114 protein-coding genes, 2 tRNA genes, 1 rRNA gene and 3 pseudogenes (1 of these 120 only partly in view) are annotated in these 109,506 nt (G+C 71.2%); 63 read left to right on the forward strand and 57 right to left on the reverse strand.

What is annotated here, in order from left to right; translation table 11 throughout:
* Positions 1 to 115: ribosomal RNA gene (rrf, locus tag QC283_RS24240) — 5S ribosomal RNA — on the forward strand; the annotation flags it as partial.
* A gap of 50 nt (positions 116 to 165) precedes the next feature.
* Here rrf and QC283_RS24245 read toward each other — a convergent pair.
* Both QC283_RS24245 and QC283_RS24250 read right to left on the reverse strand, forming a co-directional pair.
* Positions 166 to 825, reverse strand: coding sequence for a response regulator transcription factor (locus QC283_RS24245; protein ID WP_279563771.1), 660 nt, complete (start codon positions 823 to 825; stop codon positions 166 to 168).
* Complete coding sequence (locus QC283_RS24250; protein WP_279563773.1) at positions 822 to 2,090, reverse strand: sensor histidine kinase; 1,269 nt, start codon at positions 2,088 to 2,090, stop codon at positions 822 to 824. The genes QC283_RS24245 and QC283_RS24250 overlap by 4 nt, the downstream gene beginning before the upstream one ends.
* 94 nt (positions 2,091 to 2,184) lie before the next feature.
* Between QC283_RS24250 and QC283_RS24255 the strand changes: the two genes are divergently transcribed.
* Positions 2,185 to 2,745: a GNAT family N-acetyltransferase gene (locus QC283_RS24255; protein WP_279563774.1), complete on the forward strand. Its 561-nt coding sequence runs from the start codon at positions 2,185 to 2,187 to the stop codon at positions 2,743 to 2,745.
* Positions 2,746 to 2,830: 85 nt separating this feature from the next.
* Here the strand turns inward: QC283_RS24255 and QC283_RS24260 are convergent, their stop codons facing one another.
* The 8 genes from QC283_RS24260 to QC283_RS24295 all read right to left on the reverse strand — a co-directional run bounded on the left by QC283_RS24260 (position 2,831) and on the right by QC283_RS24295 (position 11,582).
* On the reverse strand, positions 2,831 to 4,375 hold the full coding sequence (locus QC283_RS24260) for a type IV secretory system conjugative DNA transfer family protein (RefSeq protein ID WP_279563775.1): 1,545 nt from the start codon (positions 4,373 to 4,375) through the stop codon (positions 2,831 to 2,833).
* A 117-nt stretch (positions 4,376 to 4,492) separates the two neighbouring features.
* Entirely contained in the window at positions 4,493 to 5,905 is a 1,413-nt protein-coding gene (locus QC283_RS24265) for an ATP-binding protein (protein ID WP_279563776.1), read from the reverse strand.
* Positions 5,906 to 5,917: 12 nt separating this feature from the next.
* Positions 5,918 to 7,477: an SCO6880 family protein gene (locus tag QC283_RS24270; protein ID WP_279563777.1), complete on the reverse strand. Its 1,560-nt coding sequence runs from the start codon at positions 7,475 to 7,477 to the stop codon at positions 5,918 to 5,920.
* The gene (locus QC283_RS24275; protein WP_279563778.1) at positions 7,474 to 8,820 is read right to left on the reverse strand and encodes a hypothetical protein; all 1,347 of its coding nucleotides are present in this window, start codon (positions 8,818 to 8,820) and stop codon (positions 7,474 to 7,476) included. Before QC283_RS24275 ends, QC283_RS24270 begins: the two co-directional genes overlap by 4 nt.
* Complete coding sequence (locus QC283_RS24280; RefSeq protein ID WP_279563779.1) at positions 8,810 to 9,625, reverse strand: hypothetical protein; 816 nt, start codon at positions 9,623 to 9,625, stop codon at positions 8,810 to 8,812. The genes QC283_RS24275 and QC283_RS24280 overlap by 11 nt, the downstream gene beginning before the upstream one ends.
* Positions 9,626 to 9,790: 165 nt before the next feature.
* Positions 9,791 to 10,099, reverse strand: coding sequence for a hypothetical protein (locus QC283_RS24285; protein WP_121747793.1), 309 nt, complete (start codon positions 10,097 to 10,099; stop codon positions 9,791 to 9,793).
* Positions 10,100 to 10,317: 218 nt separating this feature from the next.
* On the reverse strand, positions 10,318 to 10,716 hold the full coding sequence (locus QC283_RS24290) for a DUF397 domain-containing protein (RefSeq protein ID WP_279563780.1): 399 nt from the start codon (positions 10,714 to 10,716) through the stop codon (positions 10,318 to 10,320).
* 11 nt (positions 10,717 to 10,727) lie between these two features.
* Positions 10,728 to 11,582 carry a helix-turn-helix domain-containing protein gene (locus QC283_RS24295; protein WP_279563782.1) on the reverse strand — a complete coding sequence of 285 codons (855 nt, stop codon included), beginning with the start codon at positions 11,580 to 11,582 and terminating at the stop codon, positions 10,728 to 10,730.
* A gap of 169 nt (positions 11,583 to 11,751) precedes the next feature.
* On the opposite strand from QC283_RS24295, the gene QC283_RS24300 reads away from it, so the two are divergent.
* From QC283_RS24300 to QC283_RS24310, 3 genes are all read left to right on the forward strand, one after another.
* Complete coding sequence (locus QC283_RS24300; RefSeq protein ID WP_279563783.1) at positions 11,752 to 12,186, forward strand: ATP-binding protein; 435 nt, start codon at positions 11,752 to 11,754, stop codon at positions 12,184 to 12,186.
* Between the two features lie 57 nt (positions 12,187 to 12,243).
* Positions 12,244 to 13,263 carry a C40 family peptidase gene (locus QC283_RS24305; RefSeq protein ID WP_279563784.1) on the forward strand — a complete coding sequence of 340 codons (1,020 nt, stop codon included), beginning with the start codon at positions 12,244 to 12,246 and terminating at the stop codon, positions 13,261 to 13,263.
* Between the two features lie 241 nt (positions 13,264 to 13,504).
* Positions 13,505 to 14,215 carry a phosphatase PAP2 family protein gene (locus QC283_RS24310; RefSeq protein WP_279563785.1) on the forward strand — a complete coding sequence of 237 codons (711 nt, stop codon included), beginning with the start codon at positions 13,505 to 13,507 and terminating at the stop codon, positions 14,213 to 14,215.
* Positions 14,216 to 14,396: 181 nt separating this feature from the next.
* On the opposite strand, the gene QC283_RS24315 is transcribed toward QC283_RS24310, so the two are convergent.
* Positions 14,397 to 14,567: a hypothetical protein gene (locus tag QC283_RS24315; protein WP_279563786.1), complete on the reverse strand. Its 171-nt coding sequence runs from the start codon at positions 14,565 to 14,567 to the stop codon at positions 14,397 to 14,399.
* An 87-nt stretch (positions 14,568 to 14,654) separates the two neighbouring features.
* On the opposite strand from QC283_RS24315, the gene QC283_RS24320 reads away from it, so the two are divergent.
* Positions 14,655 to 15,584 (forward strand): hypothetical protein, encoded by a 930-nt coding sequence (locus QC283_RS24320; RefSeq protein WP_279563787.1) that lies wholly within the window; start codon positions 14,655 to 14,657, stop codon positions 15,582 to 15,584.
* A 68-nt stretch (positions 15,585 to 15,652) separates the two neighbouring features.
* A complete protein-coding gene (locus QC283_RS24325) occupies positions 15,653 to 15,832 on the forward strand; it encodes a hypothetical protein (RefSeq protein ID WP_279563788.1) in 180 nt (59 codons plus the stop codon).
* Positions 15,833 to 15,942: 110 nt separating this feature from the next.
* Here QC283_RS24325 and QC283_RS24330 read toward each other — a convergent pair whose 3' ends face one another.
* Entirely contained in the window at positions 15,943 to 16,320 is a 378-nt protein-coding gene (locus QC283_RS24330) for a metal-sensitive transcriptional regulator (protein WP_279563789.1), read from the reverse strand.
* Positions 16,321 to 16,605: 285 nt separating this feature from the next.
* Between QC283_RS24330 and QC283_RS24335 the strand changes: the two genes are divergently transcribed.
* Together QC283_RS24335 and pitH are read left to right on the forward strand one after the other, a co-directional pair.
* On the forward strand, positions 16,606 to 17,226 hold the full coding sequence (locus tag QC283_RS24335) for a DUF47 domain-containing protein (protein ID WP_279563790.1): 621 nt from the start codon (positions 16,606 to 16,608) through the stop codon (positions 17,224 to 17,226).
* Positions 17,227 to 17,233: 7 nt separating this feature from the next.
* A complete protein-coding gene (pitH, locus tag QC283_RS24340) occupies positions 17,234 to 18,232 on the forward strand; it encodes a low-affinity phosphate transporter PitH (protein ID WP_279563791.1) in 999 nt (332 codons plus the stop codon).
* A gap of 271 nt (positions 18,233 to 18,503) precedes the next feature.
* Here the strand turns inward: pitH and pstB are convergent, their stop codons facing one another.
* From pstB to QC283_RS24375, 7 genes are all read right to left on the reverse strand, one after another.
* Entirely contained in the window at positions 18,504 to 19,280 is a 777-nt protein-coding gene (pstB, locus tag QC283_RS24345; protein WP_279563792.1) for a phosphate ABC transporter ATP-binding protein PstB, read from the reverse strand.
* A gap of 84 nt (positions 19,281 to 19,364) precedes the next feature.
* The gene (gene pstA / locus QC283_RS24350) at positions 19,365 to 20,420 is read right to left on the reverse strand and encodes a phosphate ABC transporter permease PstA (RefSeq protein WP_279563793.1); all 1,056 of its coding nucleotides are present in this window, start codon (positions 20,418 to 20,420) and stop codon (positions 19,365 to 19,367) included.
* On the reverse strand, positions 20,417 to 21,430 hold the full coding sequence (gene pstC / locus QC283_RS24355; protein ID WP_279563794.1) for a phosphate ABC transporter permease subunit PstC: 1,014 nt from the start codon (positions 21,428 to 21,430) through the stop codon (positions 20,417 to 20,419). Before pstC ends, pstA begins: the two co-directional genes overlap by 4 nt.
* 130 nt (positions 21,431 to 21,560) lie before the next feature.
* The gene (gene pstS / locus QC283_RS24360; RefSeq protein ID WP_279563795.1) at positions 21,561 to 22,688 is read right to left on the reverse strand and encodes a phosphate ABC transporter substrate-binding protein PstS; all 1,128 of its coding nucleotides are present in this window, start codon (positions 22,686 to 22,688) and stop codon (positions 21,561 to 21,563) included.
* 231 nt (positions 22,689 to 22,919) lie between these two features.
* Positions 22,920 to 23,375, reverse strand: a complete 456-nt coding sequence (locus QC283_RS24365) for an NUDIX hydrolase (RefSeq protein ID WP_279563796.1) — start codon at positions 23,373 to 23,375, stop codon at positions 22,920 to 22,922.
* 55 nt (positions 23,376 to 23,430) lie between these two features.
* Positions 23,431 to 24,711: a CHAD domain-containing protein gene (locus QC283_RS24370; protein WP_279563797.1), complete on the reverse strand. Its 1,281-nt coding sequence runs from the start codon at positions 24,709 to 24,711 to the stop codon at positions 23,431 to 23,433.
* Positions 24,692 to 26,932: an RNA degradosome polyphosphate kinase gene (locus QC283_RS24375; protein WP_279563798.1), complete on the reverse strand. Its 2,241-nt coding sequence runs from the start codon at positions 26,930 to 26,932 to the stop codon at positions 24,692 to 24,694. The genes QC283_RS24370 and QC283_RS24375 overlap by 20 nt, the downstream gene beginning before the upstream one ends.
* Before the next feature lie 333 nt (positions 26,933 to 27,265).
* Here QC283_RS24375 and QC283_RS24380 point away from each other — a divergent pair, with 333 nt between their 5' ends.
* Genes QC283_RS24380 through QC283_RS24405 form a run of 6 tightly spaced genes read left to right on the forward strand, consistent with a single transcriptional unit; the run spans position 27,266 to position 31,841 of the window.
* Positions 27,266 to 27,808: an RNA polymerase sigma factor gene (locus tag QC283_RS24380; RefSeq protein ID WP_279563799.1), complete on the forward strand. Its 543-nt coding sequence runs from the start codon at positions 27,266 to 27,268 to the stop codon at positions 27,806 to 27,808.
* Positions 27,805 to 28,674, forward strand: coding sequence for a zf-HC2 domain-containing protein (locus tag QC283_RS24385; RefSeq protein ID WP_279563800.1), 870 nt, complete (start codon positions 27,805 to 27,807; stop codon positions 28,672 to 28,674). Before QC283_RS24380 ends, QC283_RS24385 begins: the two co-directional genes overlap by 4 nt.
* Positions 28,671 to 28,817, forward strand: coding sequence for a hypothetical protein (locus tag QC283_RS24390; RefSeq protein WP_279563801.1), 147 nt, complete (start codon positions 28,671 to 28,673; stop codon positions 28,815 to 28,817). The genes QC283_RS24385 and QC283_RS24390 overlap by 4 nt, the downstream gene beginning before the upstream one ends.
* Positions 28,814 to 29,677: an ABC transporter ATP-binding protein gene (locus QC283_RS24395; RefSeq protein ID WP_279563802.1), complete on the forward strand. Its 864-nt coding sequence runs from the start codon at positions 28,814 to 28,816 to the stop codon at positions 29,675 to 29,677. Before QC283_RS24390 ends, QC283_RS24395 begins: the two co-directional genes overlap by 4 nt.
* Positions 29,674 to 31,200: an ABC transporter permease gene (locus QC283_RS24400; RefSeq protein ID WP_443032678.1), complete on the forward strand. Its 1,527-nt coding sequence runs from the start codon at positions 29,674 to 29,676 to the stop codon at positions 31,198 to 31,200. The genes QC283_RS24395 and QC283_RS24400 overlap by 4 nt, the downstream gene beginning before the upstream one ends.
* The gene (locus tag QC283_RS24405; protein WP_279563803.1) at positions 31,188 to 31,841 is read left to right on the forward strand and encodes an ABC transporter; all 654 of its coding nucleotides are present in this window, start codon (positions 31,188 to 31,190) and stop codon (positions 31,839 to 31,841) included. Before QC283_RS24400 ends, QC283_RS24405 begins: the two co-directional genes overlap by 13 nt.
* A gap of 211 nt (positions 31,842 to 32,052) precedes the next feature.
* Here the strand turns inward: QC283_RS24405 and mshD are convergent, their stop codons facing one another.
* Positions 32,053 to 32,982 carry a mycothiol synthase gene (gene mshD / locus QC283_RS24410; protein ID WP_279563804.1) on the reverse strand — a complete coding sequence of 310 codons (930 nt, stop codon included), beginning with the start codon at positions 32,980 to 32,982 and terminating at the stop codon, positions 32,053 to 32,055.
* Positions 32,983 to 33,154: 172 nt separating this feature from the next.
* Here mshD and QC283_RS24415 point away from each other — a divergent pair, with 172 nt between their 5' ends.
* Positions 33,155 to 35,005 carry a bifunctional metallophosphatase/5'-nucleotidase gene (locus QC283_RS24415; protein WP_279563805.1) on the forward strand — a complete coding sequence of 617 codons (1,851 nt, stop codon included), beginning with the start codon at positions 33,155 to 33,157 and terminating at the stop codon, positions 35,003 to 35,005.
* Positions 35,006 to 35,338: 333 nt separating this feature from the next.
* Here the strand turns inward: QC283_RS24415 and QC283_RS24420 are convergent, their stop codons facing one another.
* The 3 genes from QC283_RS24420 to QC283_RS24430 form a co-directional block, all read right to left on the reverse strand.
* The gene (locus tag QC283_RS24420) at positions 35,339 to 37,102 is read right to left on the reverse strand and encodes an immunity 49 family protein (RefSeq protein ID WP_279563806.1); all 1,764 of its coding nucleotides are present in this window, start codon (positions 37,100 to 37,102) and stop codon (positions 35,339 to 35,341) included.
* Between the two features lie 141 nt (positions 37,103 to 37,243).
* Positions 37,244 to 37,768, reverse strand: coding sequence for a hypothetical protein (locus QC283_RS24425; protein WP_279563807.1), 525 nt, complete (start codon positions 37,766 to 37,768; stop codon positions 37,244 to 37,246).
* A 261-nt stretch (positions 37,769 to 38,029) separates the two neighbouring features.
* A complete protein-coding gene (locus QC283_RS24430; RefSeq protein ID WP_279563808.1) occupies positions 38,030 to 38,860 on the reverse strand; it encodes an SDR family oxidoreductase in 831 nt (276 codons plus the stop codon).
* Between the two features lie 65 nt (positions 38,861 to 38,925).
* Here QC283_RS24430 and QC283_RS24435 point away from each other — a divergent pair, with 65 nt between their 5' ends.
* Positions 38,926 to 39,564, forward strand: coding sequence for a TetR/AcrR family transcriptional regulator (locus QC283_RS24435; RefSeq protein ID WP_279563809.1), 639 nt, complete (start codon positions 38,926 to 38,928; stop codon positions 39,562 to 39,564).
* Here QC283_RS24435 and QC283_RS24440 read toward each other — a convergent pair.
* On the reverse strand, positions 39,527 to 39,817 hold the full coding sequence (locus QC283_RS24440; RefSeq protein WP_279563810.1) for a hypothetical protein: 291 nt from the start codon (positions 39,815 to 39,817) through the stop codon (positions 39,527 to 39,529). The two genes, QC283_RS24435 and QC283_RS24440, sit on opposite strands and share 38 nt — an antisense overlap.
* Before the next feature lie 127 nt (positions 39,818 to 39,944).
* Between QC283_RS24440 and QC283_RS24445 the strand changes: the two genes are divergently transcribed.
* From QC283_RS24445 to QC283_RS24465, 5 genes are all read left to right on the forward strand, one after another.
* Complete coding sequence (locus QC283_RS24445; RefSeq protein WP_279563811.1) at positions 39,945 to 40,778, forward strand: helix-turn-helix domain-containing protein; 834 nt, start codon at positions 39,945 to 39,947, stop codon at positions 40,776 to 40,778.
* On the forward strand, positions 40,775 to 40,984 hold the full coding sequence (locus QC283_RS24450) for a DUF397 domain-containing protein (RefSeq protein WP_279563812.1): 210 nt from the start codon (positions 40,775 to 40,777) through the stop codon (positions 40,982 to 40,984). The genes QC283_RS24445 and QC283_RS24450 overlap by 4 nt, the downstream gene beginning before the upstream one ends.
* A complete protein-coding gene (locus tag QC283_RS24455; RefSeq protein WP_279563813.1) occupies positions 40,981 to 41,667 on the forward strand; it encodes a pentapeptide repeat-containing protein in 687 nt (228 codons plus the stop codon). The genes QC283_RS24450 and QC283_RS24455 overlap by 4 nt, the downstream gene beginning before the upstream one ends.
* A gap of 66 nt (positions 41,668 to 41,733) precedes the next feature.
* Positions 41,734 to 42,021, forward strand: coding sequence for a hypothetical protein (locus QC283_RS24460; protein ID WP_279563814.1), 288 nt, complete (start codon positions 41,734 to 41,736; stop codon positions 42,019 to 42,021).
* Positions 42,018 to 42,416 carry a hypothetical protein gene (locus QC283_RS24465; protein ID WP_279563815.1) on the forward strand — a complete coding sequence of 133 codons (399 nt, stop codon included), beginning with the start codon at positions 42,018 to 42,020 and terminating at the stop codon, positions 42,414 to 42,416. The genes QC283_RS24460 and QC283_RS24465 overlap by 4 nt, the downstream gene beginning before the upstream one ends.
* Here the strand turns inward: QC283_RS24465 and QC283_RS24470 are convergent.
* From QC283_RS24470 to QC283_RS24490, 5 genes are all read right to left on the reverse strand, one after another.
* Positions 42,407 to 43,855, reverse strand: coding sequence for a sensor histidine kinase (locus QC283_RS24470; protein ID WP_279563816.1), 1,449 nt, complete (start codon positions 43,853 to 43,855; stop codon positions 42,407 to 42,409). The two genes, QC283_RS24465 and QC283_RS24470, sit on opposite strands and share 10 nt — an antisense overlap.
* Positions 43,852 to 44,592, reverse strand: a complete 741-nt coding sequence (locus QC283_RS24475) for a response regulator transcription factor (protein ID WP_279563817.1) — start codon at positions 44,590 to 44,592, stop codon at positions 43,852 to 43,854. The genes QC283_RS24470 and QC283_RS24475 overlap by 4 nt, the downstream gene beginning before the upstream one ends.
* Before the next feature lie 81 nt (positions 44,593 to 44,673).
* Entirely contained in the window at positions 44,674 to 45,714 is a 1,041-nt protein-coding gene (locus tag QC283_RS24480) for a S1C family serine protease (RefSeq protein WP_279563818.1), read from the reverse strand.
* Positions 45,715 to 45,816: 102 nt separating this feature from the next.
* Entirely contained in the window at positions 45,817 to 46,839 is a 1,023-nt protein-coding gene (locus tag QC283_RS24485; RefSeq protein ID WP_279563819.1) for a LacI family DNA-binding transcriptional regulator, read from the reverse strand.
* 42 nt (positions 46,840 to 46,881) lie between these two features.
* Positions 46,882 to 47,691, reverse strand: a complete 810-nt coding sequence (locus QC283_RS24490) for a response regulator transcription factor (RefSeq protein WP_279563820.1) — start codon at positions 47,689 to 47,691, stop codon at positions 46,882 to 46,884.
* Between the two features lie 236 nt (positions 47,692 to 47,927).
* Here QC283_RS24490 and QC283_RS24495 point away from each other — a divergent pair, with 236 nt between their 5' ends.
* From QC283_RS24495 to QC283_RS24525, 7 genes are all read left to right on the forward strand, one after another.
* Positions 47,928 to 48,809, forward strand: coding sequence for an alpha/beta hydrolase (locus QC283_RS24495; protein ID WP_279563821.1), 882 nt, complete (start codon positions 47,928 to 47,930; stop codon positions 48,807 to 48,809).
* 62 nt (positions 48,810 to 48,871) lie between these two features.
* On the forward strand, positions 48,872 to 49,126 hold the full coding sequence (locus tag QC283_RS24500; protein ID WP_279563822.1) for a MoaD/ThiS family protein: 255 nt from the start codon (positions 48,872 to 48,874) through the stop codon (positions 49,124 to 49,126).
* A gap of 3 nt (positions 49,127 to 49,129) precedes the next feature.
* Positions 49,130 to 50,572: a hypothetical protein gene (locus QC283_RS24505; RefSeq protein WP_443032679.1), complete on the forward strand. Its 1,443-nt coding sequence runs from the start codon at positions 49,130 to 49,132 to the stop codon at positions 50,570 to 50,572.
* Positions 50,573 to 50,734: 162 nt separating this feature from the next.
* Positions 50,735 to 51,472 (forward strand): LmeA family phospholipid-binding protein, encoded by a 738-nt coding sequence (locus tag QC283_RS24510; protein ID WP_279563823.1) that lies wholly within the window; start codon positions 50,735 to 50,737, stop codon positions 51,470 to 51,472.
* 502 nt (positions 51,473 to 51,974) lie between these two features.
* Positions 51,975 to 52,820 carry a sulfurtransferase gene (locus QC283_RS24515; protein ID WP_279563824.1) on the forward strand — a complete coding sequence of 282 codons (846 nt, stop codon included), beginning with the start codon at positions 51,975 to 51,977 and terminating at the stop codon, positions 52,818 to 52,820.
* Positions 52,821 to 52,871: 51 nt separating this feature from the next.
* Entirely contained in the window at positions 52,872 to 53,159 is a 288-nt protein-coding gene (locus tag QC283_RS24520) for a DUF1416 domain-containing protein (RefSeq protein ID WP_279563825.1), read from the forward strand.
* A 118-nt stretch (positions 53,160 to 53,277) separates the two neighbouring features.
* Positions 53,278 to 53,538 carry a DUF3099 domain-containing protein gene (locus QC283_RS24525; RefSeq protein WP_279563826.1) on the forward strand — a complete coding sequence of 87 codons (261 nt, stop codon included), beginning with the start codon at positions 53,278 to 53,280 and terminating at the stop codon, positions 53,536 to 53,538.
* A gap of 42 nt (positions 53,539 to 53,580) precedes the next feature.
* On the opposite strand, the pseudogene QC283_RS24530 reads toward QC283_RS24525, so the two are convergent.
* Positions 53,581 to 53,802, reverse strand: a pseudogene (locus QC283_RS24530) (DsrE family protein); the annotation flags it as partial.
* A 240-nt stretch (positions 53,803 to 54,042) separates the two neighbouring features.
* On the opposite strand from QC283_RS24530, the gene QC283_RS24535 reads away from it, so the two are divergent.
* Genes QC283_RS24535 through QC283_RS24545 form a run of 3 tightly spaced genes read left to right on the forward strand, consistent with a single transcriptional unit; the run spans position 54,043 to position 56,590 of the window.
* A complete protein-coding gene (locus QC283_RS24535; RefSeq protein WP_279563827.1) occupies positions 54,043 to 54,813 on the forward strand; it encodes a hypothetical protein in 771 nt (256 codons plus the stop codon).
* A complete protein-coding gene (locus QC283_RS24540; protein WP_279563828.1) occupies positions 54,810 to 55,730 on the forward strand; it encodes a hypothetical protein in 921 nt (306 codons plus the stop codon). The genes QC283_RS24535 and QC283_RS24540 overlap by 4 nt, the downstream gene beginning before the upstream one ends.
* Positions 55,727 to 56,590 carry a hypothetical protein gene (locus tag QC283_RS24545; protein WP_279563829.1) on the forward strand — a complete coding sequence of 288 codons (864 nt, stop codon included), beginning with the start codon at positions 55,727 to 55,729 and terminating at the stop codon, positions 56,588 to 56,590. The genes QC283_RS24540 and QC283_RS24545 overlap by 4 nt, the downstream gene beginning before the upstream one ends.
* A gap of 138 nt (positions 56,591 to 56,728) precedes the next feature.
* Here the strand turns inward: QC283_RS24545 and QC283_RS24550 are convergent, their stop codons facing one another.
* The gene (locus QC283_RS24550) at positions 56,729 to 57,091 is read right to left on the reverse strand and encodes a DsrE family protein (protein ID WP_279563830.1); all 363 of its coding nucleotides are present in this window, start codon (positions 57,089 to 57,091) and stop codon (positions 56,729 to 56,731) included.
* Positions 57,092 to 57,354: 263 nt separating this feature from the next.
* Between QC283_RS24550 and QC283_RS24555 the strand changes: the two genes are divergently transcribed.
* Genes QC283_RS24555 through ygfZ form a run of 3 tightly spaced genes read left to right on the forward strand, consistent with a single transcriptional unit; the run spans position 57,355 to position 59,375 of the window.
* On the forward strand, positions 57,355 to 57,930 hold the full coding sequence (locus QC283_RS24555; RefSeq protein WP_279563831.1) for an FABP family protein: 576 nt from the start codon (positions 57,355 to 57,357) through the stop codon (positions 57,928 to 57,930).
* A gap of 32 nt (positions 57,931 to 57,962) precedes the next feature.
* On the forward strand, positions 57,963 to 58,400 hold the full coding sequence (locus QC283_RS24560; protein ID WP_279563832.1) for a Fur family transcriptional regulator: 438 nt from the start codon (positions 57,963 to 57,965) through the stop codon (positions 58,398 to 58,400).
* Positions 58,401 to 58,409: 9 nt separating this feature from the next.
* Positions 58,410 to 59,375 (forward strand): CAF17-like 4Fe-4S cluster assembly/insertion protein YgfZ, encoded by a 966-nt coding sequence (ygfZ, locus tag QC283_RS24565; protein ID WP_279563833.1) that lies wholly within the window; start codon positions 58,410 to 58,412, stop codon positions 59,373 to 59,375.
* 49 nt (positions 59,376 to 59,424) lie between these two features.
* Here ygfZ and dtd read toward each other — a convergent pair whose 3' ends face one another.
* Positions 59,425 to 59,850, reverse strand: a complete 426-nt coding sequence (gene dtd / locus QC283_RS24570; RefSeq protein ID WP_279563834.1) for a D-aminoacyl-tRNA deacylase — start codon at positions 59,848 to 59,850, stop codon at positions 59,425 to 59,427.
* Between the two features lie 585 nt (positions 59,851 to 60,435).
* Between dtd and QC283_RS24580 the strand changes: the two genes are divergently transcribed.
* The 4 genes from QC283_RS24580 (at position 60,436) to QC283_RS24595 (ending at position 65,014) form a co-directional block, all read left to right on the forward strand.
* Positions 60,436 to 61,056 (forward strand): RsiG family protein, encoded by a 621-nt coding sequence (locus tag QC283_RS24580; protein WP_279563835.1) that lies wholly within the window; start codon positions 60,436 to 60,438, stop codon positions 61,054 to 61,056.
* A 90-nt stretch (positions 61,057 to 61,146) separates the two neighbouring features.
* A complete protein-coding gene (locus QC283_RS24585) occupies positions 61,147 to 62,220 on the forward strand; it encodes an asparaginase (protein WP_279563836.1) in 1,074 nt (357 codons plus the stop codon).
* Between the two features lie 186 nt (positions 62,221 to 62,406).
* Entirely contained in the window at positions 62,407 to 63,699 is a 1,293-nt protein-coding gene (locus QC283_RS24590) for a GNAT family N-acetyltransferase (protein WP_279563837.1), read from the forward strand.
* Between the two features lie 379 nt (positions 63,700 to 64,078).
* Entirely contained in the window at positions 64,079 to 65,014 is a 936-nt protein-coding gene (locus QC283_RS24595) for a FadR/GntR family transcriptional regulator (protein WP_279563838.1), read from the forward strand.
* Between the two features lie 11 nt (positions 65,015 to 65,025).
* Here the strand turns inward: QC283_RS24595 and QC283_RS24600 are convergent, their stop codons facing one another.
* Complete coding sequence (locus QC283_RS24600; protein ID WP_279563839.1) at positions 65,026 to 65,214, reverse strand: hypothetical protein; 189 nt, start codon at positions 65,212 to 65,214, stop codon at positions 65,026 to 65,028.
* Between the two features lie 146 nt (positions 65,215 to 65,360).
* On the opposite strand from QC283_RS24600, the gene QC283_RS24605 reads away from it, so the two are divergent.
* From QC283_RS24605 to QC283_RS24620, 4 genes and pseudogenes are all read left to right on the forward strand, one after another.
* On the forward strand, positions 65,361 to 66,236 hold the full coding sequence (locus tag QC283_RS24605; protein ID WP_279563840.1) for a winged helix-turn-helix domain-containing protein: 876 nt from the start codon (positions 65,361 to 65,363) through the stop codon (positions 66,234 to 66,236).
* Positions 66,236 to 66,991: an HAD family hydrolase gene (locus QC283_RS24610; RefSeq protein WP_279563841.1), complete on the forward strand. Its 756-nt coding sequence runs from the start codon at positions 66,236 to 66,238 to the stop codon at positions 66,989 to 66,991. Before QC283_RS24605 ends, QC283_RS24610 begins: the two co-directional genes overlap by 1 nt.
* Before the next feature lie 184 nt (positions 66,992 to 67,175).
* Positions 67,176 to 68,333: a phosphotransferase family protein gene (locus QC283_RS24615; RefSeq protein ID WP_279563842.1), complete on the forward strand. Its 1,158-nt coding sequence runs from the start codon at positions 67,176 to 67,178 to the stop codon at positions 68,331 to 68,333.
* A 10-nt stretch (positions 68,334 to 68,343) separates the two neighbouring features.
* A pseudogene (locus tag QC283_RS24620) lies at positions 68,344 to 68,457 on the forward strand (TetR family transcriptional regulator); the annotation flags it as partial.
* Between the two features lie 117 nt (positions 68,458 to 68,574).
* Here QC283_RS24620 and QC283_RS24625 read toward each other — a convergent pair.
* Positions 68,575 to 69,474, reverse strand: a complete 900-nt coding sequence (locus QC283_RS24625) for an NAD(P)-dependent oxidoreductase (protein WP_279563843.1) — start codon at positions 69,472 to 69,474, stop codon at positions 68,575 to 68,577.
* A 62-nt stretch (positions 69,475 to 69,536) separates the two neighbouring features.
* Here QC283_RS24625 and QC283_RS24630 point away from each other — a divergent pair, with 62 nt between their 5' ends.
* The 4 genes from QC283_RS24630 to QC283_RS24645 all read left to right on the forward strand — a co-directional run bounded on the left by QC283_RS24630 (position 69,537) and on the right by QC283_RS24645 (position 71,727).
* Positions 69,537 to 69,896, forward strand: coding sequence for a winged helix-turn-helix transcriptional regulator (locus QC283_RS24630; RefSeq protein ID WP_279563844.1), 360 nt, complete (start codon positions 69,537 to 69,539; stop codon positions 69,894 to 69,896).
* A gap of 135 nt (positions 69,897 to 70,031) precedes the next feature.
* The gene (locus tag QC283_RS24635) at positions 70,032 to 70,553 is read left to right on the forward strand and encodes a helix-turn-helix domain-containing protein (RefSeq protein ID WP_279563845.1); all 522 of its coding nucleotides are present in this window, start codon (positions 70,032 to 70,034) and stop codon (positions 70,551 to 70,553) included.
* A gap of 80 nt (positions 70,554 to 70,633) precedes the next feature.
* Positions 70,634 to 71,275, forward strand: coding sequence for a hypothetical protein (locus QC283_RS24640; protein ID WP_279563846.1), 642 nt, complete (start codon positions 70,634 to 70,636; stop codon positions 71,273 to 71,275).
* 116 nt (positions 71,276 to 71,391) lie between these two features.
* Positions 71,392 to 71,727, forward strand: a complete 336-nt coding sequence (locus tag QC283_RS24645; protein ID WP_279563847.1) for a DUF2516 family protein — start codon at positions 71,392 to 71,394, stop codon at positions 71,725 to 71,727.
* Positions 71,728 to 71,942: 215 nt separating this feature from the next.
* On the opposite strand, the gene QC283_RS24650 is transcribed toward QC283_RS24645, so the two are convergent.
* The 3 genes from QC283_RS24650 to QC283_RS24660 all read right to left on the reverse strand — a co-directional run bounded on the left by QC283_RS24650 (position 71,943) and on the right by QC283_RS24660 (position 75,990).
* The gene (locus tag QC283_RS24650; protein WP_279563848.1) at positions 71,943 to 73,427 is read right to left on the reverse strand and encodes a PP2C family protein-serine/threonine phosphatase; all 1,485 of its coding nucleotides are present in this window, start codon (positions 73,425 to 73,427) and stop codon (positions 71,943 to 71,945) included.
* Positions 73,428 to 73,721: 294 nt separating this feature from the next.
* Entirely contained in the window at positions 73,722 to 74,849 is a 1,128-nt protein-coding gene (locus QC283_RS24655; protein WP_279563849.1) for a C40 family peptidase, read from the reverse strand.
* 310 nt (positions 74,850 to 75,159) lie between these two features.
* Positions 75,160 to 75,990, reverse strand: coding sequence for a class I SAM-dependent methyltransferase (locus QC283_RS24660; protein WP_279563850.1), 831 nt, complete (start codon positions 75,988 to 75,990; stop codon positions 75,160 to 75,162).
* Between the two features lie 208 nt (positions 75,991 to 76,198).
* Between QC283_RS24660 and mshA the strand changes: the two genes are divergently transcribed.
* Together mshA and QC283_RS24670 are read left to right on the forward strand one after the other, a co-directional pair.
* Positions 76,199 to 77,572, forward strand: coding sequence for a D-inositol-3-phosphate glycosyltransferase (mshA, locus tag QC283_RS24665; protein ID WP_279563851.1), 1,374 nt, complete (start codon positions 76,199 to 76,201; stop codon positions 77,570 to 77,572).
* Positions 77,565 to 78,140 carry a YbjN domain-containing protein gene (locus QC283_RS24670; RefSeq protein WP_279563852.1) on the forward strand — a complete coding sequence of 192 codons (576 nt, stop codon included), beginning with the start codon at positions 77,565 to 77,567 and terminating at the stop codon, positions 78,138 to 78,140. Before mshA ends, QC283_RS24670 begins: the two co-directional genes overlap by 8 nt.
* 7 nt (positions 78,141 to 78,147) lie before the next feature.
* On the opposite strand, the gene QC283_RS24675 is transcribed toward QC283_RS24670, so the two are convergent.
* The gene (locus QC283_RS24675; protein WP_279563853.1) at positions 78,148 to 78,963 is read right to left on the reverse strand and encodes an AraC family transcriptional regulator; all 816 of its coding nucleotides are present in this window, start codon (positions 78,961 to 78,963) and stop codon (positions 78,148 to 78,150) included.
* A 49-nt stretch (positions 78,964 to 79,012) separates the two neighbouring features.
* Here QC283_RS24675 and QC283_RS24680 point away from each other — a divergent pair, with 49 nt between their 5' ends.
* Entirely contained in the window at positions 79,013 to 79,486 is a 474-nt protein-coding gene (locus tag QC283_RS24680) for a DUF2000 domain-containing protein (protein ID WP_279563854.1), read from the forward strand.
* Between the two features lie 25 nt (positions 79,487 to 79,511).
* Here QC283_RS24680 and QC283_RS24685 read toward each other — a convergent pair whose 3' ends face one another.
* Complete coding sequence (locus QC283_RS24685) at positions 79,512 to 80,879, reverse strand: MDR family MFS transporter (RefSeq protein WP_279563855.1); 1,368 nt, start codon at positions 80,877 to 80,879, stop codon at positions 79,512 to 79,514.
* 169 nt (positions 80,880 to 81,048) lie between these two features.
* Here QC283_RS24685 and QC283_RS24690 point away from each other — a divergent pair, with 169 nt between their 5' ends.
* Together QC283_RS24690 and QC283_RS24695 are read left to right on the forward strand one after the other, a co-directional pair.
* Positions 81,049 to 81,810, forward strand: coding sequence for a phosphoglyceromutase (locus QC283_RS24690; protein ID WP_279563856.1), 762 nt, complete (start codon positions 81,049 to 81,051; stop codon positions 81,808 to 81,810).
* Positions 81,811 to 82,385: 575 nt separating this feature from the next.
* The gene (locus QC283_RS24695) at positions 82,386 to 82,991 is read left to right on the forward strand and encodes a hypothetical protein (protein WP_279563857.1); all 606 of its coding nucleotides are present in this window, start codon (positions 82,386 to 82,388) and stop codon (positions 82,989 to 82,991) included.
* Between the two features lie 149 nt (positions 82,992 to 83,140).
* Here QC283_RS24695 and QC283_RS24700 read toward each other — a convergent pair whose 3' ends face one another.
* From QC283_RS24700 to QC283_RS24710, 3 genes are all read right to left on the reverse strand, one after another.
* Positions 83,141 to 83,644, reverse strand: coding sequence for an HAD domain-containing protein (locus tag QC283_RS24700; RefSeq protein WP_279563858.1), 504 nt, complete (start codon positions 83,642 to 83,644; stop codon positions 83,141 to 83,143).
* 318 nt (positions 83,645 to 83,962) lie between these two features.
* A complete protein-coding gene (locus tag QC283_RS24705) occupies positions 83,963 to 84,583 on the reverse strand; it encodes a hypothetical protein (protein WP_279563859.1) in 621 nt (206 codons plus the stop codon).
* Between the two features lie 48 nt (positions 84,584 to 84,631).
* On the reverse strand, positions 84,632 to 85,189 hold the full coding sequence (locus tag QC283_RS24710) for a DinB family protein (protein WP_279563860.1): 558 nt from the start codon (positions 85,187 to 85,189) through the stop codon (positions 84,632 to 84,634).
* Positions 85,190 to 85,328: 139 nt separating this feature from the next.
* Between QC283_RS24710 and QC283_RS24715 the strand changes: the two genes are divergently transcribed.
* Positions 85,329 to 85,403 (forward strand) — tRNA-Trp (locus tag QC283_RS24715).
* A gap of 55 nt (positions 85,404 to 85,458) precedes the next feature.
* Here the strand turns inward: QC283_RS24715 and QC283_RS24720 are convergent.
* From QC283_RS24720 to phoU, 5 genes are all read right to left on the reverse strand, one after another.
* On the reverse strand, positions 85,459 to 86,328 hold the full coding sequence (locus QC283_RS24720; RefSeq protein WP_279563861.1) for an AraC family transcriptional regulator: 870 nt from the start codon (positions 86,326 to 86,328) through the stop codon (positions 85,459 to 85,461).
* A gap of 245 nt (positions 86,329 to 86,573) precedes the next feature.
* The gene (locus QC283_RS24725) at positions 86,574 to 86,957 is read right to left on the reverse strand and encodes an SCO4225 family membrane protein (protein ID WP_279563862.1); all 384 of its coding nucleotides are present in this window, start codon (positions 86,955 to 86,957) and stop codon (positions 86,574 to 86,576) included.
* Between the two features lie 122 nt (positions 86,958 to 87,079).
* Positions 87,080 to 87,328, reverse strand: a complete 249-nt coding sequence (locus QC283_RS24730; RefSeq protein ID WP_279563863.1) for an SCO4226 family nickel-binding protein — start codon at positions 87,326 to 87,328, stop codon at positions 87,080 to 87,082.
* 148 nt (positions 87,329 to 87,476) lie between these two features.
* Entirely contained in the window at positions 87,477 to 87,632 is a 156-nt protein-coding gene (locus QC283_RS24735; RefSeq protein WP_279563864.1) for a hypothetical protein, read from the reverse strand.
* A 117-nt stretch (positions 87,633 to 87,749) separates the two neighbouring features.
* Entirely contained in the window at positions 87,750 to 88,439 is a 690-nt protein-coding gene (phoU, locus tag QC283_RS24740; protein WP_279563865.1) for a phosphate signaling complex protein PhoU, read from the reverse strand.
* A 223-nt stretch (positions 88,440 to 88,662) separates the two neighbouring features.
* On the opposite strand from phoU, the gene QC283_RS24745 reads away from it, so the two are divergent.
* Both QC283_RS24745 and QC283_RS24750 read left to right on the forward strand, forming a co-directional pair.
* Positions 88,663 to 90,042: a sensor histidine kinase gene (locus tag QC283_RS24745; protein ID WP_279563866.1), complete on the forward strand. Its 1,380-nt coding sequence runs from the start codon at positions 88,663 to 88,665 to the stop codon at positions 90,040 to 90,042.
* Entirely contained in the window at positions 90,039 to 90,719 is a 681-nt protein-coding gene (locus tag QC283_RS24750) for a response regulator transcription factor (RefSeq protein WP_043381903.1), read from the forward strand. The genes QC283_RS24745 and QC283_RS24750 overlap by 4 nt, the downstream gene beginning before the upstream one ends.
* 161 nt (positions 90,720 to 90,880) lie before the next feature.
* Here QC283_RS24750 and QC283_RS24755 read toward each other — a convergent pair whose 3' ends face one another.
* Positions 90,881 to 91,636 carry a copper chaperone PCu(A)C gene (locus QC283_RS24755; protein WP_279563867.1) on the reverse strand — a complete coding sequence of 252 codons (756 nt, stop codon included), beginning with the start codon at positions 91,634 to 91,636 and terminating at the stop codon, positions 90,881 to 90,883.
* 635 nt (positions 91,637 to 92,271) lie between these two features.
* On the opposite strand from QC283_RS24755, the gene QC283_RS24760 reads away from it, so the two are divergent.
* The 6 genes from QC283_RS24760 (at position 92,272) to QC283_RS24785 (ending at position 99,089) form a co-directional block, all read left to right on the forward strand.
* Positions 92,272 to 92,754: a CarD family transcriptional regulator gene (locus tag QC283_RS24760; RefSeq protein WP_003953493.1), complete on the forward strand. Its 483-nt coding sequence runs from the start codon at positions 92,272 to 92,274 to the stop codon at positions 92,752 to 92,754.
* 304 nt (positions 92,755 to 93,058) lie between these two features.
* Positions 93,059 to 93,871, forward strand: a complete 813-nt coding sequence (gene ispD, locus QC283_RS24765) for a 2-C-methyl-D-erythritol 4-phosphate cytidylyltransferase (RefSeq protein ID WP_279563868.1) — start codon at positions 93,059 to 93,061, stop codon at positions 93,869 to 93,871.
* Positions 93,861 to 94,373 (forward strand): 2-C-methyl-D-erythritol 2,4-cyclodiphosphate synthase, encoded by a 513-nt coding sequence (gene ispF, locus QC283_RS24770; protein ID WP_279563869.1) that lies wholly within the window; start codon positions 93,861 to 93,863, stop codon positions 94,371 to 94,373. Before ispD ends, ispF begins: the two co-directional genes overlap by 11 nt.
* 240 nt (positions 94,374 to 94,613) lie before the next feature.
* A complete protein-coding gene (gene cysS, locus QC283_RS24775) occupies positions 94,614 to 96,014 on the forward strand; it encodes a cysteine--tRNA ligase (protein WP_279563870.1) in 1,401 nt (466 codons plus the stop codon).
* 166 nt (positions 96,015 to 96,180) lie between these two features.
* A complete protein-coding gene (gene rlmB, locus QC283_RS24780; protein ID WP_279563871.1) occupies positions 96,181 to 97,122 on the forward strand; it encodes a 23S rRNA (guanosine(2251)-2'-O)-methyltransferase RlmB in 942 nt (313 codons plus the stop codon).
* A gap of 197 nt (positions 97,123 to 97,319) precedes the next feature.
* Complete coding sequence (locus QC283_RS24785; protein ID WP_279563872.1) at positions 97,320 to 99,089, forward strand: DoxX family membrane protein; 1,770 nt, start codon at positions 97,320 to 97,322, stop codon at positions 99,087 to 99,089.
* Between the two features lie 183 nt (positions 99,090 to 99,272).
* Here the strand turns inward: QC283_RS24785 and QC283_RS24790 are convergent.
* Positions 99,273 to 99,468 (reverse strand): annotated as a pseudogene (locus QC283_RS24790) (Scr1 family TA system antitoxin-like transcriptional regulator); the annotation flags it as partial.
* Positions 99,469 to 99,656: 188 nt separating this feature from the next.
* Here QC283_RS24790 and QC283_RS24795 point away from each other — a divergent pair.
* Positions 99,657 to 100,265, forward strand: a complete 609-nt coding sequence (locus QC283_RS24795; protein ID WP_279563873.1) for a hypothetical protein — start codon at positions 99,657 to 99,659, stop codon at positions 100,263 to 100,265.
* A gap of 256 nt (positions 100,266 to 100,521) precedes the next feature.
* Here the strand turns inward: QC283_RS24795 and QC283_RS24800 are convergent, their stop codons facing one another.
* The 3 genes from QC283_RS24800 to msiK all read right to left on the reverse strand — a co-directional run bounded on the left by QC283_RS24800 (position 100,522) and on the right by msiK (position 103,229).
* Positions 100,522 to 101,259, reverse strand: coding sequence for a nucleotidyltransferase family protein (locus tag QC283_RS24800; RefSeq protein ID WP_279563874.1), 738 nt, complete (start codon positions 101,257 to 101,259; stop codon positions 100,522 to 100,524).
* 154 nt (positions 101,260 to 101,413) lie between these two features.
* Positions 101,414 to 101,869, reverse strand: coding sequence for a hypothetical protein (locus tag QC283_RS24805; protein WP_279563954.1), 456 nt, complete (start codon positions 101,867 to 101,869; stop codon positions 101,414 to 101,416).
* A gap of 223 nt (positions 101,870 to 102,092) precedes the next feature.
* Complete coding sequence (gene msiK / locus QC283_RS24810; RefSeq protein ID WP_279563875.1) at positions 102,093 to 103,229, reverse strand: diacetylchitobiose ABC transporter ATP-binding protein MsiK; 1,137 nt, start codon at positions 103,227 to 103,229, stop codon at positions 102,093 to 102,095.
* 222 nt (positions 103,230 to 103,451) lie between these two features.
* Between msiK and QC283_RS24815 the strand changes: the two genes are divergently transcribed.
* Positions 103,452 to 103,525: transfer RNA gene (locus tag QC283_RS24815), tRNA-Thr, on the forward strand.
* 60 nt (positions 103,526 to 103,585) lie between these two features.
* Here QC283_RS24815 and QC283_RS24820 read toward each other — a convergent pair.
* The 5 genes from QC283_RS24820 to QC283_RS24840 form a co-directional block, all read right to left on the reverse strand.
* Complete coding sequence (locus QC283_RS24820) at positions 103,586 to 105,079, reverse strand: NADase-type glycan-binding domain-containing protein (protein ID WP_279563876.1); 1,494 nt, start codon at positions 105,077 to 105,079, stop codon at positions 103,586 to 103,588.
* The gene (locus tag QC283_RS24825) at positions 105,076 to 105,585 is read right to left on the reverse strand and encodes a phage tail protein (protein ID WP_279563955.1); all 510 of its coding nucleotides are present in this window, start codon (positions 105,583 to 105,585) and stop codon (positions 105,076 to 105,078) included. Before QC283_RS24825 ends, QC283_RS24820 begins: the two co-directional genes overlap by 4 nt.
* Positions 105,586 to 105,644: 59 nt before the next feature.
* Positions 105,645 to 107,603 carry a putative baseplate assembly protein gene (locus tag QC283_RS24830; protein WP_279563877.1) on the reverse strand — a complete coding sequence of 653 codons (1,959 nt, stop codon included), beginning with the start codon at positions 107,601 to 107,603 and terminating at the stop codon, positions 105,645 to 105,647.
* On the reverse strand, positions 107,603 to 108,082 hold the full coding sequence (locus tag QC283_RS24835) for a GPW/gp25 family protein (RefSeq protein WP_279563878.1): 480 nt from the start codon (positions 108,080 to 108,082) through the stop codon (positions 107,603 to 107,605). The genes QC283_RS24830 and QC283_RS24835 overlap by 1 nt, the downstream gene beginning before the upstream one ends.
* A 103-nt stretch (positions 108,083 to 108,185) precedes the next feature.
* On the reverse strand, positions 108,186 to 109,506 hold the 3' portion of the coding sequence (locus QC283_RS24840) for a VgrG-related protein (protein ID WP_279563879.1). 590 nt of this gene lie beyond the right edge of the window; the window shows 1,321 of its 1,911 coding nt (coding positions 591-1,911); its start codon lies off the right edge, out of view — the gene reads right to left on this strand; the stop codon is at positions 108,186 to 108,188.

The following is a 109,506-nucleotide window of genomic DNA, read 5'->3' on the forward strand; positions in this document are numbered from 1 at the left end:
CGGTGGTCATAGCGTAGGGGAAACGCCCGGTTACATTTCGAACCCGGAAGCTAAGCCTTACAGCGCCGATGGTACTGCAGGGGGGACCCTGTGGGAGAGTAGGACGCCGCCGAACAATCATTGCGAGGAAACCCCGCACCGGAAACGGTGCGGGGTTTTCTGCGTTTACCCCACCAATTTCGTGTCGTACGCGAGGATGACCGCCTGGACACGGTCCCTCGAGCCGGTCTTGGACAGGATGCGGCCCACATGGGTCTTGACCGTCGACTCGGCGAGGTGAAGGCGCTCGGCTATCTCCGTGTTGGTCCAGCCCCGGCCCATCACCCGCAGGATCTCGGTCTCGCGGTCGGTGAGAGCGGCCAGGCGCGAATCGGGAGAGGGGTCGGGGTCGGCGGCGGCCGGCAGATGGTGGACGTACGCGTCGAGCAGGCGACGGGTCAGGCTCGGGGCCACCACCGCATCGCCGGTGGCCACGGCGCGGATGCCGGAGAGGAGCTCCTCCGGCTGGGCGTCCTTGACGAGGAAGCCGGAGGCACCGGCACGCAGACCGGAGTAGGCGTACTCGTCGAGGTCGAAGGTCGTGAGGATGAGGACGCGGGTGCGGCCACCGGCCGCGACGATGCGCCGGGTCGCCTCGATGCCGTCCAGGCCGGGCATCCGGACGTCCATGAGGACGACGTCGGGGTGGAGTTCGGCCGTCGCACGGACGGCTTCGGCGCCATTGGCGGCCTCGCCCACGACCGTCATGTCGTCCTGGCTCTCCAGGAGCATCCGGAAGCCGAAACGCTGGAGCGGCTGGTCGTCGGCGATGAGGACGGTGGTCACTGCGGGGGTTCCTCCGGTAGGTGCAGGTGTACGCGCCAGCCCCCCTCGGGGAGTTGACGCGGGCCGGCCTCCAGTGTGCCGCCGTACAGGGACGTTCGCTCACGCATTCCGGGCAGACCGCGGCCGTCGGAGAGGGCGGGGACCGGGCCGCCGCGGCCGGTGTCGGTGACGGTGAGGGCGACGGCGCCGCCGGTGTCGTAGGAGAGGTCGATGTGGGCGGTGGCGTCGGGGCCGGCGTGCTTGAGGGTGTTGGTGAGGGCCTCCTGGATGACGCGGTAGACCGTGAGCTGGCGGCCCTCCGGGAGCGTGGGACGGCCCTTGACCGTCGTACGGACGGGGAGGCCCGCCTTGCGGACGCCGTCGAGGAGTTGGTCGAGGTCGGTGAGCGCGGGTTGCGGGTTCAGTTCGGCCACCTGGGTGCCGTCCTGGTCCTCGTCGCGCAGGACGTCGAGCAGGCGGCGTAGTTCGTCCAGGGCCTGACGGCTGGTGGTGCCGATGGCGTCCAGGGCCTGGGCGGCGCGTTCGGGAGACTTGGCGGCGGCGTAGCGGCCGCCGTCGGCGAGGCCGGTGATGACGGAGAGGTTGTGGCCGATGATGTCGTGCATCTCGCGGGCTATGCGCGCGCGTTCGGCGGCGGCGGCGAGCCGGAGCTGCTGGTCGCGTTCGGTCTCCAGGCGGAGGGCGCGGTCCTCACGGGCCTCGGCGTAGTTGCGCCGCGTTCGGACGGTGATGGCGATGAGAGCGACGACGCCGATGGACAGGAGCTGGGAACCGATCTGTTGGTGCCACGGGTTCCCTCCCTCTCCGTAGCGTGCCAGGGAGACGCAGGTCGAGCTCGTCACCAGTGCCGTCGCCCACCACATATTGCGCAGAGGCAGGCGCAGGGCGATGTGGTAGAGGAGGAACAGTTGGTGGAACAGGGACGCCTGAAGGGCGGCGCCCGTCCAGGCGTTCAGGAGGGCGAACGGCGCGGCGACGAGTAGGACCGTTCGGGGGTGGGCGCGTCGCCAGAGCAGGGTGACCGAGAAGCCGAGGCTCATGGTGAGGAGGAGCCAGCCCGGCACGTCGAGGTTGTGGGCGTTGTAGCGCCAGCCACCGCCGGTGTAGTCGATCAGAGCCGCTGTGACCCAGAAGCCGGTGAAGCCCAGGTCCCACACGAGCGGACGGCGACGGTCGAAGGCGCGTACTCGATCGATGGCACGCTGCACGTACTCGGTGAGGGGTTCGGCCGGCCGTTCTTCCGGCGAGGGCTTCACGGGCTGCATTCGACCATGGTCGGGGATCCCGGCCCGGAGGGCGTCCTTCCGAGGGCCGTATATCAGGTGAGGGCCGTAGTACCCGGGTATTACGGTGGCCCGCATGAGTGCCTCGGTCCCCGGTGACTACGTGATCCGCTCCATACATGCCGACGAGTGGCCGGCCGTGAAGGAGCTGCGGCTTCGCGCGCTGCGGGACCCGGTCGCGCATCTCGCGTATCTGGAGACGTACGACGACGCCGCGGCCCGGCCCGACTCCTACTGGCAGAAGCGGGCGGCCGACGCCGCCGAGGGCGCGTCCGGGGCGCGGCAGATCGTCGCGGTGGGGCCCGGGGGCCGGTGGCTCGGCACGCTGACCGTGCTGGTCGAGGAGGCCGGGGCGCCAGACTGGGCCGGGTTCCCCGTGGAGCGGCGGCAGGGGCACGTGGTCGGGGTGTTCGTACGGCCCGAGTGGCGGGGGAGCGGGCTGACCGGGGCGCTGTTCGACGCCGGGGTGGAGTGGGCCTGGGGGAGCGGCCTGGAGGCGGTGCGGCTGATCGTGCACCCGGACAACGGGCGGGCGCAGGGCTTCTACCGGAAGGCGGGGTTCGCGCCGAGCGGGCGGACGGTGCCGCTGGCGGGCGTACCCGGTGACCACGAGCTGGAGTACGTGCTCGAGCGGTGACACGGGCCCCGAGAGCCCGTGTCCGTGTCCGTGCCCGTGTCCGTGCCCGTGCCCGAGCCCGTGCCCGTGCACGAGTCCGTCGCCGTCATACCGGCAGTTCGTCGTGGGGCCAGCGGGCTCGGCCCTGCTCGCGGGACCGGAGCAGGGCCAGGGTCGGCATGCCCCGGTCGGCCCCGGAGGCCAGCAGCTCCGGCAGCTGGGGAAGCGGGGCCACGGCCGCGACGTCGTCCAGGACGAGCGTCATTGGTGGGTCGAGGCGACCGGAGGATGACCGTTCGGCCATGCGCCGGCCGCGCTCGACCACGCTTGAGACGAGCGCCGTCAGCAGCGGCATCGCGCCCGGGCTCGTCCGGGGGTCTTCGATGGATTCACCCACCACGTAAAGGGTTCCCTGTTCGTGGATGAAGGAATCCAAGGCGAGGGCATCATTTCGGTTGGGAGTGCACGCCTCACGGATGTTGACCGTCGAGAGCGTGGCCAGGGCACGGGTCGTCAGCTGCTGGGCCATGTCCCGGCGTTCGGGGTGGGCGGTCAGGGCCCCTTCGAGTTCGCCCGCGGCGCCGGGTGCGGCCTTGGGGTGGGTACGGAGGACGCGTACGGCGTCCTGGATCTGGAGGCCCTGCGACCAGCGGTGTACATGGCGGACGGTGCGGCCGTCGATGGCGGCGGCGTGGAGGTAGCTGCGCAGGAGCAGCTCGGCGGTGTCGCCGACCGCCTGGTCGAGCCGGGCGGTGGGGCGGACGGGGGTGAGGAGCCCGGCCGCTCTGCTCATGGCCGTCTGCCGGTCCTCGCAGCCCGCGGTGGGGGACCAGTGGAGGCGTGCCGGAGTGTCGCAGAGGTGGCTCGGGTCGTAGAGGTGGCAGGGGCCGAGTTTCGCGCGGGCGTCCTTGGTGTCCGACCACAGGGCCGGGTTCGAGGTGATGACGAGGGCGGGGCCCGCGGCGTCGCGTACCGCGTGGACGGCGGTCGAGTGGCGGATGTCGGGCGGGCCGTAGTGCACCGTGGCTTCGGCGCGGTTCGCCTCCCACCCGCCGCCCCGCCCACCGTGGGACGCGGGGGCGGACGCGGGGGCGAGGGTGGTGGCCAGGGGCTCCTCTGCCGGCGGTGTCTCCTGGCGTGGTGATCTCGGGGTCGGTACCTCGTGCGCCGGTACCTCATGCATCGGTGCCGGCGCCGGCGCCGGTGCCGGTGTAGAGGTGGGGGCCGGTTCAGGTGTCGGCTTCGGTCGTGGCTCAGGGCGTGACGCTCGCCGCTGTTGCCGCACCGCCCGCCAGCGGGCCACCGTGCCCAGTACGAAGACGGTCAGGACCACCAGCACCATCATCTGGCCGATGAACAGCCCCCAGAACAGCCCGTACCCGGAGAGTGCCGTCTCGGGGGTGTCCGGCCAGGCGCCGGGGATGTCCTGGGGATCGGAGATCAGGTGGCGCAGGGCCAGGGGCGTACCGGAGAAGCTGACGCCGGCCGGCCAGGAGCCGTGGGCGAAGAGGGCGGACAGGCCGGTCGCCGTCCACACCAGCACGGTCATGCCGAGGATGAAGGCGAGGATGCCGAGGAGCAGGCCGTCGGGGATGCCGCCCTGCTGGGCCGGCCGCCTGCTGTGATGGTCGCCCGGTCCGTCCGGTCTCATGCGTCCGGTCCCTCCCGTCTCATGCGTCCGGCCGCTCCCGTCTTCCCGCGCCGCCGTCGATCCGGAGTCCTGCGCCGCCGTCGGTCCGGAGTCCTGCGCCGCCGTCGGTCCGGATTCCTACGCCACCGTCGACTCGGAGGAGTCGCCGATGTGCTGTTCCATGAAGGCCGCCGCCCGTTCCTCCGCCTCCAGTTCGGCGGCGCGCAGGGCGTCGTCGTTGAAGTCGGCGGAGGACTCGGTCATCGCCCGGTCGGTGAAGACCAGGGGGCGTTCGGTCTCGGTGATCAGGTGTTTCACGACTTGGACGTTGCCGTTGACGTCCCACACGGCGATGCCGGGGGTGAGGGACGGGATGATCTCCACGGCCCAGCGTGGCAGGCCAAGGACGCGGCCCGTGGCCCGTGCCTCGTCGGCCTTCTGGGCGTAGATGGTCCGGGTGGAGGCCATCTTCAGGATGGCCGCGGCCTCTCTGGCCGCCGCGCCGTCGACGACGTCCGACAGGTGGTGCACCACCGCCACGAACGACAGACCCAGCCGTCGCCCGAACTTGAGCAGCCGCTGGAACAGCTGCGCCACGAACGGGCTGTTGATGATGTGCCAGGCCTCCTCGACCAGGAAGATGCGCTTCTTCCGGTCGGGCCGGATCCAGGTGTGCTCCAGCCACACGCCGACGATGGCCATGAGGATCGGCATGGCGATGGAGTTGCGGTCGATGTGGGAGAGGTCGAAGACGATGAGGGGCGCGTCGAGGTCGATGCCGACCGTCGTCGGGCCGTCGAACATGCCGCGCAGGTCGCCGTCGACGAGGCGGTCCAGGACCAGCGCCACGTCCAGGCCCCATGCCCGTACGTCGTCTATGGCGACGTTCATCGCCTCGGCCGACTCCGGCTCGGGGTGGCGGAGCTGCTCGACGATGTCGGTGAGGACCGGCTGGCGCTGGACGATGGTCTCGTTGACGTAGGCGTGCGCGACCTTGAGCGCGAAGCCGGAGCGCTCGTCCAGGCCGTGCCCCATCGCGACCTCGATGATCGTGCGGAGCAGCGCCAGCTGGCCGGTCGTCGTGATCGCCGGGTCGAGGGGGTTGAGCCGGATGCCCTGGTCGAGTGCGGCCATCGGGTCCAGCCGGATCGGAGTTATACCCAGCTGCTGCGCGATGAGGTTCCATTCACCGGCCCCGTCCTCGCCCTGGGCGTCCAGGACGACGACCTGGCGGTCGCGGAAGCGGAGCTGGCGCAGCACGTACGTCTTCTCCAGCGCCGACTTGCCGTTGCCGGACTCGCCGAGCACCAGCCAGTGCGGGGCGGGGAGCTGCTGGCCGTACAGCTGGAAGGGGTCGTAGATGTAGCCCTTGCCGGAGTAGACCTCGCGGCCGATGATCACGCCGGAGTCGCCGAGGCCGGGTGCGGCGGTCGGCAGGTAGACGGCCTGCGCCTGGCCCGTGGAGGTACGGACCGGGAGGCGGGTCGACTCGACCTTCCCGAAGAGGAAGGACGTGAAGGCTTCGGTGAGGACGGACAGCGGGTCCCGCATCAGGCTCAGCCCCTACCTTCGGATGCCGGTGGCGAACGGAAGTGTGTTCACGAAGGCGCGATGGTGCTCACGGTCGCACCACTCCAGTTTCAGGTACGACTTTCCGGCCGAGGCTCGTATCGTCCGCTTGTCGCGGGCCAGTGACTCGGGGGAACGGGAGGAGACCGTGATGTAGCCGACCAGGTTGACGCCGGCCGCGCCGCTGGCGAGGTCCTCGCCGCGCTGGTCGAGACGCGAGTGGGCGGCCATGTCGCGAGGGTCGACGGTGCGGTTCATCTTGGCGGCGCGGGAGGCCTCGGCGTCGTCGTTGGTCTTCTCGGTCAGCATGCGTTCGATGGCGACCTCGGTGGGTTCGAGGTCCATCGTCACGGCGACCGTGCGGATGACGTCCGGGGTGTGGACGAGGAGCGGCGCGAGGAAGTTCACGCCGACCGGGGTCATCGGCCACTCCTTGATCCAGGCGGTGGCGTGGCACCAGGGGGCGCGGGTGGAGGACTCGCGGGTCTTGGCCTGGAGGTAGGTGGGCTCCATGGCGTCCAGCTCGGCCGGCCAGGCGTTGCGCTTGGTCATCGCCTGGATGTGGTCGATGGGGTGGTCCGGGTCGTACATGGCGTGGATGAGGGAGGCGAGCCGTCCCTGACCCAGCGGCTGGCGTACGCGGATGTCGGCTTCCTGGAGGCGGGAGCAGATGTCGGTCAGCTCGCGCGCCATCACCACCGCGAGGCCCGCGTCCCGGTCCAGCTTGCGCCCGTTCTGCGGCCGGGCGGCACGGGCCATGGTGTGCGCCTCGGCGGCCAGCTCGCGGGTGTAGTGCATGCAGGCGACGAGGTAGGCGCGGTGCTGCTCGCTGCTGGTGGACACCATGGACTGCAGCTGGTCGTACGACTGCCTCAGCCACGGCGGCGACTTCTCGTCGCCGCGCTGGGAGACGTCCTTGGCGTGCGCGTCGGGGTCGGCCGGGAGGGTGCGGGCGAGCATCTGGATGCGGGTGACGAAGCCGTCGCCGTTGGCCACGTGCTTGAGCAGGGTGCCGAAGCGGTCGACGAGGGCTTCCTGGTCCTCGGAGTCGCGCAGGCCGACGCCGGGTCCCTCGATCTCGATCGCGGCCGTCACCGTCTTGCGGTCGGCGTGCAGCAGTACGGCGATCTCGTCGGGGCCGAAGGGCGCCGCCAGCCACGTGATGCGGCCGATGCCGGGCGGCGGGCCGACCTCGACCTCCCGCCCGTCGATCCTGGTGCCGGCCTCGACGGCGCCGGAACGGTAGGTGGTACCGCGGCGCAGCGTCCGCTTGAAGCTGCGGTTGATCTCGAACCACTTGTAGAACGTCCGGTGCTTGTACGGCACGTAGACCGCCGCCAGCGCGAGCATCGGGAAACCGACGAGCAGCACGATCCGCAGGGTCAGGACGGGGACGAGGAGCCCACTCATCATGCCGAGGAACGCGCCGACGACGATCAGCGCGATCTCACCCGTCTCGCGGTTGCGGCCGACGATCGCGTTCGGCCGGGCGCGGCCGATCAGATACGTACGGCGGCGCGTGACCGGATGGGACACGTGGGACTCGGTCGTCAACGCCCGTCACCTCCTGTGCTGTTGCTACCGCTGGTGTTGCGGTTGGTGCTGGCGTGGGGCGTGTTCACCGGGCTGCCGGAGCGCGGTGCGGGTGCGGCGGAGGGGACATTTCCGCCGCCGCCGTTCGAGGGGCGCGTGCTGTGCGCGGCGACTCCGCCGGAGGCGGGGTTCGAGGGACGGGACGCGGAGGAGGACGACGACTGGCCGCCGCCTCCGCCGTCGCCGTTGTGGCGGGTGCTGTGGGTTCTGATGCCCTGGGCGACCAGGTTCGCCGGGGAGCTCATGACGGCCGCGGCCTTGCCCTCGGCGCCCTGCATGAGGCGGTTGTTGCGGCTGTTCGCGATCTCGTCGCCGAAGCCGGGGACGAAGCGGTAGATCATCGCGGAGGCGAAGATGGCCAGCAGGATGATCGCGAGGCCGGAGACGATGGCGGCGACGGAGTCGGGCCCCTCCTCCGTGGTCAGCGCGCCGGCGAGGCCCAGCACGATGACGATCACCGGCTTCACCATGATGATCGCGATCATGATGCCCGCCCAGCGGCGGACATGGCCCCACAGGTTCTTGTCGACCAGGCCGGCGTAGACGACGACACCGAGCAGGGCACCGACGTACAGCAGGACGGCCCGCAGATACAGCTCCAGGTACAGCACGCCCGCGGCGATGATCGACACGAACGACACCAGGATCAGCATGATGGGGCCGCCGCCGATGTCGTCGCCCTGCTCCAGCGCTTGGGAGAACGTGCCGAAGAAGGTGTCCGTCTGATCGCCGGTGCCCTTGGCCAGAACCTCGGTCACGGCGTCGGTCGCGGACACGACCGTGTACAGGATCAGCGGCGTGAAGGCCGAGGCCAGGACGGTCAGCCAGAGGAACCCGACGGCCTCGGAGAGCGCGGTGGTGAAGGGGACGCCGCGCATGGCGCGCTTGGCGACCGCCAGAAGCCAGAGGATCAGCGTGAGGATCGCCGACGCTCCGAAGACGACGGCGTACTGCTTGAGGAACGTGCCGTTCGTGAAGTCGACTTCGGCGGTGTTCTTCACGGCGTCGCTGAGGACGTCGACGGTCCACGCGGCGGCGTCGGCACAGCCCTTGGCGAGGGAGGAGAGGGGGTCGAGGGAGGAGGGGAGGGTGTCGGGGGTTTCCCCGCCGCCTCCGGTGGAGCCGCCGCCTTCGCCTCGTTCGCAGTAGTCCTTGGCGGGGCCGCGGATGAGGTCACAGGGGTCCTCGGTGTCCGTCGGCGTGGGGGTGGGCGCGGCAAAGGCACGGGTGGCCAGCAGCACCGTGGCGGCCTGCACTGCTGCAACAGCGGCTGTGACCTTGAGGGCGCGGTGGTTAGCGCGCATACGTGAACCCTCCGTACTCCTCGACGGCCTTCGTCATGTCGTCGGCAGTGGAGGCCCTCTGATCGCGACCGACCGGCACGGGTCCGTCCTTCTGTTGGAAGTCGGTGACCTTCCAGTCGTTGTTGGTCCACGTGAGCTGATACGTGGTGGTGTACCAACTTTCGGTCACCGGGTTCGTCGAGTTGCCACCGGACAGCCCGAAGAGGGAGGTGTACCAGACCTCGACGGTGGCCTTCTCGGCACTGGACTCCGTGATCTTGGTCCCTACCGGGATCACGCGCGAGACAAAGGTCTGACCGGCCGGTGCCTTGCCGTTCTTGTCGAGGCCGATGTTCGCCAGGAGCTCCTGGCGCGAGTACGCGCCGTCCAGCTCTGTCTGCCGGGTGGCGGCGACAGTTGGCGCATAGACGGTGTCGACGATCTCGTGTCGTCTGGCCTTGTCGAACATGCCGTCAGAGCCCAACGCCACCGCGTAGTTCGCCGCCGCGCTCTGCGCCCCCTGCTGGTCATGGGCGAAGCCCGCCTTTACCGGCTGTGTCCCGCTGGGCGCCGTAGACGATGCCTTCGGCTTGTCCGCGGCCCCGTCGTCCGGGGATGCGGAATCGTCTCCTCCACGGTTCGCAAAGGCGATCGCGGCAAGGAGGAGGACGACGACGCCGACCACGGTGACCAGGCCGCGGGAGGACGAGCGGCCGCCGCGTCGGGGGCCGCCGTAACCGTCGTCGCCCCCGTCGGGCAGCCGGGTCCGTGTCTGACCGGTGCCGCCGTAACCGCCGGAGGAGTGCTGGTCGTCTCCGAGACTCATGCCGTGTACGCCCCCTCGACGTCGTGCCTGCCGTAGAAGTACGACGGTAGCCGCGCTGGTTCCCGCGCGGGCGCGGTGTGGTGACTCGACATCAGGGAAACGCAACCTCAGCCGGTTGGCACGACGGGCGGGTGGGATGGACGAGAGACGGGTATGTTCACCGGGCTACACGGCCATCCCGTACACGATGGTGAAGAGCGTGCCGAGCGAGCCGATGATGAACACGCCGGTGAGGCCCGCGACGATGAGGCCCTTGCCCTGCTCCGCGCTGAAGGTGTCGCGGAGCGCGGTGGCGCCGATGCGCTGCTTGGCGGCACCCCAGATGGCGATGCCGAGGCAGAGCAGAATGGCGACCGCCATCACCACCTCGATCATGATCTTGGCCTCGTTGCCCAGACTGCCGAAGGGGCCCCAGTCCGGAGCGATCCCCCCGATGATCGTGTTGATGTCTCCCTCGTCGGCCGCAAAGAGCATGTAAGTCACCGCCCCTGTTGGGTAGTTCCGCACCCTCTGCGGACGTGCAGAGGTCAAGCCTCATTGTCGCTGACAATGACACCGGCGTATGTCGACTTGGCGTCATTGATTGGCGGGTTTCGTACGAATAGCTTGCCACCGGTCCACGCCGGGCCCTAACAGGGTGGCGTGGACCGGTGTCCAAAGAGTCGTATGGTCACTCTGTGTATCACGTATGGTTACGCCGGGCAATGAGGCTGGAGCGCAACCTGTCGTGTGGTCGCGTCGTTGGGCCCTTCTGCGAAGTGGTCGAACTCGCCGGCCCGCACGCCGAGGGCGAAGGCTTCCCACTTCTGACGATCCGTCGTGACGACGGTTCCCGGGGTGCCGGTGCCGTGGATGCGGACGGGGGTGTCGACGTCATCCTCGCGAGTGAAGGAGACCTGGATGGCTGCCGGTCGGGTGTTCGACTTCACCGCGGTGAGCAGGGAGCCGAAGGCGGCGGGGGTGGCGGTGAGTATGGAGCCGGTGGGGTCGCTGCTTTCGGTGAGATGGATGCCGGTGGCGCTGACGCTGACGTGGAGGCAGGAGTCACCCTGTGCGCAGTAGGAGGACTTCTGCCAGGCGAGTTGCTTCATATCGACCTTCCTCACAGTTCCTGCGCGATCTCGTGGATGAGATCCCGTGACTTGTCGGGCGGAAGTGCGCTGGTTTCCATGCGGTCGAGGAGCAGCCGGTACTTGTCGAGCTGAGCGCCGGAGTCGAGAAACACCGGGCCGTGGGACTGGTCGAGGTGGACGGTGTCGAGCTGCGGTACGGGGCCTGTTGAGTAGTAGAAGGACTGGCCCGACCCCGGGAGGATGCCGGCGTCGAACGTCAGTACGCGCATCGTGATGTGGTCGCGCTCGCTCATGTCGAGAAGGTGGTGCAGCTGAGCCCGCGCCACCTCAGGGCCGCCGAGCCGCATGCGAAGTGCCGCCTCGTGGATGGTGGCCTGGTGTGGTGTCGGAGCGTCCCGGTAGAGCACTGCTTGACGCTTGACGCGGAACGAGATCCGGTGCTCGATGTCCGGCGGCGACATCTCCGGGACGTCCTGGCGGAAGACCTCGCGGGCGTAGTCCCTTGTCTGCAGGAGGCCGGGAATGTGCAGCGTGACGGCTGTGCGCAGGCGCTCGGCATGGTGCTCGACCTCTGCCAGGTCCAGCAGTGCGGCAGGCAGAAGCTCCCGGTACTCCTCCCACCATCCCCGGGTTCGCTCGGCCGCCATGTCGCCGAGCGCGTCGACCAGGGCTTTGTCGCCGCAGTCGTAGTGGCAGGCGAGAGTGCGGACCCTCTCGGGGCTCACACCGGCCCGTGCGGCCTCCACGTTGCTGATCTGGTTCTGCTGAACACCGAGGAGGCGACTGGCCTGTGTCGAGGTCAGTCCGGCCCGCTCTCGCAGTTTGCGCAGCTCAGCACCCAATCGGAGTTGACGGCCCGTCGGGTTGCTTCTCACGCGCTCCATGCCTCTCTGTCACTCACATGAGTGGTGTCTAAGTTCTTTTCTAGCGCCATCTAAGAAACATCTCTAGCTTACAACTGGCGCCCCGCCCAGAAGCGCACCGGTCGACGGACCGGCATGCCACTGGGCAACCCACTCACGCTCCAACTACCCGCACCGAACGGAGACTTCCATGGCCACCGTAAACCCGTCCTGGGGCTACACCCTCCACCTCCCGCACGATCCACGCGCACCGGGGATCGCCCGCACAACCCTGCGTGCCACCCTGGCCGCGCACGGCCTCGGCGAGCTCGTGCCGACCGCCGAACTGCTGGCCGCCGAGCTGCTCGCCAACGCCCATCTGCACACCACCGGCCCCTACGCCCTCCGCATCCTGTCGCGCGAGCCGGGCCGGTTGCGGGTCGGCGTGTGGGACAACGACTGGAGGGTGCCGCCCGGCTTCGGGGATGGGGAGCAACTCGGCGCCGTACCGCCGGAAGACGCCGAGGGCGGCCGGGGTCTGCACCTGGTGCGGGCCTGCGCGGACTCCGTCGGCGTCTCCGTACTACGCGAGCTCGGTGCCTCGAAGGGCGGGAAGCTGCTGTGGGCGGAGTGCTCCAATGGCTGAGGGCCGGGCCCGAATGGGGGGAGACATGGCCGGAAAGTGTTATTGAACGGGCCGGGCATGGGGGAGGGTTGGGCCATGCGCAAGATGTGGGTCGGGGCCGGGGTCGCGGTCGCGGGTGGGTTGGGCTTCGTGATGCTGCTCGTCGTGGGCGTCTATCTCGTCGCCGGGGACCTCGCCGGCGGCGCCGGTGGCGGTTCCAAGAAGCTCGCCAAGGGGTCGGTGCCCGCGGCGTACCAGCCGCTCGTGCAGAAGTGGGGCAATCTCTGCCCCGCCATCAACCCGGCGCTGCTCGCCGCCCAGCTCTACCAGGAGAGCGGCTTCAACCCGAAGGCGCAGAGCCACGCGGCGGCGCAGGGCATAGCGCAGTTCATCCCCGGGACGTGGGCCACCCACGGGATCGACGGGGACGGGGACGGGGACCGGGACGTGTGGGACCCGAACGACGCCATCCCGTCTGCGGCGTCGTACGACTGCTCCCTCGCGTCGTACGTGAAGGACGTGCCCGGGGACCCGACCAAGAACATGCTGGCCTCCTACAACGCGGGGGCCTACGCGGTGATCAAGTACCAGGGCGTGCCGCCGTACAAGGAGACGCAGAACTACGTCAAGGTGATCACGACGCTCGAGAAGAGCTTCGCCGCGCCCACCACCCGGGTCGATCCCTCCGAGCAGGCCGCCGGTGCCATCGCCTACGCGCAGAAGAAGCTCGGCACGCCCTACCTGTGGGGCGGGAACGGGACGGCCGACCAGGGAGGGCGGTTCGACTGTTCGGGGTTGACCAAGGCGGCGTTCGAGAGCGTGGGGATCGAGCTGCCCCGGGTCGCGAACGACCAGTACAACGCGGGAGCGCATCCCTCACGGGACGAACTGCTCCCCGGTGACCTGGTGTTCTTCTCGGACGACCTCACCAACTCCCGGGCCATCCGGCACGTGGGGATGTACGTCGGCGGCGGGTACATGATCAACGCACCGCGGCCGGGCGCGGTGATCCGGTTCGATCCGATCGACACCCCTGATTATTTCGGGGCCACCCGGGTGACCGAGGATGGCGCGAAAGCGCTGCCTACGACGGTGTGAATGGCAGGGTTTGAACCCAGCGTGAAACCCTGCCCTGAGCTGCGACGACGTGTCTCTCTTCGATAACGTCTGCGTGATCATTCGGTGGAGCGTGGAACGTATCAACGGGGGTCGTGCGTTCCTGTACACGTGTAGGTGTGCGGTGCGGGCCGAGCGGCTCCGGCGGATCTACGACCACGGGGGTGGCAGAAGAGGCGTGCGCTCGGTGCGCCGGAAGATATGACGAAGGGGCCGCAGCACCATGGCTGGACTCGCCGAATCCGGGTCGAACCCCGACGTCGAGCTGCTCTACGACATCAACGGCCTGGCCAAGGACGCACCGCACTGGTTCGACCGGGTCATGGAGTTCGTGGGTGAGTACGGACTGCTGTTCGCGATCGTGCTGCTGGTGCTCTGGTGCTGGTGGTCCGTGCGGCGACGCGGCGGTGAGGGAGCGGCGACGAACGTCGCGGCACTGACGTGGGCGCCGCTCGCGGCCGGCGTCGCGGTACTGGTCAACGTGCCGATACGGGGTTTCGTGGAGCGGCCACGGCCGTTCAAGACGCATGACGGGCTCGAGGTCCTCGTCCAGGGCAAGGAGGACTTCTCCTTCGTGAGCGACCACGCCACGCTCTGCATGGCCCTGGCCGTCGCCCTGTTCGTCGCCAACCGGAAGTTCGGGCTCGTCGCGATCGTGCTGGCCGTGTTCGGCGGCTTCATCCGCGTCTACATGGGCGTGCACTACCCGACGGACGTCATCGGCGGTTTCGCCCTCGGTACGGCCGTCGCGCTGCTGCTGTCGCCGGTCGCCATGGCCCTGCTGACGCCGCTGACCCGGGCGATCGAGCGGTCGCCCCGGGTGGGATGGCTGGTCAGCGCGCGGGGGCGAGACGACGCCGCCGGGCGGGATGCCGTGATTCCGGGGGCGCGCAAGGAGAGTGCCGGGGCGGGCGAGCGGGATCTCGCCGCCTGAGCTCCGGCCGGCTGGCTGGATGACTGTCTGTTGCTGAGGGGTCCGGCCCCGCCGGCGCTGCGTGCGGCGGCTTCGGGCAGCCCGTGAAGACGCGGTTTCGGTCGTACCGGCGTGGGAGACACGCCGGACGCCGGGCCGCGTCTTCGTCGTTTCGCGGGGTGCCGACGGCGCGTGCCCGAGGTCAGGTGGGCGCGTGGGACTCCGCGTCCGTACGGGCCAGGCTTCTGGCCCTGCGGGCCGGTCCTCGCCAGCCGCAGGTGCAGCGGGCCAGGCAGAAGGGGCCTTGTTCGACCGTCGTCGTGAGGTGTTCCGGGATGTCCTGGGGGGCCTCGAGACCTTCCTGCTGCGCCACGCCCACAACGTTACCGGGGTCGCCCGCCCCTCGTTAACCGGTACGGCAGGGGGTCCGGAACGGGCGTGACGGCTGGAGTAGGTGGCGATGATCCGATGGGAGAGGGAGCGGCGGCGGCGGAAGACGGTGGGCGGTGGCGTCGTCCTCGCCGGCAGTGTGGTCTGTGTGTGTCTGGCCGGGAGCGGCTGCACCTGGCAGGGGGCCGCCGTCCAGGGGGCGGGAGGCGCCGGCGGCGATCCGGTCGCCGTGCTGCACCGGGCCGCCGACCGGCTGGTGGCCGCCGGGAGTGCCAAGGCGCGTACCGCGATGGAGATGGCCAGCGGCGGGACGCGGGTGACCATCCGGGGCGAGGGTGTCTACGACTTCGAGGGGCGGCTCGGGCGGCTGAAGGTACGGCTGCCCCAGGACCCGGCGGGGTCGAGTGAGCACCGGCCGATCACCGAGCTGCTCGCACCTGGCGCCCTGTTCATGAAGAACCGGGGAGCCGGTGTGCCCGACGACAAGTGGGTGCGGGTGGAGACCGCTTCACTGTCCGACGGGAACTTGGTGACCGGCGGGGCGACGGACCCGTTCGCCGCCGCCGAGGTGCTGCTGGGGACGCGGACGGCGACGTACGTGGGGCGTACGGAACTCGCGGGGACTCCGGTACGGCACTACCGGGGGACCGCCGATCTCGCCCGGGCGGCGCGGGACGCCTCGGACGGCAACAGGAAGGCGCTGGCAGCGGCGGCCGAGGGGTTCGCCACCGCCGAGGTGCCGTTCGACGCCTACCTCGACGACGAGGGCCGTATCCGCAAGATCCGGCACCGCTTCAGCTTCGCCAACGGACGGGACGAGGGCACCGTCGCCGTCACCTCGACGACGCTGCTCTACGATTTCGGCGCCGCCGTCCGCGTACGGCTGCCGGAGGACCAGGACATCTACGCCGGCAAGATCGCCGCGGAGCCGGGGGAGCCCGGGGAGCCCGGGGAGCCGGGCGGAGGCGGCTCGGGCGCGGGGGCGGGCGGCAAGGACTAGCCCTTCCGTGCCATGCGCGGTGTGTAGGCCGCTCCCTACTCTAGGAAGCCGGTGTCGGCAGAGACGAGGTGACGCGCGTGGCTCCGGTCGGCGGTACGACGGTTCAGGACCACGTGGCCCTCGCCGAGATCGAGCTGTGCGGCGAGCTGATCATCGCGGCGTCGGCCGCCCGGGAGCGGCTCAGCCTGGAGAGCATCGACGAAGTGCTGCGGGTGACCGAGGAGCGGCGGGCCGGGGCCGAGCAGTAGGAGACGGCAGGTGACCGGTCACGGGCTACGGGTCACCGCTTGCCGGTTACCGGTTACCGATCGGCCGTCGGTGGTCACCGGTCGACGGTCTACGGCCCGTCGGTTCCGGGTCAGGTGCGCAGCAGGCGGGCGATCGCCTTCGTCGCCTCCTCCACCTTCGCGTCGATCTCGGCGCCGCCCTTGACGGCCGCGTCGGCGACGCAGTGGCGCAGGTGCTCCTCCAGGAGTTGCAGGGCGAAGGACTGCAGGGCCTTGGTGGAGGCCGACACCTGCGTGAGTATGTCGATGCAGTAGACGTCCTCGTCGACCATCCGCTGCAGGCCGCGGACCTGGCCCTCGATGCGGCGCAGGCGCTTGAGGTGCTCGTCCTTCTGCTTGTGGTACCCGTGGATGCCGCGGTCGTGGTCGGTCACGACCTCGTTCGTCTCCACCGCGTCCGCGGTGGGGGCGGCGGAGGGCGCACCTGCGCCGGCCTCAGTGGTCGTCATCGCGTCCTCCTGTTGTGGGGCAGAGCGGGGGTTCGGGGGTATTCGGGCATTGCGGGCATCGTGAGCAGAGTGGGCAACGGTTTGGGGTAGATAGCGGACATATACCCCTGGCGGGTATATGGTAACGAACTTTGCGGGGTAGAGGGGCCTTGACAGTGTCCCGTCGTCGCCCCCCTGCTCATCACTGTGCCTGATGGGCGACACTGGGGGACGGCCCGTTAGCAGTGGCCGGATGATGCGCCTAGCATCAGCCTGACCGAAACCGATGCACCCCGAGGACCCCACGTGCGCTTTCGTCTAACCCCCAGGGAGACGAGCTTCTACGACATGTTCGCCGCCTCAGCGGACAACATCGTCACGGGCTCCAAGCTCCTGATGGAACTGCTCGGGGCGGACGCATCCGCCCGGGCCGAGATCGCAGAGCGTATGCGGGCCGCCGAACACGCGGGTGACGACGCCACGCACGCGATCTTCCACCAGCTGAACTCCTCGTTCATCACGCCGTTCGACCGCGAGGACATCTACAACCTCGCGTCGTCCCTCGACGACATCATGGACTTCATGGAGGAGGCCGTCGACCTGGTCGTCCTCTACAACATCGAGGAGCTGCCCAAGGGCGTCGACCAGCAGATCGAGGTACTGGCGCGGGCCGCCGAGCTGACCGCCGAGGCCATGCCGAACCTGCGGACCATGGACAACCTCACCGAGTACTGGATCGAGGTCAACCGGCTGGAGAACCAGGCCGACCAGGTCCACCGCAAGCTGCTCGCCCACCTCTTCAACGGCTCGTACGAGGCCATCGAGGTGCTGAAGCTGAAGCAGATCGTGGACGTTCTGGAAGAGGCGGCCGACGCCTTCGAGCACGTGGCGAACACGGTGGAGACCATCGCGGTCAAGGAGTCCTGACCCCTTCATGGACACCTTCGCACTGGTCGTGACCATCGGGGTCGCGCTCTTCTTCACGTACACCAACGGTTTCCACGACTCGGCGAACGCGATCGCGACGTCCGTGTCGACGCGTGCGCTGACGCCCCGTGCGGCGCTCGCGATGGCCGCCGTCATGAACCTCGCCGGCGCGTTCATGGGATCCGGGGTCGCCAAGACCGTCAGCGAGGGGGTGATCGAGACCCCCGAGGGCTCGAAGGGGATGGGCATCCTCTTCGCGGCGCTCGTGGGCGCGATCGTCTGGAACCTCATCACCTGGTACTTCGGCCTGCCCTCCTCGTCCTCGCACGCGCTGTTCGGCGGCATGGTCGGGGCGGCGCTGGCCGGGAGTACGACCGTGTACTGGCAGGGGGTCGTCGACAAGATCGTCATCCCCATGTTCCTGTCGCCGGTGATCGGTCTGCTCGCCGGGTATCTGGTGATGACCGCGATCATGTGGATCTTCCGGCGGGCCAATCCGCACAAGGCCAAGCGGGGCTTCCGCATCGCGCAGACGGTGTCGGCGGCGGGCATGGCGCTGGGGCACGGCCTCCAGGACGCGCAGAAGACGATGGGCATCGTGGTGATGGCGCTGGTCATCGCCGACGTCGAGGACTACGGCGATCCCATTCCGGTGTGGGTGAAGATCGCCTGTGCGCTGATGCTGTCCGCGGGGACGTACGCGGGTGGCTGGCGCATCATGCGGACGCTCGGGCGGAAGATCATCGAGCTGGATCCGCCGCAGGGGTTCGCCGCGGAGACCACGGGCGCGTCGATCATGTTCGGGTCGGCGTTCCTGTTCCACGCGCCGATCTCGACGACGCATGTCATCACCTCGTCGATCATGGGTGTGGGGGCGACGAAGCGGGTGAATGCCGTGCGGTGGGGGGTCGCGCGGAACATCATCATGGGGTGGTTCATTACGATGCCGGCGGCCGCGGTGGTGGCCGCGGTGTCGTTCTGGGTCGTGAATCTGGCGTTTCTGTAGCGGTTGTCCGGCGTGGGGGCGGGCCGGGGGTGGGTGCGCTGCCCGGCGTGGCGGGGTGCCTTCCCCACTCTCGGCTTCGCTCGAGCGGGAGGTGCCCCCACCGCCCACCCGTGCCGCCCTGTGGGTACCTCCCAGGCCGTTCAGGCACTGGGGGAGGCACGACTGCCCGCAGCTGCGTAGCTAAGAGGGCCCGCCCCCGGTTCGGGGGCGGGCCCTTGTGCTCCTCGCGGTGGCACCGCCATGCAGCACCGCGAGGGGACTGGGTTCGGGCCTAGCCGAAGCGGCCCGAGATGTAGTCCTCCGTGGCCTGGACCGACGGGTTGGAGAAGATGCGCTCCGTCTCGTCGATCTCGATCAGCTTGCCGGGCTGGCCGACCGCCGCCAGGTTGAAGAACGCCGTACGGTCCGAGACACGCGCCGCCTGCTGCATGTTGTGCGTCACGATGACGATCGTGAAGCGCTCCTTCAGCTCGCCGATCAGGTCCTCGATGGCGAGGGTCGAGATCGGGTCCAGGGCGGAGCAGGGCTCGTCCATGAGCAGCACGTTCGGCTCGACCGCGATCGCGCGGGCGATGCACAGGCGCTGCTGCTGACCGCCGGAGAGGCCGGAGCCCGGCTTGTTCAGGCGGTCCTTCACCTCGTTCCAGAGGTTGGCGCCGCGCAGGGACTTCTCGACGACGTCGTCCAGTTCGGACTTCTTGAACTTGCCGTTGAGCTTCAGGCCGGCGGCGACGTTGTCGTACACCGACATGGTCGGGAACGGGTTCGGCCGCTGGAAGACCATGCCGACCTCGCGCCGCACGGCCACCGGGTCGATGCCCGTGCCGTACAGGTTCTCGTCGTCGAGCATGACCTTGCCCTCGACCCGGCCGCCCGGCGTGACCTCGTGCATGCGGTTGAGCGTGCGCAGGAACGTGGACTTGCCGCAGCCGGAGGGGCCGATGAAGGCCGTCACCGAGCGGGGTTCGACGGTCATCGAGATGTCCTCGATGGCCAGGAAGGAGCTGTAGTAGGCGTTGAGGCCGCTGACATCTATGCGCTTGGCCATGGAAATCACTGCTTCTTTCGGGTCGCTGACTGTCTTCGCCTTGGCCGCGTCAGCGGCCGGCCGCGCGGCTGTGCCGCATAGATGTCACTTCGGGGCCTTCCAGCGGGCGATACCGCGGGCCAGAAGGTTGAGGACCATGATGAACGCGATGAGCGTCAGAGCCGCCGCCCACGCGCGGTCGTACGCCGCGCCGGAGCCGCCACTGTTGGAGTACTGCAGATAGATGTACATCGGCAGCGATTCCTGCGCGTCCTGGAACGGGTTCGCGTTGATGAAGTCCGTGCCCCAGACCAGCAGCAGCACGGGGGCCGTCTCGCCGGTGATGCGGGCGACGGCCAGCATGACGCCGGTGGTGATGCCGCCGATCGACGTCGGCAGGACCACCTTCAGGATCGTGCGCCACTTCGGCACACCGAGCGCCAGGGACGCCTCGCGCAGCTCGTTCGGGACGAGCTTGAGCATCTCCTCGGTGGAGCGGACGACCACCGGGATCATCAGGATCGCCAGGGCCAGCGAACCGGCGAAGCCGGACGGGCCCATGTCCAGCATCAGGATCCAGGTGCTGAGGATGAACAGACCGGCGACGATCGACGGGATGCCCGTCATGACGTCGACGAAGAAGGTGACGGCCTTGGCGAGCTTGCCGCGCCCGTACTCGACCAGGTAGATCGCGGTCAGCACACCGACGGGCACGGAGATCACCGCGGCGATGCCGACCTGCTCCAGGGTGCCGAGGATGGCGTGGTAGATACCGCCGCCGGGCTCGGAGTCCCGGACCACGCCCATCGAGTGGGTGAGGAAGTAGCCGTCGAGGACCTTCACGCCGCGCTTGACGGTCGCCCAGACCAGGGAGGCCAGCGGGACCACGGCCACGATGAACGCGACCCAGACCATGCTGGTCGCCACCCGGTCCTTGGCCTGCCGCCCGCCCTCGACGCGCGCCGAGATGACGTACGTGCCCAGGACGAAGAGGACCGCCGCGATCAGGGCCCACTGGATGCTGCTGTTCAGCCCGGCCGCGGCGCTGATGCCCAGGCCGGCCAAGATCGAGCCGGCGGCGACCGCCCAGAGGAACCACTTGGGCAGCGTGGCGCCGCGCAGCGAGCTGCGGCGCTCGGGGGTAAGGGTTGCGTTGCTCATGCGTTGGCCCCCGAGTACTCCTTGCGGCGGGCGATGATCATCCGGGCCGCGCCGTTGACCAGCAGGGTGATGACGAAGAGGACGAGACCGGAGGCGATCAGCGCGTCACGGCCCATCTCGCTCGCCTCGTTGAACTTGCTGGCGATGTTCTGGGCGAAGGTGCCGCCGCCCGTGTCGAGCAGGCTGAGGTTGATCTCGAAGCTGGAGGAGAGCACCATCGCCACGGCCATCGTCTCGCCGAGCGCGCGGCCGAGGCCGAGCATCGAGGCGGAGATGACGCCGGAGCGGCCGAAGGGCAGCACCGACATGCGGATGACCTCCCAGCGCGTGGCGCCGAGGGCCAGTGCGGCCTCCTCGTGCATGCGCGGGACCTGCCGGAAGACCTCACGGCTGACGTTGGTGATGATCGGCAGGATCATGATCGCGAGCAGGATGCCCACGGTGAACAGCGAGCGCGGGGCGCCGTCGTTCCACTCGAAGATGCCGGTCCAGCCGAGGTAGTCGTCCAGCCAGCCGAAGAGCCCCTCCATGTGCGGCACGAGGACGAGCGCGCCCCACAGGCCGTAGACGATCGAGGGCACGGCGGCGAGCAGGTCGATCACGTACCCGATCAGGCCGCCCAGCCTGCGCGGCGCGTAGTGCGTGATGAACAGGGCGATACCGACCGCGATCGGGACCGCGACGGCCATCGCGATGACCGACGACACGATGGTGCCGAAGGCCAGGACCGCGATGCCGAACTCCGGCGGCATGCCGGTCGGGTTCCACTCGAGGTACGTGAAGAAGTTGGCCTCGTTCTTGCTGATGGCGATCGAGGCGCGGTAGGTGAGGAAGGCCGCGATGGCGGCCATGATGACCAGCACGAGGACGCCGGACCCGCGGGAGAGCGCGAGGAAGATCCGGTCGCCGGGGCGGGTGGCGCCGCGTGCGGCGCGGCTGGTCCCGCCCCCCGGGGGCTGATGCGGTACGGGGGCTGGTGCTGGCTTCTGGGGATCAGTGGTTATGTCCATCGGGTTTCTCCGGTCTGCGGAGCCGTCGTACGCGGCGGCTCGGGCGGAGCCGTCCGTCTCGGGGGCTCCTGGCGGCGGTGCACCGGACGGTGCGGTCCGGCCCCCGTGCGGAGGCCGGACCGCACTCGGGTCAGCTCAGGCCCGAGATGGTCTCGCGGACCTTGGTGATGATCTCGGTGGGCATCGGGGCGTAGCCGGCGTCCTTCAGCAGGCCCTGGCCGTCCTCCGAGGCGATGTAGTTCAGGAAGGACTTGGCGGCGGGCAGGCTCTCCGCCTTGTTGCCCTTGTCGCAGACGATCTCGTACGTCACGAGGACGAGCGGGTAGGCACCGTCGGCCGCCGGCGTGTAGTCCAGCTCCAGCGCGAGGTCCTTGCCGGTGCCGACGACCTTGGCCGCGCCGATGGCGGCGGTGGCGTTGTCGACGGTGGCCTTGACGGGCTCGGCCGCCTCGGTCTTGATGTCGACGGTCTTCACGCCGTCCTTGGCGTACGACAGCTCGAAGTACGAGATGGCGCCCGAGGTCTGCTTCACCTGCTGGGCGAGGCCGGAGGAGCCCTGCGCGGACTGGCCGCCCTTGGCCTCCCAGGACTTGCCGCCCTCGTACTTCCAGTCCTGCGGCGCGGCGGCCTTCAGGTACTTGGTGAAGTTGTCCGTGGTGCCGGACTCGTCCGAGCGGTGGAAGGCCTGGATCTTGAGGTCGGGCAGCTTCGCCTCGGGGTTGAGCTTGGCGATCGCCTCGTCGTTCCAGTTGGTGATCTTGCTGTCGAAGATCTGGGCGAGCGTCGGGGCGTCCAGGACCAGCGTGTCGACGCCGGGGACGTTGAAGCCCACGGCGATCGGGCCGCCGACCATCGGCAGGTCGATGGCCTGGCCGTCCTTGCAGACTTCCTTGGACTTCGCGATCTCGTCGGGCTTCAGCGCCGAGTCCGAGCCGGCGAAGGCGGTCTGGCCCTGGAGGAACGCGGTGATGCCCGCGCCGGAACCGGTCGGGTTGTAGTTGAGCTGTACGTCCTTGCAGGCCGCGGCGTACTGCGCCACCCAGGCGTCGATCGCGTTCTTCTGGGCGGAGGAGCCGGAGGCCTGGATCTGGCCCTTGGCGTCGTCGCACTTGATGTTGCTGTTGGCGGCGGCGCTGGCGTCACCGCCGTTGCTCTTGCCGCCGGTGTCGTCCGAGCCGCACGCCGTGAGGGCCAGGGCGCCGGAGACGGCGAGAGCACCGAGAGCGAGGGCCCGCCGGTTCATGCGCTGAAGCTTCACTGAGGGAGTTCCTTCCAGGAGCCGCCGTCCTGAATCCGGCGGCGTGCGAGGAGTGGCGATGAAGACGATGAGTGCGATTGATCAAGACTGGGTGATACGGACGCCTTTTCGAGGTGCGACTCGTATCGCGTAAGGCCGAAAGTAGGCAGAACAGGTGAAGGCGCCGATGGGCGTAAATGAACGCGGGGTGAACCCCTGTGGACGGTGCGGTGAGGTCACGGAACGCTTACGTCAAGGACACGGAGTGGTTCCGGGCGGGTGCGCCGCGAGCAGGGCGTCGACGAGGGGCCGGTCCAGGGGCCGGGTGAGGCGGGCGCGGGCCGCCGCCGGCTCCAGCCACAGGATGCGGTCCACCTCGTCGGACGGCGTGAAAGCGCCGGTGGTGGCCGCCGCCGCCCAGTACCGGACCTCCTTGGGGCGGCCGTGCGCGACGTAGCGCACGGTGGGCAGCTCGGCGCCCGGCGCGGCGGCGTACCCCGTCTCCTCCGCGACCTCGCGCAGGGCGCCCGCGAGCGGGTCCTCACCGGGCCGCAGCTTGCCCTTCGGGTGCGACCAGTCGTCGTACTTCGGGCGGTGGACGAGGCAGAGTTCCAGGCCGGCGGAGCGGGGGGCGCGGCGCCACAGGACGCAGCCCGCCGCGTGGACCGTGGGGGAGGTGGAGGCGGTGGCGTCCTCGGCGGGGCTCACGGTGTGCTTGCGCCTCCTGTCCTGTGGCGGGCACGCGGCGGAACTACGGCGACTCCTACGGCAGCCTGATGGGTTCCTTGCGCCAGCTGTGCTGGAACGCGTACCTCGCCGCCTCCACCTCATGCCGCTGGTCGGCGTGGAGCACGCCGAGCGCGTACGCCGTCGCCGGGGCGATGCGCGGCGTACGGGCGGCCTGGGCCGCGGCCGCGGCGGCCTCCGAGGCGTCGCGGTGACGGTTCAGGGCCTCGTCGGCGGCCAGGAGGCGCACGTCCACGGAGCCCAGGGCGGCATCGGGTGCATCGGGGTCATCGCGGCCATCGAGGTCATCGAGGTCATCGGCCTGATGGGCGTCTGCCGTGCCTGCCGTGCCTGCCGTGCCTGGCGCGGCAGGCGTGTCTTGCGTGGTTTCCGCGTGCTCGGCGGTCAGTACTTCGAGCGCGTACCGGTGCAGGCGCAGCAGCAGGCGGACCTGGTGCCACGGGGCGTCCTGGGGATGCGGGACCGGGTCCGGGGAGAGGCCGTGGATCAGCGCCTCCGCGTTGTACGGGTTCCCCGCGGTGACCAGGGGGAGCGCGGCCACGGCGTCGGTGAGGCGGTCCTCCGCGGCGGCTGCCAGGAGGCGGAGGCCGGGGGGCGAGGCGGTGGCGGGGCCGGAGGTCCTCAGCGGCACCTCGCTGGCCAGTAAGGCGACCTTGTCGGCGACCGCGTGGAAGCGGCTGCTGCCCAGCGCCTGGAGGGCGGTGGAGTGCGCCCGGGTGCGGGCCAGGGTCAACTGACGGTCGAGCAGGGCGCCCGCCTTGGCCGCGCCCACGGTGAGGTTGCCGCGGTCCGGGGGCGCCGGGCGGGTGGCGGGCACGGTGACGGACACGGCGGCGGTGCGGCCCGCCGACTGCCGGGCCGGGAACGCCGACGAGCCCGACAGCCGGTGCAGTGCCTGGAGCAGACGTTCCAGGCGGGACGTGTACGCGTGCTCCAGCGCCAGCGTGCCGGACAGCCAGGCCAGCTCGGGGCGCAGGCCCTCCGCCCAGTCGGGGTCCAGCAGCGGCTGGAAGGTGTGCAGGGTGGCGCTGAGGCGGCGGGCCGCCCGGCGCAGGGCACGGGCCGCGTCGACGTGGCCGACGGGCGGGGCGGCCCGGTCCGGGCCGTGCGCGCCGTTCCCGCCGGCGCCCGCTCCCGCGCCTGCCCCCGCTCCCGACTCCCGGTGCAGGCGCAGGGCGCGGAGGAACTCCGTGGCCTGGGCTCGCAGATAGCTCGCCAGGGCGTCCCCGTCCGGGGGTGCCGGCGGCCGGGCGCCCGCCGTGGGGTGGTCCGTCGGTTCAAGGTGTCGCTGTGCCACGCCGGCGCCTCCGGGCGTCTATGAGCATCTCCTGGACGTTGCGCAGGGGCTGGCCGTCCGCGTCCGTCGCGTGCCGGGTCCACTCGCCGTCCGGGCCGAGGTGCCAGGAAGCGGTGCTGTCGGACATACCGGTCTCCAGCATCCGGCTGAGGGCTGCCCGGTGGGCCGGGTCGGTGACCCGGACCAGGGCCTCTATCCGGCGGTCGAGGTTGCGGTGCATCATGTCGGCGCTGCCGAACCAGACCTCCGCCTCGCCGCCGTTGCCGTAGGCGAAGACACGCGAGTGTTCGAGGAAGCGGCCGAGGACCGAACGGACCCGGATGTTCTCCGACAGCCCCGTCACCCCCGGGCGCAGCGCGCAGATGCCGCGTACCCACACGTCGACCGGGACACCGGCCTGGGACGCGCGGTAGCACGCGTCGATCACGGCCTCGTCGACCATCGAGTTGACCTTGATGCGGACGTAGGCGGGGCGGCCGGCGCGGTGGTGCTGGATCTCCTTGTGGATCCGCGACACCAGGCCGTCGCGCAGGGACTTGGGGGCGACGAGGAGGCGGCGGTAGGTCTCGCGGCGGGAGTAGCCGGAGAGGCGGTTGAACAGGTCGGAGAGGTCCGCGCCGACCTGCGGGTCCGCGGTGAGCAGGCCCAGGTCCTCGTAGAGGCGGGCCGTCTTCGGGTGGTAGTTGCCCGTGCCGACGTGGCTGTAGCGGCGCAGCGTCTCGCCCTCCTGGCGGACGACGAGCGACAGCTTGCAGTGGGTCTTCAGGCCGACCAGCCCGTAGACGACGTGGCAGCCGGACTCCTCCAGCTTGCGGGCCCACTTGATGTTCGCGTGCTCGTCGAAGCGGGCCTTGATCTCGACCAGTACGAGGACCTGCTTGCCGGACTCGGCCGCGTCGATGAGCGCGTCGACTATCGGGGAGTCGCCGGACGTCCGGTACAGCGTCTGCTTGATCGCGAGGACGTCGGGGTCGGCGGCGGCCTGCTCCAGGAAGGCCTGGACGGAGGTCGAGAAGGAGTCGTACGGGTGGTGGAGGAGTACGTCGCGGCTGCGGAGGGCCGCGAAGATGTCCGGCGCGGACGCGGACTCGACCTCGGCCAGGTCACGGTGGGTGCCGGCGACGAACTTCGGGTACTTCAGCTCGGGCCGGTCGAGGCCGGCGATGCGGAAGAGGCCGGTGAGGTCGAGGGGGCCGGGGAGCGGGTAGACCTCGGCCTCGCCGATCTTCAGCTCGCGCACGAGGAGGTCCAGGACCTCGCGGTCGACGGACTCCTCGACCTCCAGGCGTACGGGCGGGCCGAAGCGGCGCCGCATGAGCTCCTTCTCGAGTGCCTGGAGGAGGTTCTCGGCGTCGTCCTCCTCCACCTCCAGGTCCTCGTTGCGGGTGAGGCGGAAGGCGTGGTGCTCCAGGACCTCCATACCGGGGAAGAGCTCCTCGAGGTGGGCGGCGATGACGTCCTCGATGGGGACGTAACGGCCCGGGGCAGCTTCCAGGAACCGGGAGAGCAGCGGGGGGACCTTGACGCGTGCGAAGTGCCGGTGGCCGGTCACCGGGTTGCGGACGACGACCGCGAGGTTGAGGGAGAGGCCCGAGATGTACGGGAAGGGGTGCGCCGGGTCGACCGCGAGGGGGGTGAGAACCGGGAAGATCTGGTGCCGGAAGAGGGTGAAGAGGCGGGCCTGCTCCTTCTCCGCCAGTTCGCTCCAGCGGACCAGGTGGACGCCCTCCTCGGCGAGGGCCGGGAGGACGTCCTCGTGGAAGCAGGCGGCGTGCCGGGCCATCAGCTCGCGGGAGCGGGCCCAGATCATCTCCAGGACCTCTCGGGGCTGGAGGCCGGAGGCGGAGCGGGTGGCGACGCCGGTCGCGATACGGCGCTTGAGGCCGGCGACGCGGACCATGAAGAACTCGTCCAGGTTGCTGGCGAAGATCGCGAGGAAGTTGGCCCGCTCGAGGAGGGGCGTGTTCGGGTCCTCGGCGAGTTCGAGCACGCGCTCGTTGAAGGCGAGCCAGCTGCGTTCGCGGTCCAGGAAGCGGCCCTGCGGGAGCTGGGCGCCGCCGGCCTGGGACTCCTCCGACTCCTCGTACCCGTCGAGGTCGGCGTCGATGTCGGGTTCCAGGTCGGAGACCGTGGCGGCCACCGTGTGCGGGCGGTGCGCGGCGATGGAGCCCACGGAGGGCTGCGTGTGCTGGACCTCTGCCTGGGTGTTCGGCTGCCTCATGAACCCATTCTTCCGCGCCACGCGCAGGACAGGCGCGTCGGAAGGCGCGGAATGCTCTGCTCCGGGTGGCACGGTCGGTTTCATTCGGTGAGCGTCGCAAGGCTGTCTGAATCGATGGTTACGGGGACATGACGTGTGGGATAGCGGCGGGCCTCCGGCGGTGGTGTCCGCGGGTGCCTGCGGGTGCCTGCGGGTGCCTGCGGCGGCCTGTGCGGGTCCGCGTCCGCGTCCGTGTCCGCGCCGGGCAACAGGGCGACGTGCCCGCGTTCCCCGCCCGGGATTTCCGCTTGGGATCGTGTGAACCGGTTGGCCGGGCTCGTCCGATGAGGAGACGTGAGCGAAACGAGAAGCGACGGGGAGCTGCTGCGGGCCGTCGCGGCGGATGCCGACCGGCGCGCCTTCGAGGAGCTGTACCGCCGGTACGCCCCCTGGCTGACCGCACGCATGCGCGGCCGTTGCGCCGACGCCGGTGTCGTCGACGACGTCGTACAGGAGACCTTTCTCGCGGTGTGGCGCGGCAGCGCGCGTTACCGCGAGGAAGGCGACGTGGCCGGATGGCTGTGGCGGATCGGGTCCCGGCGGCTGGTCGACGTGCTGCGCGGCGACGGGGCACGGGGGCGGCTGCGGCAGGCACTGGCACGGTTGCGGCACCGGGACGAGGCCTCCGCCGAGGAGCGCGTCCTCGCCGGCGTCGAGCACGGCGACCTCGCCGGCGCGCTCGTCCGGCTCTCCCCGGAGCTGCGCGCGGTGCTCCAGGCCACCGTCGTCGACGGGCTGACCACCCGTGAGGCGGCCGTCCTGCTCGGCATTCCGCCGGGCACGGTCAAGACGCGGGCGATGCGCGCCCGCCGACAGCTGCGGGAGGCGCTGGCATGAGTATCGAGGACAGCCGTCGCCGGAACACCTGGCACGTGGACGAGGACGACCTGCGGGCCTACGCCCGGGGCGAGCTGGCGGCGCCCGTACTGTGGTCCGCCGACGCCCACCTGACCGCCTGCGCGCACTGCCGCGGCGTCCTCGCCGAGGTGAGTGACCGAGCGGCTCTGGACATCGGCTGGGAACGGCTCGACGCCGAACTGGACGCCCCCCGGCCGGGCCGGTTCGAGGGTCTGCTGGTGCGGTGCGGCGTCGGTGACGCGACCGCGCGGCTGCTCGCGGCCACCCCCGTACTGCGCCGGTCCTGGCTCGGCGCGGTCGTCGCCGTGCTGCTGACGACCTTCGTCGTCGCCTTCACGGCGGGCGCCGTCCGCACGCCCACCCTGTTCCTCGCCTTCGCGCCGCTGCTGCCGCTGGCCGGGGTGGCGCTCGCCTACGGGCCCGCGCTGGACCCGACGTACGAGATGGCGGTCGTCTCGCCGATGCACGGCTTCCGGCTGCTGATGATCCGGACGGTCGCCGTTTTGGCCGTCGCGCTCGGGGTGAACGGGCTGGCGACCCTCGCCCTGCCGGGATACGGGCTGCGCGCCCTGGCCTGGCTGCTGCCCGGGCTAGCCCTCACCGCGACCGGGCTCGCGCTGACGCCCCGGCTGGGTCCGGTGGGCGCGCCGTTGGCCGTCGCGGGGGCGTGGGTGGCCGTGCTGCTGGCCGCGGACGCGGCGCGCGCGGCCGAGGACGGTCCGCTGGCGCCGTTCACCGCGGCCGGGCAGGGCGTGTCCGGGGTGGTGGCCGTACTGGGTGCCGGGCTGCTCTTTCTGTTCCGTGACCGGTTCGACGGCTCCGTCCGTCCGCGGGGCGCCGCGTGAGCCCCGGCTTCTCGCACGCCTCCTGCCCGCACGCCTCCTGCCCGCACGCCTCCTGCCCGCTCGTCTTCGTCCCGCTCGTCTCCTTCTTGCTCGTCTCCTTCTTGCTCGTCGTCCCCTTCCTGCACGGGAGTACCGCCGTATGAACCCCCCCACCGTTTCCGCCTCCGGGCTCGGCCTTCACTACGGCCGTACCCGCGCCCTCGACGACGTGTCACTGCGGCTGACCCCGGGCGTCACCGGGCTGCTCGGACCCAACGGGGCCGGGAAGACCACGCTGCTGCGGGTGCTCGCCACCGCCGTGCCCGCCGACCGGGGGGCCTTCACCGTGCTCGGGCACGACCCGGCGACCGCGCGGGGGCGGCAGGAGGTGCGGCGGCGGCTCGGTTACCTGCCGCAGACGCCCGGTTTCCATCCGGACTTCACCGCCTTCGAGTTCGTCGACTACGTCGCGATCCTGAAGGAGCTGACGGACCGTGCCGCCCGCCACCGCGAGGTGCGGCGGGTACTGGACGAGGTCGACCTGCGGGACGTACGCGGGCGCAGGATCAAGAAGCTGTCCGGGGGCATGCGGCAGCGGGTCGCGCTCGCGGCCGCGTTGGTCGGTGACCCCGGGTTCCTGGTCCTCGACGAACCGACCGTCGGGCTGGACCCGGAGCAGCGGATGCGGTTCCGGGAGCTGATCGCCGGGGCGGGGGAAGGGCGGACCGTCCTGCTGTCCACCCATCAGACCGAGGACGTCGCGATGCTCTGCCACCGGGTCGTCGTCATGGCCGCCGGGGCCGTGCGGTTCGACGGCACCCCGGCCGAGCTGACCGCGCGGGCCGCCGGGCGCGTGTGGAGCAGCACGGAGAAGGACCCGGGCGCGAAGGCCGGGTGGCGCACCGGGACCGGAGCCTTCCGGAACGTGGGCGACCCGCCCGCCGGAGCGGAGCTGGTCGCCCCCGCCCTCGAAGACGGCTACCTGCTCGCCCTCGACGGCGCCGACGCGGAGGTGGCCGCATGAGCGCCGGCACCGTACTGACGGCGACCCCGCCCGCCGCCATGGAGACCGAACCGCGCGGCAGTGCGCGGGCCGTGCTCGCCCTGGCACGTTTCGAGGCGCGCCGCCTGCTGCTGCGGGTCCCCGTCGTCATCGCCTTCGCGGCGTACGTCGCGTGGATCGTCTGGCGCACACGGAGCTCGTGGGACGGTTACCCGGCGTTGCAGGACGTCGACCGCGCCACCCAGAGCATGCCGATGCTCGTCGGCCTCGCCGTCCTGCTGTGCGCCAACTACGCGGTCCTGCGCTCCGAGCGGCACGGCACCGAGCCCCACTTCGCGGTGCTGGTGCTGCCGCCCTGGCGCCGTACGGTCGCCCACGCGCTGTCCGTCGTACCGGCCGCTGCGCTCGTCGCGGTGTGTGTGACCGGCCAGTTCGCCTGGGAGGCCTTCAAGCCGGGCGCCATCGGCCACGGCTCGCCGGCCGAACTCCTCGTCGGACCGCTGACGGTGCTGCTGGCCGGGGCCGTCGGAGTACTGCTGGCCCGGGTGGCGCGTTCGGCGCTCGCCGCGCCGCTGGTGGTCGTCCTGCTGCTGTTCACGCTCGTCCTCGGCACGGCGCCGGGCGGTGCGGGCGGCCTGTCGTGGCTGGCACCCGTCGTCGCCGAGAACAGCTCCAACACCCTGCCCTCCGACCTGCTGGGACGGCCCGCCGCCTGGCACGCCCTGTACCTGGCGGGCGCGGCCCTGTGCGCGGCCTTCCTCGCCGTGCTCCTCGCCGGCGGGCGGAACCTGGCCGTCCGGGCGGGCGTCGCCCTGACCCTCGCGCTGGCGGTGACGGGCGGAGTGCTGCAGGCCCGGGGCGTGGCGCCGTCACCGGAACTGACCGCGGCCCGCGAGCGCGCCTCGGTGCGCCCCGAGCAGACCTGCGTCGAGCACGGCCGGTCGACGTACTGCGCCTTCCCCGAGTGGACGCCCCGCACCGGAACCTGGGCCGGGGTCGTGGACCGGGTCCAGTCCCTGGCGGGCGGATCGGCGCACGAGCGGCGGCTCGTCGTACGACAGCGGATCGACGCCCGGTACGGGATGGACGGCGACGCCGCGATCCCCGGCCTGACCGGTGCCGATCAGGTGACGGTGGGCACCGCGTGGGGCGGCAACCGGGTGCCCGAGTTCTCCAGTGCCGTCGCCGCCGTGCTGGTCGCGGGGACGGAGGAGGCGGGGAGCGAGATCTGCGACGGGCGGATGGTCACCCTCATGTGGCTCTCCCTGAGCTGGCAGGACGACCCGATGGACGCCATGCGCCGGGTCCGTCTCGACGACAGCGTGAAGGGCTCCGCCATCGTCCTGTCGCCCACCGACCCCCTCTCCATGACGGAGGGGCAGACGGACGTCGTACGGCGACTGCTGGAGAAGCCGCGTCCCGGTGTCGGGGACCAGGTGAAGGCGCACTGGGCCGAGCTGACCTCGCCGGACGTCACGACCGCGCGGGCCGCCGAACTGCTGGGCGTGGCCGGGCCGGAGAAGGCGGACTCGTGCGAGGACTGACGCTCGCCCTGGCCGTCCCGGTCTGGCGCACGCTGCCGTGGCGGGCGCTGGCCGCCGCCGGGACCGCCGGGCTGCTGCTCGCGGCCACACCGGTCGTCGTCGGCGGGGAGCCGAGCCCCTGGGAGACACTGACCCTGTTACGGGGGACCGCGCTGATCGGCGCGCTAGGCCTGGCCTTCCTGCTGGACGACCCGGCCCGGCACCTCACCGCTCCCCTCCCGGCCCGGCGCCCGCTGCGGCAGGCGCTGCGGGTCGCCCTGGTCGCACCGCTCGCCGCGCTGTGGTGGACGGCCGTACTGCTGCTCGCCCCCTCGGCGTCCCGTCCCCCGGCCGGTGACATCACCCTGGAGGCGGCGGCGCTGGGCGTGCTCGCCCTCGCCGGTGCCGCGACGGCGGTACGGCTGACGGACGAGGCGCGTCCGGGGCCGTTCATCGCGGCGGCGCTGCTGCTCACGGCCGTTCTCGCGCCCCTGCTCTCGCCGGAGGACTGGGCGCTGTTCGTGCCGCCCGACGATCCGCGGTGGCCGTCGGCACACGACCGGTGGGCGGTGCTGCTGGGGGCGGTGGCCGTGGTGTGGGGGGTGTGCGGACCGGAGCCCGTGGGACGCCGGAGGACGCGTGGGGCCGGCGGACCGGCCTGACGTGCGGGGCCGGAGGGCCGGTCTGACGTGCGAGGCCGACGGACCGGTCTGACGCGTGGGGCTGTGCGGACCGGAGCCCGTGGGACGCCGGAGGACGCGTGGGGCCGGCGGACCGGTCTGACGCGTGGGGCCGGAGGGCCGGTCTGACGTGCGAGGCCGACGGACCGGTCTGACGTGTGGGGCCCTCACGTCTGCCCCGACGCGCGGGCCCTCACGTCTCCGTGCGGTACATCAGGTCCGTCTCGTGGGTGACGAAGCCCAGGCGCTCGTAGACGGACACCGCCGCCGTGTTGTCGGCGTCGACGTACAGCATCGCCGTGGGCAGCCCCCGCTCCGCCAGGTGCCGCAGGCCGATGGTGGTCAGGGCCTTGCCCAGGCCGCCGCCCTGGGCGTCGGGGCGAATGCCGAGGACGTACACCTCACCGAGCCGTTCCTCGGCGTGCACCTTGGTCCAGTGGAAGCCGATCAGCTCGCCGCCCCGTTCGGCCAGGAAGAACCCCGCCGGGTCGAACCAGGCCTCGTCCTTCCGGTCGTCGAGGTCCCGCTGGGTGAGGGCGCCCTGCTCGGGGTGGTGGGCGAAGGCGGCGGCGTTCACCGCGAGCCAGGCCGCGTCGTCCCGTCCCGGCACGAAGGTGCGGACGGTCACGCCCTCGGGCAGTCGCGGGTCCGGCAGGTCCAGGTCGGCCAGCGGCCGACGCAGCTGCCGCAGTTCACGGAAGAGGGTCAGACCGAGGACCTGGGCGAGATGACGGGCGGCGGAGTGGCCGCCGTGCGCCCAGAGCCGCAGCCGCTTGCCGGAGGCGGCGAGCAGCGCGGAACCCAGGGCGCGCCCGTGCCCCCGGCCCCGGTGCGAGGGGTGGACGACCAGCTCGGCTGCCGGGGGCTCGATCGGGTCGGTGCCCTCCAGTTGGGCGTAGCCGACGAGTTCGCCACCGTCGGTGGTGAGCAGCAGATGGGCGACGCCCTCCCGCGCCGGGCCGCGCAGTTGCAGCCGTCCCTGCTCGGACACGGCCTGCTGCCCGTCGTTGCGGGCGGCCTCGGTGAGCAGGGCGAGGACGGTGTCGCTCTGTTCCGGGGTGAGTTCGGCGAGGGTCTCGATCGAGCGGGGGTGGCCGGGCTGCACGATGTCGTCGCTGGTCATGCATACGAGGTTAAGGGGCGGGTGCGGCAAAGCGGCGGCAGTGCGGGAGGGGGAAGTTAAACCAGGATGTAACCCGGTTCCCCCTGTCGCGCTACGCGCGTTGACTCTAGGCTGCTGCGCCGGCGGGCCGTCTCCTCAGCGGCTCGCGTCACGCACACCCACAGGGGGGCGCATGCCAGCCACAGCACAGTCGCACCAACCGCGCCGTAGACGCCGTACGAACCGGCTCCTCGCCGTCGCCGCCACGGTCGTCACCGCCGGGGCGCTCGCCGCCGCGGCCCTGCCGGCGTCGGCGAACGCGGGCGAGAGCCACCGGGGCCACGGCGGCCATGGCGGCAACGGCGGCCACGGGCATGGTCACGGCCACGGCCGCTACCAGGACGTCCAGCTCCTGTCCTTCAACGACCTGCACGGCAACCTGGAACCGCCGACCGGCTCCTCCGGCCGGGTCACCGAGATCCAGCCGGACGGTACGACGAAGACGGTCGACGCGGGCGGCGTCGAGTACCTCGCCACTCACCTCCGCGAGGCCCGCGAGGGCAACCGCTACTCCATCACCGCCGCCGGCGGCGACATGGTCGGCGCGTCCCCGCTCCTGTCCGGCCTCTTCCACGACGAGCCGACCATCGAGGCGCTGAACAAGCTCGACCTGGACGTGACGAGCGTCGGCAACCACGAGTTCGACGAGGGCGCGGCGGAGCTCGGCCGCCTCCAGAACGGCGGCTGCCACCCCACCGAGGGCTGCTACACGGACAAGGAGTTCAAGGGCGCCGACTTCCCGTACCTGGCGGCGAACGTCCTCGACGAGGAGTCCGGCAAACCGATTCTGAAGCCGTACTGGGTGTGGAAGCACAAGGGCGTCAAGGTCGGTTTCATCGGCGTGACCCTGGAGGGCACCCCGGACATCGTCTCGGCGGAGGGCGTGAAGGGCCTCTCCTTCAAGGACGAGGTCGAGACGATCGACAAGTACGCCAAGGTGCTCCAGCGCCAGGGCGTGAAGTCGATCGTGGCCCTGGTCCACGAGGGCGGCTTCCCGGCCTCGTCCTCCTACAACTACGACTGCGACTCCCCGGGCGCCGGTGACGGCGTCTCCGGCCCGATCGCCGACATCGCCAAGAACGTCACGCCCCAGGTCGACGCGCTGGTCACCGGGCACACCCACGCGGCGTACGCCTGCACGATCCCCGACCCGTCGGGCAACCCCCGCACGGTCACGTCGGCCGCGTCCTTCGGCCGCCTCTACACGGACACGACGCTGACGTACGACCGCCGTACCGGCGACATCGCCCGTACGGCCGTGAAGTCGGCGAACCACGTGGTGACGCGGGACGTCCCGAAGGCACCGGACATGACCCGGCTGATCGACCGGTGGAACACTCTCGCCGCCCCGATCGGCAACCGCCCCGTCGGCTACATCTCCGGCGACATCGACCGGACCGGCACCGAGTCCCCGCTCGGCGACCTGATCGCCGACGCGCAACTCGCGTACGGCAGGACCCAGGACCCGGAGACCGACCTGGCCCTGATGAACCCGGGCGGCATCCGCGCCCCGCTGACGTACGCGTCCACGGGCAGCGAGGGCGACGGCGTCGTCACGTACGCCGAGGGCTTCACGGTCCAGCCCTTCGCCAACACGGTGAATCTGAAGGACTACACGGGCGCCCAGCTGATCCAGGTGCTGAAGGAGCAGGTCAGCGGCGCGAACGAGGCGGCCCCGAAGATCCTCCAGGTCTCCTCCGGCCTGACCTACACCCTGGACCTGACGAAGACGGGCGCGGACCGCGTCGTCACGGACTCCATCCGCCTGAACGGCGCGCCCGTCGACCCGGCGGCCACCTACCGCGTCGCGTCGAACAGCTTCCTCGCGGGCGGCGGCGACGGCTTCACCACGCTGGGCGAGGGCGCGAACGAACTCGTCGGCGCGGACGACCTGACGGCGCTGGAGCAGTATCTGACGGCCAACTCGTCGGCGACCGCACCGATCGCCCCGCCGGCGGCCGACCGGATCACGGTCGTCCAGTAGTCGGCCACCGACTGCGGGGAGGGGCCCGGTACGCACGCGGCGGGCGCCGTGCGAGGCCGACGTGTACCGGGCCCCTCCCGCGACTCGGTGTGCATGGTGGCCGTGCCGGGGGCGGGGCGCTTCCTCCGAAGCGAGTACGTATGGCGTGCGAAGTTCACGGTGCGCTCTTATGAGCGGGGTGTGAACAAATGGCCTGAATCGTCCTCGCCTTTTTGGGTGGCAGGGTGTCGCTGGCGGGTGCCGCCGACCGTCACCACGGGCCGTCACCGCGGGCCGCCGTCATGGGCCGCCGTCATGGGCCGCCACCGCGGGCCGGCCTTGCCGGCCGGCCGACTAGAAGGGTTCAGCGGCCCGCAGGAGGTCTTGCGGGAGGTAGGCGGATTCGACGCGGATGTCCCAGCCGCGGCGGCGGGCGTGGCAGGCCAGGGCAAGGGCATCGAGGTTGACGGAGGCGTCCGGATCGTCGGCGCGGTCCGCGACCTGGTAGTAGGCGCGGTGGGCTTCGAGCGCGTCGGCCAGGGCCAGGTTGAAGCTCTCCTCGTCGCCTTCCACGAGCTGCGACAGCAGCACGGCCGGCGGCATGGCGAAGCCCCGGTCCTTGGCTCGCTCGGCCTGCTCCAAGGCCCGCTGCGCGGCTGCTTCGGGCTCGGCGCCCTTCAGATAGGCGTGGAGGGCCTCCCGATACGCGGCGAAGGCGCCGCTGTCCGGACGGACGGCGGCGGGGCCGGTGAGGACCAGGGGGGCAAGGTCCTCCGGTGCGCCGGTGACAAGGGCGAAGGCAGTGGCCTTCTGCCAGTTGCCGGCTCCGGCTTTCTCCTTCCGCTCGGCCGGGTAGCGCAGCGTGCGGCCGTCGATGATCACCTCGGCCTCGGAGCCCGGCTGGGCCAGCGCGACGCGGAACAAGGCCGCTCCCGCCTGCGAGGCCAGCCGAAGGCACGAGAGCTGGGCGTCCGTGGCACCGACACCGCCGGGGGCCCCCGCACGCCACTTGAAGAGACGTTCCTGGTCGCCCATGACGCCGGCGAGCCGCCAGACGGCGAGGGGCCTTCCGTCGACGGGGGTGAACGCCTCCCGAGCGCGTTTCTCGTACATGGCCTCGAGCTGTGGACTCACCGTCCAGTCGAGGGCCGGCCGCTCCACCACCAGCGGGCCCGCGGCGAGCTCGGCCACCGCGTCCGGCCGCCGGTCCCGGCCGAACCCCGCGACCCGTGGGCCCCGGGTCTCGAAGCCGGTGACCAGCGCGTGCGGGAGGTAGTCGGTTCGGACGGCGGGCGTCCAGCCCAGGGTCCGGTACGCGAGTGCGGCGAGGGCCAGGGGGACGAGTGGGAGAAGGCTGCTGGGGGACGCCGCGCCGCCGTGCAGGTTCGCGTGCCCGACCAGGAGGTCGGCCAGCGCGGCGTCGAAGGCGTCCCGGTCCTCGGCGGCCAGCGCGCGCAGCGTTCGCAGCGCCACGCTGCCCGGCCATTCCACAAGCGGCTCGCCCGTCTCCTCGGCGCGGGTACGGACGCGGTCCAGAGCCGCGTCGACGGCGGCCAGCTTGGCGCGCGCGCTCGGCGGGTACTCCTCGTCGTCGCCGATGTCGTCCAGGACCACGGCCGCCAGCCCTGCGGCGAGCTCGTGACCGGGCGTTCCCGGCGCCTGCCCGGCGAACTTCTGCCGGGCGAAGTAGAAGGCCTCGCCGTGCCATCTGACCTTGTCCCCGAGGACCGACAGGCACAGCGCGTCGACCCACTCCCCGGGCGTGACGCTCTCCGCGGGACCGTCCGCGCCCGGGTCGTAGCTCATGCCGAAGTTCACGTAATCCAGGAAGACATGGAAGCTGCTGTGAGGGTGGTAGGCCGCGTAGGCGACGGCGCCGGCCGCGGCCTCGGACGCGTCCTTCAGCGCGGCCTTCGCCTCGGCGGTGTCGAGGTCGGGTGTCTCGACGGACAGGGAACCCAGGTAGTCGAGGAACTCGTCGGAGATCGACTGCCATTCGTAGGTGGTCATCCGGTCGGCCCTCGACATGGACCTGACCTGCCCCCCGATGCGGTTCACGAAGTCCTCGCGCGCTGCCGACACGGCGCGCTCGTCTACCTGGTGACGCTCTATTCGCACGTGCCCCGCTCCTTGATCGGCTGTAGTCGGCAGCCTACGCGCGAGGTCTGACAGGGCCGTCGGCCTTCTTCACGAGAACCGAAGGACGGGGCAGCACCCTGCTGACGTCGAAGCGACCGGCCTCACGGTGTCCGGTGTGTCTCACTTCCGCTTGACGGGCGGGCAGGTGCCGGTGTCTGTGCCGATGGAGTTGATTTCGGCGTTGGAGCGGGGGTCGCCGGTGTAGTCGAGCTGGTCGGTGCACTTGGTGTCGGAGGGCGACTTCTGGACGGGCGGGCAGGTGCCGGTGTCTGTGCCGATGGAGTTGATTTCGGCGTTGGAGCGGGAGTCGCCGGTGTAGTCGAGCTGGTCGGTGCACTTGGTGTCGGACGGTGACTTCTGGACGGGCGGGCAGGTGCCGGTGTCTGTGCCGATGGAGTTGATTTCGGCGTTGGAGCGGGAGTCGCCCGCGTAGTCGAGCTGGTCCGTGCACTTCGTGTCGGGCTTGGCGGGCGTGCCCGACGACTTGCCCTCCGCAGTGTCGGACTGCGCGTCGCTCGTGGCCGCGGCCGACGAGCCGCTCGCGGAAGAGGACGCGTTGTCGACGCCGCCGCCGTCGCATGCCGTCAGTGCCAGGCCGAGGGCCACCGCGGTCATGGTCAGTACCGAGATCTTCCGAGTGCGCATGCTGGTGTCTGTCCTCTGCGTGGGGGGCTGTCGCCGGTGTGGCGTTCTGCCTTCCAGGACAGTCGGTGTGGTTGCCCCAGTTGCCTCTTGATCGTGCTCAGGACACGTTCGTGACATGACGGCGACCGCGTCATGATGTCCGCTGTCCGTTCTGGGTGTGCCGTCCGCTGAGACCGTGTGCCCAGGAGTGAGGACCGGAACAGCGAGGCTGTCGACTCGGGCCGGGGTACGACAGGGCCTGCCGTACCCCGGCGACCGGGGTCAGGCGCCCGGAGTGAGGCGGCCGGAACGGATGGCGGCGACGACACCACCATCCACCAGCAGGTCGTTGCCGGTGATGAAGGTGGCGCCGGGGCCGAGCAGGAAGGCGGCGGCCTCGGCGATGTCGTCGGGGGTGCCCACACGGCCGGTGCCCGACGCGGAGATCATCGCGCGCATCGCCCGGCCGCTGTCCCCGGCGAGTTCCTGCTGCCCCATGGGAGTGGCGATCACGCCGGGGCTGATGCAGTTGATCCGGGCCCCCCGCTCGCCCCAGGAGGCGCTGGCAGCCTGGACGCGCAGCCGGTTGCCGTACTTGGCGAACCCGTAGGTACCCCGCCCCAGAACCTCCGGATCGGCGAAGGGCAGCTCCAGCAGCTCGTCGGCGGGCGTGTGGGCGAGGGCCCGTTCCTGTTCCGGGCTCAGCGGGGCGGGCAGCATGTGACCGGCCATGCTGGAGATCACCACCCCCGCGCCGCCGGGCGCGACGACCCGCCCGAACGCCTCCAGGACCAGCGCCGTACCGAGCAGGTCCACCTTCAGCACGGCGTCGGCCGGCGCCTGAACGGGCGACAGCCCCGCCGTGTGCACGACCTGGGTCACGGAACCGAGCTGTGCCGCCGCGTCCGCGAGAGCGGTGACCGAGGGCCGCGAGGAGACGTCGACGGGCCGCGTGACGACGTCGTGGCCCTGACCGCGCAGGAGATCCGCCACGGCGGCGAGAGTCCTCTCGTCATAGTCCGCGAGCAGCAGCTTGTTGCCCGCGCCCTGACGTCGGGCGATGGCCTGTCCCATGCCGCCGACACCGATGACGACGACCACGTTCGTGCCCATGGGGCACCTCCATTACGTAACGATACGGCTCGTAATTAAAAGATCCTCTCGTAGGATAAGCAGCTATGGATGAGGTGCGGCGGCCTGGACGGCCCCGGGACGCGGCCACGGACCAGGCGATCCTGGAGGCGGCACGGGATGTCCTCCTGCGCGACGGATACGCCGGACTGTCGATGGAGAAGGTCGCCGCAGCGGCGGGCGTCGGCAAACCCACGCTCTACCGGCGCTGGTCCGCCAAAGCGGCCCTGGTCGGCGATGTCGTATGGCACAGCTTCCACGCCGCCGTGCCCGCCATCCACCCGCCCGGCCCACAGGCCGTGGGCGACGCCACCCAGCGGCTGACCGCCTGGTTCCGGGCCTACGCCACATCGGCCGGCGACCCACGCCACGCCGCCATGATCCTCGCGCTGACCGCTGCCGCCGCCGAGAGCCCGCACGACGCCGAAAGCCTCTACCGGCACCACACCCGCCCGCAGTACGAGGCGGTCGTCGGCTGCCTGCGGGCGGGAGTGGCGAGCGGCGAATTCCGCGCCGACGCGGACCTCGAAGCCGTCGCCGACGCCCTCATCGGCTCCGTCCTCTACCAACTCCTCACCCGCACCGGCGACGCCGCACCCCTACGGGCCGAGCACCTGCTCGACGTCCTGCTGGCCGGACTGCGCCCTGTCACCTGCGCCCCGACTGGACACGCTCCCCGCGACTGACCGCGATGCGGACCACGTCCTCCAGCGACTCCGTCGCCCTGGTCAGCGCGAACCGCAACGCCCGCTCACCGGCCTTCCGGTCGGCCAGCACCGCCCGAGCGCCCGCGAGCACCTGCTCGCCCGAGCCCAACTGGGCTTCCTCGATGTCGTCCGCGAGCCGGGAGAGCAGGCTGCGGCTGTCGTCGGTGCTCAGGTAGCAGGGGTTGCCTTCGGGGGTGGTCCAGGGGAGGAGGCGGAGTGGAGAGGCGTCCATGAGGTCTGTCCCTTCGGAGCTGCGGCCAGGGGGAGATTACGTTTCGTGTCTCGATGGTCACTGCCTGCGCGTACGCTGCGAAAGGGGCCAGGCGTTGCCTGGTCAGCGGACAATGGTGAGGGCAGGCATGGAGGAACACCCGGTCGACGAGGGGCAGTCGAGGCGCGCCGAGCTGGGTGGGACGCTCCGGATACTCCGTGAGAAGGCGGCCAAGTCGCTTGGCCAGCTGGCCGAGGAGACCTCGTACGACAAGAGCTACCTGTACCGCTTGGAGAAGGGTGAACGGCTCTCCAAACGGGCGGTCATGGAAGACCTGGACAGGTATCACGGCACCGGTGACCTGTTGGTCCGCTTGTGGCGGGACGCGCGCCGGGAGGTCGTCAAGGACAAGTACAAGGACTTCATGGAACTGGAGTCGACGGCACGGGTGATGTGGCTGTTCCAGCTCCGAGTGCCGGGCCTGTTGCAGACGGAGGCCTACGCGCGGACGGTGTTGTCGGGGTTGTCCGGAGCCCAGACCAAGGCAGACAACAGCGAGGCGGTCGAGGAACAGGTCGCCTTGCGCCTGGGACGGCAGGAGTTGCTGCACCGCCACCCTGCGCCGAGTGTCCGGGTGATCCTGGACGAAGGGGCGTTGCGGCGGCCGGTTCCCGACGTGAGGGTCTGGGCTGAGCAGCTGTCACACCTGGTGGACGCGGCGGAACTGCCGTCTGTGGCCATCCAGGTGCTTCCCTATGCCGCAGGAGTACACGACCTCATGAGCAGCGATCTCATCCTGTTGTGGCAGCGGCTCGGCGACCCTGTCGCCTATGTGGAAGGCAACAGCATCGGCCAATTGATCGACGATCCGGACAAGGTTCTGTCCTTTCGTTTGTCCTACGATCTGGTCAGGGACGCGGCTCTGACTCCGGCGGAGTCGACGGCGTTCATCAAGCGCCTTCTTGAGGAGTGCAGATCATGAACCGAACCCTTGACCTGACCACCGCGGCCTGGCGTAAGTCGTCCTACAGCGACGGCGGCGCATCGAACTGCGTCGAGGTGGCCGACGGCTACGTCGGCCTCGTCCCGGTGCGCGACAGCAAGGTGCCGGACGGCCGGGCGCTCCTGTTCGGGGCGAGCCCGTGGGGGGCCTTCCTGACGGGGATCAAGTGTGACGACCGTCAGTGAGCGCACTGTCCGGCATCCGTGATGTGAGGCGAGTCGTCCCACTGCTGCCGCCGGACGCGGAGGCCGCCGCCGTTCTGCGGGAGTGGGCCGACGAAGCGGATTCACTACTGGACGTTTCGGCACTCGACCTCTCCCGGGCCGATCTGTCGGGCACGGTCCTCGCGATGGGGCTTCTTTGCGAGACCGTCCTCCGAGATGCCAAGCTCGTCGGCACCGACCTCTACCGGGCCCACCTGGAAGGCGCGCTGCTCGATCGGGCCGATCTCTCCAGCGCGTGGCTGGCCAAGGCCGAGCTGGACGAGGCCTCCCTGCGCGGCACCATCCTGGACGGGGCGAACCTGGGCAGCGCCGGCCTGTACGAGGTCGACGCCCGGTCCGCTCGCTTCACGTCGGCCGGACTCAACGGCGCTTCGCTGGTCGGCACCCGGCTGGAGGGCGCCGACCTGTCCCATGCGTCAGTGCGGGAGACGTCCTTCAAGGCGGTGATCGACGAGTACACGATCGTGACCGGGCTCTCAGGCACACTCTTCGGCCCCGCGGTCATCGACCGGGCGGGCGTGCGGCGCGAGATCGACGGGCTCGACCTCGAGCAGTGGCTGAACAGCCGCGGTGCGGAGGTGCGTGTGCTCACCCCACGTCTGGCGCTACGGAGTCGAAGGGGTCAAGCGGACGGCGTGCCGTAGGCACCTTCGGGTGAAGGGGAGCGGCGGGCGGCGACCCTCTGGCCGTGAGGTGACTATGGTGGGGCCATGGCAGAGAACACGACCATTCAGGTGTCACGCCAGGCCCGCGACCACCTCGCGCAGGTCGCCAAGGAGCGAGGCATGACCCTCGGCCAGCTGGTCGAGCAGCTGGCCTCGGAGCAGCCGACGGCGGAGCAGATCGCGGAGCGGGTGGCGGCCACGCGCACGGTGCTGCGTGAACGGCTGGGCTGCACACTGAGCGACGAGGAGTTCGAGAGCGGACCGAACGTGCTGGCCAACATCTACGCGATGGCGGCGGACAAGACCCGGGCTCTCGGGGAGCAAGCCGCGTGATCATTCTGGACGCGGGTGCGGCTCTGGCGCTCGCCCATGGCCACGAGGCCCTCCATCGCCTCGCCGACAATGTCGCTCACACGCCGGGTGACTGGCTGCACCTCCCGGCGCTGTGCCTCATGAAGGCCGAGGAGAGTGAGGCGAACGTCGGAGGCGCGCTGATGGCGCTTCCGGGCCTGCACATCGATCCGCTCGGTCAGGTCGCGGCCATCACGGTCGGCGGGATGGTGCGGGACGGCTGGGGTGGTGCCGATACGTGTCACGCGCTCTACGTGGCGACGCCGCACCTGGACTCGGGGGGCATGTCGATCATCCTGACCGGGCAGGAGGATCTCTACCCACCGGGCTTCCTCACCGTCGACATCGACGCCCCCGGCATGCTCGGCTACCACTGACCCCCGTCGACCGTGTCCACCTCCGGCGGCGGTACCGGCGCCCCCGGCAGCCGTACGGTCGCCACTGTTCCGTCACCGCCGTCCTCGGCCCGCGTCAGGCTCACGGTGCCCCCCGCCTGCTGCACCGTCCGCGCCACGATGGACAGGCCGAGGCCCGAGCCGGGCAGGGCGCGTGCGCTCGGGGAGCGCCAGAAGCGGTCGAAGACGTGGGGGAGCTCGTCGGCGGGGATGCCGGGACCGTGGTCGCGGACGGTGAGGACGCCGTCGGCCAGACACACGTCGACGGTGCCGGAGTCCGGGCTGAACTTCACCGCGTTGTCCAGGATGTTGACGACCGCGCGTTCCAGGGCGGCCGGTTCCGCCCGTACGTACCAGGGCCGCACGTCCGCCGTGATCGTCAGCTCCGGGCCGCGCAGGCGGGCGCGGCGCAGGGCCGACTCGACGACGTCGTGCCAGGCGAGGATGCGGGTGCGGCCCGCGTGCTGGCCGGTGTCGGGGCGGGACAGTTCCTGGAGGTCGCCGATCAGCGCCGCCAGTTCCGTCATCTGCGCCTTGACCGAGGCGAGCAGTGCCTTGCGGTCCGCCTCCGGGATCGGGCGGCCGGTCTCCTCGCTGCGGGTGAGGAGTTCGATGTTGGTGCGCAGCGAGGTGAGCGGGGTGCGCAGTTCGTGGCCGGCGTCGGCGATGAGCTGCTGTTGCAGGTCGCGGGAGCTGGCCAGGGACGAGGTCATGCTGTTGAAGGAGCGGGAGAGGCGGGCGATCTCGTCCTCGCTGTCGTCCTCGACGGGGATGCGGACGGTGAGGTCCTCGGTGCGGGCGACATGTTCGACGGCCCGGGTCAGCTCGTCGACGGGGCGCAGGCCGGCGCGGGCCACCCACAGGCCGGCGGCGCCCGCGCCGACGACTCCGGCGCCCGCGACGAAGACGAGCACGAGCGCGAGGTTGCTGAGGGAGCTGTTCACCTCGCTCAGCGGCCGCGCGGCGGAGACGGCGACGCCCCGCAGATCCGACACGGTGTAGGTGAAGACCCGGTACTGGGTGCCGTCGGACCCCGTGGCGTCGTGCAGCGCGCTGGAGGACTCGCCCTCCGCCACGGCGTGGTCGGCGTCGGTGAGCGGGACCTCCTCCGTGCCGATGACGAGACAGCTACCACCTGTGCGGTCCACGAGCTGTACGGACGAGCCGTAGGGGTTCTGTTCGTGTGTGCCAGGGTCGTGCGCGCACTGGAACGTGCGTAGGTCGAGGTACTTGCTCACCTGCTGCACATCCATGCGGTTGGCCTTCAGAGCCTCGTCCAGCGAGCTCACCAGGACGCTCTTCACCACGAACCAGCACGCCACCGCCGCCGCCGCCACCGCGAACGCCACCGCCGCCGCCACCAGCAACGACAGCCGCGCCCGGATGGGCAGCGCACGGACACGGCGTACCGGGCTTCTCACTCCGCGCCGCCCTGCCGCAGGACATAGCCGACGCCGCGGACCGTGTGGACGAGGCGCGGCTCGCCGGCCGCCTCGGTCTTGCGGCGCAGGTACATGACGTACACGTCGAGGGAGTTGGACGACGGCTCGAAGTCGAAGCCCCAGACCGCCTTGAGGATCTGCTCCCGGGTGAGGACCTGGCGCGGGTGCGCCATGAACATCTCCAGCAGGGTGAACTCCGTACGGGTCAGTTCGACCGGCCGCGCGCCCCGCGTGACCTCCCGCGTCCCCAGGTCCATGGTCAGGTCGGCGAAGGTGAGGGCGTCGTCGTCCTCGGCCGTGGCGGCGACCGACGCCGCGTAGGAGCTGCGGCGCAGCAGCGCGCGGATACGGGCGAACAGCTCGTCCAGTTCGAAGGGCTTGACCAGGTAGTCGTCGGCGCCGGCGTCCAGGCCGGTCACCCGGTCGCCGACCGTGTCGCGGGCCGTCAGCATCAGGATCGGGGTCATGTCGCCCGCGCCGCGGATCCGGCGGGCGGCGGTCAGACCGTCCATGCGGGGCATCTGGATGTCGAGGACGACCAGGTCGGGCCGGTAGGCGGCCGCCTTCTCCAGGGCGTCGGCGCCGTCGACGGCGACCTCGGTGCCGTACCCCTCGAAGGCGAGGCTGCGCTGGAGTGCTTCGCGGACCGCCGGCTCGTCGTCGACGATCAGGATGCGCTGGGTGTCACGGTCGCGGTCGCCGTCTGCGGGGCTCATGGGCTCGGGGTCCTCGGGTGGGATGGGATACGGGCTGCCAACGCCTTCAGCGTCGCACGTCGCATCATGCGTCGTGCCGGCTCAGCTGTTGGCGCCCGCTCGCAGGGCGGGCAGGTCGGCCTTGACGGTGTTGATCGGGATGGCGAAGCCGAGGCCGACGCTGCCCGCGCCGGCGGAGGACTCGGCGGACGAGTACATCGCGGAGTTGATGCCGATGATGTTGCCGTTCATGTCGATCAGCGCGCCGCCGGAGTTGCCCGGGTTGAGGGACGCGTCGGTCTGGATCGCCTTGTACGTCGTCGTGGACGAGCCGGTGTCGCCGTTGAACTCCTGACCACCGAACTCGAACGGCCAGCCACCGCCCTGCCGCTGCTGTTCCTGCTGCCGGCCCTCGTCCGTGGAGACGGTCACGTCACGGTCCAGGGCCGAGACGATGCCGCTGGTCACGGTGCCGGTCAGGCCCTCCGGGGAGCCGATCGCGACGACCTGGTCGCCGACCCCGACACCGTCGGAGTCGCCGAGGGTCGCGGCCTTCAGGCCGGAGGCGTCGTCCAGCTTGATCAGTGCGAGGTCCTTGCTGCTGTCGGTGCCGACGACCTGGGCGGTGTACTGCTTGCCGTCACTGGTCCTCACCTTGACGGACGACGCCCCGGAGACGACGTGGTTGTTCGTGATGATCTCGCCGTCATCGGTGATGATCACGCCGGAGCCGGTGGACGAACCGGCGTTCGAGGTGGCGCTGATCTCGACGATGCTCGGGCTGACCGCGTCGGCGACCCCGGCGACCGTGCCCTTCTGGCTGGAGGGCACCACGTTGGCGCTGGTGGCGCTGGAGGCGACGGTGTCGCTGCCGGTCAGCTCCTGGATGCCGTACGCGGTGCCACCGCCGACGGCCGCCGCGACGATCGCCACGGTCGCGAGCAGGGCGGCGGGGCCGCGCCGGACCGTGCGCCTCTTGCGCGGCGGCTCGGCCCGACCGTCCTGGAAGGAGGCGGCGGGCGGCTGGACCGGCGGGGGCGGCCACTCGGGGTTGACGGGAGAGGAGGCGTGCTGGTGGGTCCCCTGATACGGGTTCGCGTGCTCGTACTCGCCGCTGTGGCGGAGGCTCTCGGTCATGTTCATGAGCTTCCCGCCCCCGTATGAGAGCGGCCTGAGTGCTGTCTGAGAAGCCCGGCAGAACCTCGTATGCCCGATATAAAGCCGTGCGGGGGAGGAAAGGGAGAGCTACTCGCAGCCACAGGACTGGCGCAGCACCAGCCGGGACGGGAACACCTTCAGCCGCTCGCGCCGTGAGCCCGCCACCCGCAGTCCGTCGTCCAGGACCAGGTCCACGGCGGCCCGCGCCATCGCCGACCGGTCCGAGGCGACCGTCGTCAGCGGCGGATCGGCCAGGTCGGCTTCCTTGATGTCGTCGAAGCCGGCCACCGCCAGCTCGCCGGGGACGTCGATGCGCAGCTCGCGCGCCGCGCGCAGCAGGCCGATCGCCTGGTCGTCGGTGGAGCAGAAGATCGCGGGCGGGCGCTGCGGACCGGAGAGCAGGTCGAGACCCACGCGGTACGCGTCGTAGCGGTTGTAGGGCGCCTCGAAGAGCCGGCCCTCGGTGGAGAGCCCGGCCTCCTTCATCGCGCGCTTCCAGCCCTCGACGTGGTCGGAGACCGGGTCGCCGACGGACGGGGTCTCGGCGGTGCCGCCCATACAGGCGACGTACTCGTACCCGTGCTCCAGCAGGTGGCGTACGGCGAGCTGGGCACCGCCCAGGTCGTCGGTGACGACGGCGACGTCGTCGATGGCCTCGGGACGCTCGTGCAGCAGGACGACCCGGGCGTCCCAGGCGTCGATCTCGGCGGCGGCCATGTCGTTCAGGGCGTGGCTGACCAGGATCAGGCCGGAGACGCGCATGCCGAGGAAGGCGCGCAGGTAGTGGACCTCGCGCTCGCCGACGTAGTCGGAGTTGCCGACGAGCACCATCTTCCCGCGCTCGGAGGCGGCCCACTCGACCGCGTGCGCCATCTCCGCGAAGAAGGGCTGGCGGGCGTCCGGCACGATCAGGCCTATGAGGTCCGTGCGCCGCGACGCCATCGCCTGGGCGACCCGGTCCGGCCGGTACCCCAGTTCCTTGATCGCGGCGAGGACACGCTCGCGCGTGGCCGGGGCGACCGGCCGGGGTCCGTTGTTGATGACATAGCTGACGACGGCGGTGGAAGTCCCCGCCAGCCGCGCCACATCATCCCGAGTCACCTTGGCCACGCGCGGAGTCTACGCGGATGGATCCGCCCTGGGCAGGGCGTATCACACCTTGGTTGACGTCGCTTCCACCGTGCTGTCCGGCCGGGTGCCGGCCTGGCCGTCCGGCCGGGCCGCCCCCGCCTTCGCCTGGGCGTCCTCCGTGGCGCGCCCCGCCTTCCCCGCCTTCTCCGCCTTCTCGGGCTTCTCCGGCGTGACGAAGCGGTAGCCGACGTTGCGGACGGTGCCGATCAGCGACTCGTGCTCGGGGCCGAGCTTGGCGCGCAGCCGCCGCACGTGCACGTCGACCGTGCGGGTGCCGCCGAAGTAGTCGTAGCCCCACACCTCCTGGAGCAGCTGGGCGCGGGTGAAGACCCGGCCCGGGTGCTGGGCGAGGTACTTCAGCAGCTCGAACTCCTTGAACGTCAGGTCCAGGATCCGGCCCTTGAGCTTCGCGGAGTACGTCGCCTCGTCCACCGACAGGTCGCCGTTGCGGATCTCCATGGGGGAGTCGTCGCCGACGATCTGCTGGCGGCCCATGGCGAGGCGCAGCCGGGCCTCGACCTCCGCCGGGCCGGCGGTGTCCAGCAGCACGTCGTCGATGCCCCAGTCGGCGGTGACGGCGGCGAGGCCGCCCTCGGTGACGACGAGGACGAGCGGACAGCTGAGCCCGGTGGACCGCAGCAGCTGGCACAGGCTGCGGATCTGGGGCAGGTCGCGGCGCCCGTCGACGAGTATGACGTCGGCGCCGGGGGTGTCGACGAGGGCGGGGCCCTCCGCGGGAGCGACGCGTACGTTGTGGAGCAGCAGGCCGAGGGCGGGGAGCACCTCCGTCGACGGCTGGAGGGCGTTGGTCAGGAGCAGCAGAGAACTCATCGCGCCCCACCTGCCTGGGTCGTCTTACGGTCGTGCACGTTTCGCTCGCCCATAACGTCTGGTTCCTCCTGGGTCCCTGCGAGGACGTTTACGGCACTGCTTCGTACAGGTGCGGACCCCGTGCCCGTGGGGCCCGCCGCGCGTCCGGGAGGTGAACGCTGCGCAACGCTCCCGGAAGCACAAAAGGACCCGGGGGCTACGTTGCCCGAGTCCTCATGCCCAGCAGAATAGCCGACATGAGCGACCGACCGTCGGGTCATGTGGCGCGTCCCACCCTTCGTCCGCATCCCGAGACACCCCGAAGGACGTCGAACCGCACGCCCTCACGCACCTTCCTGCGCACTTGTGACGGGGTGCGGATCGACGCCGTGTACGAGCCGGGCGCGAGCGGCCGCGACGCCCCTGACCTGGTGTTCGTCATCGCCCACGGGTTCACGGGCGACGCGGACCGCCCGCACGTACGGCGGATCGCGGCGGCGTTCGCGCGCTACGGGGCCGTGGTCACGTTCTCCTTCCGGGGCCATGGCGCGTCCGGGGGACGGTCCACCGTCGGTGACCGCGAGGTGCTCGACCTGGCGGCGGCGGTCACCTGGGCGCGCGGCTTCGGGCACGCGCGCGTGGTGACCGTCGGCTTCTCCATGGGCGGCTCGGTGGTGCTGCGGCACGCCGCGCTCTACGGCGACCAGGGCGGCGACAGTGAGGAAAGCGGCGGCGACGGCGGTGACGCCCGCACGGACGCCGTCGTGTCGGTGAGCTCCCCCGCCCGCTGGTACTACCGGGGGACGGCCCCCATGCGCCGGCTGCACTGGCTGGTGATGCGGCCCGCCGGGCGCCTGGTGGGCCGCTACGGCATGCGCACCCGTATCCATCACCGGGACTGGGACCCGGTGCCGCTGTCGCCGGTGGCGGCGGCGGGGCGGATCGCGCCGACGCCGCTCCTCGTCGTCCACGGCGACCGGGACGGCTACTTTCCCCTCGACCACCCCCGGATGCTGGCCGAGGCGGCCGGTGACCACGGCGAACTCTGGCTGGAGCCCGGCATGGGCCACGCCGAGCACGCGTCCGACGAGGACCTGCTGCGCCGGATCGGCGACTGGGCCGTGTCCCGGGCGGGCTAGCCTGACGGTGTTCACCGCCGATCGGCACGGACGCCGATCGGCACCGGCGACGAAGGAACCAGATGGCAAAGGTCACGGTGCGCTACTGGGCCGCCGCGAAGGCCGCGGCGGGGGTGGCCGAGGAGCCCTACGAGGCGGCCACGCTCGCCGACGCGCTCGGCTCGGTGCGCGAGCGACACCCCGGCGAACTCACGCGCGTGCTGCTGCGCTGCTCGTTCCTCGTCGACGGTGACCCCGTGGGCACGCGCGGGCACGAGACGGTACGGCTGGCCGAGGGCGGCACGGTCGAGGTGCTCCCGCCGTTCGCAGGAGGCTGAGCGATGACCAACCAGCCGTATCAGCCGCATCAGCGGAATCAGCCGTACGAGGGGTACGAAGGGTTCCAGGGGCAGGGGCAGGAGGGGGACGAGGGGTACGAGGCCCAGGCGTGGCCCGGGCAGCAGGCGCAGCAGGCGTATCAGGGGCATCAGGATCACCAGAGCCACCAGGGCTATGAGGACCCGGACGCCGCCCAGTACACGCAGCAGTGGCAGGGGCAGACCTGGGAGACCCAGATTCAGCCGCCGGTCTCCGTGGAGGAGACGGCGTATATGCCGCCTCAGGCGCCTCAGGCGCCGCACGGGTATCAGGAGCCGGCGGGTACGCCGTACGGGACGACCGGCGGCTACGCACCGCAGCCGTACCCGTCGCAGCCGCAACCGCAGGCATACGCGCCCCAGCCGCAGCCGTACCCGTCTCAGCCCCAGCCGCAGGCATACGCGCCGCAGCCGCAGCCGTACCCGTCTCAGCCCCAGCCGCAGGCATACGCGCCGCAGCCGCAGCCGTACCCGTCTCAGCCCCAGCCGCAGGCATACGCGCCGCAGCCGCAGCCTCACCAGCCGTATGAGCCCCAGGTGGCTCCCGCCCCCACTCCGGCGCCCCCCACCCCGGCACCCCCCACTCCCGCGCCCCCCGCCCCCGCGTCCTCCGACGCGCCCGGCTACGGCCCGGCGACCATCGCCGGGAACACACGGGTCACCGACGCGCAGCGTGCCCGTGCCGAGGGGCGTTCGCCGATCATCGACCCGGGGATGCAGCCGGCCGGACTCACCGCGCTGCTCGGGCTGCTGCTGGCCGGGTCGGCGGCGCTCGGCACGTACGCCCTCCTGGTTCCCCTCGTCGTCCTTCAGGCCGTCACCGCGGCGGGCTGGTTCCGTCTGAACGGCATGTGGCCCGCCCGGCAGGGCATCGCGCTGGGCTTCGCGGGGGCGCTGGCCGCCGACGCGGCGATGCTGGTGTCGGACCGCTCCCCGGCGGCGATCCTCGGCACGCTCGGGGTGTGGGTGCTGCTGACCCTCGTACTGCAACTGCGCTCGCACGCCGATCCCGATGAGCGGATGTACGGCCTGATGGCGACCGTCGCCGCGTCGGCGCTGGCCGTCATCGCGGGCGGGTACCTCGCCGCCGACGCGGACGCGGTGACGGTCGGCGCGATCGCGGTGGCCGTCGCCGCCGTGGCCCGCGCCCTGCCGTTGCCGACGCCGGCGTCCGTGGCCGTCGCGCTGCTCGCGGCGGGCGGGGCGGGGTTCGCGGTCGGTTCCATGACGGACTTCGGCACGTCGGGGGCGCTGCTCGGCGCGGGGGCGGCGGTGTGCGCGCTGATCGGCCACCGGGTGGCCGCCTACGACTACCCCTCCCGGTTCGTCCACTTCACGGCGGGCGTCGCGCTGCCTCTCGCGGCCGCGGCACCGGCGGTGTACGTACTGGGCCGGGCACTCGGCTGAGTCACCGCCCGGGCCAGGGGGCTGCCTCCGGCCCGCGCTCCTCCTGTCACAGGTGATCCACAAAACCCCGGCGGCCCTTCCGCGCCGCGTTACCCTCGCGCTGGACGGCCGCCGGTCGTCGGGGACCGCCGTCGTCGAACGCCCAGGGTTGGGGAACACCACATGCGTGCATTGCGAATACTGTTGATCGTCGTCGTGATCCTGGGCGGACTCTTCGCGATCGCGGACCGTGTGGCGGTCAACTTCGCCGAGGGCGAGGCGGCGGACAAGCTGCGCAGCACCGAGAACCTGGCCTCGACGCCGGACGTCTCCATCAACGGCTTCCCCTTCCTCACCCAGGTCGTCGGCGGCGAACTGGACGACGTCGAGATCGGCATCGACGACTACGAGGCGTCCACCGGCAACAGCGGCGAGAAGATCCGTATCGACGGTCTGCGCGCCAACATGAAGGGCGTCGAGTTCTCCAGCGACTTCAGCTCCGCCACCGCGGCCACCGCCACCGGCACCGCGACCGTCGGCTACGACGAGCTGATGAAGGCCGCCAAGTCCGAGCCCACGGAGATCGCGCCCGGCATCACCGCCAAGGTCATCGGCCTCTCCGACGGCGGCAACGGAAAGATCAAGGTCTCGCTCCAGGGCACGGCCTTCGGCGTCGCGCTCCCCGAGCCGGTCGAGGTCCTCAGCTCCGTCACGGTCAAGGACAACGACGTCGAGGTCGTCGCCGACGGCCTCCCGGAGATCGGCGGCAAGCAGCTCGCGGAGTCCCGGATCCGCGCGATCACCGACTTCCAGCAGACCATCGACGAGCTGCCCGGCGGCATCGAGCTGGACAAGGTCGAGGCGGCGAAGGACGGCGTCGAGATCTCGGTGAAGGGTTCGAACGTCAGGCTGGCCGGGTAGGACGACGGTCGGCCACCCGAAAGGACGACGGGTCGGCCACCGGAAAGGACGACGGGTCGGCCACCGGAAAGGACGGCGCGGCGACCGTGTGCCGTCCGGCAAGTGAGACGGCGCCGTCCGTACCGCAGATGCGGCGGCCGGCGCCCCGGGCCGGGACTCACCCGGCGACACCCCGAAAAGCGCACTGATCCCACACTCCGGACGATCCCGTCTCAGGATTCGACACGCCGGTGACATGGCCCGCTGTCCATCCCTACGATCGGGACCTATGCAGCATCAGACGAGCGTCCTTTGGCCGCGGCGCCAGGCGGACCTCACGAAGCGGCGGGCAGTGGATCTGTGCCGCGTTTCCGCCATGCTCTGTCGCACCATCTGAGCCGGTCGGCGACGTCGCCGACCGTGTCCCCCTCACCGCCCCGCCCAGGGCACCCGCGCGCCGCCCCGGCATGAGCGCGCCCCCTCTCACCGCACGTCCCGCCGCCAACTGCCCCGGAGGAGAAACATGAGCCGCAGCGACGTACTGGTCGAAGCCGACTGGCTGCAGGACCACCTGGACGACCCGAGCATCGCGATCGTCGAGGTGGACGAGGACACGTCCGCCTACGAGAAGAACCACATCAAGAACGCGATCCGGATCGACTGGACCCAGGACCTTCAGGACCCGGTCCGCCGCGACTTCGTCGACCAGGAGGGCTTCGAGAAGCTCCTGTCGGCCAAGGGCATCTCCAACGACCACACCGTGGTCCTCTACGGCGGCAACAACAACTGGTTCGCGTCCTACGCCTACTGGTACTTCAAGCTGTACGGCCACGAGAACGTCAAGCTCCTCGACGGCGGCCGCAAGAAGTGGGAGCTGGACGCCCGCGAGCTGGTCGACGGCACCGACGTGCCCGAGCGCCCCGCGACCGACTACAAGGCCAAGCCGCAGAACACCGCGATCCGCGCGTTCCGCGACGACGTGGTCTCCGCCATCGGCGCGCAGAACCTGGTCGACGTCCGCTCGCCCGACGAGTTCTCCGGCAAGCTGCTCGCCCCGGCCCACCTGCCGCAGGAGCAGTCGCAGCGCCCGGGTCACGTCCCGTCCGCCCGCAACATCCCGTGGTCGAAGAACGCCAACGACGACGGCACCTTCAAGTCCGACGACGAGCTCAAGGCGCTCTACGAGGACGAGCGGGTCGACCTGGCGAAGGACACCATCGCCTACTGCCGGATCGGCGAGCGCTCGGCCCTGACCTGGTTCGTCCTGCACGAGCTGCTGGGCGTGGAGAACGTCAAGAACTACGACGGCTCCTGGACCGAGTACGGCTCCCTCGTCGGCGTGCCGATCGAGCTCGGCGCCGCCAAGTAAGCAAGCGGGTACTGCACCCGACCGATCCTTCCCAACCCTCAGGAGTACGACATGTGCGGAGCGAAGGCCGGCGGCCCCGACGCCTCGACGATCAAGCCCGGTGAGACCACGATCCAGGGACACGTGACCCGTGACGGCGAGCCGGTGACGGGCTACGTCCGGCTGCTGGACTCCACCGGCGAGTTCACGGCGGAGGTCCCGACCTCCGCGACGGGCCAGTTCCGGTTCTACGCGGCCGAGGGCACCTGGACCGTCCGGGCGCTCGTGCCGGGCGCCAGCGCCGACCGCACGGTCGTCGCCCAGGACGGTGGACTGGCGGAGGTCGCGATCGCCGTCTGACGGCGAGCGGCGGCGACAGCGGCAAGCGACGGCCGAAGGGCCGCACCCCACGGGTTGGACGCCCGGGGTGCGGCCCTTCGGCATGTCCGGCCGGCCCGTCCGGTCCTACCCTGGACGTGTGTACGCGCGTCGGCGGCATCGCTACTTCGTGATGATGGGCATCTGCATCACGCTGTTCGTCCTGGCCTGGGGCGTCGTCCGGCTCTGGTCGGTCCCGGCGGCCGTCGGCATGTGCGTGGCCGCCATGGTCATCCCCCCGCTCGCCGCGATCGTCGCCAACCGCCGCGGTCCCGACGACCGCTGGTGGGACGACCCCTCCGGCGACCCGAAGTCCGACGAATGGTGGGACGAGCTGGACGGTAAGCGGCGGCCGCGCTAGACATGCGGCATCGAGGCCGGCGACCTGGGCTCCGCGGTCCGCTCAGTAGACGAGTGCCTGGGTGTCGTCGGCGAGTGCCTCCTGTACGAAGACCTGTGCCCCCGCGATGCGTACGCCCTCGACGAGGTCCTTCTCGGTGAGGTCGCGGCGGGCCGCGCACTGGGTGCACAGCGTCACCCGGCCGCCCGCGAGGACCGAGTCCAGCAGGTCGGGCAGCGGCGCGGCGTGCGGCAGCTCGAACTCGGCCGCGCGGCCCGGCACCGAGCTTCTTCGCCATGGCCGAATCGTGATCAACGGTTCCGCAACCCCGGAGTCGGGTCGCGGGTCTCCTGTGCGCACGCTTGATCGAATGTGTTGTACACGTTTCTGTGGGGGGACGTCTTGGAAGAGGAACCAGCGAGACCTGCGGCGCCCGCCGCACCCGCGGCACCGACGACACCGGAAGACCGCACGCCGCCGGAGAAATCCGCGGTCGATGAGGACCGCGAGTCGTCGGACGGGCCCGTGGCGCCGGGCCAGCCCACGTCGCTCGGTGACGCGTCCGCGCCCGCCGAGGGCGCCGGACGACCCCGGCGGCGCGGGCGTACGGCCTCGCTCATCGGTGTCGCCGCTGTGTTGGGCCTGGTCGCCGGTGCCTGCGGCGGAATCCTCGTGCAGGTGGGCCGGGAGCCGACGAAGCTGCCGCCCTTGTCGCAGACCGCGCTCGCGCGCAGCGAGGGTGAGGCGCCGAAGCCGCTGCCCGCCGGCCAGGACCGCCAGGTGCGCACCGATGGCGACCTGCGCGACCTGCTGCTGGAGAAGCCGCGCGGGGCCGAGGAGACCGACTGGCTGAAGGACTCCGACGGCTGGATGGACCTGGCGGGCTACGCCGGGACCTTCGGGGACCCGCAGCGCGGGTTCGAGAAGCTGCTGCGCAGCGAGTTCCGCCGGGCGGCCGTCACCGGCTGGGAGGTCGACGGCGCGTACTCCGTGGAGATCCGGCTGATCCAGTACCGGCAGGAGGAGGTCGTCGGCGCCGGCGGAGCCAATGCGAGCGGCCAGTACTTCGCGGGCGAGGGAGGCACCGACGACGGAGGGGTCCCGGGCACGGGGGACGGCCGGGTGTATATCGACGACCAGCCCCTCCCGGGTCTCGAAGCCTCGTCGTATCCCTACCTGGCGGAAGCGCACGCCCGGCGGGGTGACATCGCCATGGAGATCTGGATGAGCGGAGCCAAGCGGATCGAGAAAGAAATGATCACGAGTTTGGCCGAGCGGCAGATGGAGCGGCTGTGAACGAGAACCGCAACGACGACCCGTTCACGGCCGCCGCCCCCTCCGGTACAAGCGCCGCCACGTCCGCACCTGTGGACGCAGCCGACGCAGCCGACGCGGTGGACGCGGTGGACGCGCGGGCCACGGAACCCACCACCGAACCACCCCCTTCCACCCGCGGACGGCGCGGCCGCCGCCGGATCGCCGCCGTCACTGGGGCACTCCTGCTGACCGGTGCCGTCGTCGGAGCCGTCGCGTGCACCGCCGTGGCCGTCGCGAACGCCGACCGGGATCCGGGCGTCCCTTCCTGGGCGCGTCCCGAACCCACCGAGGACCACCCGGTGGTGGCGGCCGAGCCGGGCAGCCTGGCCTGGACCCTCGTGCCGTACCGGCCCGGCAACTGGTCGCGCGGCCCCGACCTGGGGGAGTTCGGCTCGGACGCTGTGCTGAACGGCGACCGGACGGCCGCCCTGCTGAAGGAGTCGCTGGCCGGACTGCCCCGGACCGAGCGCAAACGGCTGGAGAAAGAGATCGACCGCGGGCCCGTCAAGGAGATGGCGATGCGCAGTTACGCCTTCACCATGGGGGAGGACGCCAACCGCGTGGCGGGCGCCGCCGCCATGACCCTCGTGCTGGCCCGGATGGAGAATCCGACCGCCGCCCGTGCCGTGACGAAGGGCCAGAACACGTTCCTGGACGCCCTGGACGTCTTCCGCGAAGGCCCCGAGATCGAGGGCTATGAAGACGCCGAGTGCTTCCGCACGCCCTCCGGATCCGGCGGCGACGAAGACCTCGAATCGATGTACTGCTCCGCCTCCTTGGCGGACATCACGGTCACCGCCACCGCCGCGGGACTGCAGCCGTTCGACGCCGAGGGCGTCGCCGCGCTGTTGAAAGATCAGTTGGACCGCATCGTCGAACCCGGGGAGTCCGTGTGACCGAGCAGATCGCCCCGTCGGCCCCCGTCACGCCGGCGCCCGCCCTGCCGCCTCTGCCGGACGCCCCGCCGCCCGGCGCCCCGGCGCCGTCGGGCAAGGACCGCCGAGCCCTGCGCGCCGTGCTGCGCTGGACCGCGGCCGTCGCCGTCTTCGCGGCGGTCGGTTCGGCCACGGCGTACGGCATCACGCGGATGGACCGGACGGACGTGCCCGGGCTCGCGACCGCGTCGGACGGGCGCTGGATCTTCCCGACGCTCACCGCGGCGCCGCTGCCGTCCGGCAGTCCGGGGCCGTTCGACGCGACGAACGCGGCCGGTGCTCACTACGCCGATGTGCGGGACCTGCTCCTGCCGGTGCCCGAGGGAGCGACGGCCGACCGGGCGCTGCGCGGCAAGGACGGTTGGCTGGCGACGGAGACCTTCCTCGCGGAGTACCGGGAGGAGTCCGACCGTGATGCGCTGCGGCAGAAGGTCGTCGACGCGGGGTTGCGGCACATCGCCGCCCGTGGCTGGACCGCTGACGACGGGACGCACACGCGGATCTACCTGCTCCATTTCGGCACGGCGGCCGTCGTGGACGCTCTGCACACCATGCAGCTGGCGCCGTACGACAGGCCGGCCTACGCCGTGCGAGGCACGGAAACGGTGGAGCCCGACGAGGACTTCCCGGAGGCCGCCGAGTCCGACGACGTGCTCACCTCCATCTATACCGAGCCCGAGCCCTACGGCGGCGAACAGGTCCGCGAGGCGTACCTCGGCGCCGGAGACGTTCTGGCAGTGGTGCTGCAGAGCCGCCCAGGCGGGGCAGGGGAGGTGCCCTTCCAGCAGACCGTGGCCCTGCAGACCCGGCTGCTCCTCTGACCACCCGGGCGCATGCCGGGCGTGTCCGGGGCCATGCACCCCGAAAGCGCGAGCACTTCGCCCCCGCTGTCATCGGGGCGCTCATGCGAGCGCCCCGATGACACTTCTTCGTCAGTTGTTCACGCTTCTCAGGAGGACTCAGTAGACGAGTGCCTGGGTGTCGTCGGCGAGCGCCTCCTGTACGAAGACCTGTGCCCCCGCGATGCGTACGCCCTCGACGAGGTCCTTCTCGGTGAGGTCGCGGCGGGCCGCGCACTGGGTGCACAGCGTCACCCGGCCGCCCGCGAGGACCGAGTCCAGCAGGTCGGGCAGCGGCGCGGCGTGCGGCAGCTCGAACTCGGCCGCGCGGCCCGGCACCGCGAACCAGGCGGACTCCCCGGTCAGCCACAGGGAGACGTCGACACCGCTGGCCACGGCCACCGCCGCCACCGTGAACGCCTGCGAGCACCGCTCGGGCGCGTCGGCCCCAGCCGTCACCTTGATCACGAGCTTCTTCGCCATGGCCGCATCGTACGGCCCGCCGGAGGGCCCACCTCGCAAAGTGGCGCCGCCCCGGGCCGCGTAAGCTGGGTCCCGGCCCCGTGCACGTAGCGCACGCAACGCACTCCGCATCACCGAGGAGCACCCCGTGGAGATCTTCTTCGAAGCCCTGCTGGTCCTGGTCTGCGTCGGCGTCCTCGCCTTCGCCGGTCTGACCGTGAAGAAGCTGTACCAGGGCCAGCGCTGACCCCACCCACGCCCACGCCAGGAAGTACGTTCCGCTCATGATCGAGATCCCGTCCGACCTCCACAAGAGCCTCGTCCCCCTCGCCTTCCTCCTGGGCGACTGGGCGGGCGCGGGCGTGCACGACTTCCCCGGCGCCGAGAAGTGCAACTTCGGGCAGGAGGTCTCCTTCAGCCACGACGGCCGGGACTTCCTGGAGTACCGGTCCCACACCTGGGTCCTCGACCAGGACGGGAACAAGGTCAGCCCGCTGGAGTCCGAGCACGGCTTCTGGCGCGTCGACGCCAACCGCAGGGTCGAGGTCACGATGACCCGCGACGACGGCGTCATCGAGATCTGGTACGGCGAGCTGGCCGACCAGAAGCCGCAGATCGACCTGGTGACGGACGCGGTGGCCCGCACGGCCGCCTCCCGTCCCTACACCGGTGGCAAGCGGCTGTACGGCTACGTCAAGAGCGACCTGATGTGGGTCGGCGAGAAGCAGACCCCCGAGGTCGAGCTGCGCCCCTACATGTCGGCGCACCTGAAGAAGGTCGTCACCCCGGAGGACGTCGAGCGCTGGGCCAAGGCCCTGCCCGATGACATGCCCGACGACGGGATCGCCTTCTTCAAGTAGGCCCCCGCCCGGGAGGTCCTAGACTCGTGGGTGTGGTGAGCACCGACTGGAAGAGCGACCTCAGGCAGCGCGGCTACCGGCTGACCCCGCAGCGGCAGCTGGTGCTCGAAGCCGTGGACACCCTCGAACACGCGACCCCCGACGACATCCTCGGCGAAGTGAGGAAGACGGCGTCGGGGGTCAACATCTCCACCGTCTATCGCACGCTGGAGCTCCTCGAGGAGCTCGGGCTGGTCAGCCACGCCCACCTCGGACACGGCGCGCCCACCTACCACCTGGCCGACCGGCACCACCACATCCACCTGGTGTGCCGGGACTGCACCAACGTGATCGAGGCCGATCTGTCGGTGGCCGCCGAATTCACCGCCAAGCTGCGGGAACAGTTCGGTTTCGACACCGACCTGAAGCACTTCGCGATCTTCGGCCGGTGCAGGGACTGCTCCCTGAAGGGTCCCACTACCGAGTCGTAGGCTAGGGGTATGAAGAGCCCCCTGCTGGCCCTGCCCGGCGCCGTCCCCGCCGAGGGCGTGGACGAAGGCGTCGCCGCCCACTACGGCGATCTGTTCCGCGAGCAGCGTGCCCTCGCCGAAGGCACCGGTTTCGTCGACCTCTCCCACCGCGGTGTCGTCGCCGTCACGGGCGACGACCGGCTGAGCTGGCTGCACCTGCTGCTCACCCAGCACGTCAGCGACCTGCCGACCGGCGAGGCCACCGAGGCGCTGATCCTCTCCGCGAACGGCCACATCGAACACGCCCTGTACCTCGTCGACGACGGCACGACCGTCTGGGCCCATGTGGAGCCCGGCAGCCAGGAGGCGCTGATCGCCTACCTGGAGTCGATGAAGTTCTTCTACCGGGTCGAGGTCGCCGACCGCACCCCCGACACCGCGGTCGTGCATGTGCCGGCCGGCTCGATCACCGAGGTCCCCGAGGGCGTCGCCGTCCGGGAGACGCCGTACGGCCGTGACCTCTTCCTGCCGCGCGACGAGCTGGAGGCCTTCGCCGACCGGGCCGGTCCGCCGGCCGGGATCCTCGCGCACGAGGCGCTGCGCGTCGAGCGGCACCGTCCCCGCCTCGGCTTCGAGACCGACCACCGGACCATCCCGCACGAGCTGGGCTGGATCGGCACGGCGGTCCATCTCCAGAAGGGCTGCTACCGGGGGCAGGAGACCGTCGCCCGGGTGCACAACCTCGGCAAGCCGCCGCGTCGCCTGGTCTTCCTGCACCTGGACGGCAGCGAGGTCCACCTGCCGCCGAACGGGGCCGAGGTGCGCCTCGCCGACGACGGGCCCGACGGCCGGAAGATCGGTTTCGTCACCACGTCCGTACGCCACCACGAGCTGGGGCCGGTCGCCCTCGCCCTGGTGAAGCGGAACGTGCCGGTGGACGCGCGCCTGATGGCCGAGGACACGGCGGCGGCCCAGGAGACGGTCGTAGAGCCCTGAGGGCCTCGGGAGTCCTGGGAATCCGGTCGGGGCGGGGGCCCGACGGGCGTCAGACCTCGACCAGCACCGTGAACGGGCCGTCGTTCGTCAGCGACACCCGCATCCGCGCGCCGAAGCGGCCCGTCGCCACGGTCGCGCCCAGCGCGCGCAGCTGGGCGACGACCTCGTCGACGAGCGGCTCGGCGACGTCGCCGGGCGCCGCGGCGTTCCAGGTGGGGCGACGGCCCTTGCGGGCATCGCCGTAAAGAGTGAACTGGCTGATCACCAGAAGCGGTGCGCCGGTGTCGCTGCACGACTTCTCGTCGTGCAGCACCCGCACCGACCAGAGCTTGCGGGCCAGCTGCGCCGCCTTCTCCCTGGTGTCGTCGTGGGTGACGCCGACCAGGACGCACAGGCCCTCGCCGTCGATCGCTCCCACGGTCTCGCCGTTCACGACGACGTCCGCGCCGTCCACCCTCTGTACCACCGCACGCATCCCGCCATGATGCCGTGCGCCCCCAGGGTGTCGGCACGCGGGCCCGTACGGGGTTCCCTTCGCTCCCTAACCGTTCCTGCGACGCCTTCGTGAGCGCACCCGCCCACCGGGCCGACGACTGCGGGGTCAGCTCCCGCTTACGCACCGCCCACGCCCCGGCGTCATGCTCCAGGCCGTCACGACAACGCGCCTTGAGGTGAGCTGCCCCAGCCGGGTCCGGACCGCTACCCCCGACGGGCCCAGCGCGACAAACGGCGCCATAAGCTGCCGCAGACCACCCATCCCCACACCCCCTGACAAGCCCCCCGGGAACCCGCTCACCCCACCCAACGAGCACGCCCGTCAAAAGGTCACGCATTCGACAAACGGACTCCCGTTCCCTCCTCGGTACAGCACAGACCATGCCGCATCCCCCTGGCCGCACCCCCGCACACGCCAGAACACACTCATGCCCCCTCAAGAGCCAGCAGTTCCATACCCCCCATCTGGGGCCGATCAGGGCTGATCATGGGCACTCGGTCACATAGCGGCCACCTGGGGTGGCACGATGCTCTCAGAAGCCGGTCGAGGGGACGGTTGAGGCATATGAGCACATCAAGTACGGGGCAGCCGCTTGGGACTGTCGCGTTGACATATCCGGGGGGCCTGGAGGCGCCCCGGCCACCCGTGCAGCGCACGGACAGCCCGGAACTGCCCGCGGAGCCGCCGGGGCACGCACAGACCGGGCTGAGCCTGCCGGAGCTGCGCACCCTGCGCCGGGACGCGCAGCGCGAGGAGGCCGACCTGAGCTATGTGCGGCGGCTGCTGCAGGGCCGTATCGACATTCTGGGTGCGGAGCTGGCACGGCGGCGGCCGACGTCCGTGGTGACCACCGCGGCGACGGGGTCCGTCGTCGAGCGGCTGTCGGAGATCCTGACCGACGCCCCGGCCCGGCAGCGTTCCTCCGCCCGCCATGTGACGCTCGGCACTCCGCGGAGCGAGGAGTGCCGACGGCTGGCGGCGGAGATGCTCGGCGAGGTGGAGCTGTCCGACCTGACGGCCCGCACCGACGCCGAGCTGACCGCCGGAATGGGCCGGCTCGTCCGCTACGAGCAGCAGGTTTCCCGGCGGCGGCAGCGGCTCCAGCGCACCGCCGACGACTGCAGCGCGGAGATCGCACGCCGGTACCGTGAGGGGGAAGCACAAGTCGACGACCTGCTCGTGTGACGCGTGGGGCGGCCGCCGGGCCGCCCTCCGGGGCCCGGCGATCCCGGGCCGTCGCCCGCGGCGGGTCACCCGTCCGGAAGGCCACCGCCGATGCCCGCGCCCCAACCGTCCCAGCCCCAGCCGCCCCAGCCCCAGCCGTCCCGTTCGCAGTCGTCCCAGCCTCAGCCCCAGCCGTCCCGTTCGCAGTCGTCCGGGCCCGCGCCCACGTCGGACCTCTCGTCCGTCGTACCGCCCGTCCTCGCCGAGGTCGTCCGGTCCGGCTTCGTCGAAGGGCGGCACCGGGGCAGTCTGGTCGTGCTGGGCGCCGACGGGGCCGTGGAGCTGGCGCTGGGCGAGGTGACGGCGCCGGTCTTCCCGCGCTCCTCCAACAAGCCGATGCAGGCGGCGGGCGTTCTGCGGGCCGGTCTGGATCTCGCGGGGGAGCGGCTGGCGCTGGCCGCCGCGAGCCACTCCGGGGAGCCCTTCCACCGCGACCTGGTCCGCAAGATGCTGGATGAGTACGGCCTGGACCCGGCCCTGCTCCAGTGCCCGGCCGACCTGCCGCTGGACCCGGAGGAGCGGGACACGTACCTGGCGGCGGGCGCGGCGCCCGACCGGATCACCATGAACTGCTCCGGCAAGCACACCGCGATGCTGGCCGTCTGCGCGCAGCGGGGCTGGCCCGTGGAGAGCTACCTCGACCCCGGCCACCCGTTGCAGCGGATCATCCACAGGGTTGTGGAGGACGCGGCGGGCGAGCCGGTCGCCGCCGTCGGCACGGACGGATGCGGGGCGCCTTTGATGGCGATCAGCCTGGTCGGGCTGGCCCGCGCCTTCCGTTCCTTCGTCCACGCCGAGCCCGGCACGGCGGAGCGCCGCGTCGCCGACGCGATGCGCGCCCACCCCGAGTACGTCGCCGGCACCCGCCGCGCGGACACCTGGCTGATGCGCGAGGTGCCCGGCACCCTGTCCAAGATGGGCGCGGAGGCCGTCCAGGCGGTCGCCCTGCCCGACGGCCGCGCCCTGGCCTTCAAGATCGAGGACGGTGCGACGCGGGCCCTGAACCCTGTGCTGGCCCGAGCGCTGACACTGCTGGGCGTGGAGGGGCCCGTGGTCGACCGCATCGGCCGTACGCCCCTGCTGGGCGGCGGGCGCGAGGTGGGGGAGATCCGGGCGGCCTTCTGAGGCGCGGGGCGGGCGGTTCCCGTGGCGGGGAGGGGCGGCGGCATCCGTGGCGCGGGGGTGGCAGCTCCCCTGGTCCCCACGGCGCCGAGGCGGGCGGCCCCCACGGCGCCGGGCCGGCAGCCCACATGGCGCCGGCCCCGGCAAATCCGCGCGACGTCGGCCCGGTCGCCGACCTACCGTGAGCTCATGACCCGCCGCACCGACATCGACGTACGTCCCATCAGCGAGGCCGAGTTCGCCGACTGGCACCGCGCCCTGAACACCGGGTTCCTGATGCCGCCCGCGGTCGGCGCGGAACAGTTGGAGGCCCGTCGACACCTCTTCGTGCCCGGCCGGTTGCTCGGCGCCTTCGACGATGAGCGGTGCGTGGCGACCTACCGCTCCTTCGCGCAGGAGATCACGGCCGTGGGCGGTGCCCAGGTGCCCGCCGACGCGGTCTCCAACGTCACCGTCACCGCGACCCACCGCCGCCGCGGCCTGCTCACCCGCATGATGGCGCAGGACCTCGCGGCGGCGAAGGAACGCGGGGATGTCGTCGCGACGCTGATCGCGGCCGAGTACCCGATCTACGGCCGGTACGGCTTCGGCCCCGCCACCACCATGACGGAGTGGACGGTCGACGTGCCGCGCGCCGGCCTCGACCGGCGCTGGGCGGCCCCGGAGGCCGGCGGCCGGATCGACCTCGTGGACGGCGAGGACGTCCGCAAGCTCGGACCCGAGCTGCACGAGCGGCTGCGCCGGGCCCAGCCGGGCGCGGTCAGCCGGGCCGAGCTGTGGTGGCAGACCCGTACCGGGGTCCTGAGCGTGTACGACACCCCGTGGATCGAACCCTTCTACGCCGTGTACCGCACGGCGGACGGCGAGGTCGAGGGCATGGCCTCGTACCGGGCCGACGACCACTGGGGCGACGCCAAGCAGCCGCTGAACACGGCGACCGTCGACTGGCTGCTGGCCGTGACACCGGCCGCCGAGCGCGCCCTGTGGCACTACCTGTGCTCGATCGACTGGATCACGACGGTGAAGAGCGGCTGGCGGGCCCCCGACGACCTGCTCCCGCATCTCCTGCCGGACCCGCGCGCGGCCAGGATCACCACGCAGGCGGACTGGCTGTGGGTGCGGATCCTGGACGTCGTACGGGCGCTGGAGGCGCGGACGTACGAGGGGCAGGGATCGCTGGTGCTGGAGGTCGTGGACCGATGGGGGTCCCCCCGCTCGAGCGGAGCCGAGAGCGGGGGAGGACTCACCGGCGGTCGGTGGCGGCTGGAGGCGGGAGAGGACGGGGCGTCCTGCACGCCCACCACCGAGAGCGCCCACCTCGTGCTAGACGTGGCCGAGCTGGCGACGCTGTGGCTGGGCGACGAGTCGGCCGTACGGCTGGCCGCGCTCGGCCGGGTGGAGGAAGTACGAGCGGGCGCCGCCCGTGTGGCCGACGCCCTGCTGCGTACGTCCAGGCGGCCTTGGTGCCCGGACATGTTCTGAGGCGACTCCCTTCTGCCGGTGACGGGTGGGTGTGCGCATCCGTAGCGCGTGCTCTTCGGTTGTGGTTGTCGTCCCGTTGTTCAGTTGTGGTTGTGCCTGTCGTGCCTGTTGTGCCTGTCGTGCTCGTCGTGCGTGGTGCTGACTGACTGTCCGGGCTCCCGGCTCCCCTCCGGAAGGGGGCCCGGACAGCAGTACGTCGGTTCAGCCGGACCGGGCGAGCGGCATGGTGGCCCCGTCCGGCACCGTGTTGGCCAACCTCCAAGTGCTACGACCACGTTGTCCAAGTTGGCTGCCAACTTCACTGTATTTATCTCCGCTTGGAAGCGGCTCATAACCACCTTCGCGCGAACTGCCCGAAGATGGCGGGAAGTTGTAGTGTTTGGTCGTGGAGCAGGAACATGCCCCCGTCAACGGGCGGAAGAGACCGCAGCGGCCACGGAGAACACATCGTGAGGTGGCCGACGAGCTGCGCGCCCGGATCCGGACCGGCCGGCTGCAGCCGGGCCAGCGCATGCCCACGCAGGCGCAGTTGGCCGAGGAGTTCGAGGTGGAGCGCGGTGCCGTCCGCCAGGCCCTGCGCATCCTGCAGTCGGAGCGGCTGCTCACCAACGTGTCCAAGGGGAGTCCCGCGACCGTCGCCCCCGACCTCCACGCCGGCCTGACCGGGCCCGGGGCGCCGCCGATGCCGACCACGGTCTCCCTCGCCCCCCGGATCGCCGAGGCCTTCGCCGCCCCGCACGTCGAGATCGACGCCCTGTGCCTGACCTCGGTCTCCCTCACCCTCGCCATCGGCGAATCGCTGCGACAGATCCACGCGGGGCGACGGAAACCGGCCAAGATCGACGTACGGGTCCTGCTGCCGAGCCGGAACATCGACCTGGCCTTCCCCGTGGCGGTGGCCGGCAGCGGGGCCGGAGGCGAAACCGGTCGCGGGGCTGGTGACCCCGTGCACGAACGGTGGTTGGCCATGCGCAACGCCCAGGGCCAGGTACTCCGGCACAACCTGCTGGCCCTGCGGGCCACGCACGGCATCGACGTGCGCGTCTCCTTCCGTGCGCTGCCCTTCACGCCGCCCGTGAAGCTGTACGTGCTCAACGGCACGGAGGCCCTCTTCGCGTACTACACCCTCAGCCGCCGCGAGCAGGAGATCGATCGCGAGCCGATGGAGATGTACGACGCGGAGGGCATCCGCTCGACGCTGTTCGCCTTCGGGCAGGGCGGTGGCCTGCGCGACGGGACGTTCGTGGAGCAGTCGCGGCTGTGGTTCGACGCCCTGTGGGAGACGATCAGCTCGGAGCTGCTGCTCACCGCGTGATCACCTCCCGGTCACAGCGCCGGGCCCGCGACCAGGAGGGCCAGCACCACCGCTCCGGCGGAGCTGACGGACGGGCTCTTGGCCTTGACGCCCACGGTGAGCAGGAGCAGACCGACGAGGCCGGTGGCGCCGTACTTCCACTGGACGAACTGCTCGAAGGTGACGACGAGGACCGCGGAGACGAAAGCGAGGACGGGCATGGTCTTTCCCCCTTCGGAAGTCTGGACAGGAACTTCCGCCAACTAGACCAAGTTGGCAACCAACTCTGAGTAGGTTGTCCCCACTTGGCTACTACCTATAAACAAGTTTCAAACAACTCCCCGTAGGCAGGTCGAAGTTGTAGCGTTTGGTCGTGACTCAGGAGAACGTGTCCGTGAACGGCAACAGAAGGCTCTCGTCCCAGGAGATCGCCGACATCCTGCGCGAACGGATCCGCGGGGGAGACCTCAGGGCCGGCGACCGCCTGCCCACCCAGGCCGAGTTGGCCGAGGAGTTCGCGGTGGAGCGCGGCACTGTCCGCCAGGCCCTGCGGGCACTCCAGGAGGACGGCCTGCTCACCAACGTCAGCAAGGGCAGCCCGCCCCGCATCGCCGAGCCCGCCACGCCCCGGGGCGAGCCCCAGCCGACGATGGTGGCGCTCGGGCCGCGGCTGTCGGAGGCGTTCTCGGCACCGCGGGTGCGGGTCGACGTCGTGTGCCACACCTCGGAGACGTTGATGCTGGCCCTCAGCGAGCCGCTCCGCCTGATCCACGAGGGGCGCATCCGCCCGGAGTCCATCGACTTCCGCGTCCTGATGCCGTCGAGGAACATCGAACTGGCCTTCCCCGTCCTGGTCGCGGACGAGGAGGACGACCCGGTCCACCAGCGCTGGCTCCAGATGCGCAACGCCCAGGCCCGGGTGCTCCAGCACAACCTGCACGCCGTGCGCTCCACCCACGGCGTCGACGTGCGCGTCGCCTTCCGCGCGCTGCCCTTCACCCCGCCGACGAAGCTCTACCTGCTGGGCGGCGAGGAGGTCCTCTTCGGCTACTACATGCTCACCCGGCGCGAGGAGGAGTACGAGAGCCGGACGCTGGAGATGTACGACGCCCTCGGCTCCCAGTCGCTGCTGTTCTCCTTCCTGAAGCGGGCGGGCCACCGGGACGCGGTGTTCGTGGAGGAATCGCAGAAGTGGTTCGACGCCCTCTGGGAAACCATCACCTCGGACATGACACTCTCCTAGTGACTTCTGATGCGACGCGGACCGGGCCGGTGGCGGCGGACACGGAGAAGGCGGGCCCCGAAAGGCTGGCACGGCTGCTCGACGACGCCCGTTTCGTGCTCTGGGACTTCGACGGGCCGGTCTGCCGCCTGTTCGCCGGGCACAGCGCGGAACGGGTGGCGGCCGACCTCGTCGACTGGCTGGAGGGGCGCGGACTGCGCGGGCTGCTGACGGAGACGGAGCGGGAGTCCCCTGACCCCCACGCGGTGCTGCGCGCCGTCGACCGCCGGCACCCCCGCAGCGACCTGGTCGAAGAGCTGGAGGAGCGGCTCACCCAGGAGGAGCTCCGGGCGACCGCCTCCGCCATGCCGACCGCGTACGCCGACCCGCTGATCCGGACATGGACGGCGGTGGGGGTGCGACTGGCCGTCGCCACGAACAACTCGCCCCGCGTCGTACGCACGTACCTGACCGGCCGGAGTCTGCTGGCGTGCTTCACCCCGCACATCTACGGCCGTACCCAGGAACTCCGGCTGCTGAAGCCCGACCCGCACACGCTCGTCCGCGCCCTCAGCGCCATGGGGGCCGCCCCGTCCGCCTCGCTGTTCATCGGTGACTCCCCCTCCGACTGCCAGGCGGCCCGGCGTGCCCGGGTCCCCTTCCTCGGCTACGCCCGCGACGACCGCAAGGCGAAACTCCTCAGGGACGAGGGCGCCGACACCGTCGTCGACTCCTTCGAGCCGCTGGTACGCCTGCTGCGCGGCCGGGGCCGGTAGACCGGCGAGGGCCGGCGCCGGGCGCGGAGGCGGGGCACGGGGGCCGGGCGCGGCCGGGGTCGCATGGAGCCGGACCGGGTGGCCAGGGAGCCGGACCGGTTGTCATGGAGCCGGACCGGGTGCTCTCGCGGACACCTGGTCCGCCCGGTCATGTGTAACGGGCCACAGGCGCTACTCTCCGGCCATGCACCGTCTGCCACACCGAGCGCGTAAGGCGCTCGTGCACCGCCTGGTGGAGTCGCTGAGACTCCGTGGCAGGGGCGAGGTGCTGCGGGGGCACCACAACATCAACTACGTCCGGCGCTCTGGCCCGGTGCTGGCGTTGCTGCTGGGCGCGGTTCCGTTCACCCGGTTCAAGTACCGCGTTCCGCTGCGGACGGTCGAGGTGGTGCCCCGGATCTGGCCGCGGGAGGCGGAGGTGCTCGGCGTCGTCCGCCGGTACCTGCGCGAGGTACCGCCGTGCCTCGCCGACCTCGAGGACGGCTCCGTGCACGGGTACCGGATGGGCCGGGCGCTCAGTGACAGCGCTCCGGCCGGGGCCGTGGGCGACGAACTCATGCGCTCGTTCGCGTCCTTCTTCGTCCGGACCGCGCGTGTCCCCGTCGCGGAACTGCCGGCCCGCCCCGAGGGCTGGCCCGAGGACGGCGACACCCAGGGGTTCCTGGCCTGGCTCGTCCGCTTCACGCAGGAGCGGGTGCACGCGCCGAACCGGGGCCGCTTCGGCGCGCTCTTCGACGCCGTCGGCATCCCGGAGGACGCCATGGCGCGTTTCGCCGCCCGTCACGGCTGCCGGACGTCGCGTCCGTTCAGGCTGCTCCACACGGACGTCCACCGGGCCAACGTCGTCGTACGGGGCAAACGGCTCGTGGTGATCGACTGGGAGCTGGCGATGCTCGGCGACCCCCTGCACGACCTCGCGACCCACCTCGTGCGGATGGCGTACGGGAAGGAGGAGCAGGGGCGCATGACGGAGCTGTGGACCGAGGCCATGCAGGCCGCCGGCTTCACCGCCCTGACCGCCGGGCTGCACGACGACCTCCCCGCCTATGTCGCGTTCGAGTACGCGCAGTCGGTGTTCCCGGACGTCATGCGTGCGGCGATCGACCTCCCCGAGGACGCGGGCACGGAACACTTCCACACCGCCGCCGACCGGGTCGAGCGTGCGATACGACGGGCCCGCGAGCCACTTCGCCTGGTCGACGTCCCGGGCCGCGAGCAGGTCGTGGAGGCCCTGCGTGACTGGCACAGCACGCAGGACCAAGGCACCACCACCCTCTTCCCGCCCGCCCCGGCACGGGGCACCTCGAAGCCGGTCTCCGCGCGCCACGGGGGCGGTGCGTAGGCTCGGCACCATGAGCGCCCCCGGCCTGCGTGAGCGCAAGAAGCAGCGGACGATCCAGTTGCTGTCGGACACCGCCGTCGGGCTCTTCGTGGAGAAGGGATTCGACGCGGTGTCCGTCGCGGAGGCGGAGGGGCTCGGCGGGCGGGGCCTGCACCGGCTGTACGTGGTGCTCACCCGCGCGGTGTCCCGGCTGGACGTGGTGCACGGGCGGCCCCTGCCGTTCTGACCGTCTCGCCGCGGGTCAGCGCCGGCCGATCACCTCGGCGACCCGGGTGAACCCGTCCGTGCCGTGTCCGAGCGCGATGACCCGCCGGGCCTGCCCCTCGATCACGCGCATCACGCTCGCGTCGATGCCGTGCGCCTCGGAGGCGTGCACGACGTGGGCCATCGTGGAGGCGGCGGAGGTGATCGGGTTCAGCTCGCCCGAGTAGGTGCCGGCGTCGGTGTCGGCGGCGAACTCGGTGAACAGCGGCGGCAGGATCGCGGCGATGCCCTGGGCGAAGGGGGCGAGTTCCGTGGCGGTGACGCCCTCCGCGCGGGCCACGGCGAGGGCGTGGGTGTAGCCCGCCATCGCCGTCCAGAAGATGTCGAGGAGCGCGATGTCGTAGGCGGCGGCCCGTCCGGCGTCCTCGCCCAGGTGGGTGTGGGTGCCGCCGAGCGCCGCGAGCACGGGCCGGTGTTCCCGGTACAGCTCCTCGGGGCCGCTGTGCAGGAACACCGCGTCGTCCGTGCCGATGGTCGGCGTCGGGGTCATGATCGCGCCGTCCAGGTAGCGGACGCCGTGCCGGCCGGCCCACTCGGCCGTGTCCCGGGCGCGCTCGGGGGTGTCGGCGCTGAGGTTCACGACGGTGCGGCCCTTGAGGGCGGCGGTGACGGCGTCCTGGCGCAGTACGGCGTCCGAGGCGTCGTAGTTGACGACGCAGACGACGGTCAGCGGGGAGGCGGCGACCGCCTCCTCGGCCGACGCCGCCGCGACCGCGCCCCGGGCGACGAGGTCGCCGTCCCGGCCCGGGGTGCGGTTCCAGACGGTGGTGCGCAGCCCGGCGTCCAGGAACGCGGCGGCCAGGGCCCGGCCCATCGGGCCGAGCCCGAGAACGGTGACGGCGGCGGTGGACGGAGACTGGCCGGTGTGCACGGACATGCTTCAACTCCCGTAACGTAAAGACTGGTTGTCGGACAATCGCTGATGAAAAGGGGCACGGCATGGCGCACCGACGTCACGATCCGAACGTCTGCGGAGTGACCGCCGCGATCGCCGTGATCGAGGGCAAGTGGAAGACCACGCTGCTGTGGCTGCTGGAGTCCGGCCCGCACCGGCCGGCCGAACTGCGCCGACGGGTGCCCGGCCTCACCGAGAAGGTGCTGACCCAGGCGCTGCGTGAGATGGAGGCGGACGGCCTGGTGGACCGGCGGGTCTACGACGTGCTTCCGCCGAAGACCGAGTACTCCCTGACCGCGTTCGGCCGCGATCTCGCCGAGGCCCTCTCCCCCCTTTCCGACTGGGGCCACCGGCGCCTGGACAGGCTGGCCGGGCCGGAGGCCGTCACTCGCGCGGCCTCCTGACGTTCACCCACCCCCTCAGCTTCGGCCGCGCGCCGCGCGCTGCCAAGTACGCACAAAAAAGTGGGTGTGGTCCGGAAGGCGCACTATTGCAAGCAGGCGCTTGCAATAGTTAGCGCTCTGGTGCATCGTGGAGGCATGGCATCGCTCAACGTCGGCAATCTCGGTGAGTACCTGCGCGAGCAGCGGCGCAACGCGCAGCTGTCACTGCGGCAGCTCGCCGACGCCGCGGGCGTGTCCAATCCGTACCTGAGCCAGATCGAGCGCGGGCTGCGCAAGCCGAGCGCGGAGGTGCTCCAGCAGGTCGCCAAGGCGCTGCGGATCTCCGCCGAGACGCTGTACGTGCGCGCCGGGATCCTCGACGCCGAGCGGGACCGGGACGACGTGGAGACGCGTGCGGTCGTCCTCGCCGATCCCTCGCTGAACGAGCGGCAGAAGCAGGTGCTGCTCCAGATCTACGAGTCCTTCCGCAAGGAGAACGGATTCGGGACCGACGCGGACGACCCGGCGACGGCCCAGGACAGACCGGTGGACGCCGTTCCGGACGACGTGGCGGACGCCGTCCGGGGCGGCATCCCGGACGGCGGTGCCTCCATATCCGGGCGCCGCCCCCGTACGACCGGCGGCAGCGACGCCGGCCCGCAGCAGACGGCCGGATGAGCGGGAGCCGGCAGCCGGCCGGCCGGGACGCGGGACCACCACAAACCCTCAGCCCAACGTATTTCCGGAGGACCATCACCATGGCCATCACCGACGACCTTCGCAAGACCTTCAGCGACCCCACCCCGCTCTACTTCGCCGCGGGCACCGCCGACCTGGCCTTCCAGCAGGCCAAGAAGGTGCCGGTGCTGGTGGAGCAGCTGCGCGCCGAGGCACCGTCCCGTATCGAGGCCGTGCGCAACACCGACCCGAAGGCCGTCCAGGAGAAGGCGACGGCCCGCGTCAAGGAGACCCAGGGCACCCTCCAGGCCAAGGCCAACGAGCTCTTCGGCAACCTCGACGCCGACTTCAAGAAGCTCGGCGAGACCGCCCAGGACCTCGCGCTGCGTTCGGTCGGCGTCGCCGCCGAGTACGCCGTCAGGGCCCGGGAGACCTACGAGAAGGTCGCCGAGCGCGGCGAGCAGGCGGTGCGTACCTGGCGCGGCGAGGCCGCCGACGGCATCGAGGACCTCGCCGAGGAGGTGGAGGAGCTCGCCGTGGCCGTGGAGCCGGCCAAGCCCGCCACGTCTGGGTCCGCCGCGTCCAAGCCCGTCAGGACCGAGCCGGTCGAGGTCACGGAGGAGAAGCCCGTGGCGGGGAAGAAGGCCCCCGCGCCGCGCAAGGCTCCGGTCAGGAAGAGCCCCAACGGCACCGCGAAGAAGACGACGCCGCCCGCCAAGTAACCGGCGGCGGCACGGCGAGTACGGCGCGGGCCGGGCACCCTTGGGGTGTCCGGCCCGTTCTCCGGGTACGGTGACCGCGTAGAGACGATCCGAGTCTGGTGGTGGATGTTGTGCTGATGCAGGGGTTCGCAGACTTCCTGGGGCTGCTGAACATCGCCCTGATGGTTTTCACGGGCTTCGCGCTGGTCGACGGCGCCATGCGCCGTGAGGACGCCTACCGCGCGGCCGACAAGAAGACCAAACCGTTCTGGCTGATCATTCTCGGGCTCGCCTTCGTGGTGAGTCTGATCTTCCCGATCCTGTCGTTCCTGCCGATCATCGGGCTCGTCGCGACGATCGTGTACATGGTCGACGTACGGCCCGCACTGCGCGGCCTGCCGGGCGGCGGCCGCAGCAGCCGCCGAGGCTCCAGCAGCGACGGCCCCTACGGCCCGTACAACGGCGGACGCTGACGCGCCGCGCCTCTTCGGGGCGCGGGTGCGGGGCTCCGGCACGACGGCACCGGGCGGCTCCGCCGCGCAGGCACGCCGCGCCGGCCAGGGCGGTGGTGCGGGTACGCGTCCGGTCAGGGCGCCGGTGGACGACGCGTCGGTCAGGGCGGTGGTCAGGGCGCCGGTGCGGGGACGACGCGCCGGTCAGGGCGCCGGTGCCAGGGACGACGCGCCGGTCAGGGCGCCCGGTCCAGCAGGACCACTGCCACGTCGTCCGCGAGTTCGCCGCCGTTGAGCGCGCGGACCTCGTTGACGGTCGCCCGCAGCAACTGCTCACCCTGCAACCCCTCGGCGAACTGGCGGCGGACCAGCTCCACCATGCCGTCCTGGCCGAGCCGCTCCCGGCCCTCGCCGACGTGGCCCTCGATCAGACCGTCGGTGTAGAGCATCAGGCTCCACTCGGCGCCCAGCTCCACCTGCATACGCGGCCAGCGGGCGCCCGGCAGCAGACCGAGTGCCGGGCCGTTGTTGTCGTAGGGCAGCAGCCGTGCGGGCCTGCCCGGACCGGCCACCAGGGGCGACGGGTGCCCGGCCAGGCACAGGCCGGCGCGGCGGCCGTCCGGGGATATGTCCACGGCGCACAGGGTCGCGAAGATCTCGTCGTGGGCGCGCTCGTGCTCCAGCACCTGCTGGAGCGTGCCGAGCAGCTCGTCGCCGCAGAGCCCCGCCAGGGTCAGCGCGCGCCAGGCGATCCGCAGCTCCACGCCGAGCGCCGCCTCGTCCGGACCGTGCCCGCAGACGTCACCGATCATGGCGTGCACGGTGCCGTCCGGAGTGCGGACGACGTCGTAGAAGTCGCCGCCGAGCAGGGCACGCGAGCGGCCCGGGCGGTAGCGGGCGGCGAAGCGCAGCGGGGAGCCCTCCAGCAGCGGGGTCGGCAGCAGGCCGCGCTCCAGACGCGCGTTCTCCTGCGCCCGCAGCCGGCCCTCGGCCAGGCGCCGCTCCGCCGAGTCGGACCGCTTGCGCTCGACGGCGTAGCGGATCGCCCGGCTCAGCAGCCGGCCGTCGAGCTCGTCGCGGAGCAGGTAGTCCTGGGCGCCGACCGCCACGGCCTCCGCGCCGCGCTCGGCGTCGCTGGAGGAGGTCAGCGCGAGTACGGCGTGCCGGGGCGCGAGCTCCAGTACGTGCCTGAGCACCGCCAGCTCGTCGTCACCGCTCCCGTCACTGTCCCCATTGCTGTTGCCGGTGCTCTCGGCGCTCGGGCGGGCCGGGGCGGGGGCCGACAGGGCGAGGTCCAGCAGGATGCAGTGGACGTCGTCGGTCAGCAGCCGCTCGGCCTCGGTGAGGTTGCGGGCCGTGCGGACGCGGATCGGCTTGCCGGCCTGGTCGAGCAGGTCGGGCACGATCGGCGAACCGCCGGGATCGTCCTCGATCAGCAGCAGCGTGAGATTGGTGGGGACGGTGCTCTCGCGCCGGTCCGTGCTCCCGTCGGTGCTGTCGCCCGTGGTCTCGGCCGTGGTCTCGCCCTTGGTTTCGTCCGTGGTCTCGTCCGTGGTCTTCTCGCGCTTCTCCGTGGGGTGCTCTCGCCGGGTGGGGTTGTCGGCCGGGTGCGTCCCGGGCGGGGCCTGTTCCTTGGAAGGGCCGCTGTCCGGGGACGCGGCGGGCGCCTGACCACACTCCACGGCCGGGATCGCCCTCTGCCGCGGTACGGGTACGGGCATCGTCTTGGTTTCCTTCCCTCCCCCCGAGGGCATGGCGGAGCGAGGGACCTCGACCCACCGACGGGGACCATAGCGGGTGACGGCGCCGCTGCGGAATGGTCCAGAACACGTCGGACGGCACTCGGCCACTGTCATATGCCGCGTTATGCACCGCAGTTGGACACGTCGACCGGGGGCCGGGGATGACGAACGTCACGCGGGGCGGGGCGCCGGTCGTGCACTGGGTCACGTGGCCCGCCTCACGTCCCCGGCGCCGGTCCCGTGGCCCGCGTCACTCGGCGGGCGCGCCGCGGGTCACTCGGCGGGCGGGGTGCCCGTGTCCGGCCGTACCACCCCGAGGATCGGCATCGTGCCCGCCCCCGCGATGGTGATCGAGCGCCCGGGGCGCGGGGCGTGCACGACGGAGCCGTCACCGACGTACATGCCGACGTGGCTGGCGTCGTCGAAGTAGATGATCAGGTCGCCGGGCCGCATGTCCTTGATGTCGACGTGCCGCAGCTGCTTCCACTGCTGCTGCGAGGTGCGCGGGATCGCCTGCCCGGCCGCCACCCAGGCCTGTGAGGTCAGGCCGGAGCAGTCGTAGGCCTGCGGGCCCTCGGCGCCCCACTGGTACGGCTTTCCGACCTGGGCGGTGGCGTACTCGACCGCCTTCCGGCCCCGCTGAGTCGCCTCGGTGTCGAGGTCCTCGAGGATGCCGGAGCCGAGCCAGGCGGTCTGGGCCTCGGCCTGGGCCTCCCGCTCCAGCCGGGCGAGGCGCTCCTTCTCCTCCTGCTCCAGCTCGGACTCCAGCTTCTCGGCCGCCGCGATCTGCTTCTCGATCTTCTTCTGGGCGGTGGCCTTGGCCTTGCGGTTCGCCTCCAGCTTCGTGAACTGGGCGGAGGCGTCCGCCGCGTAGGTCTTCAGGTCCTGCTGGGCGCGGGTCAGCTCGCCGAGCAGGCCCTTCGTCGCGCGCTGGCCCTGGATCACCCGGCCGGTGCCGTCGAGGAAGTCCTCCGGGTCGTCGCTCAGCATCAGCTTGGCCTCGTCGGGCAGGCCGCCGGTGCGGTACTGGGCGCGGGCCGCGGCTCCGGCGCGCTTCTTCAGCCCGTCGAGCTTCTCCTGGCCCTTGACGATCTTCTTGGCCAGTTCGACGATCTCGGCGGACTGCTTCTCCGCCTTCTCCTCGGCGGCGTTGTACTCATCCGTGGCGGAGGCCGCCGTGCGGTAGAGGTCGTCGAGCTTCTTGCGTACGGCTTCCAGGTCCTTGCCGGGAGCGGCGGCCGGGGCGGAGGGGCCGGGAGAGGCGCTGGGGACGCTCGGGGTGCCGGACGAGGGCGCTGTGGGCCCGGGATCCGCGAACGCCGTGCCCGGTACCGCGAGTACGGTGACCGCGCAGACCACGGCCACGGCAGCGGTCATCAAGCCATGCTTCCCCGTACGCATACCTCGCCCCCAAACTGATTAACCGTCAGTAACATAGGTCGCCCGGGGGATCGTGCCATGCCGGCGCGGAAAGCGACAGAGGCAGTGCTTTCCTGCCGCTTCCCCCTCCCGCTTCCCTCCCCCGCCTCGCCGTATGACGAATCCCCGCCGTCTCCTCACCGTCTCCTCGCCGTCTTCCCGCCGTCTCTCCGCCGTCTCCTCGCCGGTCTCCCCGTTGTGTGACGAACGTCGCACGGAGATCGTTCCCGGCGTCGGCCCAAGGGCCGGGCGTGGGCCTCGGGGCCGTGGTGCTCGGGCGCCGTGCGTCGGTTCACGCGCGCGGCGCCAACGCCTCCCACCGCACCGTCACTTCGCCCTGGCGCCACCGTGCCGGCCCGTCCGTCACCGGCCAGCCGGCCGTCAGGTCCCGCACCGCCCGCATCCAGCGCTGGCGGGCGCCGTAGGAGGCGTAGGGCGCGGCGGCGGCCCAGGCGCGGTCGAAGTCGCGCAGGAAGGCGTGCACGGGTTCGCCGGGGACATTGCGGTGGATGAGTGCCTTCGGCAGCCGTTCCGCCAGGTCGGAGGGGCGGTCGAGGGAGCCCAGCCGGGTCGCGAAGGTGACCGTGCGCGGTCCCTCGGGCCCGAGCGCCACCCACACGTGCCTGCGCCCGATCTCGTCGCAGGTCCCTTCGACCAGGAGTCCGCCGCGGGAGTGCTCCGACGCCGGCGCGAGCCGTGTGCACAGCCGCTGCCAGACGGCGGCGACCTCGCCCTCGTCGTACTGGCGCAGCACATTCGCCGCCCGGATCAGGAGGGGGCGGCGAGTGGGGGGTGACAGGGGGATCTCGAAGCCGCCGTGGCGGAAGACGAGCCCCGCGCGCGCGTAGGGTCCGGCCGCCGCCACCCGCGCCGGGTCGATCTCGACGCCCACCACGCGCGCGTGCGGCGCGACCGTGCGCAGGCGGCCCAGCAGCTCGACGGCCGTCCAGGGGGCCGCGCCGTAGCCGAGGTCGACGGCGACGGGATCGGCGGCGCGGCGCAGTTCGGCACCGTGCGTGGCCGCGATCCAGCGGTCCATGCGGCGCAGCCGGTTCGGATTCGTCGTCCCGCGCGTGACCGTGCCCACGACGGGGAGGGCGGCGGCGCGGGAGCGGGAGGGCATGCGTACGAGGGTATGCGGCGGGGGCGCCCTCCTTGACGCGTCTACGCGCCTTGTACGCGTCTGATCGTCGAACGGTTGAGCGATAAGCGGTAATGATTCGGCAAAGGTCGGGAAACCGGAAATGGAGCACCGCCATCCGGTGTTCCCACCTCTTGGAGGGCGGAGCGTGTCCTCCGGACGGCATGCCCGCAGCGAGGAGGAACGGCTCGTGAGCCAGTACGTCAGCAGGCTCGGGCGTCGCTCACCGGCGGCCTCCCCGCGGCTCCGGCTGCTGCGCAGGCCCCGCCGCGTCGCCATGCTCTCCGTGCACACCTCACCGCTCCACCAGCCGGGCACCGGCGACGCCGGCGGCATGAACGTCTACATCGTCGAGCTCGCACAGCGCCTCGCCGCGATCAACATCGAGGTCGAGATCTTCACGCGCGCGACCACCGCCGCGCTCCCGCCCACCGTCGAACTGTCGCCGGGCGTCCTCGTCCGGCACGTCGACGCCGGCCCCTACGAAGGCCTGGCCAAGGAGGAGCTGCCGGCCCAGCTGTGCGCCTTCACCCACGGCGTCATGCAGGCCTGGGCCGGGCACCGCCCCGGCTACTACGACCTGGTCCACTCCCACTACTGGCTCTCCGGCCACGTCGGCTGGCTCGCCGCCCAGCGCTGGGGCGCCCCCCTCGTGCACGCCATGCACACCATGGCCAAGGTCAAGAACGCCAACCTGGCCGACGGCGACACCCCCGAGCCGGCCGCCCGCGTCATCGGTGAGACGCAGATCGTCGCCGCCTCCGACCGCCTGATCGCCAACACCGCCGAAGAGGCCGACGAACTGGTCCGGCACTACGCCGCCGACCCGGCCAAGGTCGCCGTCGTCCACCCCGGCGTGAACCTCGAACGGTTCCGCCCCTTCCCCAAGGGCTCCGAACCCGGCCCGGGGGAGACCGTGAACGCCCGGGCCGCCGCCCGCGCCCGCCTCGGCCTGCCGCAGGACGCGCTGATCCCGCTCTTCGCCGGCCGTATACAGCCGCTCAAGGCCCCTGACGTGCTGCTCCGCGCGATCGCCGTCCTGCTCGACGAACGTCCCGAGCTGCGCTCCCGCATCCTCGTCCCCGTCGTCGGCGGCCCCAGCGGCAGCGGCCTCGCCAAACCGGAGGGCCTGCAGAAACTCGCCGCCCGGCTCGGCATCGCCGACGTCGTGCGGTTCCGTCCGCCCGTCGGGCAGGAGCAGCTCGCCGACTGGTTCCGGGCCGCGTCCGTGCTGGTGATGCCGTCCTACAGCGAGTCCTTCGGCCTGGTCGCCATAGAGGCCCAGGCAGCCGGTACGCCGGTACTCGCCGCCGCGGTCGGCGGCCTCCCGGTCGCCGTGCGCGACGGGCACACCGGCCGCCTCGTCGAGGGCCACGATCCCGCCGCGTACGCGCGCGTGCTGCGCGATTTCGCCGACAACCCGGAGCTGACGCCCCGGATGGGCGACGCCGCCGCCCGGCACGCCCAGTCCTTCGGCTGGGACAACGCCGCCGCCGCGACGGCGGACGCCTACACGGCCGCGATCCAGTCCCATCGTCGTCGCGTACGCTCCCACCATGGCTGAGGCGGTACAGAAGGCAGCACAGGTGCTCGAGGCGGCGCTGGGGGACGCCGAGCTGGAGTGGGAGAGCCCCGAGCCCGGCAACTACGTCGTCAAGCTCCCCGGCACCCGCAAGCTTTCGACGACGGTCTCCCTCCTCCTCGGCCGGCACTCCCTCTCCCTCAACGCCTTCGTCATCCGCCACCCCGACGAGAACGAACCCGCCGTCCACCGCTGGCTGCTGGAACGCAACCTCAAGCTGTACGGCGTCGGCTACGCCGTCGACCGTCTCGGCGACGTCTACCTCACCGCGAAGCTGCCCCTGGCCGCCGTCACCACCGACGAGATCGACCGCCTGCTGGGCCAGGTCCTGGAGGCCGCCGACGGGGCCTTCAACACCCTGCTGGAACTGGGCTTCGCGTCCGCCATCCGCAAGGAGCACGAGTGGCGGACCGCGCGCGGGGAGTCGACACGGAACCTGGAGGCGTTCCAGCACCTGATCGAGCGCTCCGAGCGCTCCGAGCGCTCTGAGGGCTCCGAGAGCTCCGAGAGCTCCGAGAGCTCCGAGAGCTCCGGGGGCTCCAAGGGCTGACGCGCGGTCAGCGCGGTCCGCCGCTGGTGCGGTAGCGGCCGGGTGTGACGCCCACCAGCCTCTTGAAGTGCCGGGTCAGATGCGCCTGGTCGTAGAACCCGGTCGCGGCGGCCACGTCGGCCGGGGCGCGCCCCGCCAGCAGCAGCCGCCGGGCCCGGTCGACGCGGCGGGACATCAGGTACTGGTGCGGTGCGATGCCGTAGGCGCCGCTGAACGCCCGTACCAGGTGGGCCGGATGGGCACGCACGAGCGCGGCCGCGTCCGCCAGGCCGACCCCCTGGACGACCCGCTCGTCGAGCAGCTCCCGCAGCCGCCGCGCGAGCACGGGATCCCCGCGGCGCACCGGACCCGCCTTCCCCCGGGGCCGCAGATGAGTGTGCAGCCGCTCCCCGATCAACGTCAGCCGGCTCTCCGCCTCCAGCTCGTCACCGGGCAGGGCGAGCGCGGAGTGCAGCTGCCCGACCCGCTGCCGCAGCACCGGGTCACGCAGGTCGGGGGCGTCGACGGCAGCCCCGATCAGGTCGTCGCCGAGACGGGAGGCGTCCAGGTACAGGACACGCTTGCGGAAGCCGTCGGGCGTGGCGGGGGAGCCGTTGTGCGGCACGTGCGGCGGCAGCAGCGACACCGTGTCGTGCGGGGTGCCGTGCTCGTGCCGGTCCAGGTCGTACCGTACGGCCCCGTCGTCGACGATGAGCAGCGTCCACGCGTCGTGGACGTGCATCGGATAGGCGTACTCGGTGTAGTGGGCGTGGAAGACCTCGACGACGCCCGGGACGCGGGGTCGCCAGGCGGAGACGGTCCGCCGTTGGTCCTGGTCGGCCATGCAAAAAACGTACAAGACCCGACCGCACGCCGACCGGCAGTCTCACCGTATGAGCACGACGAGTACGACGAGTACGACGAGTACGCACGACGCGGACCCCGCGGCCGCCCCCGTCCGCTTCGACACCAAGATCGCCGTCCTGCTGCGCGATGACCTGGAGACCTGGCAGCGTCTGAACGTCACCGCTTTCCTGGTCAGCGGCCTGGGCGCACAGATCCCCGAGGTGATCGGGGAGCCGTACGAGGACGCCGACGCGGTCGGCTACCTGCCCATGTTCCGCCAGCCGGTGCTGGTCTTCGAGGGCACCAAGGAGACGCTGACGACCGCCCACGCGCGCGTGCTGTCGCGCGCCCTGCCCCGCGCGCTGTTCACGTCCGACCTCTTCGCCACGGGCAACGACCGGGACAACCGGGCGGCGGTACGGGCCGTGCCCACGGCCGACCTGGACCTGGTCGGCCTCGCGGTGTACGGCGCGAAGAACGCGGTGGACAAGGTGCTGAAGGGGGCGAGGATGCACCCGTGAGGACCCGGGTGCCCGAACGCGGGCGTCACACCGCGCCGACGTCGGCCTTGGCGGCCACGCGCGGCTCGGAGGCCTCAGGGGCCTCGGGGATCTCGGGGTTCTCGGGGATCTCGGGGACCTTGGAGGTCTCGGGGATCTCGGGGGCCTCGGAGGTGACCGTCTCGGTCTCCTCCTCCGCCAGCCCCCGCATGAGCGCCCAGTACCCCGCCGCCGCCACCGTGCCGATGACCGCGCAGGTGCCCCACAGCCACTCGGCGCCCCAGCGGTCGATGACGAAACCGGACATCAGCGGGGCGACGAGGGCGGCGACCGCCCAGGACATGGTGTACATCCCCTGGTAGCGCCCGCGCCCGTGCGCGGGGGAGAGGCGGACGACGAGCCCGGTCTGGATCGGCGCGTTGACGATCTCGGCCAGCGTCCACACGCACACGGTGAGGGCGAAGACGCCGACCGACCCGGCGAAGGCGGTCAGCCCGAACCCGTACCCGGCCAGCAGCGACGAGGCGACGAGCAGCAGCCGCGGATCCCGGTGCTCGATGAATCGGGTGACGGGAATCTGCAGGACGACGATCAGGACACCGTTGACGGCGATCGCCATGCCGTAGTCGGCCGGCGTGAACCCTGCCTCGCCCATGGCCACCGGCAGCCCCACGTAGGCCTGCTGGAAGATCACGGCAACGAGGAAGGACAGTCCGACGACGCTCATGTAGCGCCCGTCGCGCAGGACGGTCCCGAGGGAGACGGCGGGCTCGCTGTCGGCGGAGGCGTCCGCGTCACCACCCTTCCCGGGCGTCTTCTCCGGCCGGGACTCGGGCAGCTTGACGAAGATGAGGACGGCGCACGCCATGGTCATCCCCGCCTCGATCAGGAACCCGGCGAGGTAGCTGACCTCGGCGATGAACCCGGCCGCCATGGAGGAGACCGCGAAGCCGAGGTTGATGGCCCAGTAGTTGAGCGAGAAGGCGCGGATACGGTCCTCGGGCCGCACGATGTCCGCCATCATCGCCTGCACGGCCGGCCGGGAGGCGTTGCTCGCCATGCCGACCAGGAAGGCGACGGCCGCTATGGCGACCGGTCCCTGCACGAAGCCGAGCAGCGCCACGGACAGGGCGGTGGAGGCCTGCGCGACGAGCAGCGTGGGCCGCCGACCGAGCCGGTCGGTCATCACGCCGGCCTCCAGCGAGGACACGACCCCGCCGAGCCCGTGCAGCGCGGCGACCAGACCGGCGTACGAGGCGGAGTACCCGCGGTCGATGGTGAGGTACAGCGCCATGAAGGTGGCGACGAAGCCACCGAGCCGGTTGACCAGGGTGCTGGTCCACAGCCACCAGAACTCGCGGGGGAGCCCGGAGACCGACTCGCGCGCGGCACGCCTCAGCCCGGCGACTGACATGGGACCCCCGTGAACTGTTCGTGTGCTGGTGTGTGTAAGTGGCGAATAAGCCAGACACAACTTACGAACGAGACCGTCCCGGAGACCACTCGATTAACAATTCCCGTCAACCGTCCGCCCTGCGGGCGCGGCGCGCGGGCGTTCGGGGGGTTCGATTACGCTCGGAGCCATGGCCGACGCACCGTACAAGCTGATCCTCCTCCGCCACGGCGAGAGCGAGTGGAACGAGAAGAACCTGTTCACCGGCTGGGTGGACGTCAACCTCACCCCCAAGGGCGAGAAGGAGGCGACGCGCGGCGGCGAGCTGCTCAAGGACGCCGGCCTGCTGCCCGACGTGGTGCACACGTCCGTCCAGAAGCGCGCGATCCGCACGGCCCAGCTCGCGCTGGAGTCCGCCGACCGCCACTGGATCCCCGTCCACCGCCACTGGCGCCTGAACGAGCGCCACTACGGCGCTCTCCAGGGCAAGGACAAGGCCCAGACCCTCGCCGAGTTCGGCGAGGAGCAGTTCATGCTGTGGCGCCGCTCCTACGACACCCCGCCGCCCGCGCTGGACCGCGACGCCGAGTACTCCCAGTTCTCCGACCCGCGCTACGCGATGCTCCCGCCGGAGCTGCGTCCGCGGACGGAGTGCCTGAAGGACGTCGTCGTCCGGATGCTCCCGTACTGGTTCGACGCGATCGTCCCCGACCTCCTCACCGGCTGCACGGTCCTGGTCGCGGCGCACGGCAACTCGCTCCGCGCCCTCGTCAAGCACCTCGACGGCGTCTCCGACGCGGACATCGCGGGCCTGAACATCCCGACGGGCATCCCGCTCTCCTACGAACTGGACGCCGAGTTCAAGCCCCTCAACCCGGGCGGCACCTACCTCGACCCGGACGCGGCAGCGGCCGCGATCGAGGCGGTCAAGAACCAGGGCAAGAAGAAGTAAGCGCCCACGAACAAGCCCCCTGCCTGCGGGTTCTCCGCCGGGAGGGGGCTTTTCGCTACCTCTGGGCCGTCGTTGGGCCGTGCTCGGTCATGAGCGAGGCTGCGTGAGGATCTCGGCCTTCACCTGGAAGGCCACCAGGAACGCCGTCACGGCAGTGGCCGCCATCGGCGCTGCGAGCCAGACGCCAAGGGCGCCGATCACGCCGCCGAGAGGATGAACGGGAACTCTCGGGGTGCCAGGTAGAGCGCGAGGCCAGGGCGTGACAACATGTCCTTCTCCAGTTGTGCGTTTCGACATCCTGCTTAGCCACAGCAAAACGAGAGCGACATCACTTAGTCGCCGAGTCCGGCGAGGAATCCGGCCCGCACTTCACGGTGTGGAGCTGGTACAACAACGCCGACCGCAAGCTGCCTGCCAGCGGTGACTGGAGCTTCTTCGCACGAGCTCTGCGGGCTGCGACCAAGCTGAGAGCGTGGACCCGGCTCCACTCCCGCGACCACCCAACCAGCATCTTGGCAAGGCCTGCCGGCAGCAGATGTGCAAGCGTCCACGCCTCGCTGGCAGACTGCGGACCCATGAAGCAGCCTGCCCGTCTGCCTTTGACCCCGCGTCCCATGCCCCCGCTCCGTGGCGACGAGTCGATCGTCGGCGTCCCGGACGCCACTGTGGTCGACTTCTGGCGGTTCGCCATGCCGGACCTTCGCATGAACAACACACGCGGCCTGTTCGCCGAATTCCTGGTCCACCAGGCGGTCGGCTCCCACGAGCCCCGGGTGGAGTGGGCAAGCCACGATGTCGAGACTGACGACGGACTGCGCATCGAGGTCAAGGCCGGTGCCTATCTGCAAGCCTGGGAGCAGCGCACGCCCTCTCAAATCCGCTTCAATGGGCTCCGCGCTTGCACATGGTCATCCGAGGGCGGTTACTCGGAGGCGAAGTCGTACAACGCCGACGTCTACGTGTTCGCCGTCCAGACCGCCCATGAACACGCTGTCTACAACCCGCTCGACACGGCCCAGTGGGAGTTCTACGTACTCCCCCGCCCAGCAGTCGCTGCCCTAGACGCGGACAGCGTCAGCCTGAGCACCGTTCGCGCGGCGGTCGGCCCACCAGCGTCCTTTGCCGCCCTCAACGACTACATTCGATCGGCCGATCCCCGCCCCGGAACCAACGGTGGTTGACGAGCGAAGTCCGTGCCACAACCGTGCCAGATACAAGGGTCAGCCACAGTCAGCACCAGTGTCCGGCGGTCTAGTACTCGCCTACCGCTTCGACCGGCGAAGCCGCAGCTCAGTCGTAAGATCCGCCAGCCGCTCTCCTAAAGCGGTGCTTATCTCGGTATGACGAGTCGGAGCCAGTCGGCGAGCGCGGTGAAGTCGGCGTCCGTGAGGCCCTTGACCGGGTCGACGCGATGGAGCAGTGACGGCCCGGAATGACTGGCGTCGACCCACAGGCGGTCCATGGCGCTGATCTCGTCGTCGACCCAGATGAACGGTCGGCCATCGGCGCACTCGACGAGGTGTCGGGTTTTCCAGTGCAGGCCGCGCGGGCCCTCGTCGGCGTGAGAGGCCGGCCACTCCACCAGGGGCAGCCTGGGCAGTCCGATGCGTGGGGAGACGACCTCGTTCGCCTCCTCCATCCAGGTCGTGGCCCACACGAGACGGCATCCCAGGGCTGTGAGGCGAGATCCGAGCCCAGGGTCAAGTCGCGTCAGCAGCGGGTTTCCCGAGGCGCCCGCGGCAGCGGCCTGAGGACGACCGGACGACGACCCAAACGGGATCAGTGGACCGTCGACGTCGAGGAAAAGGAGGGGACGCTCCGTCGCGCTTGTCACGACGGCACGATAGCCCGGTGTAGCAGGGGAACGGCTCCCCCATCGCTGGGCCGCCCCTGGGCCGTCCGAGGCCGCTCAACAGTGGCCAATGACGACCAACGACGACCACCAAGTGCACGAGCCCACCGCCTCTGACCAGCAAAAACCCAGCTCACCAAGATCCCCGGCAAGACCCAGGGCAAGAAGAAGTAACTTCGCCCCTCTGAGCCTCCTACCCGCGGCTTGTCCGCGGGAAGGAGGCTCTTCGGCGTTGCCGGGCCGTCTCGGGACCGACCGAGGGCCACGGCGCACCGATCCGTACGGTCAGGTCTGTCCAGTTCAGCTTGCGTCGAACGACCAGATGAGGCCGACCTCCTCACGGGACACCGCGACAAGGCCGATGTCCCAGCCGTACTGGGACATCGGCCAGCAGCCGGTGACCTTCTCGTAGAAGTCGGGGTGGTCGCCGTCGTGTCCAGTGTTCGTGAAAAACCGCGAGCCCTCCGGGAAGCGCGACAGGATCACCTGTGCATGTTCCTCCATGCCCGTCCTGCGGTCACCGAAGCCGTACTGCCGCGACACGTCCAGTCCGTCCGTCGCCAGCATGACGAGCAGCCGGACGACGGCGGTCCGCGGGATTTCGAACAGCCGGCCGCGCCACTGCGCGGCCCCGGCCTCATCCGTCGGCGGCACCCGGAACGGGAAGCCAGGATCCTCCTCCAGCTCCTCTTCTCCCTGCTCGGAATCCCGGCCCCGCCAGCCACGGGGGTCGGCCACTTCGCGGCCCATCAGCGCGGCCACGTCGGGCAGCCAGTCCTCACGAGTGCGGGGACCCGCGGCGACGAAGGTGTACCGACGGTCGTACATCTCCACCGCCGACCACCAGGATTCGGCATCCAGGAGTGTCGGCGGCCCGTTCGTATCGGACGTCGTTCCGTAGTCCATCCAGGCCTCGCTCATACGGGCATCAAGGTGAACACCATGTAGGGCGTTTCAGGGCTCGGAATCTCAGCCCATGCTCTTGGCGCCGTCCAGGGTCTCTCGGATGATGTCGGCATGGCCGGCGTGCTGGGCGGTCTCGGCGATGATGTGCATCAGTACCCGGCGGGCCGACCACTGCGCGTCGGCCTCGAACCACGGGGCCTTCGGCAACGGCCACGCGGCGTCCAGGTCGGGCAGGGTGGCGACCAGGTCGTCGGTCCGGCGGGCCTCCTCGGCGTAGGCGGCCAGTACACCGGCCAGCGTCTCGCCGGGCAGCATCCGGAACTCGTCGGCCCGCTGGGCCCAGTCGGCCTCGGTCATGGCCGTGAAGTCACCCATCGCCGAAGGGCCGTTGAGGATGAAGCCCACCCAGCCCCGTTCGACCGAGGTCACGTGCTTGATCAAACCGCCCAGGCACAGCTCGCCGGCGGTGGGCCGGAGCCCGGCCTGCTCGTCGGTGAGGTCACGGGTGGTGAAGCGCAGGAAGTGCCGCTGCTTGGCCAGCGCCTCCAGCAGGTCGGCGCGCTCCCCGGTGGCGGTCGTCGCTGCGGCCTGATCGCGGGTGGTCTGCTCGTCGGACGTCATGGTCTTTGCCTTCCTGTGTTCCTGCTCCGTCGGTCGAGGACCACGCTATGAGTGATCTAGGTCAGGAAGTGGCCTAGATCAAGGGGGAGTTCCCTCGCGAGACCGCTCCGCCCTCAGCCGCTACGATCACGGCCAAGGGCGGGACGTAGCGCAGTGGTCGACGCGAGCGGTCTCCAGAACCGCGAGGACGCCGGTTCGAATCCGGTCGTCCCGCCCCCCTCAACCCCCTCTGAGGCAGCCCCGGGCTTTTTCGACCTACGGCAGCGGTCTCACGCGGGTTCCACCGGCAGCCACAGTTCGCAGGTCGCGGTCGAGAAGTCGGCCGCGCGGTCGAGGACCGCGACGATCGACGGGCCCGGGCGCAGGCGCCACGGGTTGGACGGGAACCACTCCGACGCGGTGGCCGCCCAGGTCGACTGGAGGGTTCCCGGGTAGGGGCCCGAGCTGCGGAAGACCGCCCACCGGCCGGCCGGTACCTCGATGGCGTCGAGGTCGTCGGGGGCCGGGGTGTCCCGGGTGACGGCGACTCCGTGCAGGTAGGTCAGTTCGCTGCCCTCCGAGTTGTCGGGGGCCAGGTCGTCGCATACCGCGAGCAGGCCCGCCGGGTCGGTGTCGCCGAGAGATTTCAGGCGGGCGTGCTCCTGCTGGGGCAGTGCGGCGATGTGCTGCTGGATGTGCGGGTTGACGCCCTCGTGGATGAGCGGGACGCGGGTGGCGTGGCCGATCAGGCGGAAGGCGGGGCGGTCGGCGAAGCGGGTGTCCATGGGGGTGCTCCCTTCGACGGTCAGGCGGAACCTGAGCTGCGGTTGTGTCCGAAGGGGGCCTCCGGCACGCCGTACGTCACGCGGGGCGGCGCCGTGGACCGTCCGGAACGCACGCCCGAGCGCCTCCGTGGAGCCGTACCCGTGCCGTACGGCGATGCTCAGCAGGTCGTCCTCGCCCCGTACGACGTCGGCGGCGGCGACCGTCATGCGGCGCCGGCGTACGTACTCCGACAGCGGCATGCCCGCCAGCGACGAGAACATCCGGCGCAGGTGGTACTCGGTCGTGCCGAGCGCTCCGGCCAGTGCGGGGACGTCGAGTTCCTCGGTGAGGTGTTCCTCGACGAGGTCGACGAGCTTGTTGAGTGCCGAGATCACGAGGCCTCCTTTCGACATCCACCGTGGCAGGGAGCAGGGGGACGCTTCCCGATCGTTGCGGTCCGGTTCGGTCGGGTGCGATGAGGGGAGGGCTTGGGATCATGGCAGCACGGTGAGCGCCGGGCGAGTCCCGCCGATGGCGTCGCGCGGCCGGTGCCGGCAGGTCTCCGAAGCCGGCCGCGCGTCAGCGACCCTGCTCGTGGGGCACTGGGGGCCGAGTGGCTCCGCCGTCCGTCGGCCGCTTCTCAGCTCGCCGTCGTCAGACGCCCCCGGCGCTCCTCCCGGCGTCCACGCAGGCCCTGCCACACCGCGCCCAGCGCCAAGGACTGGACCAGCGCCGACAGCGCGATGCCGCCGACGAAGAACCACGTCGGGGCGTCGCCGCCCCAGCCCGCCTCGCCGAGCCAGGCGACGAAGCCGAAGGCCGGGAAGGTGAACAGGGCAGGCCAGACCCAGATGAGGGACGCGTCCGGGCTGGTCGTGAAGAGGGGCTCCAGTGTGGCGACGGCCATCGCGCCGCCGACCAGGGCAAGGTAGACCGCCGACGCGCGGTTGGCGAAGGTCAGGCGGGTGAGGGTGCGTATCGGGCCGGTGCCGATCGGGTCGGCGCGTGTCGGGCTGGTCTTCATCGGATCTCGGTCTCCCCGTGTGGGTCGTCTGCCTGCGTCCAGGGTCGGACGGGGGCAGGACCCGGTGCCTGAGTACCCGTACTCAAGTCGGACGACGCGACACCCAGGGCTGACCCCTGGGGCTATACCGTCAGCGGCACCTCGTGGATCTCGTCCGCCTTGTGGCCCGCGCGTTCGTGGACGCGCTGGACCGCGTCGGCCGACGGGGCCTCGGAGAGGCAGTAGACCGTGCCGGAGGCCGGGTCCGCCCACGCGTGTTCGAAGTGGACGTCCTCGTCCTTCTCCACGGCGAGGTCCGCCTGGTGGGCCTGCTGGAGCTGGTCCGAAGTGATGCCGTGCATCCCGTGGTGCACGTCCATGAAGTGAGCCATGGCTCGCACCCCCTTCAGGGTCTTTCCTCCAGGGTGCGCCCGTACGGCGGCCGGGGCGAACCCGGCCGCCGTACGGCTGGCTACCGCTACCGATGTCGCTACCGATGTCGCGACTGCTACCGATGTCGCGACTGCTACCGATGTCGCGTCAGCCGCACTGGCAGGGGCTGCCCGACTGGCAGCCGCAGCCGCACCCCGAGCCGCAGCCACACGCGGCGACCAGGGGCAGGCAGCGGATCTCGGGCGGCTGTTCGGTGGGGCGTTCCTGTGCGGGGTCGGGGCTGGTGCCGGGGGAATCGGCCATGGTTCCTCCTTGAGGCTGGTGCCTGGACCCATTGCACGCCCCGGGGGACGGTGGCATCAACGGCGCATTGGGGCGAGCACGCGCGCCCCCGGCCGGCCCGCTGCCGCCGGCCCCGCGTCAGGCCCCGTCGACCTGCGTCGGCGGCTGGATGTCCGCCGGGAGGTCGCTCACGTGCTCGCCGGTGACCAGGTAGACCACGCGCTTGGCGACCGAGACGGCGTGGTCGGCGTAGCGCTCGTAGTAGCGGCCGAGGAGGGTGACGTCCACGGCCGTCTCGATGCCGTGCTTCCAGCGGTCGTCCATCAGGTGCTGGAAGAGGGTGCGGTGGAGGAGGTCCATCGCGTCGTCGTCCTGCTCCAGCTGGAGGGCCAGGTCGACGTCCTTGGTGATGATCACCTCGGCCGCCTTCGCCATCAGGCGCTGAGCGAGCTGGCCCATCTCCAGGATGGTCGCGTGCAGGTCGCTCGGGACCGCGCGCTCCGGGTAGCGCAGCCGGGCCAGCTTGGCCACGTGCTGGGCCAGGTCGCCCGAGCGCTCCAGGTCGGCCGACATCCGCAGTGAGGTGACGACGATGCGCAGGTCCGTCGCCACCGGCTGCTGCCGCGCGAGCAGGGCTATCGCCCTGGCCTCCAGCTCGTGGTGGAGCTCGTCGACCTTCTGGTCGCCCTCGATCACGTTCTCGGCCAGCTTCAGGTCCGAGTCGAGGATCGCGGTCGTGGCGCGTCCGATGGCCGACCCGACCAGCCGGGCCATCTCCACCAGACCGTCGCCGATCGAATCCAGTTCCTCGTGGTACGCGTCCCGCATAAGGGTTCCCTCTCGTACGTCCATTTAGGGGGCTCGCACTGGCTCGCACCGGCTCGCAACCCCTCGCCGTGCCCCCACGCTTACACGTTCCGGCCTGTACGCGTCCGTTTCCGGCACCACAAATGAACCATCCCTGGCTCCAAGGTGAACTCTGGGCGACGAGTGTTCGAGGTCGCAGCCCGATGGCTGGGGCGAGGCCGTTCGCCATGCCTAACCTGGACGCATGGACGTGAACGCGGCGGTCGCCGCAGTGGCAGCGATCGCCGGAGTGCTCACCGGCGTCATCGCCGTGCTGGCGTTCCGCTGGAGCGAGCGCGACCAGCGCCGCCCCACTCGCACCTCGCTGCACACCGACCCGGTGCTCCCGCCCGGTGTGGACACCGTCCTGTCGGTGCTCCGTTCCTCCGCGGTCGTCCTCGACGAGGCCGACGCGGTGGTCAAGGCCAGCTCGGCGGCGTACGCCCTGGGTCTGGTCCGGGGCGGCAAGCTCGCCGTCGAGCCCATGCTGCAGATGGCCCGGGACACCCGGCGGGACGGGGAGATAAGGCAGGTCGAGCTGGACCTGCCCAGGCGGGGGAACGGCCGCGGGGAGGCGCTCGCCGTCTCCGCGCGCGTCGCGCCCCTCGGATCACGGCTCGTACTGCTGCTGGTCGAGGACCTCACCGAGGCCCGCCGCATCGAGGCCGTACGGCGCGACTTCGTCGCCAACGTGAGCCACGAGCTGAAGACACCGGTGGGCGCGCTCTCGCTGCTCTCCGAGGCCGTGCTGGACGCCTCGGACGACCAGGAGGCCGTCGAGCGGTTCGCCGGGCGCATGCAGATCGAGGCCACCCGGCTCACCAACCTGGTGCAGGAGCTCATCGACCTCTCCCGGGTCCAGAACGACCAGCCCCTCGACGACGCCGAACCCGTCCGCGTGGACGAACTCGTCGCCGAGGCCATCGACCGCTGCCGGCACGCTGCCGGCACCAAGCAGATCACCATGGCCGCCGGAGGAACGGCGGATCTGCACGTACGCGGAAACCGCGGCCAGCTCGCCGCCGCCCTCGGCAACCTCGTCGAGAACGCCGTCAACTACTCGCCCGCCCGCACCCGCGTCGGCATAGCGGCCCGACGGGTCGGCACCGCCGGCGGCGACCTGATCGAGATCGCCGTGACCGACCAGGGCATAGGCATCTCCGACAAGGACAAGGAGCGCGTCTTCGAGCGCTTCTACCGCGTCGACCCGGCCCGCTCGCGGGCCACCGGAGGCACCGGTCTGGGTCTCGCGATCGTCAAGCACGTGGTCGCCTCGCACGGCGGGGAGGTCACGGTGTGGAGCGCCGAAGGCCAGGGCTCCACTTTCACCCTGCGACTGCCGGAGTCGGGCAACGCCGCCCGCGACCGCGCACCGCGCCGGGCCGCCCACGAGGACCACGACGACCACGAGAACCGTGTGGACCAGGCCGACCGGACGGACCAGATGGACCAGATGGACCGGACGGACCAGATGGACCTGGGACACGTGGAACACGGAGAAATCGCCGACAACGGGCGGTCCACCCCGCATTCCCCCCACACTTCCCCGTACCGAACGTTTCCCGCCCCGGAGGTCCTTCCGTGACCCGTGTGCTCGTCGTCGAGGACGAGGAGTCCTTCTCCGACGTCCTGTCGTACATGCTCCGCAAGGAGGGCTTCGAGGTCGCCGTGGCGACCACAGGGCCCGACGGACTCGACGAGTTCGAGCGCAACGGCGCCGACCTCGTCCTCCTCGACCTGATGCTGCCCGGCCTGCCGGGCACCGAGGTGTGCCGCCAGTTGCGCGGCCGCTCGAACGTCCCCGTGATCATGGTGACGGCCAAGGACAGCGAGATCGACAAGGTCGTCGGGTTGGAGATAGGGGCCGACGACTACGTCACCAAGCCCTTCTCCTCCCGTGAGCTGGTCGCCCGCATCCGTGCCGTACTGCGCCGCCGCGGCGAGCCGGAGGAGGTCGCCCCCGCCGCGCTGGAGGCCGGGCCCGTCCGCATGGACGTCGACCGGCACGTCGTGACCGTGGGCGGCACCAAGGTCGACCTGCCGCTGAAGGAGTTCGACCTGCTGGAGATGCTGCTGCGCAACGCCGGCCGCGTGCTGACCCGCATGCAGCTGATCGACCGGGTCTGGGGCGCCGACTACGTCGGTGACACCAAGACCCTCGACGTCCACGTCAAGCGGCTGCGCGCCAAGATCGAGCCCGACCCGGGCGCGCCGCGGTACCTGGTGACGGTGCGGGGGCTCGGCTACAAGTTCGAGCCGTAGAGCGCCCGGCGCGGCCGGCGCGGCGTCTGTGCCGTGCCTGTGTCGCGTGTGTGCCGTGCCGTGCCTGTGTCGCCTCCTGTGGCGCGTCAGGGCGTACGACGAAGGGCGGGACCTCTCCTGGAGGTCCCGCCCTTCGTGCGGTGTGTGCGGCGATACGGGGCTCAGTGGCCGGCCGTGCCCTCCTGCGAGTCCACGGCGTCCGGAGCGTCCTGCGCGTCCTGCGGGGCGGAGTCCGTCTCGGAACCGGTCTCGGCGCCGGTCTCGGTGCCGGTGGCACCGTCGGTCCCGGGAGCCGAGGCGTCGCCGGACGGGGCGCCCGGGGTCTCGCCGTCGGCGGGTTCCCCGGAGGTCTCCTGCGACGGCTGCGCCGACGCGCCGGGCGCGGCCGGGACGTCGCTCGGGCCCCACTTCGAGAAGTAGCTCTCGGCGGGGACGACGAACGCCTCCAGGCTCACGTCGCCGGTCTTGCTGAGGGCGAAGGTGACCTTCTGGGCGTCGCCGTCCCTCAGGGCCTCGCGGCTGTCGGTCAGGACGGCGGAGGCGTTGCCCTCGCCGCCGAGGATCAGGGAGCCGCCGGCCGGGACGACGAGGCCGTCGCCGTCGCCCTTCTCGCCCTTGGCGGGCTTCAGCTCGACGGACTTGCCGGCGCCGTCCACGGTGACGGACTCGAGGGTCTGGTCCGTGCGGCCGTTGTTGAACAGGGTGGCGGAGACGGCGGCCGGGCCGGTCGACTCCGGGTCGGGCTGCGTGATGACGATCGCGTTCTGGATCTGGATGTCACCGACGGTCGTCGCAGCGTTGTCCGGCTTGATCTCCAGCGTCTGGGCGTTGTGACCGGCACCGCACGCGGCGAGCGAGGCGATCGAGAACGCGATGGCGGCGGCGGCGAGGGCACCGCGTCGAAGGCTGCTGCTCACGGCGGCGGCAACTCCTTGGACTCGAGCGGGGTGGCGGCAACGGATAAAGCCGCCCTAAGTGACTGTCAGCGGGCCTTAGGCTACCGAGCCGTTCACGGGCCGCCGCACCCGACCCTCCCCCAAGTCGCTCGGCTTCGCTCGGCAGGCGGTAGGTCCGGGGGCCGTTCCCGGCGATCTTCCCGAGTCGCTTTGCCGCCGCCGGCCGTCCGCCATTCATATAAGAGGGCCCCCGTCATACGGGTCGTCGATCGGCGCGCGAATTTTCCGTGAAGGAATGCGCGGACGGCCAGGAAATTGATCATCGGGGGACCGGCCGGGGGCACCTCGTGATCAATTCCGGATTCGTCCGGAACCCCGCACCGGTCACCGAACGGAGTAGCGGAAGTCGCACGCCTGGAACCAGACATACGGGACCAAACGGTCAGGTGGGCGGGTCTCCGGATGTGTGTGGCGTGCGTGTTTCGCCCGACCTGAAGAGCCGCTCCGACCTGCGAATACTTTCTTCCGCTCGCCCGGCGCAGCACGTTCCTGTTGCTGTTGTCAAGCCCCGAGATATGCCCTGACCTGCGAAAACGCCATTCAGAAGACGCCGTTTCCGTGTTACCCTGGATAGCCACGGAAGGGGTACCTGTCACATGACGTTCAAGGTTGGCGACACCGTGGTCTATCCCCATCACGGGGCCGCGCTGATCGAGGCTATCGAAACTCGCCAGATCAAAGGCGTGGACAAGACCTACTTGGTGCTGAAGGTCGCCCAGGGTGACCTGACGGTACGTGTGCCAGCGGACAATGCGGAGTTCGTCGGCGTGCGTGATGTGGTCGGTCAGGACGGGCTGGACCGGGTCTTCGAAGTGCTGCGCGCGCCGTATGCCGAGGAGCCCACGAACTGGTCGCGTCGTTACAAGGCAAACCTGGAGAAGCTCGCCTCCGGCGACGTCATCAAGGTCGCGGAAGTCGTACGCGATCTGTGGCGCCGTGAGCGCGAGCGCGGACTCTCCGCAGGTGAGAAGCGCATGCTCGCCAAGGCCCGCCAGATCCTGGTGAGCGAGCTCGCTCTCGCGGAGAACACCAACGAGGACAAGGCGGAGGCCCTGCTCGACGAGGTGCTCGCCTCCTGAGGCGAGGCGCGGACCGCTGCCCGCGCGGTTCTGCGCACTGAAATGCCGTGGTGCCCGATGACATCTTTGCTGTCGCCGGGCGCTGCGGCATGTTCGTACCCGGATTCGGGCGTGCCCGGGCGTCCTCTGATTTCGTCTTCGGACGCTTATCCCGGGAGACTTTTTCCCGGTCTCCCCGGTCCTGGCGTGCCGGGCCCGGACTGCTGGCTCGACCAGGGTCACGGAAGGGTCCGGTCAAGGCGTCGCGCCCGGCACGGTGAGGCCATACCCAACTAGGTCGAGCACACAAACCTGACAGGAACCGATGTCTGACGAATCGCGTCCCTCGCCCGCGGCACCGCCCGCGGAGACCTCTGCCGACACCCGTACGAACACCAGGACCGCGGTCGTGATTCCGGCCGCCGGCCGAGGCGTACGACTGGGCCCGGGCGCCCCGAAAGCCCTCCGCGCGCTGGGCGGCACGCCCATGCTCATCCACGCGGTCCGTGCCATGGCAGCCTCCCGCGCGGTCTCCCTCGTCGTCGTCGTCGCCCCGCCCGACGGGGCCGCCGAGGTCAAGAGCCTGCTCGACGCGCACGCACTGCCTGGGGGTGCCCCCAGCGGTAGCTGGGGGAGCACCGACTTCCTCGTCGTGCCCGGCGGCGAGTCGCGGCAGGAGTCCGTACGGCTCGGCCTGGACGCGCTGCCGCCCGAGTACGACATCGTCCTCGTGCACGACGCGGCCCGGCCGCTGGTGCCCGTGGACACGGTGGACGCCGTGATCGAGACCGTGCGGGAGGGCGCGTCCGCCGTCGTGCCGGCGCTGCCGCTCTCCGACACGGTCAAGCAGGTCGAGCCCGCCGCCGTTCCGGGGGAGCCGGAGCCGGTGGTGGCGACGCCGGAGCGGGCACGGTTGCGCGCGGTGCAGACACCGCAGGGGTTCGACCGGGGCACGCTGGTGCGCGCCCACGAGACGGTGAGCGGTGAGGTCACCGACGACGCGAGCATGGTCGAGCGGCTCGGACGGACGGTGGTCGTCGTGCCGGGGCACGAGGAGGCGTTCAAGGTGACGCGGCCTCTCGACCTGGTGCTCGCGGAGGCGGTCCTGGCGCGCAGGAGGCTGAACGATGGGTTCTGAGGGCTTCGAGACGGACGCTCTCCCCCCGCTGCCGCAGGTCGGCATCGGTACCGACATCCACGCCTTCGAGGACGGGCGCGAGCTGTGGTGCGCCGGGCTGAAGTGGGAGGGCGAGGGGGCCGGGCTGGCCGGGCACTCCGACGCGGACGTCGTCGCGCACGCGGCGTGCAACGCGTTGTTCTCCGCGGCGGGCGTCGGGGACCTCGGGCAGCACTTCGGCACCGGGCGGCCCGAATGGTCCGGGGCGTCGGGGATCACGCTGCTGACGGAGGCCGCGCGGATCGTGCGGGCGGCGGGGTTCCGGATCGGGAACGTCGCGGTGCAGGTGGTCGGGCCGCGGCCGAAGATCGGCAAGCGGCGCGAGGAAGCGCAGAGCGTGTTGTCCGCGGTGGTGGGAGCGCCGGTGTCGGTGTCGGGGGCGACGACGGACGGTCTCGGGTTCCCCGGGCGGGGCGAGGGGCTGATGGCGGTGGCCACGGCGCTGGTGGTGCGGGTGGGGTGAGCGGCTGGTGAGCGGGGGGTGTCCTGGGCGGCCGGGTTCGTGGTGGTGCCGGCGCCGGACGCGCCGGTGGACCCCGCCCCCGCGCCGCTCCGTGGACCCCGCCCGGCCGGGGGCCACCCACCACCCGACCCGGTCGGGCAGGAAGCCGGCCTCGCCCCACCGCCACCGCCACCGGCTCGGTCGGGTCGCCGGCGGGCAGGTACGCCCCTGGCACTGCCCCGCGCCTACTACCCTGGACCCGTGACTATTCGCCTGTACGACACCAGCGCCCGGCAGATCCGTGACTTCGCCCCCCTCACGCCGGGCTGCGTCTCGATCTACCTGTGCGGTGCCACCGTGCAGGCCGCCCCGCACATCGGGCACATCCGGTCCGGGCTGAACTTCGACATCATGCGCCGCTGGTTCGCGTACCGCGGCTACGACGTCACCTTCATCCGCAACGTCACCGACATCGACGACAAGATCATCCGAAAGGCGGCCGAGCAGAACCGCCCCTGGTGGTCCATCGGGTACGACAACGAGCGCGCGTTCAACGACGCCTACGACGCCCTCGGCTGCCTGCCGCCCACCTACGAGCCCCGCGCCACCGGCCACATCACCGAGATGGTCGAGATGATGCGCGGCCTCATCGAGCGCGGGCACGCCTACGAGGCCGACGGCAGCGTCTACTTCGACGTACGGTCCCTGCCCGGGTACCTGTCCCTGTCCAACCAGGACCTCGACGAGCTGCGCCAGCCCGCGGGAGAGGGCGAGACCGGCAAGCGGGACCCGCGGGACTTCGCGATGTGGAAGGCGGCCAAGCCGGGCGAGCCCAGCTGGGAGACGCCGTGGGGCCGAGGCCGGCCCGGCTGGCACCTGGAGTGCTCCGCCATGGCGCACAAGTACCTGGGCAGCGAGTTCGACATCCACGGCGGCGGCATCGACCTGATCTTCCCGCACCACGAGAACGAGATCGCCCAGGCCAAGGGCTTCGGCGACGCCTTCGCCCGGTACTGGGTGCACAACGCCTGGGTCACCATGAGCGGCGAGAAGATGTCCAAGTCGCTCGGCAACAGCGTGCTCGTGAGCGAGATGGTCAAGCAGTGGCGCCCGGTCGTGCTGCGGTACTACCTCGGCACCCCGCACTACCGCTCCACCATCGAGTACGGCGAGGAGTCCCTGCGCGAGGCCGAGTCGGCGTACGCGCGGATCGAGGGCTTCGTGCAGCGCGTCACCGAGCTGGCCGGCCACGCCGTCGAGCCCGCCGCCGACGTGCCGCCCGCCTTCGCCGAGGCGATGGACGACGACCTGGGCGTCCCGGGGGCCCTCGCCGTCGTGCACACCACCGTCCGGCAGGGCAACAGCGCACTGGCCGCCGACGACAAGGAGGCCGCGGTCGCCCGTCTCGCCGAGGTCCGTGCGATGCTCGGAGTGCTGGGCCTCGACCCGCTGGACCCGCGGTGGGCCGGGGAGCAGGAGCAGGGCGAGGACCTGCGGCACGTCGTCGACAGCCTCGTACGCCTCGTCCTCGACCAGCGCGAGGCCGCCCGGGCCCGTAAGGACTGGCCCACCGCGGACGCCATCCGCGACCAGCTGGGACAGTCCGGCCTGGTCATCGAGGACGGCCCGCAGGGACCCCGCTGGAGCCTCGGCTCCCGCTGACCCCGCCCGTCACCGAAGCCCGGGCCCGGCAGGCCCCGGGGCTCCGAGGTGCCGCGGGTCCCGGGGTTTCCGTAGATCGATTGTGCCGCCCGGCCTCCCGGGCGGCACACTGCATACAAACGCACGTACCACGCACACTCCCGTAGAGAGCGGAGACAGGTAACTCATGGCCGCGAACAACCGCCGCATGTCCGGCAAGAAGGGCGCGCAGGTCGGCAGCGGCGGCAAGCGACGCCGGGGCCTGGAAGGCAAGGGGCCGACGCCCCCCGCCGAGATGCGCAAGGGGCACGCCAAGCAGCGCGCCGCCAACGCGAAGGCTCGCCGCGCCACCGGACGCGCGCCCCAGCGGCGCGGGGGCGGCCGGTCGACGTCCGAACTCGTCGTCGGCCGCAACCCCGTCTTCGAGGCGCTGCGCGACGGCGTGCCCGCCTCGACGCTCTACGTCCAGCAGTTCATCGACAACGACGAGCGGGTGCGCGAGGCGCTCCAGCTCGCGGCCGAGCGCGGCGGCATCAACCTCATGGAGGCGCCGCGTCCCGAGCTCGACCGGATGACCAACGGGCTCAACCACCAGGGGCTCGTCCTCCAGGTCCCGCCGTACGAGTACGCGCACCCCGAGGACCTGGTCGCCGCCGCCCACGACGAGGGCGCGGACCCGCTGATCGTCGCCCTCGACGGGGTGACCGACCCGCGCAACCTCGGTGCCGTCGTCCGCTCCGTCTCCGCCTTCGGCGGCCACGGCGTCGTCGTTCCCGAGCGGCGCGCGGCCGGCATGACGGCGGGCGCCTGGAAGTCGTCCGCCGGCACGGCCGCCCGTACGCCGGTGGCCCGCGCCACCAACCTCACGCGGGCGCTGGAGTCCTACCAGAAGGCCGGCGTCACGGTCGTGGGCCTCACCGCCGACGGCGAGGCCGACCTCGGCGACCTGGAGGCACTGGCGGGACCCGTCGTCATCGTCGTCGGCAGCGAGGGCAAGGGCCTGTCGCGGCTGGTCGGCGAGACCTGCGACCACCGGGTGCGGATTCCGATGCCCGGTGGGGCCGAGTCGTTGAACGCCGGTGTGGCGGCGGGGATCGTGCTGTACGAGGCGGCGCGCCGGCGGAGCTGACGGCTGACGGCGGTAGGGCTGACGGCGGTAGGGCTGACGGCTGACGACAGACGGCCGAGGGCTGAGGACTGAAGGGGGAACGGGGTTTCGACCCCGTCCCCCACACGGGGTGTTCCGGGCGGTCCGGACAAGCTTGACGCTGTCCGGACAGATCCGGGCGGTCAAGGCAGTGTCCTAACGACACGTCACTCGGTTAGATGAGTGTGGACACCAGAACACCCCGCACACCCACGGGGGACCGCTCGTCGGGAATCGACGACGCTCCCGCGCTGAGCATGGTGAAGGTGCCGAGCGATCCGGCCCAGGTCATCGTCAACCACGCGAGTTTCCGCGTGCAGTTCGGTGCCTCCGCGCGGCGGACCCAGTCCCCGCGGATCGCACGGCACCTGAGCGCCACCCAGGACACCGGCCGCATGCCCCTCGCAGGCACCGCGGGGCCCGCCGTGCCGCCCGCCGCCCGTCGTCGCGCCGTCGTCTGGAGCGGGCGGTCCGACCCGGACGACACCGGCGCCCACCGGCTGCTCCAGGCGGTGCGGGCCGGAGCCGGCCACCACGCCGAGGACCCGGCCGCCGACGCCGGAGCCACCCAGGTCATCCACCGGGGCGGCATCGACGACGGCGCCCCGGGCTACGACGGCTACGACGACGGCCCCGCCACCCAGACACTCGAAACCCCCCTCGTCGGCGCCCAACGACGTCCCGTCCCCGAGGGCACCCGGCTGCTGCCCGCCATGCGCCCCGTCGGCAGCGCCTACGACGAACCCGCCTACACCGGCGAGAACTTCGGCTCCGCCCCCGGCCACGACGGCTACGACGACAGTTACGACGACGGCTACGACGACGGCTACGACGACGGGCCGGACCAGGCCGAGCCGCGCACCAGGCGCCACGCCGACGACCCGGCACGGCACGCCTACTTCCCCGGCCGCCGCATGAACCTGGGCGTCGTGCTGCTGCCGCTGCGCGTCTTCCTCGGCTTCATCTCCATCTACGCCGGCATGGGCAAGCTCTGCGACCCCGTCTACTTCGACGGCGGCGAACGCGGCTCCATGGTCAAGTGGCTCAACACCCTGCACCCGTGGGACGTCGCCGAGCCGCTGCGTCAGTTCGCCCTCGCCCACCCCGTCGGCGCCGGGCTCGTCATCGCCTTCCTCCAGGTGATCGTGGGCGTCCTGACCGTCCTGGGCTGCTGGCAGCGCGTCGGCGCCGTCATCGGCGCGGGCCTGTCCGCGGCGCTCCTCGTTACCGTCAGCTGGAAGAGCGTCCCCGTCTACGACGCGCCGGACATCATCTACCTCGCCGCCTGGTCCCCGCTGATCATCGCCGGCGCCCCCGTCTACTCCGTGGACGGCCGGCTCGCCGGCAGTGCCTGGCGCCGCCTCGGTCCCCGCGCCGACATCTGGGACCTGCGCCGCTACGTCCTGCGCCGCGGCGCCCTCGTCACCTTCCTCGTCGCCGGTATCACCCTCCTCGTCGGGTCGCTGCTCGGCGGTGCCGTCCGGGACGCCGACCGCGTGGTCGTCCCCGGGCCCGGCGAGTCCCCGCGCAACGAACTGCCCGGCACCCCGCTCCCGAAGGATTCCGGCACACGGAAGCCGAAGACCCCGGAGGCCTCCGCCTCGCCCTCCCAGGGCGCCACCAGCGGCTCGGCCACGCCGTCCACGGGCGCCGCGACCACTCCCGGAGCGACCCGCGACAGCGGCACCGCCACCGGCGGCGGTATCCCCAGCCAGACCCAGGGCACCACGGGCCAGGCCCCGCCCCGGCAGTCCTCCCCGGCCGACCGGGCGCCGAGCACCACGGCGGGACCGACCTCCGGCGGCAGCGGCTCGACCTCCGGCGGCAGCGGCTCGACTGGCGGCGGCAGCGGCTCGCCCGGCGGCACCGGAACCGGCAGCGACGGCGGCGGCGCCGGCTCCTCCACCGGAGAGCCGGGCCGGGGCCTCGTGGGCGGCCTCCTGGGCTAGCCCGACGTGCCCGTGCCCCGCTTCCGGCGACAACCGGGCGCGGGGCACGCGCGGTTGATGCGTCAGTGCTCCGACGCGTATGTCAGGAACACCGCCCACGCACCCCGGGTGGCGCGAACTGAGGGCCGCCCGGGTTCCTGGAGTCACGTATGTGCACCGCGCTCAGCGTGGTCGCGATCTCAAGTCCGAGACAGGACGGCTGCCGAAGTCTCCCTCGGCCCGCCCAACTGCCGTACCGTCAGTGAACTTGAGTACGTGGATCTCTCCTCCCATGCCGGCGTGTACCGCGTACCGCACGGTTGATCGGCAGCACTTGGATCTCGACGTTCCGCAACTGCTCGAGCTCCAAGAGGTGCTCCAACTGGTGGCGCAGCAAGACGGGGTCCATCCCCGTCCGAGGGCCTCTCGTCGGCGATGCGGTCACCGGTAGGGGCTCGACCGTGGGCGACGACGGCAAGTCCTCGGAGGTACGCGACACCAACGGAATCGCGATACGTCTCCTGTACAAACAGGACTTGAACCCGCCCTGCATCGTCTTCAGTGCGATGCCCAAGTGAGAGGCCCCGGATGCACAGCGAATCCCACCACGGTCCGATGTGTGGACCGCCGGTGTCTCTAGATGCCGGCATGTGGTCGGTGGCGGTCGGGATGTATCGCCATCGGTACTCATTCATCGCCGTGGGGCTGCGGACCGGGGAGGACTGGCTGCCCGACGTGGCCGCGATCATGCGCAGGGAGGTCGCGGACCCTCGGGGGTGGCGAGGCGACGACCCGGAAGTGGGGGAACCGGAGTTGCTGGAGGATCCTGGTTTCCCGTTCCGGGTCCCGCCGGCAGATGAGGCAGGGGCCGCAGAGTGGCGCAGCCGACTGTTCGAGATCCCGCGGTCCGCCGTCGTACGGCTGCTCGTCATGCTGGCGACGGACGCCATGGACGTAGCGCGGCAGTACGGCTTTGCCGATCGCAGGCTGGGTATGGAGGAGCACGCCCAAGTGATCCTGTCGCGCTTCCCGGAGGGCTCGCGGTTCTTCACGAACACCCGTCATGGCGGCGGCCTCCCCGACTTCTACGAGAAGGTCACCGGCTGCTGGCCGATGTCCCAGTACGCCTGGGACTTCGGTCTCCTCGCGGTGTCTGATGACGAAATCGGCCTCATTTGGTCGTTCGACGCGAGCTGAAGTGGACAGACATACAGATGCTCCGCGATCACATCTCGAGGAGTCCGACTACGCCCTCGCCCTGACTGAGCTGGGCATGGAGGTCGACCCGCCCCGGCCCTACTCCCAGAGTGGCCGGCTGGTTCACCTCGCCGGGGGGCTGGGCGGCTTTAAGGTGGATTACGGGCCCGGGCCGGCCGGCCCCTGAGATGGGTGCCGCCGAGCTACCGGGGAAGTATGAGGCGGCAGTGGCCGTTTCCATAGCCCGCCGGGCCGCTCAGCGGGCGGCCAGGGCTGCCAGTTCGCGGGCCGCCTCCGTGAGGTCCTTCGCGGTGTCGATCGCGCGCCAGTAGGAGCCCTGCGGGATCGGGAAGCCGGCCAGGCGGCGTTCGCGGGCCAGGCGGGGGAACGTCGTGCGTTCGTGGTCGCCGCGTTCCGGGAGCATCGCGGCGAACTCCGGGGAGAAGACATACACGCCGGCGTTGATCTCGAAGGTCGACGGCGGTGCCTCGATGAAGTCGGTGATGTGGCCGAAGCCGTCCGTCTGCACGGCGCCCCACGGCAGCCGCGGACGGGCCAGGGCGAGGGTCGCGACGGCGTCCCGCTCGGCGTGGAAGTCGGCCAGGTCGCGCAGCGAGAAACGGGTCCAGATGTCACCGTTCGTGGCGTACCAGGGCTGGTCCGGGTGCGGGAGACGCGCGGCGGCGTACTTGAGGCCGCCGCCGCGGCCCAGCGGCTCCGGCTCGACGACGGTGGTGACGGAGAGCGGCAGGTCGGCGGTCTCCAGCCACTTCTGCAACACCTCGGCCAGATGACCGCAGGAGACGACGACGTCCGTCACGCCCTCCTCGGCGAGCCAGGCGAGCTGGTGGCCGATGATCGGAGTGCCCGTGCCCGGGATCTCGACCATCGGCTTGGGCCGGTCGTCGGTGTAGGGACGCAGCCGGGAACCCTGTCCGCCGGCCAGGACGACGGCTTGAACGGGGCGGCGGGACGCGGCGTTCGGATCGGTCATGCCCGAACTGTACGCGGCGCCCCAGCGGCTCCCACAGGGTGCTCGGTGCCCTCCCGGCCTCCCGGGGGCCTTGAGCCGTCCAGGGGCCGCCTGGGCGGACTCAGCCGCCTCGGTCGTCTCAGCGGCCTCAGCCGTCTCCGCTGAGTCCGCCGGCTCAGCTGTGCGCGGCCAGGACCCCCGAGGCGAAGGCGGTGTCGCAGACCGGGCGCGCGTACGACTGGGCGCGCGTCGGGCCGTAGACCTTGACCGCGGCGCGGCCGAGGGCGCGGGCGATGGACGCGCAGTGGCCGCCCAGCGACGGGCGCTCGTTCACGGCCTGCTGGAGGTGGGTGAGGGCGACGCCCGGGTCCTCCTCCTGCAGCTCGGTCAGCAGCCGGTCGCGCAGCACCTCGTGCGGTGCGCGGGCGGCGGCCCGGGTTGAGGCCTTCGAGGAGGAGGCCTCCGACGCGGCGAGCACCGAGTCCGCGGGATCCCCCGACCAGTTGACTCGGGTGACCGCGAGAGTCCCGGAGAGCACCAGGACGACGGGCAGGACGAAGGCGAGAGAGCGGCCGATCCGGCGGGCGGGGCCCCGGCCGCGTCGCGTCTGTCGGGTGGTGGAGTGCTTCACGGAGTGCTTCACGCGAGTGAGGGTAGCGCCTGGTAATGATTTGGCGACATTTAGTCACCCGTTCGGGGGGTGGGGAAGGGTCCTGAAATGGGTAGAGCGTTGACGTACAGCGCTCGAAACGTCCGTTGTGTCGCCGTATTTGTCGACAACGGAAAGAGCCCCGCAGCAGGCCGCGGGGCTCTTTCCGTCAACGCGGGTGGAATTCACCCGGCCGCGTGGTTTCTCAGTCGGTGAGGCGCTCGCCCGTGGAGGACGAGAAGACGTGGGCCTCGCCCGGACGCGGCACGACGTGCACCGTCGCGCCCTTCTCCGGCACCGCGCGGCTGCTGACGCGGACCACGAGGTCCTTGCTCTCGCCGCCGACCTCGACCGTGCCGTAGATGTAGCCGTCGGCGCCGGTCTCCTCCACGACGTTCACGGAGACCGCCATGCCCGCCGGGGCGTCGGCGGACTCCTTCGTCAGGGTCTTGGTCGCGCCGCCGTTCAGCTCCACCACGTCGAAGTGCTCGGGGCGGACGCCGACGGTGACCGTGCGGTCGCCGCGGTCGGCGGCGGCCGTCAGGGCCTCGCGGCTGACCGGCACGACACTGTTGCCGAACTTCACGCCGCCGTCGGTGATCGGGACCTCGACCAGGTTCATGGCCGGGGAACCGATGAAGCCGGCGACGAAGAGGTTCGCGGGCTTGTCGTACATGTTCCGGGGGCTGTCGACCTGCTGGAGCAGACCGTCCTTCAGGACCGCCACACGGTCGCCCATCGTCATGGCCTCGACCTGGTCGTGGGTGACGTAGACGGTGGTGATGCCGAGGCGGCGCTGGAGCGACGCGATCTGCGTACGGGTGGAGACGCGGAGCTTGGCGTCCAGGTTGGACAGCGGCTCGTCCATGAGGAACACCTGCGGCTCACGCACGATCGCGCGGCCCATCGCCACACGCTGGCGCTGACCACCGGAGAGGGCCTTCGGCTTGCGGTCCAGGTACTCGCTGAGGTCGAGGATCTTCGCGGCCTCCTCGACCTTCTGCCGGATCTCCGCCTTGTTGACGCCCGCGATCTTGAGCGCGAAGCCCATGTTGTCGGCGACCGTCATGTGCGGGTACAGCGCGTAGTTCTGGAACACCATGGCGATGTCCCGGTCCTTCGGCGGCAGGTGCGTGACGTCGCGGTCACCGATGCGGATGGCACCGCCGTTCACGTCCTCGAGCCCGGCGAGCATGCGCAGCGAGGTGGACTTGCCACAACCGGAGGGGCCGACCAGGACGAGGAACTCGCCGTCCGCGATGTCGATGTCGAGACCGTCGACGGCGGGCTTCGTGGAACCCGGGTAGACGCGGGTCGCCTTGTCGAACGTAACAGTGGCCATGGTGAATGGGCCCCCTTCTACCGGCAGGAACGTGCCGGACGATCCGTTGTAGGAAGGTGGTGTGGTGTAGTCCACACAGGTGAAGCTGGGCAGGACGGTACCTGGCGTTCACCTGATCTGTCAGTACCTATGGGGCTGTGAACTTCGCCGAAATTTTCGAATCCCATCGTTCACCGGCTCTGTGTACAGTGGAGCAGCCTCCGCGCGCGCCGTCGCGCGAGTGCCTCCTTAGCTCAGATGGCCAGAGCAACGCACTTGTAATGCGTAGGTCGTCGGTTCGAATCCGACAGGGGGCTCAAGCCGAAACGGCCCCCTGGCCTTCGAAAGCCAGGGGGCCGTTGGTGTTTCCGGTGGGATCAGGTGCTGTTGGCGCTGGAGCGGCCGAAGAACTCGATCTCCGCGATGGCGACCTGCTTCTGGGCGGAGGCCGCGTGGGCCGACTCGATGGTGAAGCGGATCTTGGTGACCTCGCCGACGCGGAAGTGACGGCGCTGGCCGCCGGCGCCCTGGTCCAGGGTGATGTCGCGGGTCTTGGTCTTGCCGTCCTTCGTCGTGATCGTCGCCTTCACGCGGTGCGGGAGGGCCGATTCGTTGAGCTTGTCGGCCTTGGTGGAGGTGCCCGGGGTGATGATCAGGTCCAGCAGGCGGGTCGGTTCGGTGAAGTGCACCTCGACCCACTCGCCCTGGCCGGACTCCGAGATGCCCGGGCCCCACCAGGTGTTGCTCCGCTTGTCGATGAGGAGCTCCGGCTTGTGCCCGGTGAAGGAGCGCGAGGCCGTGATCCGGTCGGGGGAGACCGGGGCGCGTTTGGCGAAGTGGTCGCGGGTGGCCTGGACCCCGTCGGGGATGTAGACGAAGCCGAGGACCACCAGGGTGATGACGACGACGAGGGTGATCCAGGTGCCGATGCGGTCGAAGACGCGGCGCAGGCGGGGGCGGTCACCCGCCCAGGGGGTCTCGCTGCGTCGGCCGCCGAAGAGGCGGCGCCACCAGGGGGCGGGCGCGGCGCTGTCCTCGCCGGTGCGCTCCAGGGGCATCGCACAGCGCGCGCAGTAGTGGCGGTCGGGTCGGTTCGGCGTGGAACACCAGGGGCACGGCGGGCCGTTGGCGATGTCCGACTGGTGGCCGGGGGCGCGGACCTGGGGCCGTTCGGCGTCGGGGCGGCCGGGCAGGACGGGGGCGACGGTGGGGGGCGGGGCCGGGCTGTGGGCCTCCGGGTCCGCGACGGGGACGAGGAGGGAACGGGCGCGGTCGGACATCGTGTCGGTGAGGGCGTTCGGGGGCGGGGCGGACGCCGTCGGGGAGGTGGGGGCGGTTTCGTCCAGGCCGGGAGCGCCGGGAGCGCCGGGAGCGCCCGGAGCGCGGGAAGCCGCGGAGGTTCCGGCGGGCCCGGTGGGTCCTGCCGTCCCGGCGGTCGAGGCGTAGCCCGCGCCGGCTGCGGCACCCGCCGCGCCGGCGGAGCCCGCGCTACCCGCCGCGCCCGGTGTCCCGTCCGCGTCGCGGCGGCCGGTGGTGTGCGTGCCCGGGGTCGCGGGCCAGTCCGTGTCGTCGCGGCCGGTGGCGTCCGACGGGTGGCGTGGGTGGGGTACGCGCGGTGTCTCGGCGGTGTCGTCGTCCGATCCACCGCTGGTGGTGGCCGGGCGTTCGTGCCGGGCCGGGGGCACGCCCGCGCCGCCGGGGCCGGGGCGCGAGAAGGCGTCCCAGCCGGGGCCCTGGTCGGGCGCGGAGGCCGCGGGCTGCGAGGTGCGGGCGCCGGCCTGGTCCCAGCGGAGCACGGAGCCGCAGGCGTCGCAGAAGGACTGGCCCGGTTCCGCGCGGGTGCCACACTCGGCGCAGTTCTGCGTGGTCATCTCTCCGGGGTCCTTTCGGAGGCGGTCACTTCGACCGTGTAGGGCATGTGGGCGGGGCGGGCGGCGGCGACGAGGGTGTCCAGACGATGGGTGTCGGCCGGGGTCGGATCGGGCAGCCGGAGGGCGACGTGGAGGTGGGGTCGGGGTGTGCCGGGGAAACGGCCGAGGGGGCGGGCGTTCCAGTCGGCGGCGCCGCTCTCGGTGATGTCGGGGTCGACGCCGAAGGCGAGCCGTACGGCCTCGGACAGGCCGCGTCGGGTGCCGCGTACGCGGTGCAGGCGGGCGGCGGCGGCCACGGCGGCGCGCAGCCGGGCCTCGGGTTCGGTGCCGTCGGTCTCGGCGCCGACCCAACTGCCGAGCCACTGGGCGAAGTCGACGGGGGTGAGGGCGGGGTCGAAGTAGGTGTCGAGGCAGTCGAGGACGTTCAGGATGGGGGCGATGACGTCGTCGAGTCCGCCGACGAAGCGCTGGGCGAGGTCGTCGTCGGCGAAGACGGCCGGGAGCATGGTGCTGATGGGGAGGGAGGAGCCGAGTCCGTCGACGGAGCCCCGGTACGCCGTGCTCGTCACGCGCCGTCTCCGATCACTCGGACGCGGTGGTCGAAGGAGAAGACCAGTGAGGGCGGCTGGAGGTCGATGCGGTCGGTGGGGTCGCCGCGCTTGCCGGTGAGGGGGTCGGCGGGGTGCAGGACGACCTCGTCGACGAGTTCGACGCCGGGCACGCGCTGGAGCACGGCGAAGAGCTCGCCGGTCTGCACGGGGCGGCCGAAGGGCCAGCCCTTGCCGTCGGTGCCGCCGGTGAGCGGGTCGAGGTGGCGGTAGAGGGCGTCGTGGACCTGGCGGCGTACGCGGTCGGTGTCGACGCCGCGGAAGGCGTGGACGGTGGCGACGACGGTGACGCCCTGGTAGTAGGGCGGGCCGACGGCGAGGCGGGTGCCGATGAGGCGGCGTTCGTCGAGGTGGCGGGTGATGCGGTCCAGGAGGGCGTCACCGGGGACGAGCTGTTCGAAGCGGAGACGTCCGCCGGGGTCGGGGACGGCCTGGGGGACCACCAGGACGCGGACGGCGTAGGACCCGTACTCGCTCTCCTTGCCCTCCAGGCAGGTGATGCGGGCGGTCTCGGGGGCGGCGCGGCGGGCGAGTTCCTCGTAGTCGCGCAGGGTGACGGCGCGTTCCTGGGCGCGGAGGGTGATCGGCGCGCGGAGCTTGGCCTCTTCGACGGTCTCGCCGTCGACGCCGCCGCGGGCGGCCTCGCGGTTGTCGACCTCGGAGACGTACGGGATGGAGGTGCGCAGCACCTGTACGGCGCCGCGGGCGACGTTGCCGGCCCGGCCGCCGCCGGTGCGGTAGCGGCGGGCGCGGATGACGGCGCCCTTGGGGGCGACGGTGCCGTACTGGCGCAGGGTGCCGTCGGGTTCGCGGACGGCGGGACCGAAGGCGATCTCGCCGGTGGCGGCGTCGAGGGTGATGTGGTGGTCGTCGGGGTGGGAGGCCGCGAAGTGCGGGACGACCTGCCAGTCCTGCCAGCCGTCGTTCGCGGAGGTCTGGAGCAGGACGGGCGGGTCGTCGGCGACGACGGGGGCGTGGGTGAGGCGCAGCCGCTGGCCGGGCAGGCCGGTGGACTCGCCGAGGGCTTCGTCGAGGACGGTCTCGGCGTGGACGGTGCTGGTGGTGGCGCCGATGGTGTACGCCTCGGCGGAGCGGATGGTGGGCGAGGTGGTGTAGAAGGGCTGGCCGGGCAGGGGGTCAGTGACGCGGCAGCGTATCCAGCCGGCCTCGTGGCCGCCGTTGCGGGACAGGACGTGGCCGCCGGGGAGGTGCAGGACGATGTCCCCGGGGCGGTTGAGGCCGCCGGTGCCGTCGCGGTCGACCTCGCAGGACTGCCAGCCGTCCTCGGTCCAGGCCTCCCAGACCAGCGGCGGCTGGCGGGGGTCGACGCCGACGCCGTCGACGCGGCTGTCGAGTTCGAGGGCGAGGGCGCAGTGCGGGGCGGCGGCGGTGAGACCGATGAGCATGCAGTCGCCGGGGCCCGGGGCCTCGGCGAAGCACATGACGTCCTTGCCCTCGACGAGGTCCGTGGTGCGGTCGGCGACGGGTTCGCCGCGCTGCTGGACCACGAGGTGGCCGAGGGCGCACGGCACCACGGTGAGGTCGCGTTCGGTGGCGAAGACGATGGCGTCCTCGCGCTCCGTGCGCAGGGTGGCGACCTCGGTGCCGGTCGGGACGAGGATCGGCTCCTCCTGCGGCGCGGACAGCCAGAAGGTGACGTCCGTGCGGGCGGCGGACGGCGGGAAGAGGGTGATGCCGACCAGGTCGAGGAAGGCGAGGTGGTTCTTCTCCGGGACCCGGTTGAGGCGGTAGACGATCTGGTCGGCCATGTGGGCGACCGTCTCGACGAGGGTGACGCCGGGGTCGGAGACGTTGTGGTCGGTCCACTCCGGGGCGCGCTGCTGGATGTAGCGCTTGGCGTCGTCGACGAACTGCTGGAAGTGGCGGTCGTCGAGGTTGGGGGAGGGCAGGGACATCAGCGGTCGCTTTCGGGAGAGCCGGGGTGGCCCGGGTGGCCTGCGGGGCCGTCGGAGAAGCCCGCGTCGCCCGGTTCGTCGGACTCGTCGTGGGAGGGGATGACGTAGAACGGGAAGACGAGGCTGCGCGGGTTGTTGGTGCCGCGGATGGAGTAGCGGACGTCGATGAACAGGACGCTCTGGTCGGTGCCGGAGGAGACGTCGACGTCGTGGACCTCGATGCGCGGCTCCCAGCGGTCGAGGCTGACGTACACCTCGTGCTGGATGCGGCCCGCCGTCTGCTCGTTGACCGGCGCGAAGACGAGGTCGTGGATGGCGCAGCCGAAGTCGGGGCGCATGGGCCGCTCGCCGGGCGCGGTGGCGAGGACGAGCCGGATGGCCTCCTCGATCTCCCGTTCGCCGCTGACGAGGGCGATGCCGCCGGTGGGCCCGATACGCAGGGGGAACGCCCAGCCGGAGCCGACGAACTGCTCGGCCATCAGAGAACCACCCTTGTCTCGTGGAGAGTCTTGCGGAGAGCTTTGCTGAGAACTTTGCGGAGGGCTTCGCGGAAAGCCTTGTGCGGAGTCTTCGGTGCCGCTGTCATGGCAGCGGGTACGGCTTGTTGTTGACCAGGACCACGCCCTGGAGCATGAGGGTCGCCGCGCGGATACCGACGTTGGCGATGGAGTTGACCTGGAGGGTGCCGCCGGAGGAGATCATGGTGGCGCCCACGGCCTTGAGGTTGAGCGCGCCCATCGCGTCGATGGTGACGGGGCCGGTCAGCGACTTGACGTTGACGATGCCGCGGCCCTGGATGTCGAGCATCCCGCCGCTCTTGATGCTGAGTCTGCGTCTGGCGCTGAGGGTGAGGTCCGTTCCCGCGTCGATGGACACCGAACGGCTGCCGGTGATGCTGACCGAGCCCGCGCTGTCGATGGTGATCTCGGTCTTGGTGCGGTCGAGGTTGATGGTCAGCTTGTCGTTGCCGCTGGCGATCCGGACGCCCTGCTTGCGCATGCCGGTCTGCTGGCTGAGCAGGTCGACGCGGTTGCCCTGGCGGTCGGACAGGGTGTGCCGGGCGGCCTTCTTCTTCAGGCCGTCGTGCAGGGGTACGTCGTTGACCTTGGTGGGCAGGTCCCGGCCGTTGTAGAGCCCGCCGATGACGAACGGGTGGTCGAGCGCGCCCCGGTCGAAGGCGACGAGCACCTCGTCGCCGACGTCCATGGGGAACACGCCGCCGCCGCCCTTGCCGCCGAGCTGCATGGTGCGTGCCCAGTCACTGACGTAGGTGTCGTCCAGCCACGGGAACTGGAGCTTGACCCTGCCCTGCTTGAGCGGGTCCTGTACGTCGGTGACGATGGCGTTGGCGACGCTGGGGATCCGGGGGCTTCCGCTGTCGGCGCTGCCGCCGCCCGAGGCCAGCCCGTACAGGGAGCGCCACTGGCGTCCGCTGACGTTGATCCACGACTCGTAGTACCTGCCGTCGCCGAAGACGTGGCGGACGGAGGTCACCGTGTACTTGCCCTCGAAGGGCTTGCCGACGTCGGCGAGGGCCACGGGCACGCCGGGCCGCAGTCTGGGGTTGCCGCGGGCGACGACCTCGAGTTCGGCGAAGGAGGACGTGATGTCGGCGGAGAGCGCCTGCGCGGCGTGTCTGACCTCGTCCTGCTTGTCGTAGGGGTTGCTGGTCTCGACGAGCTTGGCGGTCTTGAACTTCTTGGCGGCCTGGCCCGGGGTGGAGCCGATGGAGATGCCCGGGTCGGTGGTGATCGTCGCGACCTCGGTGATCTTCTTCTTGGTGGTGACGTTCCAGCCGCGTGTCTCGACCTTGCTGACCTGGTCGGCGGCGGTGACCGCGGCCCGCAGCCGCAGGATGTCGTTGCCGCCCTCCAGGACGAAGGGGCTCTTGTCGCCCTCCGTC

Source organism: Streptomyces sp. DH41 (genome assembly GCF_029813785.1).
Lineage (GTDB): Bacteria > Actinomycetota > Actinomycetes > Streptomycetales > Streptomycetaceae > Streptomyces.

Coding starts and splice junctions, on each gene's coding strand:
- QC283_RS24450 (WP_279563812.1), top strand. CDS start 40,775: ATGAACCGAACCCTTGACCTGACCACCGCGGCCTGGCGTAAGTCGTCC.
- QC283_RS24480 (WP_279563818.1), bottom strand. CDS start 45,714: ATGAACATGACCGAGAGCCTCCGCCACAGCGGCGAGTACGAGCACGCG.
- QC283_RS24670 (WP_279563852.1), top strand. CDS start 77,565: ATGGCTGAGGCGGTACAGAAGGCAGCACAGGTGCTCGAGGCGGCGCTG.
- QC283_RS24415 (WP_279563805.1), top strand. CDS start 33,155: ATGCCAGCCACAGCACAGTCGCACCAACCGCGCCGTAGACGCCGTACG.
- QC283_RS24735 (WP_279563864.1), bottom strand. CDS start 87,632: ATGGCCGATTCCCCCGGCACCAGCCCCGACCCCGCACAGGAACGCCCC.
- QC283_RS24675 (WP_279563853.1), bottom strand. CDS start 78,963: ATGGCCGACCAGGACCAACGGCGGACCGTCTCCGCCTGGCGACCCCGC.
- QC283_RS24255 (WP_279563774.1), top strand. CDS start 2,185: ATGAGTGCCTCGGTCCCCGGTGACTACGTGATCCGCTCCATACATGCC.
- QC283_RS24590 (WP_279563837.1), top strand. CDS start 62,407: ATGACCCGCCGCACCGACATCGACGTACGTCCCATCAGCGAGGCCGAG.
- QC283_RS24695 (WP_279563857.1), top strand. CDS start 82,386: ATGAAGCAGCCTGCCCGTCTGCCTTTGACCCCGCGTCCCATGCCCCCG.
- QC283_RS24555 (WP_279563831.1), top strand. CDS start 57,355: ATGATCGAGATCCCGTCCGACCTCCACAAGAGCCTCGTCCCCCTCGCC.
- ygfZ (WP_279563833.1), top strand. CDS start 58,410: ATGAAGAGCCCCCTGCTGGCCCTGCCCGGCGCCGTCCCCGCCGAGGGC.
- QC283_RS24375 (WP_279563798.1), bottom strand. CDS start 26,932: ATGAGGCAGCCGAACACCCAGGCAGAGGTCCAGCACACGCAGCCCTCC.
- QC283_RS24820 (WP_279563876.1), bottom strand. CDS start 105,079: ATGACCACGCAGAACTGCGCCGAGTGTGGCACCCGCGCGGAACCGGGC.
- ispF (WP_279563869.1), top strand. CDS start 93,861: ATGGGTTCTGAGGGCTTCGAGACGGACGCTCTCCCCCCGCTGCCGCAG.
- QC283_RS24630 (WP_279563844.1), top strand. CDS start 69,537: ATGGCGCACCGACGTCACGATCCGAACGTCTGCGGAGTGACCGCCGCG.
- QC283_RS24625 (WP_279563843.1), bottom strand. CDS start 69,474: ATGTCCGTGCACACCGGCCAGTCTCCGTCCACCGCCGCCGTCACCGTT.
- QC283_RS24835 (WP_279563878.1), bottom strand. CDS start 108,082: ATGGCCGAGCAGTTCGTCGGCTCCGGCTGGGCGTTCCCCCTGCGTATC.
- QC283_RS24460 (WP_279563814.1), top strand. CDS start 41,734: ATGGCAGAGAACACGACCATTCAGGTGTCACGCCAGGCCCGCGACCAC.
- QC283_RS24650 (WP_279563848.1), bottom strand. CDS start 73,427: ATGCCCGTACCCGTACCGCGGCAGAGGGCGATCCCGGCCGTGGAGTGT.
- QC283_RS24655 (WP_279563849.1), bottom strand. CDS start 74,849: ATGCGTACGGGGAAGCATGGCTTGATGACCGCTGCCGTGGCCGTGGTC.
- QC283_RS24510 (WP_279563823.1), top strand. CDS start 50,735: ATGCGTGCATTGCGAATACTGTTGATCGTCGTCGTGATCCTGGGCGGA.
- QC283_RS24300 (WP_279563783.1), top strand. CDS start 11,752: ATGGCCACCGTAAACCCGTCCTGGGGCTACACCCTCCACCTCCCGCAC.
- QC283_RS24710 (WP_279563860.1), bottom strand. CDS start 85,189: ATGACGTCCGACGAGCAGACCACCCGCGATCAGGCCGCAGCGACGACC.
- QC283_RS24760 (WP_003953493.1), top strand. CDS start 92,272: ATGACGTTCAAGGTTGGCGACACCGTGGTCTATCCCCATCACGGGGCC.
- QC283_RS24275 (WP_279563778.1), bottom strand. CDS start 8,820: ATGCGCGCTAACCACCGCGCCCTCAAGGTCACAGCCGCTGTTGCAGCA.
- mshD (WP_279563804.1), bottom strand. CDS start 32,982: ATGACCAGCGACGACATCGTGCAGCCCGGCCACCCCCGCTCGATCGAG.
- msiK (WP_279563875.1), bottom strand. CDS start 103,229: ATGGCCACTGTTACGTTCGACAAGGCGACCCGCGTCTACCCGGGTTCC.
- QC283_RS24680 (WP_279563854.1), top strand. CDS start 79,013: ATGAGCACGACGAGTACGACGAGTACGACGAGTACGCACGACGCGGAC.
- QC283_RS24685 (WP_279563855.1), bottom strand. CDS start 80,879: ATGTCAGTCGCCGGGCTGAGGCGTGCCGCGCGCGAGTCGGTCTCCGGG.
- QC283_RS24690 (WP_279563856.1), top strand. CDS start 81,049: ATGGCCGACGCACCGTACAAGCTGATCCTCCTCCGCCACGGCGAGAGC.
- QC283_RS24395 (WP_279563802.1), top strand. CDS start 28,814: ATGAACCCCCCCACCGTTTCCGCCTCCGGGCTCGGCCTTCACTACGGC.
- QC283_RS24515 (WP_279563824.1), top strand. CDS start 51,975: ATGAGCCGCAGCGACGTACTGGTCGAAGCCGACTGGCTGCAGGACCAC.
- QC283_RS24705 (WP_279563859.1), bottom strand. CDS start 84,583: ATGAGCGAGGCCTGGATGGACTACGGAACGACGTCCGATACGAACGGG.
- QC283_RS24400 (WP_443032678.1), top strand. CDS start 29,674: ATGAGCGCCGGCACCGTACTGACGGCGACCCCGCCCGCCGCCATGGAG.
- pstA (WP_279563793.1), bottom strand. CDS start 20,420: ATGAGCAACGCAACCCTTACCCCCGAGCGCCGCAGCTCGCTGCGCGGC.
- QC283_RS24520 (WP_279563825.1), top strand. CDS start 52,872: ATGTGCGGAGCGAAGGCCGGCGGCCCCGACGCCTCGACGATCAAGCCC.
- QC283_RS24385 (WP_279563800.1), top strand. CDS start 27,805: ATGAGTATCGAGGACAGCCGTCGCCGGAACACCTGGCACGTGGACGAG.
- QC283_RS24280 (WP_279563779.1), bottom strand. CDS start 9,625: ATGAGTCTCGGAGACGACCAGCACTCCTCCGGCGGTTACGGCGGCACC.
- QC283_RS24505 (WP_443032679.1), top strand. CDS start 49,130: ATGACCAACCAGCCGTATCAGCCGCATCAGCGGAATCAGCCGTACGAG.
- QC283_RS24330 (WP_279563789.1), bottom strand. CDS start 16,320: ATGACGACCACTGAGGCCGGCGCAGGTGCGCCCTCCGCCGCCCCCACC.
- QC283_RS24615 (WP_279563842.1), top strand. CDS start 67,176: ATGCACCGTCTGCCACACCGAGCGCGTAAGGCGCTCGTGCACCGCCTG.
- QC283_RS24725 (WP_279563862.1), bottom strand. CDS start 86,957: ATGAAGACCAGCCCGACACGCGCCGACCCGATCGGCACCGGCCCGATA.
- QC283_RS24795 (WP_279563873.1), top strand. CDS start 99,657: ATGCACAGCGAATCCCACCACGGTCCGATGTGTGGACCGCCGGTGTCT.
- QC283_RS24830 (WP_279563877.1), bottom strand. CDS start 107,603: ATGTCCCTGCCCTCCCCCAACCTCGACGACCGCCACTTCCAGCAGTTC.
- QC283_RS24320 (WP_279563787.1), top strand. CDS start 14,655: ATGATCCGATGGGAGAGGGAGCGGCGGCGGCGGAAGACGGTGGGCGGT.
- QC283_RS24260 (WP_279563775.1), bottom strand. CDS start 4,375: ATGAGACCGGACGGACCGGGCGACCATCACAGCAGGCGGCCGGCCCAG.
- QC283_RS24645 (WP_279563847.1), top strand. CDS start 71,392: ATGCAGGGGTTCGCAGACTTCCTGGGGCTGCTGAACATCGCCCTGATG.
- QC283_RS24290 (WP_279563780.1), bottom strand. CDS start 10,716: ATGAAGCAACTCGCCTGGCAGAAGTCCTCCTACTGCGCACAGGGTGAC.
- pstB (WP_279563792.1), bottom strand. CDS start 19,280: ATGGCCAAGCGCATAGATGTCAGCGGCCTCAACGCCTACTACAGCTCC.
- QC283_RS24475 (WP_279563817.1), bottom strand. CDS start 44,592: ATGAGCCCCGCAGACGGCGACCGCGACCGTGACACCCAGCGCATCCTG.
- QC283_RS24305 (WP_279563784.1), top strand. CDS start 12,244: ATGGGGGAGGGTTGGGCCATGCGCAAGATGTGGGTCGGGGCCGGGGTC.
- phoU (WP_279563865.1), bottom strand. CDS start 88,439: ATGCGGGACGCGTACCACGAGGAACTGGATTCGATCGGCGACGGTCTG.
- QC283_RS24585 (WP_279563836.1), top strand. CDS start 61,147: ATGCCCGCGCCCCAACCGTCCCAGCCCCAGCCGCCCCAGCCCCAGCCG.
- dtd (WP_279563834.1), bottom strand. CDS start 59,850: ATGCGTGCGGTGGTACAGAGGGTGGACGGCGCGGACGTCGTCGTGAAC.
- QC283_RS24250 (WP_279563773.1), bottom strand. CDS start 2,090: ATGCAGCCCGTGAAGCCCTCGCCGGAAGAACGGCCGGCCGAACCCCTC.
- QC283_RS24430 (WP_279563808.1), bottom strand. CDS start 38,860: ATGGGCACGAACGTGGTCGTCGTCATCGGTGTCGGCGGCATGGGACAG.
- QC283_RS24745 (WP_279563866.1), top strand. CDS start 88,663: ATGGACGTGAACGCGGCGGTCGCCGCAGTGGCAGCGATCGCCGGAGTG.
- QC283_RS24600 (WP_279563839.1), bottom strand. CDS start 65,214: ATGCCCGTCCTCGCTTTCGTCTCCGCGGTCCTCGTCGTCACCTTCGAG.
- QC283_RS24800 (WP_279563874.1), bottom strand. CDS start 101,259: ATGACCGATCCGAACGCCGCGTCCCGCCGCCCCGTTCAAGCCGTCGTC.
- QC283_RS24425 (WP_279563807.1), bottom strand. CDS start 37,768: ATGCGCACTCGGAAGATCTCGGTACTGACCATGACCGCGGTGGCCCTC.
- pstC (WP_279563794.1), bottom strand. CDS start 21,430: ATGGACATAACCACTGATCCCCAGAAGCCAGCACCAGCCCCCGTACCG.
- QC283_RS24550 (WP_279563830.1), bottom strand. CDS start 57,091: ATGGCGAAGAAGCTCGTGATCAAGGTGACGGCTGGGGCCGACGCGCCC.
- QC283_RS24435 (WP_279563809.1), top strand. CDS start 38,926: ATGGATGAGGTGCGGCGGCCTGGACGGCCCCGGGACGCGGCCACGGAC.
- QC283_RS24785 (WP_279563872.1), top strand. CDS start 97,320: ATGAGTGTGGACACCAGAACACCCCGCACACCCACGGGGGACCGCTCG.
- QC283_RS24265 (WP_279563776.1), bottom strand. CDS start 5,905: ATGCGGGACCCGCTGTCCGTCCTCACCGAAGCCTTCACGTCCTTCCTC.
- QC283_RS24310 (WP_279563785.1), top strand. CDS start 13,505: ATGGCTGGACTCGCCGAATCCGGGTCGAACCCCGACGTCGAGCTGCTC.
- QC283_RS24580 (WP_279563835.1), top strand. CDS start 60,436: ATGAGCACATCAAGTACGGGGCAGCCGCTTGGGACTGTCGCGTTGACA.
- QC283_RS24635 (WP_279563845.1), top strand. CDS start 70,032: ATGGCATCGCTCAACGTCGGCAATCTCGGTGAGTACCTGCGCGAGCAG.
- QC283_RS24730 (WP_279563863.1), bottom strand. CDS start 87,328: ATGGCTCACTTCATGGACGTGCACCACGGGATGCACGGCATCACTTCG.
- rlmB (WP_279563871.1), top strand. CDS start 96,181: ATGGCCGCGAACAACCGCCGCATGTCCGGCAAGAAGGGCGCGCAGGTC.
- QC283_RS24640 (WP_279563846.1), top strand. CDS start 70,634: ATGGCCATCACCGACGACCTTCGCAAGACCTTCAGCGACCCCACCCCG.
- QC283_RS24825 (WP_279563955.1), bottom strand. CDS start 105,585: ATGCTCCCGGCCGTCTTCGCCGACGACGACCTCGCCCAGCGCTTCGTC.
- pitH (WP_279563791.1), top strand. CDS start 17,234: ATGGACACCTTCGCACTGGTCGTGACCATCGGGGTCGCGCTCTTCTTC.
- QC283_RS24445 (WP_279563811.1), top strand. CDS start 39,945: ATGGAGGAACACCCGGTCGACGAGGGGCAGTCGAGGCGCGCCGAGCTG.
- QC283_RS24500 (WP_279563822.1), top strand. CDS start 48,872: ATGGCAAAGGTCACGGTGCGCTACTGGGCCGCCGCGAAGGCCGCGGCG.
- QC283_RS24285 (WP_121747793.1), bottom strand. CDS start 10,099: ATGCTCTTTGCGGCCGACGAGGGAGACATCAACACGATCATCGGGGGG.
- QC283_RS24440 (WP_279563810.1), bottom strand. CDS start 39,817: ATGGACGCCTCTCCACTCCGCCTCCTCCCCTGGACCACCCCCGAAGGC.
- QC283_RS24295 (WP_279563782.1), bottom strand. CDS start 11,582: ATGGAGCGCGTGAGAAGCAACCCGACGGGCCGTCAACTCCGATTGGGT.
- QC283_RS24660 (WP_279563850.1), bottom strand. CDS start 75,990: ATGCCCTCCCGCTCCCGCGCCGCCGCCCTCCCCGTCGTGGGCACGGTC.
- ispD (WP_279563868.1), top strand. CDS start 93,059: ATGTCTGACGAATCGCGTCCCTCGCCCGCGGCACCGCCCGCGGAGACC.
- QC283_RS24490 (WP_279563820.1), bottom strand. CDS start 47,691: ATGAGTTCTCTGCTGCTCCTGACCAACGCCCTCCAGCCGTCGACGGAG.
- QC283_RS24495 (WP_279563821.1), top strand. CDS start 47,928: ATGAGCGACCGACCGTCGGGTCATGTGGCGCGTCCCACCCTTCGTCCG.